Genomic DNA, 115,343 nt, shown 5'->3' on the forward strand with positions numbered 1-115,343 from the left:
TAAGCAGCGAGTAGATCATGGCAGGAATGTTTAGCTCCTGCGGCCGACCACGGTGGTTCTTTTTCCGAAGGACGTGCAGGACCGGAGCCAGATCTAAGTGTTCAAAGATTTGGCAGTATTTATTTTCTGGGCGCATCAGGAGCAATTCCTCAAAGGAAAATAGCTCTTCTTGTCGAATTGAATAGATAGGGATTACCTCTTTTCTTTCTCGGGTGTCGGTTTGGTCGCCTATAACTTCGAGAATTTGGGGAGGTACTCCTTTTTCTATGCTCAAAAAATCCAAGCGCAGCAAGGGTTTTGGATTATGAAATTGTCTCCGGAATACACTTATAGTTACTTCAAGCCCATAATCGTGGAGTATAGTTGTACAAAATGCAGTTAATCGATTGAGGTGCTGATTTTGTAGTAAAGGTAAAACAACTCATTCTAACTCGCTTAACGCACTCACATAACTTACCAAATCACCTAATACACTCTACTCAAAAAGTCTAGAAAACCAAATCTGCTCAATATGCTAATCATACTAAGTTTAAAAAGCTTAAAAACTCAACCAACCAATATCAACCAGCCCTCAACCATCCAAACTCAGCCCTCCCGGAAGCCCTCTCCCATTACATCGTGTACATCGCTGATAATAACGAACGCTGTAGGATCGACGGATTTGACCAGCTGGCTGAGCCGGCGGATCTCCTGGCGGGATACGACGCAGTAAACCATGTGCTTTGCCTGCTTGGAATACGCGCCGATGGCCGGAATCAGCGTTACACCCCGCTCCATCTCGGCAGTAATCAGGTCGGCAATCTGCGGCGCATCATCGCTGATGATGGTGAAGGCTTTGGCGGCGTATGCACCCTCCTGGATAAAGTCTATGACCCGCGATGCGATGAAGACCGCCACAAGGGTGTACAAAATCTTTTCACGGGGTATGTAGAGCAGGGATGCGCCGATAATGATAACATCGACAACGAGGATGATCTGGCCCATGCTCCAGCCAAATTTGCGTCCCAGGATGCGTGCCACGATATCAACCCCGCCGGTAGTCCCGCCGTAACGGAAAACAATGCCCAGGCCAAGGCCGAGGGTAACGCCTGCATATAATGAAGCAAGAATAAAATCATGCTCGGTAGTGAACGGGACGAGCCAGCCCTTGTCAATTGCCTGTTCGAACACCCATAGGAAAAAAGTCAGGGAGCCGATGCCGAGTCCGGTGTAAACAATCTGATTGGAGCCGAGCACTTTCCAGCCCAGCAGGAACAGCGGAAGGTTCAGCAGCAGTGTCGTCAGGAAGATTGGGATGCTGAAGGCATAATTGAGCAGGATGGTGATCCCGGTTACGCCGCCCTCCATCAGCTGATTGGGCACAATAAAGTACAAAAGCCCGAACGCATAGACCGCTGTTCCCAGCATAATGGGCACTATGGTTTTACCGATATTCTTTACCTTTAATGAGTTCATTTAATCCCTCGCCTAAGCCCTTATACGGGCAGAATGTTCTAGTCTGACTTTCATGAGGTGAAGCATTAAATATAAAAAAGATTTGTCTTCAAAACGTCTTTACGATAACATAGGGGCAAACATAAGGCAAGATCATACAGGGGGCGCAGCTGCAAATTATGGAAAAAAGTCTAGCCGAGATTCAGCGCGAAGTTGACGCTTATATCTCACAGTTTAAGGAAGGTTACTTTAGTCCGCTGTCCATGCTGGCCCGGATGTCCGAGGAAGTCGGGGAGCTGGCGCGTGAAGTGAACCATCAGTTTGGTGAAAAGCCCAAAAAAGCCGATGAAGCAGACAACTCTATTGAACTGGAGCTGGGTGACATTCTGTTCATTACGGTTTGCTTTGCGAATTCACTGGGGATTGATCTGACCGAGGCTCACAATAAAGTGATGCACAAGTTCAATACCCGTGACGCCGGCCGCTGGACCCTTAAAAACACCGATTAGGCCCTTATATCATATGCTGTACCAAACGAACGGGATTTAGCCGTAAGGATGGTGAGTATATGGATCATAACGATTATATCAAGGCCGCATACCGTTCCATTTTGCGCAGCGATTTCGCGCAGGCAATTGAATCTTTTGAGGCTGCAATTTCGGCCAGTCCGGACGATGCCGAAGTCAGATACCGGTGCTCCATAACCTACGCCCGCAGCGGGATGGTGGAGAAAGCGCTGGAGCATGCGGTCGCTGCGGTGAGGCTCGATGATACGAAGCCCGAATACCGGCTGCATCTCCAGCATCTGCAGGCGCTTCGGCTTGTGCAGGAGGCCAAACATCTGCTGGAAGATGACGCGGGCGGGACATCCAATCCGTATCATCCGGTTACACTTCTTAAAGAAGCAATTACGCTGGACCCCTTATACGGAGACGCCTATGTATGGCTGGCCATTGCGCACAGCCGGATGAATGAGCATGTACAGGCGATCGCCGCCATGAAAGAGGTTATTGCCCTTCATCCGGATGATACCGGATTGCGCCAGCTGATGAAAGACCTGCAAAGGTCATTGCAAAAATATATCCATTAAAGATGGAACCAGTAAAAGCGAGGAGGACTTAAAGGTGAGCGACAAGATCAGAGTGATTGTCTCCGGAGCAGGAGGCAGAATGGGTAAAGAGGTTGTTAAGCTGGTGCTGCAGGATGATGAGCTGGAGCTGGCAGCAGCAGTAGACCGTTCCGCAGTCGAACGTGATGCGGGCCGTATGGTGGGGCTGGATGAATGCGGAATAACTGTTACTTCCGATCTGGAAGCTGCCTTAGCAGGGAGCCGCGGAGATGTGATGGTCGATTTTACGATTCCGCAATCGGCTTATGCCAACACTTCGCTTGCAATTAAATACGGGGTGCGTCCGGTTATCGGGACAACCGGGTTCACTCCGGAGGAAATTGCCGAGCTGGACAAGCAATGTCAGGAGCAGGGAATCGGCGGGCTGATTGCCCCGAACTTCTCGATCGGAGCGATTCTGCTGATGAAATTTGCCGCACAGGCATCGAAATATTTCCCGCATCTGGAAATTATCGAGTATCATGGAGATCAGAAGCTGGATGCTCCTTCAGGTACAGCAATCAAGACGGCAGAGATGATCTCTGAAGCGAGAGAAGAGCTCCGCCAGGGCCATCCTCACGAGGAGGAACTTATCGAAGGCTCGCGCGGCGGCTATTATAACGGCTTCCGCATTCACAGCGTCCGTCTTCCGGGTGTGTTTGCCCAGGAGGAGGTTGTGTTCGGCGGCTTCGGGCAGTCGCTCAAAATCCGTCATGATTCGTACGAACGGGCAGGTTATATGCCGGGAGTTAAGCTGGGAGTCCAGAAGGTAATGGGGTATACCGGACTGATCTACGGCTTCGAGCATTTTATTGAATAGACAGGGGAGAAACCAACATGCTAAAGATTGCCTTTATCGCACATGACCGCAAAAAAGAAGAAATGGTCAATTTCGTTACCGCCTATGAAAATGTTTTTACCGGGCTGGAGCTGTACTCGACCGGAACAACGGGACAGCGGATTATGGAAGCCACCAAGCTGAAAATCAACCGGTTCATGTCCGGTCCGCTGGGCGGCGACCAGCAGATCGGCTCTCTGGTAGCGCAGGATGAGCTGGATCTGATCATTTTCCTGCGTGATCCGCTGATGGCTCAGCCGCACGAGCCGGACATTACGGCGCTGCTCCGTTTGTGCGATGTGTACGGCATCCCGGTGGCGACCAATATCGCAACGGCGGAAATTCTGGTGAAGGCAATCGACCGCGGGGATTTCGGCTGGCGGGAGCTTGTACATAAATACAAACCGGGTGTGGACGAGTAATGAAGCTGGACATTCTTGTATTCGGGGCGCATGCCGATGATGCCGAGATCGGTATGGCCGGAACCATCGCCAAGCATACGGCTGCGGGTCTGAAGGTAGGCCTGTGTGACTTGACCGCTGCCGAGATGTCATCGAACGGCACCGTAGAGCGCCGCAAGCAGGAAGCGCAGCAGGCTGCCGATGTGCTGGGTGCTGCTGTGCGCAGTAATCTCGGGCTGCCTGACCGCGGCCTCTATATGACAGAAGAGCATCTGGCTGCGGTAACCGCAGAAATCCGCCGGTTTGCCCCGGCTGTCGTATTCGCACCTTACTGGGAGGACAGGCATCCGGATCATATCGCCTGCAGCAAGCTGGTGGAGGAGGCTGTTTTTAATGCCAAGCTGCGCAAATACATGCCGGACAAGCCTGCGGTGCCTGCACCGCTGCTGTATTTTTACTTCATCAACGACCTGGGCCGTACCGACCTGATTGTGGATGTAACGGAGCAATATGCTGTGAAGGAGCAGGCACTGTCCTGCTACCGTTCCCAGTTTGAAAAAGCACCCGGCGAGGATGTGGTATCCACCCCGCTTAATGAGGGATATATTGAACGCGTCCGCTCACGGGATATGCTTCTTGGCCAGCGCAGGCTCATTCCGTTTGCCGAAGGCTTTGCCACCAGGGTTCCCCATGCTGTTGACCTGTTCCTTAACGGGGGCAAGACGGAATAAGCTTTATTTTGTTGTGTGATGCAACTATAATAAATCCATGACATTACTTAAAGTAAGAGAACAGTCTACGAAGGGGACGGAGCTATGAACCGGCTAAAAATAGGCATCACCTGTTATCCGTCTCTGGGCGGCTCGGGCGTAGTGGCGACTGAACTGGGCAAGCTTCTGGCGGAAAAAGGCCATGAAGTCCATTTTATTACACACAGTATCCCGTTCCGGCTTGGAACGTTTCAGAAGAATATATTCTATCATGAGGTTGAGGTTAACGATTATTATGTGTTCCGTTACCCCCCTTATGATCTGGCGCTGGCGACCAAAATGGCCCAGGTAGCCAAAATGCAGGGGCTGGATCTGCTTCATGTCCATTATGCGGTACCGCATGCCGTCTGCGCATTTCTTGCCAAGCAGATGCTCGGCAATGATATGAAGGTCGTTACTACCCTGCACGGCACCGACATCACGGTGCTGGGGCAGGATGAATCACTGAAGGATCTGATCCGGCTGGGCATTAATGAGAGCGATGCGGTTACCGCCGTTTCAATGGATCTCATTAATGAGACCCGGAAGGTTCTGGATATTACAAGGGATATTGACCTGACTTATAACTTTGTTGACAAGCGGGTCTATTATCCGCGGGATGTAACAGACCTCCGGGGCGATTACGCCGACCCCGATGAGAAAATCCTGATGCATATCAGCAATTTCCGCCCGGTGAAACGGGTGGGCGATGTGGTTGATGTTTTTGCCAAGGTGAGCAGGGAGATCAAGGCAAAGCTCCTTTTGGTAGGGGAAGGTCCGGAGCTGCCGAAGATTCAGGCCAAGATCAACGAAATGGGACTTGAGCACAAGGTGCGCTTCCTCGGCAAGCAGGATGAGATTGCCCAGGTAATCTCGCTGGCTGACCTGCTGCTGCTGCCTTCGGAGAAGGAGAGCTTCGGTCTGGTGGCGCTGGAGGCAATGGCCTGCGGCGTTCCGACAATCGGTTCACAGGCCGGAGGTATCCCGGAGCTGGTCCAGCACGGCAAGACCGGCTTCCTTGCGCCTATCGGCGACACGTCGGCGATGGCGAAGTACGCAGTGAAGCTGCTCTCGGATGAAGCGATGGCTGAACAGTTCAGAAAGGCTTGCCTGCTGCGGTCCTGCAATGATTTCAGCAGAGACAGCATTACGAATCAATATGAGGATATTTATTACCGTGTGCTTGGGCGCAAGGTGCTCGGAATGGATGCCATCCGGGGGTAAGGAGAACGCTATGGAATGGACAATGGCACCGGACGGCATGGCGGCAGCAGCCCGCAAGGTGATTACAGGGCTGCTTGAAAGCGGCCGTGAGGCTTATTTCGTCGGGGGCTGTATCCGCGATGAGCTGCTGGGCCGGCCGGTTCATGATATCGACCTGACCACTTCGGCGCTGCCCGAGGAGGTTATGGCCGTCTTTCCGCGCTGTGTCCCGACAGGGCTTGCTCACGGGACGGTTACAGTGCTGCAAGACGGCTTCAGCTTTGAGGTGACGACTTACCGGACGGAGAGCGGCTATGCCGATCACCGCCGTCCGGAGCATGTCTCTTTTGTAAGCGATGTTAAAGAGGATCTGCGGCGGCGGGATTTCACCATCAATGCAATCTGCTGCGGACTGGACGGGGAGCTGGTTGATCCGTTTCTGGGCGCGCAGGACTTAAACGCCCGGCTGATCCGCTGCGTAGGCAGTGCGGAGGAGCGCTTCGACGAGGACGCACTGCGCATGCTGCGCTGTGTGCGGTTCGCGTCGGTGCTGGATTTTGCCGTCGCCAAGAATACGTGGCGGGGGCTGCTGCGCCAGCGGGACAAGCTGGCGCATATCGCTGTCGAGCGCGTGCGCGCCGAGACGGAGCGCATCGCCCTGGGGCCGCACCCTGTGCGCGGCCTCGGCCTGCTGGCGCGCAGCGGGCTGCTCGCGCGCGGCAAAGCCCCGTTCCCCTGGACCGGCGAAGATTTGGCGGCAGCTGCCGCCATGCTGGCCGGGATCGGGGAACTGGACAGCGCCCGCCTGCGGTGGGCGCTGCTCCTCCATGCCCTGGGGCAGTCGGCCGAAGCGGCCGACAAGCTCCTGCGGGCATGGACGTTCCCGGGGGCGGCGCGCAGCTCCGTCGCCGCCGTGCTCCGCGTCCGCGAGGCGTGGGACGCGGCCCTGGCCTCAGTAGCGCCGGATTCTCCCGGCGCTACGGAGCAATTACGGCGGCGCTGGATCGCCGCCGTGCTGTCCATCGGCGCGGAAGCCGCCGATGGGTGGGTGACGCTGCTGGCGGCGCTGCCGCAGGCCGCCGCAGGCAGTGCAGGCGGCGCGGAGCGGCCTGCACAGGGCGCCGGCATGGCTGCGCCAGCCGGTAGGCCCGTCATTCACGCAGCTGACAGCGCAGCGCCAGCGGGCCAGTCCGTCTCACACGCAGCTGACAACGCAGCGCCAGCCGGCCAGCCCGTCTCACATGCAGCTGACAGCGCTGGCCCAGCCGGCCATGCAGTCTCACACGCTTCTGACAGCGCAGCGCTGATCCGCCAGCATATCCCGCCTGCTACTCTCCGGTCATGGACTGAAGAGATGCCAATCCGCTCACTTAGCGAGCTGGCAGTTTCCGGCAAGGAGCTGGCCGGTCTGCTTGGGAAGACTCCCGGGCCGTGGCTCGGCGTGCTGCTGAATAAGCTGCTGCTGGCTGTAGCGGCTGGGGACTGCCCGAATGACCAACAAGTACTGCTTCAGGAAGCAAGAAGGATGGATATAGATGAATCATGATAAGTTGGCTGAACCCGGTCTTCCGGCACGGGACAGCTTCGTTTCCGGCTGGCAGGACCGCCTGCATCTGCTTGACTCGGTAGTTTCGACTCAGGAGGAAGCGAAGAAGCTTGCTGAGGCAGGTGCCCCCGAAGGCACAGCCGTCCGGGCTGAGGAACAGACGGGCGGCCGTGGCCGGATGGGCCGGAAGTGGCATTCGCCAAAGGGCAAGGGCATCTGGATGAGCATTGTGCTCCGCCCTGACCTGCCGCTTGCCCTGACGCCGCAGCTTACGCTGCTGGCCGGGGTGGCTGTCTGCACAGCCATCCGTGAAGTGACCGGTGTGCCGGCCGGAATCAAATGGCCGAATGATCTGCTGGCCGGCGGACGCAAAATCTGCGGCATCCTGCTGGAATCCTGCCTCCGGGAAGGCGGCCTGCACTATGCTATCGCCGGCATCGGTATTTCCGCCAACCTGACTCCGGAGGACTACCCGGATTACCTGCAGGAGGTCGGCACCTCTCTCCTGATTGAAGGCGGGGGCATCCCGGTAGACCGTGAACAGCTGACCCGGGCTGTGCTGGCTGAGCTGGAATATCTCTACTGCCTGTATCTGGATCAGGGCTTCCAGCCGGTGAAGGAGCTCTGGGAATCCATGTCGGTGACGCTTGGACGCCAGATAAGCTTCAGAACAGCCCAGGGCCGCTCTGAAGGCAAGGCAGTGGGACTGGATGAGAACGGCGGACTGCAGCTGCAGGATGAGGCTGGCAATATCACCAGCATCCTCTCAGGCGAGATAGAAATGATCTGATATGACAAGGGTTCCATCCCTTGTCATATTTTTTTCGTGTAATTTGGGGCAGGTTTTGGTATACTATGGACAGAGACGGTATCGCCTTGACGCGAACTGTACTCCGGCTAAGCTTTAATAACTGAGTAATTGCTGTTGGATGTACCTTCATAACTGTACAGGACGGTTACGTTGGATTCTGCTCTGAGCCGTAAGGACCGAGACAGAAGGGACGATCGCGAGTGACTCTTTTTTGCCCTTCGGACCTATTTAGCCGATTATGCTAAAGGGTTTTTTTGTTTGCGCGTTTACGCGTACTTTAAATTATCAGAAGTACAGGCTTTATGACTTATCCTTCTGATAATTCTCGCAGAAACGGGTGCCGCCTTTCCTAAAGGACGGCGAAGCCGTTTCTACTTGACTGCGAAAAGGGGAATGGAGAGAGTGGCTGACAAACATGCACTGAACATTGTAAAGATGAAAAAAATGAAAGCGGAGGGTGTGCCTTTGAGCATGCTGACCGCTTATGATTATCCTTCGGCGCTGCTGGCCGAAGAGGCGGGGATTGATCTGATCCTTGTCGGTGATTCGCTGGGAAATGTGGTGCTCGGCTATGATACGACACTGCCGGTAACGATCGACGATATGGTTTACCATACCCGCTCTGTCGTCCGGGGGGCGCAGAACACTTTTATAGTGGCTGACATGCCGTTTATGACCTATCACGGTGGTGTGGATGAGACGCTGCGCGGTGTACGCAGACTGATGCAGGAGGGGCGTGCCCATGCGGTTAAGATGGAAGGCGGGCTGGAAATCTGCGAGGCCGTGTCTGCAGTAACGAAGGCGGGAGTGCCGGTTCTCGGCCATATCGGCCTGACTCCGCAGTCGGTCAATATGATCGGCGGCTACCGGATTCAGGGGAAGGACCCTGAGGATGCACAGCGGCTGATGAATGAGGCTAAGGCGCTTGAAGCGGCAGGAGCGTTCGGGATTGTTCTGGAGCTGGTGACGGAAGAAGTGGCTGAAGCCATCACAAAGGCGCTCAGCATACCGACCATCGGCATTGGAGCAGGACGATACTGTGACGGTCAGGTGCTCGTGTTCCATGATCTTGTTCGCTATGCTTCGCCGTACCGGGAGAAGCGTTTCGTCAAAACCTATGCCGACGTCGGCAGCATCATCCGCGAGGGGATCAGCAGCTATGTCAAGGAAGTGAAGGAACGTTCCTTTCCTGCCGAGGACCATGTTTTTAACGCGGATGAGCATGTACTGGAATCTTTATACGGCGCTGCCGCAAAAGGAGAGAAGTAAGATGAGAGTGGTCAGAACAGTAGCACAATTGCGCGAAGCGCTTGATTATATGCGTCAGGGAGGGCATACGCCGGTCGGTTTTGTGCCGACTATGGGCTATCTGCATGAAGGACATGCCAGTCTGCTGCGCAAGGCTGGTGAGAAGAGCAATACGGTAGTGATGAGCATTTTTGTCAATCCGCTGCAATTCGGGCCAAATGAGGATTATGCCTCTTATCCGCGTGATGAAGCTCGTGATCTGGAGCTTGCCGAACGTGAAGGTGCAGATATCGTCTTCATTCCGAGTGTGGAGGAAATGTACCCGCAGCCTACACTTACCAAAATCTCGGTATCCTCACTGACTACCCGGCTCTGCGGCGCCTCCCGCCCGGGGCATTTCGACGGTGTAACCACTGTTGTTAACAAGCTGTTCAATATGGTACAGCCTGATTATGCATTTTTCGGGCTTAAGGATGCCCAGCAGGTTGCTGTTTTGCGCCGAATGGTATCCGACCTCAATATAAATGTTGAAATTATTGCCTGTCCAATTGTCCGCGAGAATGACGGGCTGGCGCTCAGCTCGCGCAATGTCTATCTGTCAGCAGAAGAGCGCAGCCAGGCGCTTGTACTATCCCGTTCACTGAAGGCTGTTCGCCAGGCAATGGACGAGGGCGCGGTCCGTACTGCTGATGAAGCCCGGACGCTTCTTATCTCGGAAATATCATCTGCTCCGCTGGCCGTGATTGATTATGTGGAAATTCTGACTTTCCCTGATCTGGAGGTTCTGGAACCAGGGTCGCCGCTTACTGCCTCCGGCAGCGAGATCATCATTGCGCTGGCTGTCAAATTCGGCAGAACCCGGCTGATCGACAATAATGTATTTATTCCGAAGGAGGCTCCCGCCCTTGTTTAGACATATGATGAAATCCAAAATCCACCGTGCGACGGTTACAGAGGCCAATCTTAATTATGTAGGCAGTATTACCATTGATGAGGATCTGATGGAAGCGGCCGATCTGCTTGAGAACGAGAAGGTGCAGATTGTGGACAACAACAACGGCTCCCGGCTGGAAACCTATGTCATTCCGGGCCCGCGCGGCAGCGGCGTCATCTGCCTGAACGGGGCGGCGGCCCGTCTCGTGCAGCCTGGCGATACAGTGATTATTATTTCTTATGCGATGCTGTCTTCGGAAGAGCTGGCCGGCCACAAGCCGACGGTTGTGTTTGTGGACGCAGACAATAAGCCGGTTAAGCTGGCTGACCATGAGCTGCACGCAACAATCGCCTGATAAGGCAGCTGCAGGCCATGTAATCAATGGCAGGGATGAACCGCCCCGACTTTGCGAAAAATGAAGGCAGGCAAGCTTAGGCTGATTTCATGTTCAGTAAAGGGGGATGGCCCGATGTTTCAACATTTATTTGCTGAAATGAACAAGATGCTCCAAGAGATTGCCCGTGACTTCCCCTCTTCGGAGGGGGAGTACCGGAATGAACTGATCCGCAGGTACAACATGCTTCACAGGCTCAGTGATAAAGTGATGGATGAGTGGCTGGCCTTTGCCGAGCAGCTGAGCCAGTTCCGGGAACAGACGGAGCTTTCGCTCGAGCCTGAGGAAGAAATGCCGCAGCAGGAGGCGCCCGAGCTTGCCATGGATTCTTTTGTCCGGGGCCAGGGGTATTATAAGCTCCTGATGTACGGCAAATGTATCCAGCAGTTTCAGGAAGTGATTCGGCGTTATCCGGACAGTCTCGCCGGCCGTCTATATCTGGCCATGGCTTATCTGCAGGAGGGGGACGGGGAGACGGCCTGGACCCATCTGAACCATATGCTCGCCCTGATCCGGGAGAGCAAGCTTAAGGCGATGATTTATAATGCCCTGGGCTGCATCAGGGCCTCACAGGAGCGCTTCCTTGAAGCAAGTGAACTGTTCGGTTTGTCTTTGCAGCATGATCCGGCTCTGCCGGAGCCGGGTGTTAATCTGGAGGTCTGCCGCAAAAAAGGCGGTAAGCTCCAGTTCGGGGAACAGCTTGTTTCGCTTTTGTAATCATAGCCATTCATTTAGGCGATGCATCCACTTGAACAAGCGGCTTGCATCGCCTTTTTACGTAACTTCTGTTATGCTGATATGGAGTCTCAAGTGAAAGGGAATAGAACTTACAATGAAATTTGCCGTGCTTGATTTTGAAACTACGGGAACCCAATCTGTGGGTGAGATCATCCAGGTTGGCCTTGCCATTATAGAAGAAGACCGGTCTGTTTCCCGGGTATATGGGTCCTATGTCAAGCCCGGAACACCGATTCCTCCTTTTATTACAGGCTTGACCGGCATAACCGACGCTGATGTTGCGGATGCGCCGGAGCTGGATGAAATGATGATGGAGCTGGTCCCGCTGCTGGATGATGTTGTGCTGGTAGGGCATAATGTCGCATTTGATTTCCACTTTTTACAGAATGCCCTGGACCGCTGCGGCTACTTGCCGTTTCAGGGCCGGATTCTCGATACGATTGATTTTCTCAAAATATGCTTTCCGTCGCTGACCACCTATCAGCTCGGTGCAGTCAGTGCGCATTTCAAGCTGACGCATGAGCGTCCGCATCAGGCTGACAGCGATGCGCTGGCCACTGCGCTCGTGCTGCTTAAATGTCTTGACGAGCTGTACAGCCTGCCGCTGCTGACCATTCAGCGCCTGAATGAGCTGTTTGCGGGCGAGGACAGCGATCTGGCCTGGTATTTTGATGGCCTGCTTCATGAGCGGGAGATGGAAACCTTCCAGCCGGAGGGCGAGCTGACCTTTCACCGTCAGCTGGCGCTTGCGGTCGGCGACTGGAATGAGCTTGTTCCACCGCGCGAGGAGGGTTCCGGCAATCCTTTGGAGAATGTATCCTTTGAGGACTACATGGCTGAGGTAACAGTCCGGCTGAAGGATACGTTACCTCAGTATGAGACGCGGGAAGCTCAGGAGATTATGATCGGCGAAGTAAAGACCGCGCTTCAGGAAGAAAAGCATCTGCTGATTGAAGCGGGCACCGGCACCGGCAAATCGCTGGGCTACCTGCTGCCGGCTATTTATCATAGCGTGCGCACAGACCAGAAGGTGATGGTCAGCACACATACAATCAATCTGCAGGATCAGCTGCGTGAGCGCGACATCCCCCTCCTGACTACAGTGGTCCCGTTTCCGTTCAAGGCTGCCGTCTTTAAGGGAAGAGGGCACTATTTGTGTCTGCGCAAGTTTGAACATAAAATAAATAACAAGGACTTCGTAGGCACCAGAGAAGAAACGCTCACTGCAGCCCAAATGCTTGTGTGGCTTACCCAGACGCAGTCCGGTGACGATGAGGAGCTGAATCTCAGCGGCCGCGGCGGCGACTTCTGGGAAAGCGTCGCCAGCGACACCGACTCCTGTCTGGGCCGGTCCTGTCCGTGGTTCCGTAAATGCTACTATCACCGGGCCAAGCATGAAGCCGGAATTGCCGATGTAGTCATTACGAATCATTCCAAGCTGTTCGCAGATGTAAAGGCCGGGCATCAGCTGCTGCCTGCCTATGAGCATCTTGTGATTGATGAAGCACATCATCTGGAGGATGTGGCAGGCAAGCATCTGGGCATGCAGATGAAATATTTCACTGTTGCCCATACGCTGACCCGGCTGTACAAGGACAGTAAGAGCGGCCAGCTCCCGGCGCTTCGCCAGACCCTGCAGACATCGGGAAGCGAGCAGGCCTCCGAATGGAGCAGTGTCATCGACCGGATCTATCCGGACCTGCTGACCGTCAAGGAAACCTGGGATGTGCTCAGCGACAAGCTGTTCGGACTGCTGCCGGACCGCAGTGATGCCGCAGCTGGTGAGGCCGGGCAGCTGGTGTCACGCCTGCATCCCGGCAAGAAGCCTAGGGACTGGGAAGAGCTGGCTGCGCTGGAGAACACGCTGAATCTCAGCCTCAGCGATATTATCCGCAGGGGCGACAAGATGCTCAGTGAAATGCGCGATACCGACAGCCAGTCCTCCTCGGACAGTCTGGTAACCGACATCGGCGGCCTGTTTAAGGATCTGGCCTCGATCCGCGAGCAGATCCGTTTCTTCATGAGCTTGAATGATGAGAATGTTGTGTACTGGATGGAGGGCAGCAGCAATTACCGCGGCAAATCCCTGCAGCTGTATGCTGTGCCGGTAGATGTCAGTGCCCAGCTCAAGGAGCTGTTCTTCGACAAGAAGAAGAGTATAACGCTGACCTCTGCAACGCTGTCTGTGGATAAATCGTTCCAGTTCATGATCGATAATCTCGGCCTGGGCGAGGCTGCGGAGCAGGAACGGCTGATGACCGCACTGCTGCCTTCACCGTTTAATTACCGCGAGCAGGCACTGCTTGTTATACCGCGTGATTTTCCGAGCGTAAAGGGCAGTGTAGGGGATGCCAGGTTTGTTGACAAACTGGTGCACTCGCTGGCAGAAGCCGCTGTAGCAACCAAAGGCCGCATGCTGGTGCTGTTTACTTCCTATAAAATGCTGAGGCAGGTCTACGACCCGCTGAAGGAGGCACTGGCCACAGAGGACATCGCTGTGCTTGGGCAAGGTGTAGAGGGAGGGAGCCGCAGCAAGCTGATCCGGCGTTTTCAGGACAGTTCTGCAGCGGTGCTGCTTGGAACCAGCAGCTTCTGGGAAGGCGTGGATATTCCCGGAGATGCGCTCACCTGTCTGGCGATTGTCAGACTGCCGTTCCAGCCCCCGAACCACCCGCTTGCAGAGGCCAAAGCCGAGCTGCTGCAGGCACAGAAGAAGAACCCGTTCATGAAGCTGTCGGTACCCCAGGCGGTTATCCGCTTCAAGCAGGGCTTCGGCCGGCTGGTTCGCACCGCCCAGGATCGGGGAATTGTCATTGTATATGATACCAGGGTTATCGAGTCTTACTACGGGAAGTATTTCCTGTATTCGCTGCCCGGCCCCAAGATGGAGCATATGCTGACTGACCAGATGGTTCCGAGAATCGAGGAGTGGCTGGAGGGCGGCATTTCCTAAAATGCATTTATTTCATTCTTAGTCTAGTTCCGCATCAGCTTCCCACATGCTAAAGTAGCGGGAAGCGGTGCGGCTTTCATACACATCCGAGTCATACTAAATTTAGGAGGAGAAGACATGAAATCGGACAAAATATCGGAGGCTGTCGTACGCAGGCTCCCAGTGTATCTGCGTTTCCTGAATGATCTCCAGAAGCGCGAAATTGCAACCGTTTCTTCCCAGGAGCTGGGACAGAAGCTTGATCTTAATCCGGCACAGATCCGCAAGGACCTGGCATATTTCGGGGACTTCGGCCGCAAGGGCATCGGTTATGATGTATCCTACCTGATCGAAAAGATCCGCCATATCCTCAAGCTTGACCAGCAGATCAACGTGGCTCTGGTCGGTGCGGGGAACCTGGGCCATGCCCTTTCCAATTATAATGCTTATCTGAAGGATACGATGAAAATCACTGCCGTATTCGACTCCTACGCGCCCAAGGTCGGCCAGAAAATCAACTCCCTGACGGTTCAGCCGATGGAGGAGCTGGGCCAGACCATCCGTGAGCAGGGGATCCGGATCGGCATTATTACCGTACCGGACAGTGAAGCGCAGAATGTAGCCGACATTCTGGTGGAATCGGGCATTGAGGCTATTCTTAATTTTGCGCCGGTTATTCTGAAGACTCCGCCGTCAATCCGTATCCATGCGGCCGATTTTACGACTGATCTGCAGAGCCTTGCCTACTATTTGCATGACGGAAAGGAAGAAGTTACCGATGAGCAGCAATAAAACGATAATCGCGAACGGCCGGTTTCTTGTACCTGGCTCGCTTCAGCCTGTCCTGAGCGGTTATATGACGATAGAAGATGATCTGATCACATACATAGGGGAAGACAAGCCTGCAGCCGAAGAAGGTGCTCTGACGGTTGACGGCAGCCGTCTGCTGTTCATGCCGGGACTGGTCAATACCCACGGCCATGCGGCGATGTCGCTGCTGCGCGGGTATGGTGACGATATGGTGCTTCAGTCCTGGCTGCAGGAAAAAATGTGGCCGATGGAAGCGAAATTTACCGGAGATGATGTGTACTGGGGATCAGCCCTGTCCGTGCTGGAAATGCTCAAGGGCGGAACAACAACTTTCCTTGATATGTATGATCATATGGACCGGGTGGCCGAGGTTACAGAACAGTCGGGTATCCGTGCTGTACTGATGCGCGGTGCCATCGGCCTGTGTCCTGAGGATGTGCAGAACCAGAAGCTGGCGGAAGCCGTGGAGTTTGCCCGCAACTGGCACGGCAAGGCAGACGGCAGAATTACGGCAATGCTCTCGCCGCACGCACCTTACACCTGTCCGCCGGACTTCTTCGTGAAATTTGTGCAGGCGGCTCATGATCTGGACCTGCCGATGCATACGCATATGTCCGAAACCCGGCATGAAGTGGAGCAGAATGTGGCCGATTACGGCCTGCGTCCGGTGGCGCATCTGGAGAAGCTGGGCATGTTCACCCGCCCATCCATGATCGCCCACGGTGTTCATCTAAATGATGAAGAAATTGAAATTCTGGCCAAATACAATGTGGGAGTATCCCATAATCCGGGCAGCAACCTCAAGCTGGCGAGCGGGGTAGCGCGTGTGCCGGACCTGCTTAGAGCTGGAGTCAAAGTCTCACTCGGCACTGACGGAGCGGCAAGCAACAACAACCTTGACATGTTCGAGGAGATGCGCCTGGCCGCACTGATCCATAAAGGCGTGAGCGGCGATCCGACTGCTGTACCTGCGCCGGAAGCGCTGCTGATGGCAACGGAATACGGGGCAGCTTCCATCTACCTGAGCAACGTCGGCCGCCTGGCTGCAGGCATGAAAGCGGACTTTATCGCCATTGATATAGACCAGCCGCATCTGCTGCCGCATTCCGACCTGCTCTCCCATGCGGTCTACTCGGCGAGTGCAAAGGATGTTGAGCATGTATGGGTTAACGGCAAACAGGTTGTAAAACACGGCCAGTGCCTGACACTGGATGAAGAGGAAGTCCGCCGCAAAGCGCAGGAAACCTTTGAAAGCCTGCTTACAAGATAATATTATGCAAGTTAAACGGGTAATCCCGTCAGTTATTTAGGAAAGGGAGCTGCACTTTGAGGAAAAGGAAAAAATGGCTTCCGCTGGCGATCAGTGCGGCACTGCTCCTTTTGTTCGGACTGGGGCAGTTCTATGCCTATATTATGAAGGATCAGTGGGCCGAGCGCAGCGCAGCCAGGGAAGTGGCCAGAAGCCGTGCGGGACTGACTGAGGTGACCAAGGCCCAGAAATCCGTCTGGGATGAAAATGCAGTCTACTGGGTGCTTACAGGAAAGAATGAGTCGGGCACCGAGCTGATGGTCTGGGTCCGCTTTACACTTGACGGCAAACCGGCAGGAGGCGACAACGATATTTATGCGGCAGAGCTGTCGCAGGGTACCTCAGAGCAGCAGATCCGGGAGAAGCTTGCTTCTGAGCTGCCCGGTGCCGATATCAGGCGGCTTTTGCCCGGCGTATTTAACGGAGAATATGCATGGCAGGTCTTCTACAAGCAGGAAGGACGGTATTATTACCGGTTCTACCGGTTTAGCGATGGTACGGCAATCGGGGACGGCTATAGCCTGCCGAGTAAATAATACAGCGGGAAACGGCATAAGCAGCAGTTGGACGAATAGGTCCGGCTGCTGCTTTTTTTGCTTAAGCCATATGTATATACTCGAGTGTGCGATTTTTGATATACAGATTGTATAGCAATTCTGATGCGAAATGTGGTCATTAAACCTTAATATAAGGAGAGGGTATGATGGATACAGAACGTTATCTTAGGCAGGCTGTGGACTTGTTTGAGGAAGTTTTGGGCGAGCATTTATCCGGCATCTATCTGCACGGTTCCCTGGCGATGGGATGCTATCGTCCAGAGCAGAGTGATATAGATTTGCTGGTTGTGATACACAATAAGGCGCATTTTCCGGTTTATCAGCGGCTGGCGCGCAGAATTGTCGAATTTCAGGACAGCCTGCCCAACCGCCGGGGAATAGAATGTAGTGTGATTCTAAAACAATACCTTACAGATTTTGTGCATCCGACCCCCTTTGAGTTCCATTTCTCGGATTTTCATCTGGACAGATACAGGCAGGATGAACATTATATCTGCGGCGGATTTGAGGATGCGGATCTCGCTGCTCATCTGACAGTTGTCTATCACAGGGAGAAAACGCTGTACGGGCCGGCGATCCGTTCGGTTATGCTCCCGGTAAATGAACGGCTTTACATCCAGTCCCTAGTATATGATATTGAAAATGCAGTTGAGGATATCGCAGACAAGCCTGTCTATTTTACGCTCAATCTGTGCCGGGTGCTTGGTTATCTGGTCGAAAAGAATATTTTTTCAAAGCAGGAAGGCGGGGAATGGGGGCTTAGAATATTGCCTTCACCGTATGGGCCGCTGATTAATCACTGCCTGGCGGAGTATACCAGAGCAGACTGCTCAAGCGAGGTCATTCCTCCTGAAGAATGGAGAGAGTTTGCGGTTTATATGACGGACCGGATTAACAGCATGCTAGATTAAACTGTCTGGTATGACGAATAAAAGACATGGATGATCTCATCATTCATGTCTTTTTTGTCGATATGAAATAGAAATAAAGAAGCATATCCAAAAATTAGTACCGAAAATTTTAAATATATTCACAAATTTATGCGGAATCGTATATACACCTATGATATACTAGTCCATGTACTTAAGACATGCGAAAGAGCATGCCGGATAATAGGTTATCACTAAACATGCTATCTTAATTATTTATTATATTGGCTTACATCTGAGAGGAGGACGTTGCTTGAAATTACGTCTTGTACCAGTGCTGTTAACGTCTCTGTTGTCTGCGGCGCTGCTGTTTGGAGGCTGGTATGCTTACCGCCAGTTCGCTGTGCAGGAGCCGCTCCAGAAGATTGTATCATCCTATGAAGGAGTCAATGAATCACATATTAGTATTAACCGCAATGAAGTAACTTTGAAACTTAATCTTGAACCTGGAACGAAATTGCGTGAGCTTGTGCAGTATGTTAATAGCGAAGGGAAGTCAGCAATCGGCAGCCGTACGCTGAGGCTTGATGTTGACCAGAACTCCAGTGCATTGCTTGATGAATATTGGGACAAGGCGATGTTTTCTGTCGCAGAAGCGATGGAGAGCCGTAAATATACACTGATTCCGGCCAAGCTTGACGGTCTCAAGGCCCAAAGCTCCGAGTTTCAGAATGTGACGGCAACGACAGAAATCGACGACAATAACGTCTACGTGAGCCTGAGTGACGGTAAACAGAGCAAGTTCATTATTTTACCGCGGGTTCCCGGAACGATGGGAGTGTGGAATAATGCCTAAGTATTGGAAGGAAGTCCTCGCCGGTTTTGCTCCGGTGCTGCTCGTTTTTATGGCTTTTGTCGGCATTAATATTTTTCCGGTTGTTATCGCTGCCGGCATGCTCGGCGCCCTGCTGCTGATTGCCCATCTGCGCGGCGGTCTGACAGTCAATGCCGGTGCCGACAAGAAACGCAAGAAGAACGGCCCGTCGAAGCTTACCTTTGAAGAGATCGGCGGCCAGGACAATGCCAAGCAGGAGCTGCGCGAAGCCCTTGACTTTCTGATCCGTCATGAGGAGATCAGCAAGTTCGGGATCCGCCCGCTCAAGGGGATTCTGCTCACCGGGCCTCCGGGGACAGGGAAGACGCTGATGGCCAAGGCTGCGGCACATTATACCAATTCCGTCTTTGTTGCGGCATCAGGCAGTGAGTTTGTGGAAATGTATGTAGGTGTCGGTGCCGGACGTATCCGTGATTTGTTCAAGGATGCCCGTACCCGCGCCGTTAAGGAAAACAAGCAGAGCGCCATTATTTTTATCGATGAGATTGATGTAATCGGCGGCAAGCGCGAAGGCGGACAGCAGCGCGAGTACGACCAGACGCTGAACCAGCTGCTGACCGAGATGGACGGGATCTACAACAACGATGCACCGCGTATTCTGCTGATAGCCGCAACGAACCGTAAAGAAATGCTGGATTCCGCGCTGCTGCGTCCGGGCCGGTTTGACCGCCACATCCAGGTGGATATGCCCGACAAAAAGGGCCGCAAGTCCATTCTTGACCTTCATGCCAAGAACAAGCCGCTGCATGCCAGTGTTGATCTGGACAAAATCGCCGAGGAAGCCTACGGGTTCTCCGGTGCCCAGCTTGAAAGCGTCATGAACGAAGCAGCGATTTATATGATGCGCGAAAATCTGACCCAGGTGGAGCAGCGCCATTTATCCTCAGCGATCGACAAGGTCATGATGGGCGAGAAGACAGACCGTGAGACCAACCAGGAAGAAAAGCGGCGGGTGGCGATCCACGAGCTGGGCCATGCGATTATGGCGGAGCTGCTGCGTCCGGGAAGCGTCAGCCAGGTAACACTGACTCCGCGGGGACAGGCACTCGGTTATGTGCGGCACAATCCGCAGACAGAGCAGTACCTGTATACAAAGGATTATCTGGAGCACCAGATCATGATTGCGCTTGGCGGCGCAGCCTCTGAGGAAATGTATTACGGGGGGCGCAGCACAGGATCACGCGGTGACTTCGATCAGGCCCTGAATATTGTAGAGACCATGATGAAATCAGGCCTCACCTCACTGGGGATCGCCAATCTGCAAATGGTTACCACTGAAGAGCTTATGAAGGAAAATAGTAAAATACTGGATGAGCTTATGATCCGGACGCGTGAACTGCTGGAGCATCAGCGTAGCATATTTAATTACTCCCTAGACATCCTTATGAAGGAAGAAGTTCTCTCCGGAGAGCAATTTCGTTGTCAATTTCGTGACAGTGTAAAATTACCGGCATAAATATTTATGCCGGTTATTTTTTTTTACTTTTGAGACATGCTAAGATATTATTATATGTCGTGCTACATATTTTTTTCGACAGACAAGGTACAATACAAAAGTATAGATACCTGAAAGGATGGAGGCTTTTACATGAAGTTTAAAAAGATTGGTGTCATCGGCGGTGGCACAATGGGACAAGGGATTGCCGAAATGCTGGCAGCCAAAGGCCTGGATGTATTACTGGTGGAGAAAAACGCAGAAAGACTGGACTACTCCTATGAGATGATCGAGACAAATCTCGATAAGCAATTGGAGAAATGGGCAATTACCCAGGCTGAGAAGAAGCTGATTCTGAGCCGTATCCAGAAAGTGACACACTTCGCTGAGCTCAGCTCCTGCGATATGGTCATCGAAACCATTACTGAAGATCTTGAAGATAAGCAAAAAGTGTTCAACCAGCTTGACCAGGTATGTCCAAGCCACATTATTCTGGCCAGCAACACTTCTACACTAAGCTTGACTGAGCTTGCCAGCTCTACAATGTATCCTGAACGCGTTATCGGCATGCATTTCATACATCCTGTCGGCAAGGTGGATCTTGTCGAAATCGTGCGCGGTCTGAAAACCTCTGACAGCACTTTTGAAGATACCAAAACCTTTGTTGATGAAATCGTTGAGAAGAAGGGCGTAATGATTTATGAATCCCCGGGATTTGTAACTTCACGCCTAATTTGCCTGTTCATTAACGAAGCTATGCACGTCCTGCAGGAAGGTGTCGCTTCGCCTGAAGATATCGACGATGCTATGCGTATCGGCTACCAGTTCCAGCACGGGCCGCTTGAAATGGCTGACCGCTTCGGTCTGGACTCCGTACTTGCCGCACTTGAGAACATGTTCCGTGAGTACGGTGAACTGAAATACCGTCCTTCCACAATCCTCAAAAAAATGGTGCGTGCCGGACAACTGGGTGCTAAATCGGGCGAAGGCTTCTTCAAGTATGACAAGGATGGTGACCGTATATGAACGTTCTAGTAATTAACTCCGGCAGTTCTTCTTTGAAATATCAGCTGTACAATATGACTGATGAGTCTGTTCTGGCCAAAGGTCTGGTAGAGCGCATCGGGATGGATTCCTCCATTCTGACTCATAAGCCGACCGGCAAACAGGAAGTAACCGAAGTCAGCGAAATTCTGGAGCACAACACTGCAATCCGCAAAGTGCTTGCCTGCCTGACTGACAGCGAGCATGGTGTAATCAGCTCCATTGAAGAAATCAATGCTGTCGGCCACCGTGTTGTACACGGCGGTGAGTTCTTTAAGGAATCCGCCCTGGTGAACGGCGACGCCAAGTCCAAAATCCGCCAGCTGTTTGACCTTGCGCCGCTGCACAACCCTGCTGCCGTAATGGGGATTACAGCAACTGAAATCAATATGCCGGGTGTTCCGCAGGCAGTTATTTTTGACACTGCATTCCACCAGACTATGCCAGAGAAAGCTTATATGTACGCCATTCCGAGAGTGCTGTACAACAAATACAAAGTCCGCCGCTACGGCGCGCACGGTACTTCCCATGACTTCGTAAGCAAAGCTGCTGCCGAGTATCTGGACCGTCCGCTGGAAGACCTGAAGATCATTACCTGTCACATCGGTAACGGCGCCAGCGTAACTGCGGTTCAGGGTGGAGTGTCCGTTGACACTTCCATGGGGATGACCCCGCTGGAAGGACTGATGATGGGTACACGCAGCGGTGACCTCGATCCGGCTATCGTTCCTTATGTAATGAACAAGGAAGAGCTGTCTGTCGGCGAAGTGAACTCCATGCTGAACAAGCACAGCGGTCTGCTGGCTATTTCCGGCGTGAGCAGCGACATGCGCGACATCATTGACGGAGCAGAGAAGGGCGAGCCTAATTCTACGCTTGCTTTTGAAATGTATGAATACCGTCTGCGCAAATACATCGGTTCCTATGCAGCAGCTATGAACGGTGTAGATATTATTGTTTTCACAGCTGGTGTCGGCGAGAATGCCTCACTGCTGCGTGAACGGGTACTGAACAATCTGACGTTCCTGGGCATCGAGCTTGATGCTGAAGCTAACAAGGTCCGTTCCGGTGATCCGCGCCGCATCTCCACTGCTGATTCCAAGGTGCAGGTGCTGGTGGTTCCGACAAACGAAGAGCTTGTCATTGCCCGCGATACCTATCGTCTGGTGCAAGGAATTAACGGCTAAATTAGAGGAGAGATTTTAGGCATGGCTAATAAAAGTGTGATCAAGAATGTGAATGAGCATGTCGGAGAGAGTGTTGTCATCGGCTGTTGGGTGAACAACAAGCGCTCCAGCGGTAAAATTCAATTCCTGCAGCTTCGGGATGGTACAGGCTATATCCAGGGTGTTGTGGTGAAATCGGAAGTGCCTGAGCAGGTCTGGGACGATGCCAAGAGCCTCACCCAGGAAAGCTCGCTGTATGTAACCGGCATTATCCGTGAGGAGCCGCGCAGCCAGTCCGGGTATGAAATGACTGTTACCGGTATTGAAGTACTGCATCTCACTGAGAATTATCCGATTACCCCTAAGGAGCATGGCGTTGACTTCCTGATGGATCACCGTCACCTCTGGCTTCGCTCTTCGAAGCAGCGTGCGGTACTCGTAATCCGTGCGGAAATTATCCGCGCGATTCAGCAGTTCTTTAACGAAAACGGCTTTACCAAGGTGGATCCGCCGATCCTTACTCCAACCTCGGCTGAAGGAACCACCAACCTGTTCCACACGAAGTATTTCGATGAGGACGCGTACCTGACTCAGAGCGGACAGCTGTACATGGAAGCTGCTGCTATGGCGCTGGGCCGGGTCTATTCCTTCGGGCCGACCTTCCGTGCCGAGAAATCGAAAACCCGCCGCCATCTGATTGAATTCTGGATGATTGAGCCGGAAATGGCCTTTACCGATCATGAAGAGAGCCTTAAGGTGCAGGAGAATTTCATCAGCTTTATCGTACAATCCGTATTGACGAATTGCCGCGCCGAGCTTGAAGCGGTGGGCCGCGATGTATCCAAGCTGGAGAACATCAAAGCACCGTTCCCGCGGATTACCTATGATGATGCAATCAAGTTCCTGAATGATAACGGCCATGAAATTGCCTGGGGCGATGACTTCGGTGCACCGCATGAAACGGCGATCGCCGAAGCCAACGACAAGCCGGTATTTATTACGCACTATCCGGCGTCATTCAAGGCATTTTATATGAAGCCGCACCCTGAACGTCCAGAGGTTGTGCTCTGCGCGGATATGATTGCACCGGAAGGCTACGGTGAAATCATTGGCGGTTCGCAGCGTATCGACGATCCGGAACTGCTGGAACAGCGCTTCAAAGAGCATAATCTTTCCATGGATACTTACAAGTGGTATATGGACCTGCGTACCTACGGTTCCGTGCCTCACTCCGGCTTCGGTCTCGGACTTGAGCGCACAGTAGCCTGGATCTGCGGTCTGGATCATGTACGTGAAACGATTCCGTTCCCGCGTACACTGTACCGTCTATACCCTTAAATAAAGTGAAAGGGGCAGAAGTATGGACGGCAGAGGATGGAATACCTGGGGTGAGGGCGCAGCATTTGGCCTTCAGCACGGGATGGCCGTCATTCCTTATGCACTCTTAAAATATTACCGGAAGCTGAATCTCAGCGGCGACGAAGCCATGTTGCTCATTCACCTGCTGTCTTTCCGGCAGGTGGAGGGCATTGAATTCCCGTCGCTGGAGGATCTGCAAACTGTGACCGGCCGGAGCATATCCGTAATTGCCGGAGAGCTGCAGAAGCTGATGAAGGAAGGCTTTATCAGCATTGACGGAACCAATGACGAGCTTAGGGATTTTCATTACGAGCAGTACAATTTTACAGGATTGTTCAACAAGCTGGGTGCTGTTCTGGCTGAAGCCGCTCAAGAGGCTGCTGAAGGCAGAACTGCCGGAGCTAATCATTCCGGGCATGCGTCAACTCGGATTGCCGCAAGTCCTGCTGCTACAGTATCTGTGGAGGCGGAGAGCCGCAATCTGTTCAGCATCTTCGAGAAAGAATTCGGCCGGCCGCTGTCGCCAATGGAGTGTGAGACCATTTCCGGCTGGGTCGATCAGGACCGGTATCCGGAGGAGTTAATCCTGCTGGCGCTGAAAGAGTCTGTTTTTGCCGGCAAGGTTCACTTCCGCTACATTGACCGAATCCTGCTGGAGTGGTCACGCAACCGGGTGAAGAATGCCCAGGACGTCAAGAACTATAACCAGAAATTCCGCAATGGCGGAAGATGATGGTCTGAATGATGTAAGCCTGCTGCCTTGGGTAACCAAGTGCAGCAGGCTTTTTTTGTTTTTGTACGTGCCTCCTCAGTTCAGAGTAAGGTGGGTGAAAGCCGCATTGGCTAAATGGGAAAGTAAAAATTGACACGGTTGTGGTAGATTGGAGGTCAGATGGAAAGGATTGCAAGGTGTACTAATAGAAACTCCCCCGTCAGTAATCCTGATCGGATGCGGACGGAGGAGTAATTGCAGGCGAAGCGGAATTGGCCGGTGTGCTGTTTCTGCTGCTCAGCTGTTCAGAATCATCCAGGAGCTTACTGGTTTTTAAACAGCTCTTTTTCCACGGCTGCCCCCATCTCACGGGAGCGTTCGGCGCAGCGGTTCACTGCGGCGATGACCGTTTCGAAGAAGTCGCCTTTGTCCAGCGTTTCGATTGCTGCCTGGGTGGAGCCGTTTGGTGAAGTGACCTTTTTGCGCAGGGCTGCCGGATCCTCTCCGGTCTGCTGTACCATACGGGCAGCTCCCAGTACGCTCTGCACGGTCAGCTCTAGGCTCTGCTCAGGTGTTAAGCCGCCGCGGATACCCGCGGCAGTCATCGCTTCCATCATGTAATAGATGTAGGCCGGTCCGCTGCCGGAGATACCAGTCAGAGTCTCCATCCGTTCCTCTTCGATGACGGAAGTGATGCCCACCGATTCAAAGATATTTAGTGCCAGACGCCGGCCAGCCTCGCCGACCTCTTTGGAGAAGGCGATGCCTGTTGCGCCGAGTCCGATCGTGCTTGAGGTGTTCGGCATCGTGCGGATCACCGGCTGCGGCGTGCCGAGCAGACCCTGGATGGTGCGGATTGTAAGACCTGCAATAACGGAGACGATAAGCTGGTCAGGCTGGAGCAGCGGTGCGAGCCCGCGCAGCGCTTCAGCAGCATCCTTCGGTTTCATTGCCAGGACGATAACCTGGGCATTCTTCAGGATTTCCGATTTTTGCTGCGCGTCATTGCTGCCCTGCACGCCATAACGGCTGCGCAGTTCGGCCAGACGTTCGCTGCTGCTGCGGTTGAGCATGGTGATGCTGTCGGAAGCAATAACATTGCGGGCAATCATGCCCCGCACAATGGCTTCCGCCATCGAGCCTGCCCCGTAGAATACGATATGTTCCTTAATAAGCGGAACGGATGGTTGCTGACACATGTTATGAGTCCCCCTAAAAGTTTTGTGAGCTTAACCCCACTGAATATTCGGCGTACAAAACTCGCTTCGTAAGCATAGGCCTAAGTTTTGTGAGCTTAACCCCACTGTATAATCCGCGTACAAAACTCGCTTCGTAAGCATCTCAGTTATCCCCGGATTTGTCCGGTTCCGCGGATGATATATTTGCAGGAAGTCAGTGCAGGCAGACCCATAGGTCCCCGGGCATGCAGCTTCTGGGTGCTGATGCCGATTTCGGCGCCAAAGCCGAATTCGAACCCGTCGGTGAACCGGGTGGATGCATTATGATACACTGCTGCAGCATCTACCTCCTGCAGGAAACGTGCGGCATGCCCGGCATTTTCGGTAACAATGCATTCCGAATGCTTGGTGCTGTATTCAGCGATATGACGCAGCGCTTCATCCAGTCCGCCGACGATACGGACATTAAGAATGTAGTCATTATATTCGGTTGCATAATCCTCAGCGGTTACCGGTACCGCCCAAGGAATCAGGGCTACCGTTTCCGGGCAGCCGCGGAGCTCAACGTTAACGTCGCGGAAGGCTTCAGCCAGCGCCGGCAGATGCCGAGTGGCATACTCACGGTTGACAAGCAAGGTTTCCATGGAGTTGCAGACAGACGGGCGCTGGGCTTTGGCGTTGACGCTGATCCGTTCGGCCATTTCAGGCTGACAGCCTGCATCCAGATAAGTATGGCATATGCCTGCACCTGTTTCAATGACAGGCACTGTGGCGTTCATTACAACATTCTGGATCAGTGAGCTGCCGCCGCGCGGAATGATTACATCCAGCAGTCCGTTCAGCTTGAGCATCTCGTCCACAGAAGAACGGTTAGGATCTTCAATCAGCTGTAAGGCTGCAGCCGGGATGGACGTTTTGGCCAGCGCCGTGTGCAGAACTTCAACGATTTTGCGGTTGGAGGAGAGGGCCGAGGAGCCGCCGCGCAGAACCACGGCGTTGCCTGTCTTCAGGCAAAGACCAGCGGCATCTACCGTTACGTTCGGACGGGCTTCATATATAATGCCGATAACTCCGAGCGGGACGCGGATTTTTTCAATAGACAGGCCGTTGGGACGCTCAAATTGTTCAAGTGTATCTCCGACCGGATCAGGCAGCACGGCAATCTGCTGCAGGCCTTCGGCGATTGCGCCGATCCGGCTGACATCCAGTGCAAGGCGGTCGAGCATGGATTCCGGTGTACCGGCCTTACGCCCGCGCTCCAGATCCTCGGCGTTGGCAGCGATAATGGACGGGGCTTCCTGACGCAAAGCATCAGCCATGACAAGCAATGCTTCATTTTTTTGGCCGGTGGTCAAGCTTGCTAGAACTCCTGTAGTCTCTTTGGCTAATGTGGCTTTATTAATCACTTCACTCATATTGTTCCCCCCTGAAAGGTAGTATATGTTAATTGCTGTTTCGGTTAGCGCAGCGTGATCCATTCATCACGGTGGATGACCTCAAGCCGGTGGACTTCACCAAGCTTGGGAACGATCTCCCGGCTCGGCAGGCCCTGGATGCTGCGGAGCTGGGTATCATCGTAGTTGACGATTCCCCGGCCCAGCAGGGTTGCATCTGGCCCAAGGACCTCAACGACATCACCGGAGTGGAAGCTGCCCTCGATCCGTTTAACACCTACCGGCAGCAGACTGTGTCCTCCGTGGAGCAGGGCTTCAACTGCTCCGTCATCGACATAAAGCGAGCCAAGCGGTGTTGACATAAAGCCGAGCCACTGTTTTTTGACCGGCAGGGAGGCGAGGGTAGTGTCAAAATAAGTACCTTTCCCCGTGCCTGCCGCAGCCAGGCGCAAATCTCCGGGTTCAGAGGCCCGGCCGATGAAGACCGGCACCCCGCCGCGGGTTGCAATTTTGGCGGCATCAATTTTGGAACGCATACCGCCTGTTCCGACGCTTGAGCCGGCTCCGCCTGCGTAGGCATAGATTTCCGGCGTAATCTCCTCCACCCGGCTGAAGCGGACCGCTTCGGGATTCTTCCGCGGGTCTCCGCTGTACAGCCCGTCCATATCTGTCAGCACCAGCAGGCGCGAGGCCTTCATAAGATTGGCGACCAGTGCTGACAGTGTATCATTATCCCCGAATTTCAGCTCGTCGACCGATACTGTATCATTTTCGTTAAATACCGGGACGGCACCCTGTCTTAGCAGCTCCTCGACCGTCATCATCGCGTTATTCATGGCGCGGCGGCTGCAAAAGTCGGTACGGGTCAGCAGAATTTGGGCGGTCGGAAGTCCGTGCTCGGCAAAAGCCTCCTGATAGGCCTGCATCAGCATGACCTGCCCGACGGCAGCCGCAGCCTGCTTCTCATGCAGCAGCTTTGGCCTGGACGGATAACCGATGCCGCGGAATCCGGCGGCTACGGCCCCGGAGGTTACCAGCAGCACCTCACATCCGTCCTGCCGCAGGGCGGCAAGCTCAGCTGCGAAAAAGGCTACCGCTTCGCGGTTTAGGCCGCCTTCAGGGCCGGTCAGCGAGCTGCTGCCGATTTTGACTACTATACGTGTGGCCACTGTATCTTCACTTCCCTTTCAGAATATCAGACTTGAAAACGACAAAAAGCCCCCATCCTAAGACTAAGCAAAGGACGAAAGCATGTTAACTTCCGCGGTACCACCTTCATTGATGAGGGAACATCCGACTTCATTCTCATAACGGGAGTATCCGTCCTGCAGGCAGCAGGCCGCTCGGGGGTAGGATTCAGAAATAACAACCGCGGTAAATTCTCTCAGCCTTCCGGAATTTACTCTCTGCTCACGGATAGAGACATTTCTTACTGGTCCCGTCTGCACGTTTCACTATTTGACAATTAGAATACCATGGCGGTGTACGGTTTGCAAAGGGAGTTTGCAGGAATATTTTTATGCGCTGAAGCTGCAGTGAAATAAGATGTTTATGCGCGGGGGGAACGGGTAATTTACTTATAATCTGTTACCAGGAGGTGCATTCACTTGAGTAAAGACAAGCAAATCGCGCAGGAACAGACTGAAAATGCCAAAGAGGCAGCGGAATTTCAGAATCAGGCGATCCGGGATTTTGTTGAAGAGCGTGCCAATGACTCCAGAACCAAAGGGCCGGTCGATGAGAGCACAGCCCGTATGCCGGACAACCAGAACCGGATGATCACTCAGCATAACCGACAGATGTGATAAGGCTGTATGAACAGCATGTATGATGATAATTGACCATGATGAGCTTATACGAAAGGCTCCCCGATTTCCGCTGACCAGCGAAACCCCGGGAGCCTTTTTATGCGGGTGCAAAACAAATTCAGGCTTCCGCCAGACTGGCCACTGTGTTCTTGAAGGTTTCAATAAACACCTCGGCTGCTTTGGACAGATAGCGTCCCCTCCGGTAGGCGATAACCAGTGTACGGCTCGGCACCGGCTCAGCCAGCGGCAGATAGACGGGGACGAATTCACTTCGCGGGGCACGGGCGATAAAATGAGGCACCAGGGTAACCCCCATACCCGTGGCGACGAGGGACTGAATGGTCTCCATATTGTTGCTCTGAAAAACAATCTTCGGCTCAAAGCCGGCTTCCCGGCAGAGCTCCATCGTCATTTTGCGGAACCCCTGGCCTTCTTTGAGTACAATAAAGGGCTCGTCCTTCAGTTCCTCTAGTGTAGTCCGTATGCCTTCAGCCTTGCGTGAGGCCAGCGGATGGTCCGGCGGTACGGCCAGGTCGATCCGCTCCTCCCCAAGTACCTCATAGGCCAGTGTCGGAATTTCCAGCGGAAGGGAGAGCAGGCTCAGGTCCGTCTGGCCCCCGGCAGTCAGCTTTTCCAGATTCATAGAAGAATCCTCAAGCAGTGAAATGTCAATATCAGCATAGTTCTGCTTAAACACCGGCAGGACATGAGGCAGAAGATGGGCGCCGGTAATCGGCATACTGCCGACAAGCACACGGCCGGTGCGCAGTTGTGATATATCCGACATCTCCTGGCGAAGCAGCTCCACCGCAGCTAAAATCGATTCCGCCTGCTCGACGAACCGCTCGCCGGCATGCGTTAGCTCCACCGAACTTGTATTCCGCTGGAATAGCATGACCCCGAGTTCCTTTTCCAGCTTGGACAGCTGCTGGCTGAGCGAGGGCTGGGCTACATGCAATTTCTCCGCGGCACGCGAGAAGTTGCGCTCCGCTGCGATTTGCAGCGCGTACTGCAATTGTCTTAATTCCATAATCGTACCCCTTGTTTACTTATAATACTTATAAGTATAGCCTATAAGAGGTCTTTTTAATATAGCCCCGGAAGCTTGAGAAGCAAGAGAACCCCGAATGGGGCTCTTATTTTATTTCGGCCAGCGCTTTATCCATCTGCGATTCGCTTTCTTTTACAGAATCACTGCCGGCAGCCTCAACACCGAGGAAAGTATTCTTTGTGTTTTGATAGAACGCGGAAGCGAAATCCTTAACCGGCTCCCCGTCAGTGTGTTTGCCCTCAACGACAACAGCTTTGAAGAGATTGGTCAGCATGTACCCGGCGTCCTCAATATGAGCCAGATAATTGCCAGCATTGTATTCCTCAACTACTTGCGATTCAAAGTCCGTCAGTTCTTCGGGAGAAGGGGTGTAGGCCTTGGCCAAAACCTCCACAGCATCAGCCTTCTGGGCTGACTCTGTATCCGATTGGGCGATCTGTTTGATAGCCGACTCCCAGTTCACGGACGGATTACCGGCCGCCGGTTCAGCAGCAGGAGAATCTGCTGCGGGTACGGCCGTTGCCTGTACTCCTTGCGTAGCAGCCGGAGTTGCCTGATCTTCCGGTTCATTTCTTGCCGCAATCTGTCCGATGATACTGCCCAGCACAACTACCACCACCCAGAACAGCCAGTGCTTGTAAAATGGTTTTTTCATTACTCTCTCCCCTAAGTCTAGTATTTTTGAAAATGATTTTATCAGAATTCGGAGTGAATTCAAAAAATACATACCCCATTATTACTGCTTATAAGCGCAGGCTATTACTTTTATAGAAATCATATCTTGGAATTATAAACAAGGCGATGTTATATTTAGAGCATTCAAGAGAGACTCCACACTCTCTTCCAATGAACGATTCTACTAATGAGGTGAAATCATGAGCAACAAGACAATGTTTGAGAAAATCTGGGACAATCACGTTATTCATTCTGAGGAAGGCAAGCCGAGCATCATTTATATCGATCTGCATCTGGTGCATGAGGTTACTTCACCGCAGGCTTTTGAGGGACTCCGCCTGAGCGGCCGTAAGGTACGCCGTCCGGAGCTTACTTTTGCGACAATGGACCACAACGTTCCGACCAAGGACCGTTTCAATATTACGGACCCGATCTCCAAGCAGCAAATCGACACCCTGTCGCAGAACTGCCGCGATTTCGGTGTCAGACTGTTTGACCTGAATGACATCGACCAGGGGGTTGTACACGTTATGGGGCCGGAAATCGGCCTGACTCATCCGGGCAAAACGATTGTCTGCGGCGACAGCCATACCTCCACACACGGCGCTTTCGGCGCACTGGCCTTCGGGATCGGTACAAGTGAAGTCGAGCATGTGCTTGCGACCCAGTGTCTGCAGCAGTCCAAAGCCAAAACGATGGAAGTCCGCTTCACCGGCAAGCGCAATCCCGGCGTAACCGCCAAGGATATGATTCTCGGCGTTATCGCCAAATACGGCACGGACTTTGCAACCGGATATGTTATTGAGTACACCGGCGAAGCGATCCGCGAGCTGTCGATGGAAGAACGCATGACGGTCTGCAACATGTCGATCGAGGGCGGAGCGAGAGCAGGTCTGATTGCTCCGGACGATACTACCTTTGAATATCTGCGCGGCCGTGAATACGTACCGCAAGGTGAAGCTTTTGACGCTGCTGTTGCTTCCTGGAGAACACTGGTGAGCGATGAAGGCGCACAATATGACACTGTCGTCGAGTTCGATGTTGAGACATTGATCCCTCAGGTAACCTGGGGCACAAGCCCGGGTATGGGTACAGACATCAGCTCCAGCGTGCCTAATCCGGCGGATTTCACTACAGAAAATGAACGTAAAGCTGCTGAAAAAGCGCTTGAATATATGGATTTGACTCCAGGCACCCCGATGTCCGAAATCGGCATCGACTATGTCTTTATCGGCTCCTGCACCAACGGCCGGATTGAGGACCTACGCGCTGCTGCACAGGTAGCCAGAGGCCACAAGGTATCCGACAAAGTTACTGCGATTGTAGTACCAGGCTCCGGTCGCGTTAAAATGCAGGCGGAGAAGGAAGGTCTTGACAAAGTATTCACCGAAGCAGGCTTTGAGTGGCGTGAAGCAGGCTGCAGTATGTGCCTGGCGATGAACCCTGACGTTCTGCAGCCCGGACAGCGCTGTGCCTCGACCTCGAACCGCAACTTTGAAGGACGCCAGGGACGCGGCGGACGCACGCATCTGGTATCCCCGGCAATGGCGGCTGCCGCTGCCATCAAAGGCCGGTTTACTGATGTCCGTGACTGGAATTACAAGACGGAAGCCGTCAACGCATAGAAACTTTGAGAGAGAGCGGGAGGAAATAACACTATGGAAGCTTTTAAACAATTAAACGGAATCGTTGCCCCGGTTGACCGGGTAAATGTTGATACAGATGCTATTATCCCTAAGCAGTTCCTGAAGCGGATCGAACGGACCGGGTTCGGACAGTTCCTGTTCTATGAATGGCGTTTTGACGAGGCGGGAAATGACAATCCTGCTTTTGAGATGAACAAGCCGCGTTACGAGGGAGCATCCGTGCTGATCTCGCGGGCCAACTTCGGCTGCGGCTCCTCCCGGGAGCACGCTCCGTGGGCGATTATGGACTACGGCTTCAGAGTGGTCATTGCACCCTCCTATGCCGACATTTTCTATAATAACTGCTTCAAGAACGGTATCCTGCCAATCAAGCTGTCTGAGGCCCAGGTTGATGACCTCTTTAACCGTACAGCTGAGCATGAGGGATATAGGCTGAATGTAGATCTGGAAAATAAAGCGCTGAGCGATGATTACGGGCTTAGCATCAGCTTTGAGCTGGATGAGCACCGCCGCCAGTTCCTGCTGCAGGGTCTGGATGACATCGGACTGACCCTTAAGCACGCCGACGAAATCGCTGCATATGAAGAACGCCATGCAGCCAAGCTTTTCGCCAGATAAGGACAGCATCATCCGTTAACTTTACAAATTTTACACAAAACTTCTATTTCCGTGTACCGGAGATAGAAGTTTTTTTGCTATAATCGATATATTCATTGCCTGCAAAGGCAACTTTTGGGGATTTCTGTCGTCTATAGCTTATCTGTGTGTTATTAGTAGTGTCTATTATTTGCCAAAAGGAGAGTACGGGATGAGAAGAGCCGGACAACGGGTGTTATTGCTATTGCTGCTGCCGCTGCTGCTGCTGTCATTTGCCGGCCGGGAAGCTGCAGCCGCCGGACAAGGTACCGGCCGGATTGTAATGGACAATCAGGAGCTTGCACTGCCCCAGGGAATCAGCCTTGAAAACGTAAATGGAAGCGTTATGATTCCTATCCGGGTAGTCGTTGAGAACCTGGGCTTTGAGGTGCTGTGGGAACAAAAGACGAAGAAGGTAACGGTGCAGCAGGACGGAAAGACTGTGCAGCTGGCGGTGGGAAGTAAGACTGCTGAAGCAGACGGTGTAACCTTGTCACTCAATGCGGCACCCAAGCAGAACGGGGGAACCGTGCTTGTGCCGATCCGATTTGTAAGCGAGCAGTTCGGACTCAAGGTCGGCTGGGATAACAGCGACAAGACCGTATATCTGAGCGGTGGGCAGACGGGCGGTACTGCGCCATCCGTTGACCCGCTCCCGGCAGCTACTGCAGCTCCGCAGCCTGCTGCAACGCCTCAGCCTGCCGCCTCACCGACGGCTGCACCGTCTCCAACAGCGGTAACAGGCCAGGACGATGATATTGCGGGCGGGGTTAACGGCCCGGCATCCACTCCTGTTCCCGGAAGTGCAGGCAATGTGGCTACCACGCCTCAGGTGCTGGGAGCGGTGTTCAGTGAGAACCGTCTGATTGTAGCTGCGGCAGGAGGGGCCAAGCCTGCTGTATCCAGACTCAGCGGTCCTGACCGGATCATCGTTGATTTTGCGGGCGCATCCTTTGCCCCTGATTTTGTGGGCAGCCTGCCAAGCGTTGCACCGAATGGTACGCCGCAGGGCAAGCTTGATGTCACCGGGTATCCGCTGGTTACAGAAGTAAGATATGCGCTGTTCAGCACGAGCCCCTCTACCGTCCGGTTCGTGATCCAGACCGTGGGCAGCCAGCCTTACCAGCTGAGCACCGACAGCAGTACAGGACTTGTAACGATTGATCTCAACACAGCGGGCAGCGGAGGCACTGCTCCAGCCGGCACAGGGAGCTCTGGTAAACCGGTTGTCGTACTGGATGCCGGACACGGCGGCAAGCAGCCGGGGGCAGTGAGCCCTAGCGGCAAGCTCGAGAAGGATGTTAATTTTGCGGTAGCTAATAAAGTCGGTGTCTTGCTTGCCCAGGACGGCAAGGTAGAGGTTGTATACACTCGCACGGCCGATCAGACCCTTGGTCTGCAGGACAGGGTTAATATTGCCGAGGCTGCCAAAGCCAATCTGTTCATTTCGTTTCATGGTAATTCACTGGATGTAACCTACCCCAACCGGGACAAGGTTAACGGCAGTGAAACCTATTATTCAAGAACTGAGAGTCTGCCGCTGGCCCAGATTTTACATAAGCATCTGGTAGCAGGGACCGGCTTTAAGGATAACGGTGTCCGGAGCAAGAGTCTCCACGTGACCCGCGAGACAAGCATGCCCGCAGTGCTGCTGGAGGTCGGGTACCTGACCAATCCCGGCAATGAAACGGCAATGTTCACTGAAACGCTGCAAAATAATCTGGCACGGGAAATTGTGGCCGGAATCTATGAATATCTCGGATTGTAACCTTTGAAGAGGCTGAGGAAATGTGGGGGATGCGGATGTTTTCTGGAATTAATTCGCAACTTTTAAGCTGCAAAGGCGTCTAAAGAGTGTCGAAGGTTGTCAGTAGCCAGGTCATCACGAACGCCATTATCTGGCGGAATACTAGATTCTTAGAGGTGAAAGATGAAGAAATTTGCTTTTACGCTGTTGCTGATGCTCTTTGTACTGGTGTTGCCGGAGCATGGACAGGCTGCTGCCGCGAACAACAAGATTTTTCTCGACGGAAAGGAACTGACTGCAGGTCAGAGCGCTCCGGTCGAGAATGTGGGCGGCTCCGTGATGGTGCCGCTGAGAATGATCTCCGAGAATCTCGGCTACAAAGTAGACTGGGATCAGGCGAGCAAGACGGTGACGATCGGGCAGACTGGCACTACAATGAAGCTGGTTGTAGATCAGACCGCTGCTTCCGTTAATGACAAAACCGTAGTGCTCACTAATGCGCCTTTGAACCGGAACGGGACTACACTGGTGCCTATCCGGTTTATCAGCGAACAGTTCGGGCTGACTGTCAGCTGGGACAACGATCAAAAGATTGTAACTCTTATTACCCCGGAAACCGGGGGGAGTAACACAGGCTCAGGAGGCGGAGCCGCTGACGGCGGGTCTACCGTAGTTGTACCTCCTGCAGAGCCGGCGAAGAACCTGACAATGGTGAACGGCATCAGTTTTAATGAGAACCGGCTGACCATTGCCATGGAGGGGAACGCGGTACCTAAGGTATCGAGGGTGAGCGGGCCCGAAAGGATCATCATTGACATTGAGAATGCGACCTTCTCCGACCTTTTCGGAACAGGTCAGGTGCTTGATCCCAACCTTAACGGCAGTCTTGCAGTAACGGGTTATCCTGATGTCACTGCAGTACGCTATTCACTCTATAACACCAATCCTTATACGGTCCGCTTCGTCATTGATACGACCAGCTACAAGAATTATTCCGTTGAGGTTTCAGGTGATACCTCGAGGCTGGTTGTTGTGGATCTGAATGCAGTCAGCACTGACAATCCGTCAACCCAGCCGGGCAACAACGGCCGGAAGCTGGTTGTACTGGATGCCGGACACGGCGCCAAGGATTCAGGGGCTGTCGGAGTGACGGGAAAATACGAAAAGAACTTTAATCTGGCTATCGTACTGAAAGCAGCTGAGCTGCTCAAAAAAGAAAATAACATTGATGTTGTACTAACCCGCAGCGATGATACCTTCCTTGAATTGAAGGACCGGGCGGCGATGGCCAACAACCTGAATGCGGATCTGTTTATTTCCGTGCATGCGAACAGCAGCGGCTCATCGGCTGCAAGCGGAACGGAAACGTATTACCAGCGGGAGTCCAGCAAAGCGCTGGCAAACGTGATGCACAAATATCTTGTGCAGGCCACCGGCCTCAGTAACCGCGGTGTACGCTACGGGAATTTCCATGTTATCCGCGAGACCAAAATGCCTGCAGTCCTCCTTGAAGTAGGCTATCTCAGCAACAAAGGCGATGAATCACTGCTTTTCTCAGAGAGCTTGCAGAATAAGGTAGCAGCAGGTATAGTCAGCGGAATCAAAGAGTATCTGGGATTGAAATAGCAGCCACGCGGCAGATTAGGGCCGCAAAGTCCAGTCTGGCCTCAGAAGTAGCGGACTGATCGGGCTTTGCCGCCCTGTCTGCCCATATTCATCTATAGGGGGTAATGTTGATGAACAAAAAATTAACGTTAACGGCAGTCTCGGCTGTGCTTCTGATGCTTATTGCCGGCTGCGGGGATAAACCGACTGCGGCTCCGGCTGCCGAAGCGGCACAGAACAACACTGCAGCGGTAGGCGGAGCTGGAGGGAACGCGGGAGAAACACCGGATAACGGCGCTGACAACAGCGGCGGAGAAATCGTTGCGCCGTCTACTGCTCCTCAGGCGGAACCAAGCCCGACTCCGGCTGCAACCGCTGAACCGGCACAGCCGCAGAAGCAGAGCCAGAGCATCGAGGTATATTACACCGACCCTCAGCAGATGGAGCTGGTTACAGGCGCCGCAACAATCAGCTTTGCAAATGATACAGAGAAATATAACGAAAGCTTCAAGGCGCTGCAGACCAGCAGCAATGCGGAGCAGGTGCCGCTATGGGGCGGCATGGAGCTGAAATCACTTGAGTTCAAGGACGGTCAGGTCACCCTGGATATTCATAAGCCGGTTGAAGCGCAGCTGGGCGCCGGCGGTGAAGCGATGGCAATCAGCGCCCTTGCGAAGACGTTCTTCCAATTCGCGGAAGTGAAGGCTGTTGAGCTTCTGGTTGACGGTGAGCAGGTGGAAAGCCTGATGGGACATGTCGATCTGGAGCATCCCCTGACAAGAGAGAACAGCGGCCTGTAACCTCCGGTGCAGGAAACAGGACACAGGCCGGCGAATCACTAACGTAATCATAATTGGGATACAGAGAGGGGAATAACGCATTGTCCGGTCAAAAAAGATCAAAACATACTCTTAGAGCTTATTCTGCCCAGGCGGCTTCCGCCGTTCTGGCCGGCGCCATCGCGTTTGGCGGAGCAGGTGCGGCGTTTGCGGATACTGCGGCTGCACCGACCACGACTTCGGCGGCAGCAACGCAAACCGCAGCAGCGGCGGGCAGCATTTTTAGCGATGTAAAGACCGGCTTCTGGGCCGAAAAGCATATCTATAAGCTGGCTTCACAAGGAATTGTGGTCGGCAACAACGGGCTGTTCCGTCCGGGAGATTCTGTTACCCAGCAGGAAGCCGTCCTGATGGCTTTGCGGTTTATGAAGCTGCAGAATAATGCGGATACAACAACAGATGTTGTCCTGCCGTCGAATTTTCAGGTCAATAACTATTATAAGCCTTATGTTGTGCTTGCCTTCCAGTCAGGTTTGCTGGACAAAACAGTAGAAATGGCTGCGGACAATCTCAAAACCTCCTGGGGAGAGCGCAAGGCTTCCCGGGAATGGGTGGCTGAGCTGCTAATCCGTGCACTGGGTAAAAGCTCTGAGGCAGCTGCAGCAGCAAGTGAGCCTACGGGATTCGCCGATGATGCCAAGGTCTCTGCCAACAAGCGCGGCTACATTAATGCCGCAGTAGATTTGGGGCTTGCAAACGGGCTGGACGGTAACCGCTTTGATCCTCAGGGGGCAGTAACCCGCGCTCAGCTGGCGACTTTCTTCAGCCGGGCAGAAGCGCATAATTCACTGCAGTACGACAACACGGTTTCCGGTACAATCAGTGCTTTAAAGGACGGCAAACTTACACTGTACAGTAACGGAACTAATGCTACGTATAACCTGAGTGCGTCAACCGCCTATTTTACAAGTGCCTCTGAAGCGAGAATCGGCCTGAATGATATTCAGCCTTATACTAAAGTTACCGTTATCGGAGCAACCTACAACGCCGTTTATGTAGAGTTAACTAATCCTGTGCAGCAGATTGAGAATGCCGAAGGAACATTTGCCAAGGTTACACCAGGGGTGATCTGGGTAGATTCTCCAACCGGATACGATCAGTACAGCTACGATGAGAATACCGTATTTGTTGATGTAAATGATGCTGTAATTAATGCATCATCAGTGACTGCAGGGAGCAAAATCAAGCTGACACGTGAAACCTACAGCGGGTCCCGCAAAGTGGTCAAGCTGCAGGTGACTTCAGGCATTGTAAACAAAACCGCTTCCGGAACCATTCAAAGCCTTGATATCGCTGGCAAAAAAATCACCTTCAAGAATACAGCCGGAACAGTAGAAACCTTCAGCTGGGAGGATGGCAGCACACTGTTCAGCTCACAGAGCGCAGTACTGCAGCCTGCCGATCTTAAGACCAATTCTGCTGTGAAATATACGGTTAAAAATAATATCCTGACTGCAGTTGAAGTAACCTCTGCAGCAGAACGGACAGTCTCCGGATACATTATGGAGCTGACAGGCTCAACCATTGTGTACAAAAAGTCTGACGGTACACGTGAAGTTAAGCTGCTGGCGGCATCGCCGGCTATCGTGATTCCTAATGTAACCAGTCCGGCCGCAGCAGATCTTATTGCCGATGCTACCGGAGGGGATAACGTTCAGCTGACACTGAACAGCAGCGATCAGGTTACCAAAATTGAAGTGACCAGCCGTCAGATCGAACAATACAGCGGTGCAACGGTGGTTGCCTATAATGCCAAAACACAACTGCTTACCTTTACGGACAGCAGCAGCAAAGCCCATGTAGTACAGCTGAATGCCAGCACTAAGCTCGCTTATGACGGAGTTACTGCTCCGACGCTGGCCGGCATTGCCGCCAGACTGACCGAAGGCCGAAAGGTGGATGTGAATGCAGTCGGTGACCGGGCCTTGTCTGTAGAAAGTACAACCAAGTATAGCGGTACGCTTGCATCGGTGAACGCAACCGCACGGACGGTTGTACTGAAGCTGGCCAACGGCCAGTCACTGACGCTTCCTTATCCGCAGAGCATTGATTATTTTGGCAGAGCATCGGCCACAATAGCTGATGTAGCCATTAACAGCCAGGTTACAGCAGTGCTTGCCGGAAGTCAGGACGTCATCTCGGTACTGCGTGTGCAATCCGCTGCTCAGCTTGAGATTACCACGCTGAACAGTACTGCAAACAAGCTGGGTGTAAAGTGGTCTGGGGGTACAAGCGAACTGTACACACTGACTGTTCCGATGACCAATGAGGCTGGCCAGATTATTAGTATCAGTGACCTGAAGGTAGGCGGCTTCATCAACGTGAAGTTTGACGGAAGCACACCCGTCTCGATCCAGTCAGTGAAGCTAAGCAGCGGTCAGGTAGCTGCGGTCGATGCTGCGGCAGGGACGCTGACTGTCAAGGATTACACAGGGACTTCGCAAACCTTTACGGCCGGAAGCGGTGTACGGGTAGTCCGTGACGGTGTGACGACAACCTCACTGGGCAATGTGACAACAGCGGACCGGGTGGAAGTGCGGAAGGATTCGGATGGCGTTGTTCTCATCCGTGTACTTACCCAGCTCAGCAAGGTATTCTCACGGGCGGATGCAGCGACCAATGAGCTTCAGGTCAAACGTACCACTCTGAACGATGTATACCGCTATACACTCGCGCCAAATGTATATATTCATCAAGGTGACACGACTTTATCCGTGCAATCTCTCAAAGAAAATGATAATATTATAATGTATTTTAATAATGACGTTGTGGTTGAAATTGTGAAACAATAATGTTATGGTGGATTTCCGTGTGAAACACCGTCTTGACGCAGAGGATAGACTGACTGCGTCAGGACGTTTTTTTTGAAATATAAGAAAAGGTATGCTTCTCACCGGTTGTATCCTTATATTTCTGCAGATTATGAGAGGATACGCTCGCGATCATCATTTCGAGTGTAAATACTCCGTGGAGGGGACGCTATGAAAGCAGCAGATGTCCGCCACATTCTGGATACTATCGGGGACTTGTTTCCTGATGCGCATTGTGAGCTGAACCACAAGAATGCCTTCGAGCTAACGATTGCTGTTTTGTTATCAGCCCAATGTACGGACGCAACAGTAAACAAAGTGACTGTGGACCTCTTTCAAAAGTATCAAACTCCGCTGGACTACGTTTCCGTTCCCCTGGAGGAGCTGGAAAATGACATCCGGCGCATTGGATTATTCCGCAACAAAGCCAAGCATATTCAGAATCTGTGTTCAATTCTGATTGAGCGGTACGGCGGGGAAGTGCCGCAGGCTCATGATCAGCTGGTTACCTTACCTGGTGTAGGACGTAAGACAGCCAATGTTGTGGTGTCCAATGCATTTGGAGTGCCGGCTATCGCGGTAGATACACATGTTGAGCGTGTGGCCAAGCGGCTGGCGCTTGCCGGCTGGGATGATTCCGTGCTGGAAGTGGAGAAGAAGCTAATGAAGGCGGTGCCCCGTGAGGAATGGACGCTCACGCATCACCGGCTGATTTTTTTCGGCCGCTATCACTGCAAGGCACAGAATCCGGCATGCCCCGTGTGTCCGCTGCTCGACGTATGCCGGGAAGGTAAGAAACGTATGAAAACCGCAGCAATCAGGAAAACTAAGACTGAGGCGGGAGCAACAAAGAAGTTAGAGATGAAGAAGAGGATGGGATAGAGATGAAGTGCATTTCTGTGTATACCGATAATTTTGAGACTTTTTCCGATATTTTCGACCGTGTAGTAGAAAGTCCGCTTGAAGAAAATGAAGAGCAGGAAGTGGAAGGCATCACGATCAGCCATTCCGGAGATGTGCCGGAACACTATCTGGAGCGTATGTCCCAGAAGCCCGAGGTTGTTGTTATGAAGGACAAGTCCCGTGGCTTGACTATTCTCCAGCACGGTAAAGTATTCGAAATTCTGCTTCCGGTTCTGGAAACAGCTTAATATTCATTTGCAACAAGAGCCGGCCCGCAGGGGCCGGTTTTTTAATATACCCTGACACCAGAAAGTGGGGTCCAGATCAATATGGAAGATAAATCTGCAGCTGTATCAAAGTCCGACCAAGTGGAATCCTTAACATCAATGAAATCAACCGTTCGAAAGCTCGAAAGCGCCTTAAGCCAAATGACCGAAAGCGGCGCAAATACAAATCTGGTAAAGAAACGGCTCCACGCTGTCAGTGCGGGCTTAGCGGTGCTTGAAAATGCCTGGGAGCAAAAGCCCCATTCATATACCCCTGAAGATTTGGCAGAGGCCAGCAAAGTTCTTCAGGGCTTAATCCCGTCCGTTGAGAACAGTTACGCCAAGTCAAAAGCCGGCAGTCCGCAAAGAACGCTCCTGGAAAGAAGACTGGTGGCGCTACATCAGGCCGTTCAGGCGATAGAGGATTCCTCCGCAACTCAGGCAGCTGACTCTGATTAAGGCTATATGAGTGAAGTGTGCACATTTAAACAGCAGTGGAAGGATGCATAAGTGTATTTTGCGGAGCTTAAAGCTCATTAATGTTAAGCTCCCCCAATAAACTTTGGAGTGAGTGATTGTACTTTGTGCAATAGAATTCTTACTGAACGATATGGAAAACCTATTCTATTGCATTTTGTACAATTGATTATCGGGAAATGAGGTAAAAGCGCCTAAAATCGGAGAATCTAATGTACAGAATACAATAGATTCTTTTTTTCAGCTTGATTTACCGTTATCTATTGTACAAAGTACAATAGAAAGTAAAAAGTACTGTAGAAGCACCTTCTCTCTCAACTTACCAACTTACCGATGCTATATAGCTTGCGGGTTTGCTTTTTCAGACTATAAACCCGAACCGTGCATAATACTCCAAAAACCAGCCTTGAGCTGACAGCATGCATAACTTCCTCTTACCCGCCTCTTAGGTCAACTCCAAATTCATCCTTTTAAATACATATTAATTTGCTTAGCTCTGTTTTTCTAATGAAAAGTTCTTCTTGGCTGACAGCTGTGCAGTATACCTGTGCCGGGTCATCAGCAATCTCCGTTCAATTTCAGCGGCAAGGATTTGTTCTCTCGTTTTGTAAGGGATTATAGCTGATTTTGTAAAACGTGATGATTTGATTTGTGACAGACAGGTGATAAAATGTAGTTAATCTGCGACCGATTAAATTTAAAATAATATGTTTTGAAGTATTTCCTTGATGCAATCCATCAGCAATTCAGTCAACCATGCATGAATCCGGGTAATTGGAAGCGGTTATTTACAATTAATGGACATATCCTTACTGAAGTACATAGTTATATAGCTGGGAAATTTTAAGGAAACGGCGGAGGTGGGCACTTGTGCGGGCAGAACAGACGAAGCTGGAACAGAACCAGAATCAGAATCAGGTAAAGGACTCATCATTATCCTCATTTAAAGAGCTGATGGATCAGTGGGGGGAAGCTGAAACAGCCAGGGTCATTGCGGATTTGCAGAGTAAAGAGCAGAAGGATGAGCTGACGCTTGCTTTTTGCGGGCATTTCTCTGCCGGAAAGTCCAGTATGATCAACAAGCTTTGCGGCAGTAACGTACTGCCTTCAGGTCCCGTTCCGACCAGTGCCAATATCGTGTCGATCCGCTGCGGGGAGCCGCGTGTTAAGCTGTATCCCGTGCCGGTCCAGAAGGAGATTCCGGTAATTCCCTGGGAGACTTCACCGGACCAGCTCCAGGAATACTGCCGCAGCGGCGGTGAATACTCTGCCATTGAGGTGTGGGAACAGGTTCCGATCCTGGGGGCACACGGCGTGCTGATGGACACTCCGGGAGTTGACTCTACCGATGACGGCCATCAGGCGGCGACCCGCTCGGCGCTGCATTTGGCCGATGTGGTCTTCTATGTAATGGATTACAATCATGTGCAGTCCGAAAATAATCTCGCATTTGCCAAAAATCTCAGTGACTGGGGAAAACCGCTGTATCTTATTGTCAATCAGATCGACAAACACCGCCAGCAGGAAATTACAATCACAGAATACCGGCAGCAATTGGAAAGCGCTTTCGATGCCTGGGGCATTCAATCGGCCGGACTCTTGTTCACCTCCCTGAAGGTGGAGGAGCATCCGCTGAACCAGTGGGAGGAGCTGCTGAAGCTGATAGCCGCACTGGTAGACCGGCGTGAGGAGCTGCTGCAATACAGCCTGTCCCGGTCAGCCCATCATATTGCTGAAACGCTTGTAACCGCTTATGCGGAAGAACAGAGTGAGCAGCGGGAACAGCTGAAGGAGGAAACGCAAGGGGCGGATGAAGCGGATGCGCAGGCTGCGCTTAAGGCATTGGCCGGGGAGCAGGAAGCACTTGCCGGCCTGCCGGAAGAGTCGCGGCATCATCTGCGGAGCAAGCTGGATACCCTGCTGGGTAACCTCAATCTGATGCCCGCGGATGTCCGGGAGGCGGCTGGTGCTTATGTGGAGAGCCTTGCTCCCGGATTCCGGCGCGGGCTCCTGTTCACTGCCGGCAAGCGGGAGAAGGAGCAGGAGAAGCGGCTTGCCGCCTGGCATAGCCTGCAGAGCCGGGAAATCTCCGGCCAGCTGGACTGGCACCTTCTGCAGGCGGTGCGTGAATGGGCCGAAGGCCTGGAGGTCTGGGAGGACGGGGCAGAGACCCGGCTGAAGGAGAGCTTCCCGGCGGTGAGCCGCGAGTGGCTCGCGGGACAGGTGAAGCCGGGAACGGCCGGCAGCGGCGAGGCGCTGCTTAACTTCTGCCGCGCCCTGGCGGCAGAGATCAAGGCGCAGTACCGCCGCGCTGCTCTGGCGGCCGGCGATGAGCTGCTGGCGAAGCTGCCGCCGCTCATCGCTGAGCGGCAGCGCGCGCTTGCGCGCCGCGAAGCCGCCCTGCTGCGCCGGGCGGACGCCGCAGCTAGGCTCGCGGCGCTTGACCGCGCGGCGGACGCCCGCGCGGCAGCCCTTTCGGCGCTGCTGCCGCAGCGCCGCGCCCTCACCCCCGGTGCCCTGCCGGGGGTAAGGGCAACCGCGAACGCGGCCGTGCCGGAGGCGGCGCCGCGTGAAGCACAGCCGCAGCGCCGCGCCGCGGCTGGCCCTTCCACCGCCCCGGACTGGGCGGCGGCGGGCTCGCCGGCGGGCGGGCGCCGCCGGCTGGGCAAGGCCGCAGCGGTGCTGGACGCTGCGGCGGAGCTGCTGCGCGGCGAGCCGGCGATGGCCTCGGCGGCGCGCAGCCTGGCGGCGCGGGCCCAGACCATCGCGGCCGGCCGCTTTACGCTGGCGCTGTTCGGAGCGTTCAGCGCCGGCAAGTCCTCCTTCGCCAACGCCCTGCTGGGCGAAGATGTGCTGCCGGTGTCTCCGCATCCCGCCACAGCCGCCGTCGGGCGCATTCTTGCGCCGGAGGGTGAGTACCGGCACGGGGATGCCCTCATTACAATGAAGTCGCAGCAGGAATTCTGGGACGATATTGTCCATTCGTTTCATGTGCTGCAGCTGCCGGTGCCCCAGCGGGAGACCTGGATCTCCGTCGCGGCGAACCTGCAGGCCGGCGGCCTGCATCCGTCGGCGCTGCCGCATATCGGCTTCCTGCGGGCCGCAGCGGCAGGCTGGCAGAAGGCGGAAGCGCTGCTCGGTACGGTGCGGACAGTGGACCTGCAGGAATACCGCAGTCTGGTCGCAGACGAGACACAAGCATGCTTCATCCAGGAGACGGATCTGTACTATGACTGCCCGCTTACCGCAAGCGGCATCGTGCTGGTCGATACGCCCGGGGCGGATTCCCTGCACGCCCGCCATACCGGGGTAACCTTCGGCTATATGAAGAATGCCGATGCCATCTGCTTCGTGACCTATTACAATCACGCCTTCTCCAAGGCGGACCGGGGGCTGCTGGCCCAGCTCGGCAGAATTAAGGACAGCTTCGCCCTGGATAAAATGTTCTTTATCATTAATGCCTCCGACCTGGCCGGCAGCAGGGAGGAGCTGGAGGAGGTCAAGGCCCATGTGGCCGGCAACCTGCGCGCCGGCGGCCTGACCAAGCCGCGGATTTATGCTTTATCCAGCCTGCTGGCCCTGGAAGGCAAAACAGGACTCGACCGGAAGCGGTATGAAGCGTCCCGTTTCAGCAGCTTTGAGGACGCGCTGGCCCGGTTCGCCGGCGGGGAGCTGCCGCAGCTGTCGCTGCACGCAGCCAGGGACAGCATAGCTTCAGTCCGGCAGCAGGCAGAGGAATGGCGGGAGCTGGCAGCTGCCGAGGCAGGCAGACGGGAAGCAGGGCTGCAGGAGCTGCAGGCCCGTAAAGAAGCAGCCGGCAGGCGGCTTGCGCTGCTGGCGGCGGAAGAACGGCCGGCCCGTGATCTGCAGCGTGAAGGTGAGGAGCTGATCTACCATGTCGGCCAGCGGATCACCTTCGCGCTGGGACGGTTCTTTCAGGAATCCTTTCATCCTTCCCTGCTCCGTGAGGATGCGCGTAATTTAAAAGAGATCTTTACTGCCTGCGGGCGGGAGCTGGAGCGAACACTGCAGCGGGAGCTGGAACAGGAATTATGGGCCACCACCTTGCGGCTGGAGGCAGCCGGCAGGCGGCTTGCCGGCCAGGCTGCCCTGGCAGCGGCGGAAGAGCTGGCTTTATCCGGCCGGGAGCTGCTGGAGAACGGGCAGGTGAGCTGGGCTGCGCCGGAGAAGCTGGAGGCCCGGCTGAGCCCGCTGGACTGGCCGGCCTTCTGGAGCCGGTTTAAGTCACCGCGCCATTTCTTTGAAGGCCCGGGCCGTTCAGAGCTGCGTGCGGAAGCGGAGCCGCTGCTCAAAGAGGCTGTCACCAAGGCCGCTGAAGCGGAACAGAAGCTGCTGCTCGACTTCTACGCCGATGCCCTGAATACGGCATTAGGCTGTGCCGCATCCAGTCTGCAGGAAGCTTTGCAGGAACGGGAGGAAGCGATGTCTGAGCTGCTGAAAGGGGGTGATTCGGCGGAGCACTGGAGTGGAATTGCCGCACAGCTGCACCGGCTGGAACAGTCTTTCGGAGAACTTCTCAACAACGATCTGTGAAGTTTGTAGGAAAATGTCGAAGAACACTTGCAAATTAACCGCTGATGGAAGAAAATAAAGAAGCCTGGAAATTTACAATGAAACTGCTGTCTGTTTACAGAAACCTTGAAAATCAGCAGTTAAATTTGCGAAAGAGGTTGGAATCGACAATGTGGGGAGCTCCCTTTTCAGCCCAAAGCCGTAAGCTGCTGCTCCTGGGCAGCGGAGAATTGGGCAAGGAAGTCATTATCGAAGCTCAGCGCCTTGGCGTAGAGACCGTAGCAGTAGACCGTTATCCGGATGCCCCTGCGATGGGCGTTGCTCATCGTTCTTATGTCATTGATATGCTCGACGCAGAGGCACTCCAAGCATTGATCCGTAAGGAGAAGCCCGACCTTATTGTGCCGGAGATTGAAGCCATTGCCACTCATGCACTGCTGGAGCTGGAGGCGGAAGGCTTTAATGTCGTCCCTACAGCCCGTGCAGCCCGGCTGACGATGGACCGTGAAGGCATCCGCCGGCTGGCAGCCGAGGAGCTTGGCCTGCCGACCGCGCCATACCGGTTCGCAGACAGTCTGGAGGAGCTGCACGCAGCGCTTAAAGAGCTTGGCACACCTTGTGTGATTAAGCCGATCATGAGCTCGTCCGGCAAAGGGCAGAGCATCTGCAGACAGTCTGAGGATGCCGAGAGCAGCTGGAATATTGCACTTGAAGGCGCCCGTGCCAAAGGGACACGAGTCATCGTCGAAGGGTTCGTTACGTTTGAGAGTGAATTTACCCTGCTGACGGTCCGGACGGTAAGCGGCACTGTATTCTGCCCGCCTATCGGCCATATCCAGAAGGACGGGGATTATGTTGAGTCCTGGCAGCCGCATCAGATGAGCACTGAGCAGCTGGCGGAGGCACAGTCCATTGCCCTTGCAGTTACCGATCAGCTTGGCGGACTGGGTATTTTTGGAGTTGAGCTGTTTCTGACAGAGCAGGGAGTATTGTTCAGCGAAGTATCGCCAAGACCGCATGATACCGGCATGGTTACAATGATTACACAGGATTTATCGGAATTTGCTCTGCATGTCAGAGCCATTCTTGGATTTCCGCTGGACTCGGTGACGTTAATGACACCGGGGGCATCGGCTACCCTGAAGGCGGAGGCTGAAGGACAAGCCTTCACAATCTCCGGCATCGGTGAGGCGCTGGCACTGCCGCGCACACAGGTAAGGGTATTCGGCAAACCTGAAATCCGTCCTGGACGGCGGATGGCAGTAGCCTTAAGTGCGGCGGAAGATGTGAATATCGCGCGGACGGCAGCTAATAGGGCGGCGTCTATGCTAAAAGTGGAGGTATATGAGGATGAACAGTAGTACTCAGGAGCAGGTACTGCAAATTCGCAAATGGGGTGCAAGTGATCTGGAGAGAGTTACAGCCCTTTTGCGTGAATTCGGCTATCCGACAACGCTTAGCGTGATGAAAGAGAGAATGGAAGGCATGGAGCATGATCCGTTCCATTGCACAATGGTTGCTGAGCTGGACAATGAAGTTGTGGGAATGATTGATCTTCATCAGGTTAAATCCTATTACAAGCAGGCAGACTGCATTACGGAAATTACCGCGCTGATCGTATCAGAGGAGCTCAGAGGACATGGCCTTGGCAAAAGACTGGTCGCTGCAGCTGAAGAATGGGCCCGCCAGAAAGGCTGCTGCCAGCTGTTCCTGCGAAGCGGCAACCGTGTAGAGCGCGCACCGGCGCACGCTTTTTACCGTCATATCGGATTCGAGAAAAGCGCAGGCTACCGCTTCAGCAAAGCCCTGCTGTAAATCTTATACGTGCAATCATCCCCATCCCGGAGCTAACGGGATGGTTTTTTTTATTCCTGGGCCTGTTACGTTATGTACATATCTTAACCCGTACTTCCAGCATTACTCCGGCAGATTCCGATCCCCGCGAAAAATTCTTCATGTTGACCCTTGCCAAAATGGCGGACTAATATTATAGTGAAATGCCATCTATATTTGCAGACTTATTTGTTATAAACAGAAACAGAGGGCAGTGAAACAGCCGGGGGCTTTTTTTACCGTTAGAGACATCCGGACAGCCCTGGACTCACTTCTGCTATTCCATAGAAACATATTATTAATTCAAAGAGGGATGAAGCATGTATAAACTGATTCTTGCCGAAGACGAAGAAGATGTGCGGGAAGGGATAATTGCCCAGATTGACTGGGCGCAATACGGCTTTGAAGTGGTGGACCAGGCGGAGAACGGGCGTGAAGCGGCAGACGCCATTGACCGGCTGCTGCCGGATGTGGTCGTAACGGATATCCAGATGCCGTTCATGAACGGGCTCCAGCTGGCCGAATGGATCCGCAGCCGCCATCCCAATACAAAGATCATCATCCTGACCGGTTATGATGAGTTTGAGTACGCCCAGAAAGCGATCAAGCTGCAGATTGACGAATACATTTTGAAACCGTTCTCATCACAGGAGCTGATAGATGTACTTCTTAAGGTAAGGGCTGTTATTGAAGCGGAGATTGCCGAAAAGGAGAACGTGTATGTACTGACCGAGCATTACCGCAAAAGCCTGCCGGTGCTCCGGGAGCAGTTCCTCTCCTCGCTGGTGTCCCGCCGTCTGCCGCTGAAGGAGATCAGCGACAAAAGCACGGAATACAGCATAGACCTTGCCGGCAGGCAATTTCAGGCTTCGGTCATTAGCATTGACTATATCCATACCGGAGAAGATCAGGGGACGGGGGTAAGCAGACATGTGTCGCTCCGCGATACCGGGGATCATAACCTGCAGCTGTTCGCCATCCTGAATATTGCCGAGGAAATATGCCAGAAGCATGGCTTCGGCAAAGTATTCATTCACCGTGATGATGTCGTGCTGCTGTCTGTCAGTCAAGCGGCAGAAGAAGCGGAGATTACCGGCAATACGTTGACAGTTCTTGAGGAAATCCGCCAGAACGTGCAGCGCTTTCTCAAGCTGACGGTGACTGCCGGGGCCGGAACCGTCTGCCAGTCGGCGGGTATGCTGTTCAATTCCTTTGCTGATGCGATGCAGGCACTGGATTACCGGCTCATTCTGGGAAACAATAGAGTCATATGGATCGAGGATGTCGAGTCCAGGTCCAATCAGCTGCTGGCGTTTGATGAACTGACCCAGCAGTCCCTGATCCGTACGATCAAGCTGGGCACGGTGCAGGAGCTGAAGGAAGTTGTGGACGAGCTGTTCGGCGGGCTGGATACTGCGCATGTGTCCACACAGGATTATCAGATTTTTCTGCTGGAAATAATAACGTCCATCCTTCGTGTAGCTAAAGAGTCAGGCACGGAGGCTGCGGATTTCATTGGTTCCGGCATTTCCACGCTGTCCGAAATCAATAAATTCAATAATATGGGCGAAGCGAAGCAGTGGATTATCAGTATCTGCACCAGGCTGATGGACACGATTGCTTCTGAACGCCAGTCCAGCTATAAGCAGCTGATTGATCAGGCCAAGGATTACATCCGCAGCCACTATGAGGAGTCCGACATCTCCATCGGCCGGGTCTGCCAGCATCTGCATATCAGCACAGGTTATTTCAGCAGTATTTTTAAAAAAGAGATGAAGATGACCTTTGTCAGCTATCTGCTGCAGATCCGCCTGGAGGCGGCCAAGGAGCTGCTCCGTTCCACAGAGCTGAAGGCGTTTGAAATAGCGGAGAAGATAGGCTTCTCCGACCCGAATTATTTCAGCTTCTGTTTCCGCAAAAAATACGGGCAGTCGCCCAAAGAGTATAAGAACAGCGCCCGGGGAGGATAAGAGATGAACAAAAGCAAGGGGGATTTCTTCCCGCTGCGTCCGCAGACCGGCCAGCGCGGCCGGATGCGCCTCTCTGCCAAGCTGCGGAGCATCCAGCTGATTATTACCCTCTCCTTTACGGCAGTGGCTGTTCTTGTAGCAGTCATTGTCGCTTTTATGCTGTACAACAAATTTGCCAAAACCGCGGAGGAGAACGCCAACCTGAATATGCAGCAGATTATTGAACAGGTGAATTACAACCTGGAGCTGTATGTGAAGGGAATGAGCAATATTTTTGATACGGCGGAGAAGCAGATTACATCAAGTGCTTCCATAGACTCGCCGCTGCTTTATGAACGGATGGATACGTTAATGAGCAGCCGCGAGGATCTGGTTTCAGTGGCTGTTTTTACCCCTCAGGGGGAGTATGTCGTCGGTACACCTGGACAAAGCATGCGGCTGAATACGCAGCTGCAAAGCCAGAGCTGGTTCACCAGCGCCCAGAAAACGCCGGACATCTCCTACTCTGCGCCGCATATCCAGAATTTGTTCAAGGGAAAATACACCTGGGTCGTGTCGATCAGCAAAATGATCCAGTACAAGCAGGACGGGGAACTGAAGTCAGGCATTCTGCTGATTGATTTTAACTTCCGGACGATTGATCAGCTCAGCCGCCAGGTCAAGCTCGGCAAGCGCGGATATGCTTATATTCTCGACCCGCTGGGCAATATCGTCTATCATCCGCAGCAGCAGCTGATTTACGCCGGCCTGAAATATGAGAATGTGGAGCCGGTGCTTGAGTATGCTTACCGCAGCTACCTCGATGAGTCAACCGGGGAGAAGCGGTTTATTACCGTCCGGACGGTGAAAGAGACGGGCTGGAAAATCGTCGGCGTCGCCTATTACGATGAGATTGTAACGACCAAACGCGATCTGAACCAGTTCCTGATCTGGTTTCTGGCCGCAGTGATCCTGTGTGTTATCGCGGTGTCCGTCCTCCTCTCCTGGCTGATTGCCAGCCCCATCCGCAAGCTGGAGCGGACAGTCAAGCAGGTGGGCGACGGGGATCTTCATACCCCGATCAATGTGAGCGGCGCTTATGAGGTAGAGCAGCTGTCCAGGCGCTTCAACCTGATGCTGCAGCGGATCCGTCAGCTGATGGACCAGATCATCTACGAGCAGGAAACGAAACGTAAGGGTGAGCTGGAGGTGCTGCAGTCGCAGATTAATCCTCATTTTCTGTACAATACGCTGAATTCTGTCGTCCGTCTGGCCGAGCGCGGTAAAAATGATGAGGTCATCACGATGATCCAGTCGCTCTCGAAGTTTTTCCGGATCAGTCTCAGTAAAGGAAACAACATCATTACCATTCAGGAGGAGCTCGATCATATCCGCCATTATCTGGTGATCCAGAGCTTCCGCTTTAAGAATAAATTCCGGTTCGAAATCAGGGCGCAGGAGGAGGTATTGCCGCTTCAGACGATTAAGCTGATTCTGCAGCCGATTGTAGAGAACGCGTTATATCACGGCATTGAAATGTCGCCCGATGAGGGGCTGGTGCTGATTACTGCGGAGCTGCAGGATGATCTGATTATTATCAAAATCAGTGATAACGGGATAGGCATGTCCAGAGAGACGCTGAATACGATCCTGAGCGGCGGCGGAAAAAGCGGCAGCGGCTCCGGTGTCGGGGTACGCAATGTCAACGAAAGAATCGGACTCTATTACGGGCGCGAATTCGGGCTTGCTTTTGAAAGTGAGCTGGAAGAGGGGACAACGGTAACGATTGTTTTTCCGGCGGTTAGCAGCAGTTCAAACTCAGAGAGTATAGAGGGGGAGGAGCCTTTATGAAGATCATACGTCTAATGCTGACGCTGCTGATGTGCGGGCTGGTCTGGTTATCGGTTACCTCCTGCTTTAATACGTCACCTGTCTATATCAATACCAAAAACACACGCAATATCCATATGATCGTCAAGATGAACAAGGGTGATTACTGGAATACGGTTAAGCTTGGCGCAGAAGCAGCTGCGAAGGAGTTCAATGTCAATCTGACGTTCAAAGCGCCGGATTCCGAGAGCATGATTGATGAGCAGGTTGCCATGGTGGAGGATTCGATCAGCCAGCACGCAGATGCGATTATACTGGCGGCCAGCAGCTATATGGGACTCGCTCAGGTTGTTGATCAGGCAGCTTATTCAAAAATCCCGGTTATATCAGTTGATGCCGAGGTCGGCTCTGCCAAGGTACGGTCGTATGTCGGCTCCAACGGCTATGAGGCCGGCCAGAAATCTGCTGAACGCCTGATTACGCTGCTGAACGGTACAGGTGAGATCGGTATTCTTAATTTTACCAGTGCGTCCCTTAACGGTGAGCATGAGAGCGGCTCGATTGATTACGGTGCACGGGATGCGGATGAGCGGGAAAAGGGTTTTTTGAACTATGCCGCCCGTTATCCGAACATTCATGTGGTGCAGATTTCATATACCACCTCGAGTACTGCCGAAGCTGAGGACTTGACCCGGCAAATGCTGAAGAACCATCCGGGGCTGCGGGGGATCGCTACACTTAACGAGACAGCCTCGCAGGGAGCGGGCAAGGTGATACAGAGCATGGGACTTGATAATATTATCAGAATGGTCGCCTTTGACAGCTCTCCCTCCATGCTGGAGCTGCTGCAGAACGGCACCGTTCAGGCGACTGTCATCCAGAATCCGTTCAGCAACGGCTATCTGGCAGTGAAATATGCGGTGGAAGCGGTGCAGGGGATGGATGTGCCGGAGCGTGTGGATACCGGGACGAAGCTGATTGATCTGGACAATATGCTGTATCCGGAGAATCAGAAGCTGCTGTTTCCGTTCGTAAAATAGGATTCTTATGATATTAGAATTTTTATAAAAGACAGTAGTATTTTATATTCGCAACCGTTTTCATGTGGGGCATAATAAGGATGTGCCTGAGACACGGACACACTAATAAAGAAACATCACCAGGAGGTCATTAAATTATGAAAAAACTCACTTCCGTTTTACTTGCTAGTGCATTACTGGGTGCAGCTCTGGCAGGCTGCGGCGGCAATAACAACAACTCTGCTGATACAGCTGCAACAAATGCTCCGGCCGGCAACGCGGCAGCGGACACAGGGAATTCCGGCAGCGGTGAAACACCTAAAGTCGGTGTTGCGATTTACAAATTTGATGATACCTTCATGACCGGCGTTCGTAACGCAATCGATGCAGCAGCTAAAGGCATTGCAACCGTAGACATCGTAGACAGCCAAAACTCGCAGCCGACCCAGAATGACAAGGTTGACCTGTTCGTTACCAAAAAATATGACGGTATGCTGATCAACCCGGTTGACCGCACGGCTGCCGGCGTTATCATTGACAAAGCTAAAGCGGCTGACATTCCGGTAGTCTTCCTGAACCGCGAACCGCTTCCTGAAGATATGAAGAAATGGGATAAAGTCTACTACGTAGGTGCAAAAGCAGAAGAATCCGGCACCATGTCCGGCCAGCTGATCGTTGACTACTGGAAGGCACATCCTGAAGCTGACAAAAACGGCGACGGCGTACTCCAGTATGTAATGCTCAAAGGCGAACCGGGACACCAGGATGCCGAGCTGCGCACGACTTACTCCATCCAGGCTATCGAAGATGCCGGCATCAAGGTTGAAAAGCTGGCTGAAGATACTGCAATGTGGGACCGCGTAAAAGGACAGGAAAAAATGGCTGCCTTCCTTGGTTCCCATGGCGACAAGATCGAAGCTGTTCTGGCTAACAACGATGACATGGCACTGGGCGCAATTGAAGCTCTGAAGGCGCAGGGCTACTTCACTGGCGACAAATACATGCCGGTAGTAGGTGTTGACGCTACAGCACCAGCTGTTCAGGCTCTGCAGGACGGAACCATGCTCGGAACCGTATTGAACGATGCGAACAACCAGGGTAAAGCGGCAATCACAGTTGCAGCACTGCTGGCTAAAGGTGAAACTCCAACTAAAGACAACGTTGGCTTTGATATCACTGACAACCAATATGTATGGATCTCCTACAAAAAGATTACCAAAGACAACGTAGCTGACGCTCAATAAGAGCTTCTGTCATTAACAGAACAATCAGATAAAAAATGATAACCGGGGAGCGGGTACGCCCGCTCCCCGGATTCCTTAAGGGTAGGGAACAGGATAGAACCGCTGTGCCTCTCATGGAAAAAGAAAAAAGCGTAGGGGGCGTAACAACATGGCTAATGCTGAGTTTTTGCTGGAAATGAACAATATTACTAAAGAATTCCCCGGCGTTAAAGCGCTGGATGGAGTTAGCCTCAAGGTTAGACCGGGTTCGGTTCATGCACTTATGGGCGAAAACGGGGCAGGAAAGTCCACACTGATGAAATGTCTCTTTGGAATTTATTCACCGGACGCCGGTGAGATCTTTCTGGATGGCGAAAAAGCCAATATTACCAACTCCAACGATGCCCTAGGGCACGGGATTTCAATGATTCACCAGGAGCTTCATCCGGTACCGTTCCGGAGCGTGATGGAGAACATCTGGCTGGGACGTTTTCCGACTAAGGGAATCGGGCCGATTCAATTCATTGACCACAAAAAAATGTATGCGGATACGGAAAGTCTGTTCAAGGATCTGGACATTGATCTGAATCCCGAAACCTTGGTAGGCAAGCTGTCTGTATCCAAAATCCAATCCATTGAAATCGCGAAGGCCGTTTCTTTTCATTCCCGCGTTATCGTAATGGATGAGCCGACCTCTTCCCTGACAAGCGTGGAAGTAGAGCATTTGTTCCGGATTATCCGGGACCTGCAAAAAAGAGGCGTAGCTATTATCTATATATCCCACAAGATGGAAGAAATTCTTGAAATCTCTGATGAAGTAACCATTATGCGTGACGGTAAAAAGATCGGTACCTGGCCGTCTGCTGAGCTGACTACGGATCTGATTATCTCCCGGATGGTTGGACGCGACCTGACGAACCGCTTCCCGGAACGCGGCAACGTACCCGGCGAGGTCTATCTGAAGGTGGAAGGACTGACGTCTCCGGAGCCAAGATCGTTCAAGGATGTCTCGTTTACACTCCGGCGGGGTGAAATTCTCGGTGTAGGCGGACTTGTAGGTGCACAGCGTACAGAGGTCATTGAAGCCCTGTTCGGACTCCGTGCCATCCAATCCGGCAGCATCTCCATCGACGGGAAAAAGGTCAACATTAATTCACCGCAGGATGCCAAGAAGCATGGCCTGGCCTTGCTGACGGAAGAACGCCGCGTAACCGGTATTTTCCCTGTGCTGTCTGTCCATGAGAACGGGGCGATTGCCAATCTGGACCGGTACCAGAAGCCATATCTCCTGCTTGACGGCAAGAAGAAAAAGGTAGAAGTCGATCGGATGATCGAGAAGCTCCGTACGAAGACACCAACCACCAAGGTACAGATTATGAACCTTTCGGGCGGTAACCAGCAAAAGGTGCTGCTGGCCAGATGGCTGCTGACCGAGCCGGAAGTTCTGCTGCTCGATGAGCCTACCCGCGGGATTGATGTCGGAGCCAAATTTGAAATTTATTCAATCATTGCCGACCTGGCGAAGCAGGGGAAGAGCATCATTATGATCTCCTCCGAAATGCCTGAGCTGCTGGGCATGTCTGACCGTGTAATGGTCATGTCCGAAGGACGGCTTACAGGAATATTAGAAGGCGACCAAGCTACGGAAACCGAAGTTATGCGTCTCGCCGCACAGCACTAGGATAGGAGCAGTACTAACAGCAGCGAAGTCAGATGTGCTTCCTGTTCAGCTGGTTCAGCTCACATTAGAATCGCTAAACTTCGCGTAACACTTAAGGAGGAACAATACTCATGGACGTAAAAAAAGCACAATCCTTTATCACCCAGAATGCGATCTATATCGTACTGGTCATTCTAATTCTGGGGATTATTGTATACGAACCAAGCTTTATGTCGGTTAACACTTTGCGTGACGTACTGATTCAATCTTCGACACGTGTCATTATTGCCCTCGGGGTTGCCTTTATCCTGATCACTGCGGGTACCGACTTGTCGGCAGGCCGCGTAGTCGGCTTCACCGCCGTTATCTCGGCATCGATGCTGCAAATTCCGGATTATTCCCGCCGCTTCTTCCCGGATCTGCCGCAGGTGCATGTACTGCTTCCTATCGCAATCGCGATCCTGGCCGGTCTTATCTGCGGTCTGGTCAACGGTCTTGTCGTTTCCAAGCTGAATGTACCGCCGTTCATTGCCACACTGGGTACGATGCTGATCGTATACGGCGTAAACTCCCTGTATTTCGATATGGACCCGAACCAGTCACAGCCAATCGGCGGACTGCGTGAGGACTTCACCAAGATTGGTTCCGGCTTTATCGGCAGCGGCCAGTATTCCATACCTTACATCGTCATTATAGCGATAGTCGTCGCCGCCATTGTCTGGGTACTGTTCAACAAAACGAAACTCGGCAAAAACATGTACGCTATCGGCGGCAACATGCAGGCTGCCAAGGTTTCCGGTATCAACGTATCCAAGAACCTGATCTATATCTACGCTATCGCTGGTGCCCTGTACGGTCTGGCTGGTGTTCTCGAAGCAGCAAGAACAGGCGGCGCTACGAACAACTATGGTAACATGTACGAGCTTGACGCCATCGCAGCCTGCGTAGTCGGCGGCGTATCCACTACAGGCGGGATTGGTACCGTTCCGGGCGTACTCGTCGGGGTTATCATCTTCACCCTCATTAACTACGGTCTGACCTTCATCGGCATCAGCCCTTATTATCAATTGATTATCAAAGGCCTTATCATCATCGCTGCGGTATCGTTTGATATGCGGAAGTACTCATCGAAGAAGTAGGCCTTGTGCTCGGTGACTAGGAGGCTAAGGGAGGCTAAGGGAGGCTCGATTCTCAGGCGTAACTCCGGGAAAGCTTTGGGCTTCCGGCCGCTGTTGTTCTCGAATTCCTTGATTCCATACCGCCTTGGCGGTGGAAATTCGAGAACAGCTGATGCTTCCGAAGTGAGCTTTCCTGCGGAAAGCTTTCAGGCGGACGCTCCGCTCCTCCAGCTCCAAACCTTCCCTCCGTTACTCCCATCACCTCGCCAAGGTGGGGAAAAGCAGCAAAAAGCGTTTGCTAGCACTGCATAGCAAACGCTTTTTGGTGTTTCGATTGCTTCGCTCCGAAACAAAAACGCAAGAAAAAAACAAAACCAAAAAGCCAAAAAGCCAAAAAGCCAAAAAGCCCAACCAGCTACTGTGCAAAGCCCAGCGCGCTGTGTCAACTGCAATGTTAGTGTAACCCTCGGACCAGCATGCCAAGTGCAATGTTAGTGTACCCCCAGCTTAACCCACCATCCGCAGTAGAGTGTAACCCCAGGCTTAACCCGCCAACTGCAAAAGTAGTGTAACCTCCCGCTTAACCCGCCAATTGCGATAGTAGTGTAACCTCCCGCTTAACCCGCCAAGTGCAATGTTAGTGTAACCCCCGGCTCAACCCGCCAACTGCAATAGTAGTGTAACTCCAGCTCGGCGCACCAACCTTAACAACAGTGCAAACCGCGACACATCACAACCCAAAAACTTTGTAGAGGTTATCCGTCGGCTGCTCCTTTCGACGGCTAACGGACTCCACAGCCGTTATTTTCACTAAACGGTACTTTTTGAGGAGCTAACGGACCGGGATGACCTTATTTCGCCCAGGACAGGTTATTTTGAGGCTGAGCTGGTTAAATAACGGCGCTGGTGTCCGTTAGAATGTGATACTTGGGATTTTGCGGCAGATAAGGTCATCTGAGTCCGTTAGCCGGGTAGGAGATGCGAAGAGAGCATAAAGAAATGGACGCGAAGGAGATGCGGAGGGCATACGAAATGGACGTGAAGGGCGTAGGAGATGCGAAGAGCATACGAAGTGGACGCTAAGGGGATCCGAAGGACATGCGAAGGACATATGAAAGGCATTCGTGGCATACGAAGGGCGTACGGAGACATGCAAAGTGCTGAGGGCATACCAAAAGACACGCCTGGACATGCGAAGAGCACGCGAAGGACACGCGAAAAGCATACAAAAGGTCTGAAAAAGGATATGCGTGAGCAAGGGGGGCGACTATGTTCTCTGAGCCATTTCCTGCCGCCAAGCAGCAACAAAACAGCAGCCGCTCGACTTCAATCGAAGGGCTGCTGTTTATGGCTATTTTTATAAAGACCTTATTCAACATCATAGCAGAACGGAAAGAAACAGTCTATATTTTTTCCAGGGATTATTATACAGTGAGGTGGCCGGCAATACATGATCAGGAGTGTTGTTTAATGAATATTAACGTTAGCTGCCACCTCGACCCCCTTGCACTGCAGGAATATATCGGCCAGGTTTTTGGAAGCTCCTACGTAGTTTCAGGTGTGTCCAGAATGCATGGCGGTGCCCAAAAGGTAGTCTATAAAGTAGACTGCACGAACGGCTTCAGCTGTGTGCTTTATGTATGGGATCTGTCCATGAATTTTTTCCAGCAGGAAATCGTACAAAATACGATTAATGCAAGTTCTTACGGCAGCGGCCTGTTTGCATCCAGCAACAGTTTTTTGAAGGAACATTCCATCCGTACGCCGGCGCTTTACGACCTGAATAATGACAGAACGGACTATACGTTTGATTACGCGCTGGTTGAGTATATAGACGGGCAAAAAGCTGAAGCCTATTTCAGCCACCCTGATCCGGAGGTTAAGGAGCATGTTTTGCAGCAGGTAGGGACTCTGGTTACTGCAATGCATAACATCAAGAGAAATACCTTCGGTGCACCTGAACAGCATCGCAACGTACGTCAAACAGGCCAATGTCATCTGATGCTGCAGGATAATGCGAAGCTGCAGTTAGCTTACGCTGTGCAGTATATCGACCTCATTAACTCTAATAAAGAAAAGCTGCTGGATAAACTGGATGAGCTTGCAGCCAGGATTGGGCCAAGGACAGAATACGGGCTGATTCATGATGAACTCGGTCCCGACCATCTGTTGGTAAATGAGAGGCTGGAGCCTTATCTGATTGACATCGAGGGCGTGCGTTTTTTTGATATCGAGCATGAGCACAGCTTTCTGGAATTCAGATTCGGCGAGTATTACCGCTATTTGCAGAACGATACCCTTGATCCTGACAGAATGCGGTTTTACCGGTTCCATCATCATATCGCCTTAATCTCGGCCGGGCTGAAGCTGCTGCACCGCGGATATCCGGATCAGCAATTTTCAAGAAATCTGTCGAGATATCATACAGAACTGGCCATGCGGTATATTGAATAATCAGGCAGGGCATACGGCAGCAGTTGTATCAGAATACAGCGAATCTTCCGGCGAACGGAAATCAATAGGTATCTAGTAATCGTTGAACGGCTTCATTCTCGATAAAATAATACGCTGACCGTTTGGCGGCATCCAGATACTCCTGCTTTAGGGTATAACGTTAAGAAAGCGCCATGCCATAGACGGCCCAGTACTGGCCGCAGGTCCAGGAAGAGCCGTCTCATACCCTTGCCCGCCCGGATTATCCATGTACTCACCGGTTTCCGTATCAACTTTCACCAATCGGATTGAAAATGGCAGCTGTAATGGCCGATATTTTTAACAACATAGAAGTGGTGCTGGGGCAGAGTCTTTTTTGTACAGCTGAGCATCTCATTATCGTTATAGACGGCATTTCTCTCGATGCAATACTACATACTCACTACCCCTCACGCAATCTTGAAGGGTTAATTCCGCTGATGCCGGATTGGCTGGATGTTCCGGGGGAGAAAGAGTTTATTTTATCAAGGTACAAATGCATCAGTAATGAGTTGGAGTTTGTAATGCCGATATTGATGTGCCCGGACGATTGTGATTTGAGCTGTACGGTGGTGGTTGCGCATATAGTGCGGACGGGAAACAGGGTGGCCTGGAAAAAGCTTGGTATCGATATGAGCAGCAGGGAGGATATGTTGTCAGGCTATGACCATATAGGAACTACTGTGGACTGGCTGGATAAAATTCCGGAATTAACTTTTACAGAACCCGAGTACACCTCGCAATTCAACAAAATTTATCTGTAAAACGGATGCAGCGCAGATGAGCTTGAGTAAAGTAAATTATGGTAGAATTTTACCGAACTTTCAGGGTATAGTGGAGGAGGAATAGTGCATTCCATATTGCAGTGGGGGGAGAAATCAGCAGATGAATCAAGCGTACCGCAAGCGTAACACGACTGCCTTTACATTGGCTTCTTATTTTGCCTTGGCAGCAGGCCTGTTCTTATTCTGCCTGGGTGTCTACAATGACAACTGGGAGCTGAATGTGAAGGGGTATTATATTCTGTGCATGGTGCTGATTACGATCAGCTGCATCGTCATGCAGAAGGTGGTCCGGGACAATACGGAAGATAGAGAAATCCGCCTGGAAAATCCGAAGCACCGGATGAGAAACACGGCAGCTTTTACGGGGATGGCCATAGCCGGGCTGGTTATCGGTTACGGCATGTTCTTTATTGGCCTGTACAACGCTCCGTTTCAGTTAAATGTAAAAGGGTACTACATTGCTGTTATCCTGCTAATTTCGTATAGTGCGATCGGCGTACAGAAGGTGACCCGGGACAACGCGGAAGATAAAGATATTCTGGCCGAGCTGGAATCCAAAAGGGATTATCAGGGGTAGCAAGAGCATTTAAACAAGAAAGGTCCATCCTGGGATGGGCCTTTGTGAATTTATATATGAAGATGAGGGAGCATTCGCAGTGAATATTGTAAAAGAATTGACAACCCATGCTCTTTACATACGTTTTGAACTGGGTTTGGGAAGCTTTATGGATGAGGCCTGCCGCAGTGAAGGTATTCATCGCGCGAATGCTATTTGCCGTTCCGTTTTTGATCCTGAGGACCATGTGATTTTTTTACATCATACCAGTTATAGCAGAAATGAAAAACGTGTCAGTATCGTTCGTTTAAAGCGCTTTTTCAAAACCCGGTTGAGGCAGCAGTTAAGTTCAAGTGTTCTGCCATATGAGTTCGGTGAATCGGAAGAAGATCTCTATACATTTGAATGGAAGGCTGAAATCAAAGCCAAAGAAATCCGGATACCCTATGTCCTGGAGTCCATTGAAAATTTAGATTTCAGACGTAAACCGGAAGCAGGCGGCCAAATTTACCTGTACAACAAAACAAAAGGAATTTTATTTCATATGTACGACGATCGCGGCTGTGATGTTTACAGTTCCGATAAAGACGCTCTATTGCCTCTTTACCATAAACACCGGAAATGGATTCTGGATTATAACCGGTACCAAATTGACAATCTTTTCGGAGAGGGTCTTGCAGGCATCATAGAAACGGATGAAGAACAAAAAGCCCGCAGGAAGAGTAATAACAAGAAGATCGTTGAATCCGGCATCAACCTCAGGCAAATCAATACTTGTTGTATAACACATTATTTCGAGATTCCCTTAGCGAATGCAGATATATTTGCAAAGGAACTTGCTTTTACATCGTTTGAGATTGAGCGGGTTTCCAAAACAGATAACCGGGTCACTTTTACAGCTGCCAAGACGGAAGCATTAGCGCAAATTGATTATCAGAGCCATCTCATGAGCATGTACGGTAAAAAATATGGGGCCTATATTGGTTGGAGCTGTGTTAGAGGAGACTGATTCAAGTCACTGTTATAATCCAACAGCAACCACCTAGACAGGAGGGAGATTACAATGAACAATCCAATACAGTATTTTGTCACTAAAGAAGCAATCGCTACCCTCACTGAAAAACTTAATCTTCCCATATTAGATGAACGTTCTCAAGATTGGGAGCTTGAAATTTCAGACCACACTAGAGTTGCTGAATTTATCACCTGCTATGAGATCGGTGCCCTTAACAAGGCTGAAAAGCTTGCCTTAATGAAATTAATCCTTTCTTCATTTGATGAGGCTCTTAATATGACAGGAGTTATGCCGGAACTTTGGCGGAGAATCAAAGGCCACCTAATCAATGATTTCGATATGTTCCGGGAAACCATTCGATACTGGGCTTTGGCAGAAGAAGATTATTGCGATGGCTTTGAACTAACTCCTTATATGAGAGAGCTTGTTGCACAGTACAACCTGTAACCTGAGGAAGCAGACTCCCATTCCAAAGAAGGCCTGCTCCTTCACCATTCAATACACCTCTTTCGGAGAGAAATCGCCAATTCCCTTCAACGTATAATCAAAAAACTGCAGCACCAGCCGGTTCATGTTCTCGATACAGTAGTATTTATCAATGACCGCTTTTCCAACCGGCAGCATATTAGCCAGAATAGGGGAGAACAGCGGCAGATCGGTCAGGCTCATATGGTTGGCTCCCTGAAAATGAACGGAGTATACTTCGGTGAAGTTTTGATCAGCCGTTTGGTTAGCAGCATACGCTGAGTTCTTCCCGAGCTGCTTCCAGACATCGTCGGAGTAAATATTAAGCAGCGGGATGGTGTAGGCTTCATTAGCCGAGGTAAAATCATCCGCCTTCCGGTCATAACGAAGCTCGCTGAACAGCGGGCCGTCCAGATTGACAACGGCACCGATGTCACCACGCTCACGCCCGAGCCAGACACTGGCTGCGCCGCCCATCGAGTGGCCGAACACCCCGATTTTGGCAGGATCAATTAGCCCATAAACAGCAGGGCCGTTGCCTTTTGTAGCTTTCTCCATAACCGAATCTATCACCAAATTCATATCGTCGGTGCGCAGCTTCATCCATTTTTGAATGATCCCGTAAAGCTCCTCTGCTGTATATATCCCGTCTTTGTTAGTATTATTGAATTCCCGGACATACTCCCGGCTGATCATCGTCAACTTTCCATCCTCGGATTCTGTATAAAAAGAATGATAGGGGTGGCCGATCGAAGCAACGACATAGCCATGGCTGGCAAGCTCTGTAAACGTAGAGGTATTGCTTGAGCTGATCCCGTATGCCCCATGGGAAAATACCAGCAGCGGATAAGGACCTTCAGCCTGCTCCGGATACCAAAACTCCACATTTACATGTCTGTGCTCACCTGTATCTGTAAATTCCTCAATCCGGTTCTTGTCAGTGTAGGTGTACACAGCTGTTCCGACAGGATATTCACCCGTAACCTCAGGCAATCTATATTGCGGAAACAGCAGCACAGGTGCAAAAGCCAACGACAGCAGAAGGAGCATCAGGATTGCTTTTACCACAATGGCTGAACGTTTGAGCGCTCGGAGGTCTTCTTTGGGGTGCCGGATGAGCGGCAACAGGCCTGTCACAGCCAAAAGAAGCAGCATACCCGCGCAAAAAATCCAGCTGAAGCTCCATTCAATCCCAGGCAACAGGGTGAGCATAACAAACACGATAAACACAGTAACTCTGACCAGGCTCTTTCCTTTTCTGTGCCGCTGCTTCGTAACCAGACAATATACAGCCAAAGCAACTTCTACCATTAGTACAATCCCGAATAATAATCGTTCCATCTTCTTGTTATTCCTTTCCGGCATTTAGTGTGAGAATGACTCCATCTTATGAAACTGCCGGAGGGAAGTATATAGAAAACGAATAAGCTGTAGCTACAGACCAATAAGCTGCAAAAATAACCTTAATAACCTATCCGTCCTGCCGGTCATCCATCTTCAGCTGACGGAGTTTTTCATTAATCTGCTCCGCTTCTTTTTTATCCTCCTGCCAGGATAACAGCCGGACGATCCCGTACACTGCGGCAATCTGCACAGCAAAAAGGGCTGTAGGCAGGAAGCCTCTCACCGTCCCGGTCACAAACGCCAGGGCGATCAGAATCACCTCCAGAGCGGCAAAATGAAGGATCACCCTTGTCCGCATATTCCGCTCGCTCACCCCGTCAGGAGTGTACAGGATAATCCCCGTTAGTGTGCCGACCAGTGAGAAGCCCATTATGATATAGATGGTAATCAGATCAAAGGCCTCGTCAGGATCAAAGATGGATCTTAACACAGTAATGATGATGATGACGGATGCCAAAATAATCAAAAAGTCCCGAAGCAGCTCTTTTACAATATGCAGTGGCTTCATCCCGTTCCCCCCTTATAAACCCAGCATGTTTTTGAGAACAGGCACGTACTGTCTGGAAATCACAACACGCTCCCCGTTATCCAGTACAGCTTCGAACCGGCCGCTGAACGCCGGGCGAACCATGGAAATTTTGGCTATGTTCAGCACGGTGGATTTGGATGCGCGAAAACAGCTCAGCCTGCTGCACAATGTCTCCAGCTCATAGAGCTTTTGCTTGACCTCATACACGCTGCTCCTGCAGTAAATGAACACCTTCCCGTCTACGGCTTCAAAATAATAGATGTCCCTGAGCCTGATCCGGTGGACGCGTTCATTCTGGTAACCAAGCAGCACGAGAGTGTCGGTCTGAAGCCTATGTACCATACCCCGTATTTCCTCATCTTCCTCGTGGCACCGGATAATGATCTCTTCTTCCTGTTCTCTGAGAATTAACACATTCTTTAAACAGAAGTCTATAATTTCCAGCAATTACTCTAGGAAATGTCCGTTCTTTTCTTATAATAGAGAAATAAAGAACGCTTGAGCACATCTGAGAGGACGTTAGATCTTTGTTTGAAACCCTACTATTGAATTTTCTGTTTATTCTGTTTCCGGTGTTGATTGTTGTAATATTTTTTGAAAATAGAGCCAACCGATACAATAACAAAATCCTGGTGTTTATGTCTGCAGTCACGATGATCCTGTGCATTGCCAAGCCGATTAAGCTGGAGATGGGCTTTATTTATGATCTGCGCTATGTGCCGTTTATTCTTGTGGCGTTGTTCGGCGGGTACAGGAACGTGCTTCCGCTATATCTGATTCTAAATGTATACCGGTTGTATATCGGCGGGGCCGGTATTATCCCGTCCTTCCTGTTTTCCACAGCGGTGCTGCTGATTGTGCCGTTTTTAAGCAAATGGTTTATCAGGCAGAGTGCCAACCGGCGGATTGTGTCGGCAACCTTTATTGCGGCGCTGACGATGGGCATCTATCTGATTATCCTGGGGGTGATGAAGGGGACGCTGGACAGGCAGTTCTGGACCCTGACGTTCTATGCCCTGACGACACATGTCGGTGTAATGAGCATTATTATGATTCTGATCGAGCAGATCATTACCAATATCCGCAACCGTGACCGGATTCTCCAGTCGGAGCGCCTGAATGTCGTAAGTGAGCTGGCGGCCAGTGTGTCACATGAAATCAGGAATCCGCTTACGGTGACGAGCGGCTTCCTGCAGCTGCTCAACAAATCCGGGAATATTACGCCCGAGGAAAAAGGCTATGTGGAGCTGTCCCTGCAGGAGCTGACCCGGGCGGAGAAGATTGTCAGTGATTATCTTTCTTTTGCCAAGCCGCAATCCGGTAATATGGTGTTCTCCAATATGCTGACAGAAGCAGAGTATACCAAGAATATCATCATGCCCTTTGCCACCATTCACAAGGTTGACGTTCAGTTTCATTTCACCAATACACTGAATACCAGCTATGACAAAAATCAGATTCAGCAGTGCCTGATTAACCTTTACAAAAACGGCATAGAAGCCATGAAAGAGAAGGAAGGCGGGACGCTGACCATTCAGATCTCGGAAAATAAACAGAATATTATAATCAGCATCCGGGACACCGGGGTTGGCATGACGAAAGAGGAAATTTCACGGCTCGGCAAGCCGTATTACTCCACCAAGGAGGAAGGAACCGGCCTGGGAATGCTTATGGTATACAGCACTGTGGACAAGCTCAAAGGGGACATAGAGGTTGAAAGTGAAAAGGGCAGGGGAACCACCTTCCTAATTACGATTCCTGCCGGAGACCCTTCCCCGTAAAGTGACAGAAACGTCACTTTGCCCGCTGCTGCTTCGATGGCTGCCGCTGAAGATTGTGGCTATATTGAGTAGTAGAAAGGGGAGGAGATTAAGAATGGGAGCTGTAATTGAATCTAGAAACGTGTCCAAAAGCTACGGCCCGGCCGCCGTGCTCAAAAATATCGACCTGGTCATTGAAGCCGGGGAGCTGACTGCGGTGATGGGCCCGTCGGGGTCAGGGAAGTCAACGCTGATGAATGTGCTGTCCACGATTGACCAGTTCTCCGGCGGGGAGGTATGGCTTGAAGGCAAATCTCTGCTGGATATGAACAAAAGAGCGCTGCGGGAGTTCCGCCAGGAGCGGATGGGTTTTATTTTTCAGGACTATAACCTGCTTGACGCCTTAACTGTGAAAGAGAATATTCTGCTGCCACTATCGCTTCGAAAGTTTACTGCAAGGGAGATGGAGGAACGGCTTCTGCCGATTGTGCAGGCGCTGAATATTGAAGGCATTCTGGACAAGTACCCGAATGAAATTTCCGGCGGGCAGAAGCAGCGGGCGGCATCGGCCAGGGCAATCATTACCAATCCGGCAATTGTTTTTGCCGATGAGCCTACAGGGGCGCTGGATTCAAGATCAGCCACGCAATTGCTGGAGCAGCTGGCCGCACTGAATGAACGGTTTAATACGACGCTGCTGATGGTGACGCATGATATTTATGCGGCGAGCTATTGCAGGAGAGTTATTTTTTTGCGTGACGGTATGATTGTGAATGAGCTGTATGCCGGGGACCAGCCGCAAAAGGCATTCTATGACCGCATTCTGGAAACGGTGAGCCTTATGGGAGGCAAAGCGCGATGAGTCTCTTTGATCTGACGGTCCGCAATGTCAAACGTAACTTCCGGCTGTACTCCATCTATCTGTTTTCCATGGTCATCGGGGTAATCATCCAGTTTACGTTCTCTTCCCTGATGTATAACGGGGATATTATGGATGCACTACAGAACCGTGACAATTTCCGGATGGGCGTGGCGATTGCTTCTGTGGTTGTGTTTGTTTTTATTATTTTTTTCATCCTGTATGCGAATTCGTTTTTTATGAGGCAGCGTAAAAAAGAGTTCGGCATGTACCTGCTGTACGGCCTCAGTGAACGCCAGATCACAATGATGGTATTCTATGAAACGCTGATTCTCAGTGCGATTTCCCTGGTAACCGGGGTGCTGCTCGGTGGTATACTGTCCAAGCTGTTCGGGATGCTGCTGCTGAGGCTGATGCAGTATGAGCAGGTGATCTCGCTGTCCTTTCCGCTCCAGTCCATTCTATCGACTGCCGGACTGTTCCTGCTGCTGGCGGTTATTATCAGTGTGCAGAGCTACATTATGGTGAACCGGGTGCAGCTGATGGAGCTGTTTCATGCCAAGCAGAAGTCAGAGCGGCCTGTGCGGATCTCCGCTGTGCTGGCGCTGCTCTCCGTGCTGCTGCTGGTCCTTTCGTTCGCTGTAATCAGCAGCGGCAAAGGATCGGTCTTCTGGAAGGATTATGCAACGTGGAGCCTGATCGGGGTGACGGTGGGCATAATCGGGGGAACGTATCTGTTTTTCCGGCAGTTTGCGGGCTGGCTGCTGCAACGCATCAGCCGAAGCCGTAAATATCATGAAGGCAATACGGTGCTGTGGACCTCGGCGCTGCGGTTTCAGATCAGGGGCAACACCTTGAATCTGACTTTTATCTCACTGTTCAGCGCCGCGATTATGATGCTGATGTGCTTCATGACCATTAATTATAAAGTGCAGTTTGATGCTGTAGGCCGGAATCTGCCGAATGATATTGCCTACCAGTCGCTGGACCAGCAGACCAACACGATGATCGACGGGATGATTAGAGATTCGGAGCATGATATTCTTTTCCACTTTACGCAAGAGGGACTGGAAGTCACTCCTGTAACGGATATGCACGCCATCGTGGAGAATCCGGAATATTACACTTCCGATGTGCTGCTGGTACCGGAGCATTCTTACAATGAGCTGATTGCACAGCGCGGGGACGGGGAACAGGTGGAGCTGCAGGGGAATGAAGCGGTGGGGCTGGCCCAGGGGTCTGATTTTCCAAGGGTATATGAACCAGGGACGATGCCGGACTTTACAGTCCGGGGACCTGAGCAGACCGTCTTCAAGCTGGCTGAAATCAAGGATTATGCCTATTTGGGCTGGGCTTCGGACCCGGTGCGCTCCATGCTGTACAAGCCGGCCGTGCTGGTGATATCCGATGAGGCTTACAGCCGGCTGGCTGCTGAAGGGACAGCAGTCCGGAAGTCTTATGAAATCTACGGACTCAGCAATGCCCGGAATGCAGAGGCGCTCTCACGTGAAATTCATGCTATCGTTACACAGACACCTGACGCCTACTATTCTTCGTTTGCCGATGTTTATTCGAAGCAGATCGAGAGCTCCTCGCTGATGCTGTTTTCCAGCGGCTTTCTTGCGCTGATCGCCATCTTTGCCCTGGCCAGCATTATTTATTTCAAGCAGCTGCGTGAAGCGACGGATGAAAGGCTGCAATACTCTATTCTTCGCAAAATCGGTATAGACGGCCGCCAGATCCAAAGTGTGATCCGCAAGCAGTTGTTGTTCGTGTTCCTGCCTCCGCTGCTTCTGGGTGTGGCTTATAGCTGGTTCATCATTAAGTATTACATTCTCGATTCCGTTGCCGGCTATTCCGGGCTTACAGGCATGACCTGGGGGATTATGGGGGTATACTTCCTGATCTATCTGCTTCTGTATTTGTCGTCTACGAATTTGTATTACAAGATAGTAAGCGAGAATCCTTAGCCTATGCAATATACCACGCAAGCGGCCCTTAGAGCCCTTGCGTTTTTTTGTTGTTTTGCTGAACAATGCCCAGATAAGGATCATGATTCTTCGGGAAGTGCACGGTGAACTCGCTGAAGCTTCCGGCGGCGGATTCGCAGGTGATGTAATGGCCGAGCTTTTTGGACAGCTCCTGGGCCAGATATAAGCCCATGCCGGTAGATTTTACAAAGGTCCGTCCGTTAGTTCCGGTGAAGCCCCGCTCGAAGATCCGCGGCAGATCCCTGCGGTCAATTCCGACGCCATTGTCACGAATGACAAGCAGCTTTTCCTGCGGGGTAACCCGGCTTGTAATCGAGATGAGCCCCTGAGCCGGAGTGTACTTCAGGCTGTTCGAGACAAGCTGGCCAAGAATAAACAGCAGCCATTTCGAATCACTCTGCACAGTTGTATCATCCACCACCTCTAGATGGACGGTGATTTTTTTCGAGATAAAGGTTTTAGAATGGTGCTTTACGGCTTCTTTAGCCAGCTGCTTCAGATTGCAGTTCAAGATCTCGTAATCCTTGTTGAAGCTGTCCAGCCTGGCGTGGTATAAGGCCTGATCCACATAATGCTCGATACGTGATAACTCATCCTCCAGGCTGGCCGGGCTGATCTCGGTCTGCTGCAACAGGCGCAGGACAGCGATCGGTGTTTTGATCTCATGGAACCAGGAGACGATGAAGTCATAGGTTTCTTTTTGCTTATCCTGAATCTGGTTGAGAGACCGGATATGGCTGATCCGCTGCAGGCGCAGCGCCTCACGGCATGCCTCTGCTTCGAGGGACAGCGGCCCGGTGTCCTCATCGTGCATCTGCCGGATTGCCTGAACCATTCTCAAATAACGGTGCAGGAGAAAGCCGGCCATCATCACCAGGATAAGCATTAAGGCATACAGGAAGTTCTCCCGGTCCCATGTGTTATGCGGCCCGATACTGAACACGGCGGCGGTCAGCAGGAAGCAGGCCCCGCAGAGAAGCAGATACGGGCGTTCATATTGTAAAAAGCGCAAAAATTTCATTCGATAATATACCCCATTCCTTTGCGGGTTGCGATAAAATCTTCGGGGCCGAGCAGGGCGATTTTGCGGCGCAGCCGGTTGACGTTCACAGTTAAGGTATTGTCGTCCACGAACTGGTCATCATTCCAGAGCACCTGCATCAGCTCATCCCTGGAGACTATTTTTCCGGTGCTGCGCATGAGGGTCTGCAAAATAATAAATTCGTTTCTCGAAAGCTCAGCCGTTCCGTCACCGTACCGGATCGAGGAGGCCGACAGGTTAAATATCAGCTGACGGTGGACGAGCTGCAGATTGTCGTCCTGGTAAGTATAATTACGCCGCAGCATCGCACTGATTTTGGCTACCAGCACGCTGAGATCGAACGGCTTCTGGATATAGTCATCTGCGCCCATGTTAATGGCCATAATGACATCCATATTTTGCGTGCGTGAGGACAGAAAGATTACCGGTACTTTGGAGACAGAGCGGATCTGCTGGCACCAGTAAAAGCCGTCATACAGCGGCAGATTCACATCCAGCAGCACCAGATGCGGCTCGGTGAGTCTGAATTCCTCCAAAATCTGCTCATATTGCGTAACTTCCGTGACCTCGTATTTCCATTTGCGCAGCGTATCTGCGACGATGTGTCTGATTTTGACGTCATCTTCTATAATCATGATCCGAAACACAGGGATTCCTCCAGGCTTATGAGAAATAAAATACTGTTATAGTTATTAATTATAACGGATGATAGATCATTAGTAGAACAGTACAACGGAGCAGATATGCTATAGTAGCTGTACTAATTGAACTGATGAGGAGATTAACCGATGAGCACTCAGACCGAACCTTTGAAACGTACTGTAACTCCATTCCGATATGATATTGTAGGCAGCTTCCTGCGTCCTGCCGCTTTGAAGGATGCCCGGTTAAAATACAAAAATGGTGAGATTACCGCCGTCCGGCTGAAGGAAGTTGAAGACGCCGAAATCATCAAGCTCGTAGCAAAGCAAAAGGAAGTCGGCCTCCAGGCCGTAACTGACGGCGAATTCCGCCGCTCCTGGTGGCATCTGGATTTCTTCTGGGGCTTTGACGGTGTAGAGCGGACGATTGTTGACCAGGGCTACCAGTTCAACGGAGCCCAGTCCAGACCGGAAACGGCCCGTCTGAGCGGAAAAATCAGCTACAGCAGTCATCCGTTTGTTGCCCATTATACTTTCCTAAAAGGGATTACCGGCGATGACGTAGTTGCCCGCCAGTCCGTTCCGGCTGCTGCCCAGTTCCTGTTCGAGCTGGACCGTGCGGAAAATAAGGAAAGCACAAACGCGCTGTACCCGAACCGCGAAGAGCTGCTGGCTGATACTGTTAAAGCTTACAAAGGTGCAGTACTTGATCTGTACAATGCAGGCTGCCGCAGCATCCAGTTCGACGATTGCACCTGGGGCGCGCTGTGCGACGAGCAATTTATAGCGATCATGGAACAGATCGGCGTGAATGTGGCTGACTACGCGAACGAGCTGGCCCAGGTAAATGCTGCCGTTGTAGCCGGCCTGCCGGAAGATCTTGTTGTAACGACCCATGTATGCCGCGGCAACTATGTATCGACCTATGCCGGTGTAGGCGGCGGCTATGAGCCGATCGTGCAGACCCTGCTTGGCATCGACAATTACTCCGGCTACTACCTGGAGTTCGATACCGACCGTGCCGGAGACTTCAAACCGCTGCGTTTCCTGAAAGAGAACCAGCAGGTAGTGCTGGGTCTGTTCTCCTCCAAGTTCGGCGAGCTTGAGAACAAGGAAGATATTCTCAAGCGGATTGAGGAAGCCAAGCAGTACGTCGACCTGAACCGGATCTGCCTGAGCCCGCAATGCGGCTTCGCTTCTACCGAAGAAGGCAACCACCTGACCGAAGAGCAGCAGTGGAACAAGCTCGCGTATATCAAGGAAATTGCGGATGAGATCTGGAAGTAACGTAAGCATCTTGATTAAGCCGTACGGAATATTCCGTACGGCTTAGGTGTGTTTGAGGGGATTTCGGACGGGTTTGAGCAGGTGGAAAGGGGGCGAACCGAGAAATAATATGGAGTAATTAAAGCGGCCTTAAGGGAGTCTGCAAGGTGTGGATATGATCTGGAAAGGAAATTCTGGTGCTTATGGGGATTGTGAAAGCGGCGCAAAGGTTAGTTTTTGTTCTTATTGCAGGTGTTGTTGCTGCATCTTGCAGTGAACGGGAGGTACTGCCGGTAAATACAAAGTCAGATAGTGCTTCGTCTGATATTAGCCAGATTGTGATGCCCGGGCAGCGCCAGGAGACGTGGGAGGACTATCTGAACTCGGTCGTCGAGCGGAGGGAAGAGTATCTCTTTTTTGCTGAACAGAGGTTTGATATTAATCTGCAGGACCGCGTAAAGCAGGGTGAAATCACTTTAGTGAATGATTCTGAGGGATTTTCCTCCATTGAAGATTCATATGTTTCTGCCTACCTGATAGATATTGATAAAGATGGCTTGGACGAACTTTATGTTACTACTATGGAGGGTTCAATCAGGCAATATTACGGGCATATTTATAAACATAACGGTGAGGCGTATACCTGGGTTGACACTTTTGAAGGTAATATTATCCCTTATGAATACAACGACGAAATTCATTTTTTGGACGTAGTAGCTGACTTTGAAACCAAATTTACACGTGCTGTAATTGAATATGAAGCTGACGGGCTGGCATTCAAACCGTTAAAAACGCTGGAGGTTCAATATACCTATGACGTATCAGAGCTTCCGGAAGCTTGGTCAAAAGTGATCAGCAGCGCTGAGTTAAATACATTGCACGAATATGAACTGCTCCGCTCACCGGATGCTACAGTTACCAAGTTGACCGAACAACCCGCTTACGATGTCCAAGTAACGGATGATAAGAACAGCAATACATTCAGGTTTACTGTTCAACTCTGGTTGACCACTGTAGGGTATGCACCAAATTACTGGGAAATCCTTGCGGCTGATGAGGGTACGCAGCATTTTAAAGGTATGGGGCAGATAGACTCCGATCAAGCCAGCAGCCCAAAAGGTGCAGTAAATTATGGTCTGAAATTCTATAAGGACGCTGCTTCCGGCCAGCTATTTCTGCTCAAAATATCCTATCCGTTCTTCACAAGGGAAACCCGTAAAGACGGCGATCTGATGCTGGAGATCTTCCGGTTTAACGAGAAGGACGCAGAAAAGATTGACGAGGTGCTGCTGGAGCCAAATGTTGAAATCATAGCAGAGTAATAAAGCGTCTGTGATTATATCGAAGGGTGGTAACATGAATGAATCTGGGTGCGCTCAACGTCAATGTAATTACACTGTTTGTGGAGGATCTGCATAAGACCAGGAGGTTCTATGAGGATGTATTCCGGTTGTCGGCTGTATACGAAGACGAAGTATCAGCAGTTTATAATTTCGGTAATATGAGCATTAATCTGCTGAATATTTCCGAGGCAGCAGGACTGATTCAGCCGGCCAAGCCTGCTGGCCCGGAGTCCGGTTCACGGTTCCAGTTTACCATTCAGGTTGAGGATGCAGATGCAGCAGCCCGGGAACTGGCACAACAAGGGGTCGAACTGCTGAACGGTCCGGTGGACAGGCCTTGGGGCGTACGAACCCTGGCTTTTGCAGATCCGGCAGGCCATATATGGGAGCTCGCACAGCCGCTGTCATGAAATGACAGAAGTCTCTAACGGACACAGATGCCGTTATTTGCTGACATTTAGCTCTTCTCCCAGGCTAACGGACACAGATACCGTTATTCAGGCCCTTGAGCCCCATTTTGGGCAAAAGTGTGCCAGATAACGTCGCTGGTGTCCGTTAGATTGTGATTATGCCAATTATTCCGAAGATAAGGTCATCTGAGTCCGTTAGCAGAGAAGCGTGACAGAGTACTGGTGCTGGTGCTGGTGCAGATTACTGAACCCCAGTAATTTTGTGTTACTAAAGGTAACGGGTGGCACAAAGATTAGTGCAATAATGTGCCCCATGCGGCGCGGGAGTCCTATAAACTGTAGCTATGCGAAAATACCTAAGATAAGCTCGTTAGAATCTGCTGAGGAGACTCGCTTAGCAGTGAGATGAGACTCGTACAGGGCAGCATCCCATGATTCTGATCAAATACAAGGGCAGGGCGAAGCGGCCCTTGCTCTGTCGGCCAACACCCTCCCAAAGGGTGTTTTTGTGCTGCTTTTGATCTTCCCAACGAAGAGGATGAAAGGGACGGAGCGGATTTTGGAACTGTAGGAGCGTAGCGTCCGCCTTTGTCTTCGGATTTCACCCGCTGACAGCGGTATAAATAAAGGAAATCCGAAGACAACAGCGGCCGGAAGTCCAAAAACCGCGGAAGTCCCGCAGTATCCTCCCAGCTCCAATATCCAGGCACAGAAACACCCTTTCCCCCTCCCATTCATACGCTATAGGCAAAAGCCTTTATAAAGGAGCGACGGGAATGCTGAGGATTAAGCTGAATGAGCTGGCAAAAGGAGCGGACAACGTGCTGCTGCAGACGGATGTGTGGAAATGGGACGGCATCGGTTGGAATGAATATGTGGCCCAGCAGGAGGAGGATTTCATCCGGGCGGATGATGAGCTGTTCGTAACGCTTCCCGCAGAGGCCGGGCTCTACCGGGTAGATTACTACATCAAGCCTCTAGAGCTGCTGGAACCGCTCGATGTGCTGGGCGCAGAGGGAGCAGGCGGTCTGCGGGCAGAGGTGCTGCATCCGGCCCCGTTTAAGACCAAGGAAGGTACGCTGTGGGGTTACATCAACAATGAAGGGCGGACCGCAATTGAGCCCAGATACGAGTATGCCGAGGATTTTCAGGAGAACGGGCTGGCAATTGTACAGCGCAAGAACAGCAGCGGGCTGATTGACAGCAGCGGACGCGAAAAGGTCAAACCCTACTACTCCTTTATCGCTCCGTTTGCCGAAGGCAGGGCGGTCGTGTCGGATGCCAAAGGCTATACGCTGATTGATGAAAAGGGCAGGGAAGTCACCGCGGCACGGTATGATTATCTGAATTCGCTGCATGAGGGGCGGGCGCTTTTTTCCAGACAAAGTACTACAGCCGGCGGTTCCCGCTACGGATACATTGATGCGCAGGGCAAGGAAGTGCTGCCAGCCGTTTATCTGGATGCAGGTGATTTCATGAATGGAACCGCTCTGGTAAAAACAGCCGAAGGCGAATATGCGCTGATTGATAAGGACGGCAAGGTGCTGCATACGTATAAACACGCTTACGTAGGGAATCCGGGCGACGGGCTGCTGGCCTATCAGGAGACGGATAACGACAAATACGGCTATCTGAACCTGGACGGAAGTGTTGCGATCAAGCCGCAATTTACGGCTGCGCTGCCTTTTTCGGAAGGGCGGGCGGTGATCAACACAGCGGAGAATTACGGCAACGCCTACGGATTGATCGACAAGCAGGGCAAACAGATCATCCCGGCCACCTATTACGAGGTGCAGCAGCTGGGCGAAAACCGGGTCGCGCTGGGAACCCCGGTCTATGCCGACCAGCCGTACCGCGGGTCCCGCTATGTCATAGCAGATGCTGTTACCGGAAGAATACTGAGCAATCATCCGCTGCTCGGAGTGAACAATTACCAGCATGGGCTGGCTTCAGTCTATGATGCCAAAGAGACTTACTTTATTGATAAAAGCGGAAAAAGAGCGTCGCAGCCGCCCGTCATCGCCGGTTCCGGCACCTTATCCTTCAGCGGCAGCCTGATCCGTGCGGATGTTGATCAGCGAACTGCGTATTATGACCGCAAAGGCAAGCAGGTATGGCGGCAGAACGGCGTCATTCCGCTCCGGCCTCCTTACTCTGTACTGGAGAAAAAATATAAGCCGAACAGAGACTATCTTGTCTACTACCCGGTTATTGAAGGCATTGCGGATATTGAAGTGTCCAAGGCCGTCAACAGCAGGCTGCGCAGCCTATCCAAGGCTGAAGGTGTTTCAAGCGATGGATCAAAGCAGGATTTCAGCTACACCGGTGATTTTGCCGTGGAATTTTTCCGTAAAAACCTGCTTGTGCTGGAGCTCAGCGGCTACAATTACCCGTTCGGTGCAGCGCATGGCATGCCTACTATGCTGTATGAGCATATCAATCTGCGAAGCGGCAGATTTTATACGCTCAGTGATCTGTTTAAACCCGGCAGCAGATATGTTGAAAAGCTTAGTACGATCGTCGGCAAGCAGATTGCGAATGATCCGCAGTATTCTTATGTTTTCCCGGATACGTATAAAGGCATCACGGCAGACCAGCCGTTTTACGTGGATGAAGAGGCGTTGTATCTGTATTTTGCACCCTATGAGATCGCTCCATACGCTGCCGGCTTCCCGACCTTCCGGATTCCCTATGCAGAGATTATGGGCCTGATTTCGACGGAAGGCGATTTCTGGCAGTCCTTTCATTAAACAAAATAAACAGCAGGGCCGATAAATAGAATAGCAAGCTGTATAAGCAACGAAGACTGCTTCCTGTGATCCGGGAGGCGGTCTTTTGCAGATATAAATGGACAAGCTTTTCTCTAAATCTTGCAGTGTAAATATTTAGCAGCGCACAGCTGATAGTTTTGTGCTACAATGACTGAGGAAGAAATGACAACTTTGTAATAATTGGTGCCCACACACTTGCAGCACTACAAATCCTACAACAAGAACAAGGAGATGGCATAATGAATAGCAAAACAGTAAAAGCATTGATTGGTGGAAGTGTAGCAGCGGTAATGGCGCTGAGCATTTCGCTTCCTTCACAGGCTGACGCGGCCAGCGGGACTACTACGGTAGAGAACAATCCAAGCTTTGCCCAATTCGTTCAATACTTCGCTCAATATAGCAACAAGGCATTTTATTTTAACGGGAATACAGTAACGGTATCGAAGTTCAAGCCGCCGGTTGTGCCGCAGAAGACTGCAGCACCGGCAGCTACCGCTACACCTGCCCCAACTGCTAAGCCTGCGGCAACAGCGGCACCGGCAGCCACGGCCAAGCCGGCGGCTACCGCCAAGCCAGCAGCAACACCGGCACCGACAGCCGCACCGGCTGCAACTGCGTCCACACAGTCATCTTATGTGAAACAGGTAGTAGACCTGGTGAATAAAGAGCGCGCTGCAGCCGGATTGTCTCCGGTGGCAGCCCTGGACAGCCTGAACAAGGTAGCAGCGGCCAAGGCGGCGGATATGCGTGTTAACAATTACTTCTCCCACACTTCGCCTACGTACGGATCGCCTTTTGACATGATGAAGTCTTTTGGCATAACCTACCGGGCAGCCGGTGAGAACATCGCCATGGGCCAGAAAACCCCGCAGGAAGTGATGACGGCGTGGATGAACAGTGCGGGCCACCGTGCCAACATTCTCAGCGCTAACTTCAATTACATCGGTGTAGGCTACGATAATAACTATTGGGTGCAGGAATTCATCGGTAAATAAGTCTCCTGACGGACACAGACTGTAATCTTAATAAATAATACAAAGGACTGTCTGGACAAGCCGCTAAACGGCCTGCTCCAGTGCAGTCCTTTTTTTGACGGAATCCGGCCGGTCAGGAAATGCCTGCCTCCCAGATCGGCTCGGCATACAGGTTTTTCAGCCGGCTGCTGCATTCCTTGCCTGTGTCGTAGGAGCGGTCACCCAGCCGATGCACGAAATGCTCCTTAGCCAGGGCCTCCTCCGCTGCTGACGTACTGTTCAGCCATGAGGCAAGCGCCCGCAGGACGGTCCGCCCTTCTGCCAGCGCCTGCTCCCACAAGTCCCAGACACTTTCGGTACGCACCTCGGAATAAAGGGCGGAATGCCGCCACTCGCCGTGTCCTTCGTTTAAGTAATCAAGCTGCTCTTCAGCAGGGGACAGCGGCCGGGAGAAGAGCCGGAGGGCTTTGCCGCGCAGCAGGGATTTCTTCCAGCCTCTGGGATCGTACAGGAACTTATGGGCCAGCAGCATATCCAGGTAGGCTTCGTCCCACATCTCGCGTGGAATTCTGCCGGTCTCGGGATACCAGCGGGAAGCCGTGTCGTGAAGAATGCTGTGCACGCTGAAGGGCAGATGAGAGCCTACATTGATTTGCTTCCAGGCTGCGTGCAGCCAGTTATCCATCTGCTTCAGTGCCTTCATGAACAAAGTGTCCAGCACAATCTCAAAGCGCTGGTGATTCCGGTGCTCATAGCCTGCCTTCCAGTTGATATAAGGATGAAGATTGCGGTCAAGCAGATGATGGGTGATGAACCCGAGAAAGTACTGCTGGGCTTCCCGGCGCTCTCCGGCAGACAGGGCCAAAGTCCGCTCCCAGCATTCGACCAGCACCGGGCCGCAGTGCTCAGTATGCATGACATCGCCGAGCCGGAGCGCCCGGGTTTCTTTTTTCCAGGGAAAAAAGCTGTGATACAGCAGGAAATCGGGCCCCTGGCAGCCCAGCTGAAACAGCTCAGGATGTTTTTTGAAGTCATCAAGAAAAGCAAATTCCCCCTGAAGCTCCGCTGCAAGCTGTTTTCCGTACTCCAGATGCATCCAAATGTTCGGCATTCTCCCACCCCTCAGACTCGTTAGTTTTCTCCTGCATACAGCCCGAATATTAAAAGAAAGTGAAAATGGGTTGCCTGCATTGTAATGCCCCGTGCGTATTTGCAAATTGTGTATAGAAGAATTATGTTTATTTACATACGTTAAGAAGTTTGTAAAATGTGGAACAATGGAGAATAGAGGCATACGGAGGGATTGCTTTGAAGGATGCAAAATGGACCTGGCGCAGTGTAAGCCTGATTTCTGTCGCGGCTACACTTCTTTTAATTGTGGGCTTTGTATATGCAGTAGGCGATATTATCAATCCCCAAGGGGAGGCACTGACCGGCTCTCTGCCGCAGGAAACCGCAGCGCCGGTACCGGCCGCAGCAGGTGAAGTGAAGATTCTGGCACTGGGAGACTCGCTGGCCAAGGGTACAGGCGACAACAGCGGCAGCGGTTTTGTCAGACGGACGCTGGACGGGCTGACGAAGGACGGAGGCCAGGCACAGCTGCTCGGCAATATGGGAATTAACGGTCTGACTACTGCCGGGCTGCAGACGAAGCTGAAAGAGGAAGGCGTCCAGTATGCGCTTCGTCAGGCGAGCGTAGTGCTGGTGTCCATCGGCGGCAACGACCTGTTCCGCGGCTCGGATATTCTGGGCAACGGAATCGGGGGTGAGGCAGGCCCGGCGGGTGCAGACCAGACTCCGGCTGCAGATGCTGAGGGCAGTACAAACGCAGTTGAGCCCGGCGGCGTTCTTGACGGGAAGCCCAGCGCGCTTGTTACCTCTACTCCGAAGCCGAATGAAGATGAGCTGACACCGGAAGCGCTGCTGGCTGCCCTGCCGGATGCGGCAAAGCGGCTGGGAGAGATTCTGGAGACCATTGCCGGGATTAATCCGGAAGCGCAGGTCTATTATGTGGGACTATATAATCCCTTTGGCGATATTGAGGATCTGCTGGTGCCGGGCAATCAGGCGGTGACCGCCTGGAACAGTGCGGCGATGGACATCATCAACACGCACAGCAATATGACGCTTGTTCCTACCTTTGATTTGTTTAACCGCCATTTGGACAAGTATCTCTCAAGTGATCATTTTCACCCGAACGGCGACGGCTATCAGCGGATCAGCGAGCGGATTGTACAGGCTATACGGTAATAACGGAATGGAATCTAAGAAAGACCAGAATGAACGTCAAGCAAGGAGCGGTGTGTATATGGCAAAAGAGAGAGGCGCAGAGCCATCAGATATTGTGTTGTCCGTAAAAGGCGTCCGCAAAAAAATCAGCCGCAAATGGATTATAGACGATGTCACTTTTGACGTGAAGGAAGGGGAGATTTTCGGGTTTCTTGGACCGAACGGCGCTGGCAAAACGACTACCATCCGGATGCTCGTCGATCTGATCCGTCCGACAGAGGGTACTATTACCGTCTGCGGCTATAACGTTAACCGTAATCCTGAAAAAGCGCTCCAGTACGTAGGGTCGATTGTGGAGAATCCGGAGGTCTACACCTATCTGACCGGCTGGGAAAATCTGCAGCATTTTGCCAGGATGCAGCCGGGAGTGGATGAGCAGCGGATTGCTGAGGTAGTGGACATCGTCCGTCTTGATCAGCGTATTCACGACAAGGTCAGCACCTATTCCCTCGGGATGCGGCAGCGGCTCGGTATTGCCCAGGCGCTGCTCGGGCGTCCGCGGCTGCTCATTCTGGATGAGCCGACAAACGGGCTTGATCCCAAAGGGATCAAGGAGCTGCGTGAATTTATCCGTAAGCTGGCCGAAGGCGGACTGGCGGTATTTGTCTCCAGCCATCTGCTGAGCGAAATTCAGCTGCTGTGCGACCGGGTGGCGATTATCAGCAAGGGGCGGGTGCTCGCCGTCGGCGGTGTAGATGAGCTTGTAGCCCGCAACTCCCCTTATGTGCTCTGGGATCTGGCGCCGGTTCCGGCGGCCAGGTCGATCCTGGAAGAGCATGCCGGTATCCGGCTGCTGGGGCTCGATGAAGTTACTCTCGACGACTCGGTAATTGCCGGAATGGGCGGGGGCTCAGTCATCACAGCCATGGACGAAGCCCTCATTCCGGAGACTGTGGCTGCGATGGTGGCAGCAGGAGTGGCGGTAAATGCCGTGCATAAAATCAATCCTACACTGGAACAGCTATTCTTGAAGCTAACGGAAGGTGAATCTATTGACTAATCTGCTTCCGCTCATCCGCAATGAGTGTACCAAAATAATAAAAAAGAAGCGCTTCTATGTTATCCTGCTGATTCTGCTTGTGCTGGTGCCGATGTTTACCTATGCGCAGATGCGGATTGCCGAGCGCAGCCGGGACAAGTTCAACTCGGACTGGCGGCTGGAGATCCAGCAGCGGATCACCGACAACCAGAATTCACTCAGCAGCGACCGGATTCCGGAGGAGTGGAAATCGTACCGGAGGATTTTTATCCAGCAGCTGCAGTATTATCTGGACCACGATGTCAATCCCAATGAGCCGAGCGGGGTCACCTTTACCCGTGAGTTTCTCGATAATTCGGTTTCCCTGTTCATTCCCCTGCTGATTATGGCGGTTGCTTCGGATCTGGTATCCGGTGAACGGACGACGGGCACCATCAAAATGCTGCTGACCCGCCCGGTCAGACGCTGGAAGGTGCTGTTCAGCAAAATGGCCGCCCTGCTCATGTTCGTGTCCCTGATCGTGCTTTCGGTATTTGTGATCAGCTACCTGATATCCGGGCTTGCTTTTGGCTATAAGGGCTTTAATATTCCCGTGTTCACGGGCTTTCAGCTGAGCGGGGATACCGTGGATATGAGCGGCGTGCATTCAGTGCCCCAGTGGAAGTACCTGCTGATGCAGGGCGGGCTGATCTGGTTCGTGAGCGTAGTTGTTGCCCTGCTGGCCTTCATGGTTTCGGTTCTGGTGCGCAGCACGGCGGCCAGCATCGTAGTGATGATGGCAGCGCTGATTGCCGGCACGATCCTGACGAACATGGCTGCAGCCTGGTCAACCGCGAAGTATTTGTTCATGGTCAATCTGGGTCTCACCGGTTATTTGGCAGGTACGCCAGCGCCGATTGAGGGAATGACACTGCCCTTTTCACTCGCGGTATTGTCCGTTTGGGGGCTCGCCGCGATAATCATTTCATTCGCCGTCTTTACGAAACGGGATATTTTGAATTAGAATGAACAAAGTGAACGAAAACGTTTGTTTGCATTTCAGAGTAAGTGAGATAAAGAAGGAGGAGCATGAATGCTCGAACAGATCGATATGTTTGCAAAAGTCTCCAAGGACGGCGAAGCAGGCCGGACCGGATACGATGCTGACGACATTCAGGTGCTCGAAGGTCTGGTTGCGGTCCGCAAACGGCCCGGCATGTATATCGGCAGTACGAGTTCATCGGGACTGCACCATCTTGTATGGGAAATCGTGGATAACGCCGTTGATGAGCATTTAGCCAAATTTTGTTCCAAAATTGATATTACATTGCGTAAGGACGGTTCGGTTACCGTCATTGATAACGGGCGGGGGATCCCGACCGGAATGCACAAAACGGGAGTGCCGACGCCGCAGGTTGTGTTTACGATTCTGCATGCAGGCGGTAAATTCGGCGGCTCCGGCTACAAAAAATCAGGCGGGCTGCACGGCGTAGGCGCTTCTGTCACCAACGCCCTGTCCGAGTGGCTGGAGGTTGAAATTTACCGTGACGGCAAAACCCACCGCCAGCGGTTCGAATATTGGGTGGACAAGAGCGGCAAGGAGCATGTAGGCGAGCCTGTAACCGGCCTCGAGGTTCTGGGTAATACGAACAAGACCGGTACGAAGATTACCTTCAAGCCGGATATTCGCGTCTTCGCAAACGGCATAGCCCTGAACTACGACACGCTTGCGGAACGGGTGCAGGAGATTGCCTTCCTTAACTCGGGTCTGCGGATCACCCTGAATGACGAGCGCAGCGGACGCCAGGATGAATATTTCTACGAAGGCGGCGCCAGTCAGTTCGTGCAGTTCCTGAACGAAGGCAAGGATACGCTGCATGACGTCATCCACTTCAGTTCGGAGAAGGATGAGATCGAGGTTGAGGTAGCATTGCAGTATAACGCAGGCTATACCGAAACGCTGGCCTCGTTCGTCAACTCCATTCCTACCCGCAGCGGCGGAACCCACGAGACCGGATTCAAGACGGCCTATACGCGCGTAATGAATGATTACGCCCGCCGGACGCAGCTGCTGAAGGAAAAGGACAAGAATCTTGAAGGCAACGATCTGCGCGAAGGCATGATGGCCGTCATCAGCGTCAAGATGGCTGAGGTCGAGTTCGTCGGCCAGACCAAGGATCAGCTCGGCAGCGCCTCTGCCCGCAGCGCCGTCGATTATATCGTGGCCGAGAACATGGCCCGCTTTCTTGAGGAGAACCCGCAGGTGGCCCAGAGCCTGCTGAAGAAGTCGATTCAGGCTTCCAAGGCCCGTGAAGCAGCGCGCAAGGCAAGAGACGAGATCCGCAGCGGCAAGAAACGCAGCGAGAGCTCCAATCTCGGCGGCAAGCTGTCTCCGGCCCAGTCGAAGGATGTTACACGCACCGAGCTGTTCATCGTCGAAGGGGATTCCGCCGGCGGCTCAGCCAAGCAGGGCCGTGATTCCAAGATTCAGGCGATCCTGCCGCTGAAGGGCAAGCCGATGAATCCGGAGAAGGCCAAGCTGCTTGATATTCTGAAGAATGATGAATACAAAGCGATTATTTCGGCGATCGGTGCCGGGATCGGCCCTGATTTTGCCGTTGAGGACAGCAATTATTCCAAAATCATTATCATGACTGACGCCGACACGGACGGCGCACATATCCAGGTGCTGCTGCTGACCTTCTTCTACCGTTACATGAAGCCGCTGATTGATGCCGGCAAGGTCTTCATCGCCCAGCCGCCGCTGTACAAGCTGACCCGCAAATCGGGCAAGCTGGAAACCGTGCGCTATGCCTGGAGTGATGAAGAGCTGCAGAACTACCTGAAGGAGTTCGGCAAGAATTTCGAGCTTCAGCGTTATAAGGGTCTAGGCGAGATGAACCCCGAGCAGCTGTGGGAGACAACGATGAACCAGGACACCCGGACCCTGCTCCAGGTGCAGATAGAGGATGCCGCCAAGGCGGAGCGCCGCGTCTCCACCCTGATGGGGGACAAGGTCGACCCACGCAAGCGCTGGATCGTAGAGAATGTTGATTTTACGGAGATAATCGAGTAGCAGCGGCCCGTCAGCGGCTGTTGTGCTTTGCAGTTTACGGCGGGATGCACGTTTAACCCGCCTTTGCTTTACACATGCCGCAGCTTATGTGCGGCATGTGTTTTAGCGGAAGTGACGATTGCTTCCGTGATTGTTGATTTTGGTGATACACGTGCGGAGCTGGCGGAATTGTTCTGTAGGAGCGTTAGTGTTTGCCTATATTCTTAAATATTAATTTTGCTGTAGAGACTGAATTATAAATTGAATAAGGAGAAGTGACGGAGGGGAATTTTGGAACTGTAGGAGCGAATGCGACCGCCTGAAAGCTTTTCGCAGAAAAGCTAGCTACGGAAGCATATGCTGTCTGCGGATTTCAACCGCGAATAGCGGTACAATTGAAGAAATCTGCAGACAACAGCGGCCGGAAGTCCAAACATTCTCTGGAGGCACAGCGGAGCCCTGAATCGGAAAAACTATAAAATTCAATCTCAACAGCGGTTTTAATGAAAGAATTAGGACAACGTTAGCGCCGGAAGAACAATCCAGCCTGCGAAGCCCCACGTGAATCACTGAATCAAATGCTCGGATAGATTGAGGAACAGAAGGTGAGCCAAGTGAGCAGTTTATCAGAACAATTTTCGCCGGCTTTTCTGGAAGAGGTCGTCGGTGACCGCTTTGGCCGGTATTCCAAATATATTATTCAGGACCGGGCAATTCCCGATGTGCGGGACGGGCTGAAGCCCGTGCAGCGCCGGATTCTGTATGCCATGTACGACTCGGGGAATACCCCGGACAAGCCGTACCGCAAATCCGCCAAAACCGTCGGTGACGTTATGGGTAATTACCATCCCCACGGTGACTCCTCCATCTATGACGGCATGGTCCGTATGGCCCAGCCGTGGAAAATGGGGCATGTCCTGGTAGACGGACACGGCAACTGGGGCTCGATGGATGATGACCCGGCGGCTGCGATGCGTTATACCGAGGCCCGCCTGTCGCCGATTGCGATGGAGATGATGCGGGATATCGAGAAACGCACGGTCCTGTTCAAGGACAACTTTGATAATACCGCGAAGGAACCGGTAGTGGTGCCGTCGCGTTTTCCGAACCTGCTGGTCAATGGTACAAGCGGGATTTCCGCCGGCTTTGCGACTGAGATTCCGCCGCATAACCTGCGTGAAGTGATCGACGCCTGTATTGCCGTCATGCAGAAGCCGGATATCTCTCTGGAGGACATCATGACCTTTATCAAAGGTCCCGATTTCCCGACTGGCGGTACGATCATGGGCGGCGACGGAATTATGGATGCTTACCGCACCGGCAAAGGGCGGATTTACCTGCGCTCCAAGACCGAGATCGAAAACTTACGCGGCGGCAAGCAGCAGATTGTCATTACCGAGGTGCCCTTCCAGATCGTGAAATCGCGGCTGGTTACCTCGATGGAGAATATCCGGCTGGAGAAGAAGATCGACGGCATCGCGGAAGTCCGCGATGAGAGCGGCCGGGAGGGCCTGCGCATTGTAGTCGAGCTGAAGAAGGATGCCGATGCCCAGGGCGTTCTGGCTTACTTGCTCAAAAAGACCGATCTGCAGGTTACGTATAACTTCAACATGGTAGCCATTGTGAACAAGGCGCCGCAGCAGCTTGGCCTCAAAGCGATCCTGGAGGCTTATATCGCCCACCAGCGCGAGGTGGTAACCCGCCGCACCCAGTTTGACCTGGAGCGGGCAGAGGACCGTGCGCATGTGCTGGAGGGACTGGTCAAGGCTCTTAATATCCTGGACGAGGTTATTGCAGCAATCAAGGCTTCCAAGAACCGCCAGGATGCCCAGAACAACCTGGTCTGGATGTTCGGCTTCAGTGAGCGTCAGGCAGATTCGATTCTTACCTTGCAGCTGTACCGCCTGACAAACCTGGAGATTCATTCATTGCAGAAAGAACTCGATGAAATGATGGCACGGATCAACACATTGAACGGTATTCTGAACAGCGACAAAAAGCTGATTGCCGTTATCCGCAAGGAACTGCTGGAAATCCGCGATAAATACGGTATTGACCGCCGCTCGCTGATTCAAGGTGAAGTTGAAGAATTGAAGGTCAGCCTTGAAGTGCTGGTTAACGCAGAAGATGTGCTAGTAGCGCTGTCAGCCGACGGCTATATCAAGCGGACCGGCATGCTGTCCTTTACCCGCTCCGGCGGTGAACGCCATGCTTCCGGGGTCAAGGACGGCGATCATATCGTCAGGCTGCTCGACCTCAATACCCGGGACAGCCTGCTTGTCTTCACCCGCAAAGGCCAGTACTTCCTGCTTCCGGTTCACCAGATACCGGAATTTAAGTGGAAGGAGCCGGGGACGGCCATTGTCAACGTCATTAGCCTCGCCAAGGGTGACAGCGTTGTAAGCATGCTGCCGGTGGGCAATCTGGACGATCCGCAGTCCAGCCTTGTATTTGTTACGCGCAAGGGCCAGGTGAAGCGTACGGAGCTCAAGGAGTATTCTACCAGCCGTTCAGGGGCTGTAGCCGCCTGCAAGGTTGCTGATGGCGATGAGATCATTACAGTAGCCCTCAGCAGCGGGGACAAGGACATTGTACTGGTGAGCCGTGACGGAATGTGCATTCGTTTCAAGGAAAGTGAAGTGAACCCGATGGGCCGTGTGGCCAGCGGGGTTAGAGGCATTCAGCTGCGTGAAGGTGACGAGGTGGTCTCCTGCTTCTGGGTAAGTGAGGATGAGGGAGAGATCCTTGCGGTTACAGATATCGGTTACGCCAAGCGCAGCCTGCTGGTAGATTACCCTTCACAGAGCCGAGGCGGCAAGGGGATGCCGACCTTTGAGTTCAAGGAAGGCAAGCGTGTTAAACCGAACGGCAGCCGGATCGCCGGCGCGTTCCATTGCAAGGAGCCGCTGGAGCTGATGGCCATTACCCGCGACGGGCAGGTACACACCTTCTCATCCGAATCGGCACCGCTTGGCGAACGGCGTTCCATAGGCAAGGCCATGTTTCCAGTGGAGAAGAAGGATGAGATTATTACCCTTTTCCCGGCCATTAAATAGCGGAATAAAGCCGGTGAAGATAATCTAAATGACAACGGCGCATGTGCAGCTTTTTGGGAAGCTGAGACATGCGCCGTTTTATTTTTTTAATTGCTGCAGGCAGGACTTCCGGACTGTTTCAGAATTATTTTTTTGTTTAGCAGGAAATGGAATTTATTTCTCGAAAATGTAGATATACCGGATTGAGATCCGCAGGGAAAGGAAGGAATAAGTGTGCACTCCTCTGAATTCAGTAAAATCTGGCACAAAATTTTAAAGGACTACAAATTACATATGGACAGCAACCTTGCCCCTACACTGACAGATGCCCAGCTCACCGTATTGGAACTGCTGCAGGAAAGAGATGCGATGAAGCCTTCTGATCTGGCGCCTCATCTGGCTACCAGCCCGGCGGCAGTAACGATGCTGCTTGACCGGATGGAGAAGAACGGCCTGATCGTACGTGAACGCGATGCGGCAGACCGGCGGATTGTCTGGGTGAGCATTACCGAGGTGGGCCGGAAGGAAGCAGCGCGCGGATTAAAAGTGCGGAGTGATTTTTTCGCCGAAGCGCTCGACCCGATTTCATCGCATAACCAGCAGCTTCTGCTGTATCTGATGGGGAAGATGGCGGTAGCCCCGGCACCTGAAAGCATGACACCGTAAACTCTGGTTTTATACAGGTCATCTGCTTTCGGAAACGAGGATCGTGCGCGTTAACGAATCAGATGACAAAATACCACTTATACAGTGCTTAAGCAGTATTCTCATTATAACGGTTGCCACGTACAGCAAGTGCTTGCGCCGGATTGATAGCGCCAAGCCCTCAAATCAAACAGGCCATCCTCAGCGGATGGCCTGTTTCTGCACCTGCTGCGGCCACAGATCCCAGGGATGGGCCTGCGGGGGCAGCGAGATGAGCTCAATCTCTTCTTTGGTGACCGGATGCGGGAAGCCGACAACAGCCGACCATAGGGCGATCTGCTGGCCCGGACGGTTAACGGCAGCACCGTATTTCTGGTCGCCGAACAGCGGGCAGCCGATCCCGTTCAGCTGCACACGAATCTGGTGCGAGCGTCCCGTAAGCAGATCGATCTTCAGCAGGCTGTAGCCTTCTGCGGTGCCCAGCACGGTATAGTCAAGAATAGCTTCCTTGCCGCCGGACGTGCCTTTGCGGACAATGGAGACGGTATTGCTCTTCGCGTCCTTAAGCAAAGTGTTGACCAGCCGGCCCTGGGAGGCGGGCGGCTTGCCGTGGACAACGGTCAGGTACACCTTGCGGAAGGCATGGGTGCGGACGCTGTCCGACAGCCGCGAGGCTGCCTTGGACGTCTTGGCGAAGATCATGGCGCCGCCTACCGGACGGTCCAGCCGGTGCACAAGCCCCATGAAGACATTGCCGGGCTTGTTATACCGTTCCTTAATATCCTCCTTGAGCAGGCTTAGGAGATCAGGGTCACCGGTGGCGTCTTCCTGAACAGGAATATTCACCGGCTTCACAATGCCAAGCAGATGATTGTCCTCGAACAAAATCTCAAAACGCGACTGTCCGCCGGACGGTGCTTCTCCTGTACCGTTATGCTGCATATTCATGGCTTACGCCTCCCAGCGGCCCAGAATTCCGCATGGCAGGTTCATGCCGGAGGCTGTGATCGGCAGACCGATTTCGCCCGAGGTCAGCTTGCCGCCGTAACGCTTGCCCATGGTCATAGAGAGCATATTGCGCAGAACAGTCGGCGAAATGCCGGTGGTGTAGGAATTGATCAGCATGAACAGCGGTCTGTCGCTCATGATCTCCATACAGCTTTCGAGGAACGGGTATAGGCTGGACTCCAGCTTCCACATTTCGCCCCCGGGTCCGCGGCCGTAGGACGGAGGGTCCATGATGATCGCATCGTATTTGCTGCCGCGGCGCTGTTCACGCTGAACGAATTTGAATACGTCGTCAGTAATGAAGCGGACCGGACGCTCGCCGAGACCGGACAGCTGGATATTTTCTTTTGCCCACTGAACCATGCCCTTGGCTGCATCGACATGAACGACCGAAGCGCCTGCACTGGCTGCAGCGACAGTAGCTCCGCCGGTATAAGCGAACAGATTAAGCACAGAAATCGGACGGTTTGCACCGGCGATCTTGTCCATCATCCAGCTCCAGTTCGCCGCCTGCTCAGGGAAGAGGCCCGTATGCTTGAAATTAGTCGGACGCAGGTGGAACTTCAGCTTGCCGTAGCTGATCTTCCAGTCATCCGGAATACTCTTTTTCATTTCCCATTGACCGCCGCCGGAGGAGCTGCGGTGATAATGTCCGTGCACATCACGCCATTTGGCTGTTTCCTGGGCCAGCGGCCAGATAATCTGCGGGTCCGGACGGCGCAGGATAATGTCGCCCCAGCGCTCCAGCTTTTCGCCGCCTCCGGTATCAATAACTTCGTAGTCTTTCCAATCGCCTGCAATATACATCATTAATCCATCCTTCAAAAATTCATTTAGATTTTATTGTACAACATTTAACAGGGCGGCTACAAACAAAAAGGTTACGAAGCAGCGGCTATTCTCAGCTTACCCATCCTGTCTGCTTGCCATAATGCCCTAATCCAATAATAGTAAGGCTTTATATGCAGTTATTGATTGTGTATGATCAGAGGAACGGGAAGCGGAATATCACCGGAAGAATGGAGGAAATGTCGTGTACAATCTGGCAGAGCTGTATTATCCGATCACCGCCAGACCGGGCGGGACGGGGGAGTTCAGCCCGAGCAAGGCGCTGAGGCCATATATCCGCTGCTATTGGGGCACTGTACCAGCACCGGAAGCTGATCCTGCCGGAAGCTTAGCGCTGACGGACAAGTCGGACAGCCGCCGGGCGGCAGGCGAAATAATCATCCCCGATACCTGCATGGACATTATCTGGGAGTGGGATACGGCCACAGGTGCTGCCGGGGGCGTATTTTGCGGGATCAATGATACTCCGTTTGAAGTGGACGGAGACGGACAGACTGCGGGCAGGCAGCGTTTTGCCATCCGGTTTCATTTCTGGGCTGTGCATCTGTTTGCGGATGAGCATCTCCGGGATGTAAAAAATTTTTACGGCGAGGTTGACCGGTATTTCAGGTCGTTCCGCAAAGAGCTTGGGGAACGACTGGCAGCAGCCCGGACACTAACCGAGCGGATCGCCTGGACCGAAGAGTACCTGCTGCGCTGCCTGGATAATGCGGGCAGTGTCAACAACGGGCTAATGAACGCGGTACATGCCCTTTTACAGGCAAAAGGAGTGAAGACGGTATCCGGGCTCTCTGCCGAATCGGTGCTCAGCAGCCGGCAGCTTGAGCGGCTTTTCCGCGATTATATCGGTATTTCACCGAAACAGACAGCCGATCTGGTCAGATTTCAGAATGTTTGGCGGAATCTGTATTGTCCGACGCCGCAGTTCCGGGATATTCAGGATCTTGTCCATAGCTTCGGTTACAGCGATCAGTCTCATTTTAACAACAGCTTTAAGAGGTTTGCCGGCCGGACTCCGCGGGAAGCACTGGTGTATGCGGGAAAATGAATGTCGCATTTTTACAATACGGGGCCTGTACGGACGGTTAGAATGGATACAGTAGCCGGACAAGGCTGACAACCTATATGAAAAGAGGGAGCTAAGCATGATCTCAGCTTTTGAAGGTATTAATCTGTATACGAAGGACACCGCTGCTCTCGCAGCTTTCTATTCGGAGATTCTCGGTATTCCCGTTCCCTTCGAGGGATTCGGCAACAGCGACGGGGCGAAGATCGGCTTTGAGGGCGGACTGCCGGGAATAATAATCTGGGACGAGCATAAGTGGGGCAAGCATACGACAGGCGTTGTCAATCTGGTGTTCTCCTGCAGCAGCCTGGATGAGACCTACGCTGAGCTTAAAGCCCGCGGGCTTGATTGCGAACCGCCTGTTACGATGGAATACGGGGGCAGGGAGATGAATTTCCGGGACCCGGACGGCAACGGAATTACTTTGCTTGAAGGCGCATATTAAGTAAATGATGATTCTCCGAATATAGGATGTAAAAGAGGTAACCGGACAATGGCCAGACTGCAGGGCTGCTGTCCGGTTTTTATATGTTGACAATGAGAATCATTATCAAATAGAATAAGGGTAATTAATCCTGGCTTCGGGGCACGTTCACGGGCCGTTATATACTTCATGCATAACTAGGGAGGACAGATTCATGGCTAAGGTGCTTGTGGCTAATGCCAGCTTAACCGGTAACACGGAGGAGATTGCAGAACTGATCGCAGAGGGGATACGCCTGGCAGGCGGAGAGGCCGTTTTGAAATCGGTAACCGACTGTAATGCGGATGAGATAAATAACTATGAGGCTGTATTGCTGGGAGCTTATACCTGGGGGGACGGTGAGCTGCCTGACGAGTTCCTTGATTTCTATGAGGAGATGGATGAGCTTGATCTGGCCGGCTTCAAGGCAGCTGCGTTTGGCAGCGGAGATACCGGATATTCTATTTACTGCGGTGCCGTTGACCTGATTGAAGAAAAGCTGAAGGAGCGCGGGGCAGAAATCGTGCAGGAGAGCCTGAAGATTGAATACGGCCCGAACGCGGCGGAAAAGGATAGCTGCCGGAACTTCGGACGCCAGTTTCTTGAGACCTGCGCGGCGGTTTCTTAACCATGGGCGGCGCGGCAGGAACCATCGGGACGGTACAAGCGGATACGCCGGCGGTACGGTACGCCAGGCTGAATGATTTCCGCATGGAGCATATCATGCTGGGCGGTGCTGAATCGCTTGCCGGCGGAGCTGCTTCGACCGGGCTTCCCCGCTGGAGGCAGCAGGTACAATATGCAATCGGCCACACGCTGAACGATTTCTACAGTCTGCAGCCTGCGGTGCGCCGGGAGACGCCGATCCAGTTCCTGCTGGAGCGGCGCTGGCCGCTGAGGAGCAGCGCTTTTCCGTCGCTGATGCATTATTGGGATGTAAAAACGGCGGTAGGCGATGAGCTGATGCGGCTTGCACCGGTCAATCATACACATGAGATTCCTGTCATGCTCTATGAGCAGTGGCACACGCCCGTTCCTGAGCTTGAGGTCGAGCTGGCAATGATCTTTCAGCTGGCCTGGAATTCGCAGCGCAGCGGCCGCTGCCTGAACATCCAGAAATTCATGGTGTCAGGCAATGAGGATGTCATTACCGGTTTCCTGCACATGGCCAATGTGTTCTGTCATAAGGCTTACGGGCAGCCGGCGGATACGGTTGAAATCTACTCGTTGCTGGACAGCCGGAGGCATATTTTTGACGGGGCAGGCGTACCGCTTGCGGAATCACTGGATTATGTGCGGCTCCTGTCCGTCTTCCTGGAGCAGGACAGAGCAGCGGACCGGAATATCAGTGTAGAGGAAGACAGAAATGAGAAGAACGAGGCCGCCCTGGGCGGGTTCGGACTGATGTAATTCATACAGACAGAGCCTGTTCTGTAAGAAAGCCCCCTTCCTCCGGCAAATCTGCCGGAGAAAGGGGGCTTTGACCTATTTTAAATGGAGCCGGTGTACTGGTAATAATCCTGCCTGTTCAGTACGACAAAGCCGCAGCTTTCGTACAGCTTCAGCGCATTCGGATTGTCCAGGGCCACTTCGAGGTTCACCCCGTTATAATTGCGGCTCTCCCGTTCTATCGTCTGCTGCAGCGCACTCCGTCCGATCCCGAGGCCGCGCAGCTTCTGGTCAACGGTGAAGCCGTATATCCAGGTCTCGTTGTTCTCTGTCCAGAGCCGCATTTTACCGGCCGGGCGGCCGTTCAGCTCGATGATGATATGCTCCTGAAGCGCTTCATGCCGCTGCTCCTCGAACATTTCCGCGGCTTCTTCCTCGGTCACATCAAATCCCGCGCTGTCCAGCTGAATGAGAACTGAGGATTCGTCCTCACGGGCCGGGCGCAGCGTAACCGTTCCGGCAGCAGAGCTGGTTTCCCCAGGCCCCTGCAGGGCTGCCGCCGAATCCCACTTCATCTGGTATTCGGCATGATTGAACTCCAGAGGCAGAGTCTTCAGGAAGCCCGCGGCAGATGCCGAGGCCGCCGGGGCATTTAGCAGCAAGGTAGAAATATTGCGCTTACGGATTTTATCCTGAGCAAGCTGCCATAGAGAGGTGAAGACGCCCCTGCGCCGGAAACCCGGCCGGACCATACCGCACACCTCCATTTCGCCGCCGAAGCCGTACAGGCCGATGAAGCCGACCAGCTGCCCCTCCTCATAGGTTACGAGGTATTCTGTTCCTCCCGTGTCCGAAGTATGGCGGAGCATATCCCAGTTCAGCTTCAGGGAGATTCCCTCATATTGCTCACAGCGCTGCTGGAGCTCTTCAATATCCTTTAATATATCCGCAGAATTCAAATCCGTTTCCTCCTCAAGTTGAGCTAATACGCTTAACGCTCTGCGTGCTCCCCAAGGAAACGGGCCGCTTTATGATGCGCTTCCGTCTCCGCTGAGCACGTCCGAATATTCCTTGTGCCGTTCGAACTGCTTGGCGGCATAAGGGCATTCCGGAATAATTTTTACACCCGCTTCACGGGCTTTTTCCACTACTTCCCGTACCAGCTTCTCGGCGGTACCCTGCCCGCGCAGCTCTTCCGAGACAAAGGTATGATCAACAATCCAGTTACCTGTAGCCTCTTCCAGCCTGTATGTAATCTCGGCAAGATCCTTTCCTTCACCGGCAATATACAAACGGCCTTCACCTTGTTCAATTTGTCCCATATTCTTCACTCCTGCCCTGTAATATGGCTTTATTTTACTATTTCAAATGACAAAAAGCGAGGTCTGGCAGTAAAAGGATGTTTACCCGGCGGCCAAACGGGGTTAATAAGAAACTAATCGGGCCTGTAGCTCTGTAGGCCTTGTTTCTATCCGCAAGCTTAATCAACAGAAGCACTATTCGACGCAGCTAGGCCGGCAGTATGGACATTCATGCTTTCCGGCGGCCCACTAAACTTGGTGTAAGCTTTCGAAGCGAGTTTCGTCCGAAGAGACTCATGGAAGCTGAAGCTAACCAAACTACTAGGAGGAAATATCATGAATACTACAATTCGTCTGACTGAAAGATCCGGCTCGGCTTCCGCAACGCGGAACAAAGGCTTTGTACCGGTTGTCGTCTACGGTGCAGGTTCAGATACACAATCCTTTTCGGCAGATGCCAAGGCCATTACTGAAATTGTCGGCAAAAACCCCCGGGCGATCCTCAAGGTCGAGCTTCCGGATTCCGGCACCAAAAATGCTGTAATTGCAGAAATTCAGCGCCAGCCGCTCTCCCGTAAGCTGCTGCATGTGGATCTGCATCAGATTGATATGAAATCGGAGCTGGATACCAAGGTAGCCTTCCAGTTCACAGGCGATCCTGCCGGTGTAAAAGCTGGCGGCATCCAGCAGGTCGAGCTGTACGAGCTGGACATCAGAACATTGCCGGATAAGCTGACGCCTACCTTTGAAGTGGACATCAGCAATCTTGAAATCGGTGATCAGCTGCTGGTATCTGACCTGCCGAAGCATGAGGGCTGGGAAATACTGACACCGGAAGACACGCTGGTTGTGCGGATCTCGCCGCCGATTGTGCATGAAGATCCGGCAGATAGCGAAGCTGTGGAGGAACCGGCAGCTGTGGAGACTGCTGCAGACGAGGGTACAACAGAGGAGTAATCCCCGAGGCTAAACGGCGAGTGACTATAGACTGGAATTGTATTGTAGGAGCAGACAGTCTCTTTTGGGAGCTGTCTGCTCCTTTTAGCTTGCTATGAGTGTAATATAAAGCTAAGGTTACTGTGGGAAAATGTGAAGCAGTAGTTTTCGTTCCAGTTTGCCGGGTTAAAAAGGAGGCACGTAATGGAGCTGTACAGATTTGATCAAGCTTGCGGTAAAAAAATTTCACAATTTAATTCGGATTTTATCATGTCTCGAATTATTCAGCTCAATGGGACTGCCCATATCGGGTGCATGTACCTGGAGGCTGACGGTGTTGTTGGATATCATCAGGCGGTAACCCCTCAAATTCTCCTTATCATTACTGGTGAGGGCAAGGTAAGAGGTGAGAATAACGAATACATAAAGGTTCAGGCAGGAGATGCTGTATTCTGGCAGAAGGGGGAGTGGCACGAAACCATTACATCCCATGGCTTGACTGCAATGGTAATCGAAAGTGAAGAATTATCGCCGTCCTTATTTATGACTACTAAGTAAATAGAAGCAGGCTGGCGTAAATTGGATTCCCTTGGTGAACACAAGTAAAATAAACGGGAATGTCCAATCAACTTCAATATGCGCGTACGGGAGGATAAATCAGATGACTGATAAAGCAGAACTGGTTCTAGATGCACGGGCAGTGCTGGGCGAAGGTCCGCACTGGAATGATGCAGACGGCAAGCTGTACTGGGTTGATATAGAAGGCAGGCAGCTGCGCAGCTATGACCCGGCGACAGGCAAGGAGCAGGCGGTTACGTTCGGGCAGAGAATCGGTGCAGCCGTCCCGGACGCTGCAGGCGGCTGGATTCTTGCGCTTCAGCAAGGGATCTACCGGTATGACGGCAGCAATCCGGACCAGCTTGAGCAGCTGGCCGAGGTGGAGCCGGAGCTGCCGGGCAACCGGCTGAATGATGCCAAATGCGACAGTACCGGCAGACTGTGGTTCGGCTCAATGAGCATGGGCTCAGAACAATCGGCTGGGAGTCTGTATGTGATGGAGCGGGACGGGAAGGTGCGGCAGGTGCTGAGTGGAGTCGGCATCTCCAACGGTCTGGCTTGGGATGACCGGCTCGGCCGCATGTACTATATTGATTCTGTAACCAGAGCGGTGGATGTCCTGGATTATGATCCGGAGTCCGGAAAAGCAGACAACCGCCGGGCGATTATTCATCTGCCGGAGGGCAACGACGTTCCGGACGGGATGACGATTGACCGTGAAGGCATGCTCTGGGTCGCCCAGTGGGGCGGCAGCTGCGTGTCGCGCTGGAATCCCCATACCGGAGAGCAGATCGGCAGGGTTGAAGTGCCCGCGCTGAATGTAACCTCCTGCACCTTCGGCGGTGAAGCGCTTGATGAGCTGTACATCACAACCGCACGCAACGGGATGAGCGAAGAAGAGCTGGAGCGCTGGCCGCTGACAGGCGGTCTGTTCCGGTTCAAGCCGGGCGTGCAGGGGATTGCGGCTAATATTTTCCGCAGCCTAAGCTGATACTCCGTTTAAGCGGGGGAATCGGAACACATGTATATGGGAGGCAAACTTCATAGCACAAAACCCGCGACCTAACGGACACCAACGTCCTTATTTTGCGGTAAACCTGCTAATTCTGTTTCTAACGGACCCAGATGACTTTATTCGCGTCTGTTGAGGCCGGATACGGGCATTTATCTAATAATAAAGGCGCTGGAGTCCGTTAGGCTTGAGAATTGCCAGTTTTAGTTACATTAAGGGCTGCTGTGTCCGTTAGAGTACCCATAATGACAATTTCAGTTTTGGGCAGGGGGAGAAAGGGACTGCGGCACCGGACAGATGGCACTTTACCACTCACTCAATCTGCGCCAAGCTGCTCCTCCAAAACTGCCGTTCCATAACTACTCCTCCAAAACTTTTCATTTCAGAGCTGCCTTTCCTTCAGAGCAGCTCCAATCAGAAAAGGCCGGAACCCCCTGAACAGGAGATTCCGGCCTTTTTTTCTATAAATTGATCTGCAGCCTGCATTGCTAAACTAGCTGGCAACACTATGCGGCAGGAGCATCGCCTTGGGCTGCCGCAGAGGCTCTGCCTCTGGTCGAGACATAGCTGAACCAGGCACCGGCCAGAGCCATCACGGCCAGGACTGCGGACAGCCAGGGGATTGACGTTAAGCCGAAGGAGTTAATCGCAGCTCCGCCAAGATAAGCTCCCGCTGCATTGCCCAGATTGAGCGCAGAGTGGCTGGAGGTTGTGGCTAATAGCGGTGCTTTGTGTGCCAGATTCATAATCCGCAGCTGGATGCCCGGCATAATGCCGAACGCGGCAATGCCCCAGAGGAAGATGTTAACGACCGCCAGTACAGGCTGCTGGAGGGTTAAGGTCAGCAGAGAGATGACCACTGCCAGTACAGCAAAGTTGACCATCAGCGACGGCATCAGCTTCCAGTCAGCCAGCTTGCCCCCTACAATGTTGCCAAGCGTGACGCCCACCCCAAACAATACCAGAATCCAGGTCACACTTTGCTCGGCAAAGCCCGTAATCCCCTGCAGCATTGGCGTAATGTACGTGAACAGGGAGAACAGGCTTCCGCACCCGAGGGCTCCGGTGAGCAGGATCAGCAGCACCTGCGGATTGAAGAGGCCCCTCACCTGTTCACGCAGGTTCGCAGTTTCCTGCTGGGCAATTACCGGAATGAACCGGATGATGCCGAATAATGAAATGATTCCTAGTACAGTAATAGCCCCGAAGGAAGCCCGCCAGCCGAGCTGCTGGCCGATAAAGGTTCCAAACGGTACACCGATAATATTCGCTACAGTCAGACCGGCCAGCACTACTGATACAGCACCGGCGCGTTTGTCAGGCTGAACCAGTCTCGCAGCGATAATGGTCCCCACCCCCAGAAATGTGCCGTGTGCAAAAGCAGTAAATACACGTGCAGTAATCAGGAGCAGATAGGTGGGCGCAATCACGGACACCGCATTGCCTGCGATGAAGATGCCCATCAGGATGACGAGCAGCTTTTTCTGCGGCAGCTTGTGGGTGAACACAGTAAGGATAGGCGCACCGATGGCTACACCAAGCGCATAGCTGGTAATCAGCTGGCCGGCTTGCGGTATGCTCACCCCAAGATCACTGGCGACATTGGGGAGCAGGCCCATAATGATGAACTCGGTCATGCCGATTGCAAAAGCGCCTAAGGTAAGGCAGAGAAGGGACAGCGGGAAACGGTCCTTCGACTGCCTGGACCCGGAACGGTTTTTGACTTTGTTAATATTCATGAGGCCGGCCCATCCCCGGCAGCATTATCGGACCAGTCTTTGCATACATCAACCCATTCTTTTGCCCCTGAAAACTGGGCCAGCTCCCCGCAGGTCAGCTCAATGGCCGAATTCGTGCTGCCGCAGGCAGGGAATATAGTGGTGAACCGCTTCATGGACACATCCAGGTAAACCTCCAGCTCCCGGGCGAGACCAAACGGGCAGACACCGCCGATTTCATGACCGGTTTGCTCCAGAACCTCCTCCGGAGTGAGCATCCGCGGTTTAAATGCAAAGGTCTCCCTGAACTTTTTGTTATCTACCCTGGCGTCTCCTGCGGCTACAATCAAAATGGCGTTTTCTCCGGAACCGCGGAAGGACAAGGTTTTGGCGATCCGGGCCGGAATGACACCGATGGTGGCAGCAGCCATATCCACGGTAGCGCTGGAAGTGGTGAACTCCAGTACATCCTGCTCCCGTTCAAAGGCGCGGAAATGTTCTTTTACTCTGGCAATAGACATAGCTGACACTCCTTTTTATGAATATTCATGAATTACAACGATATTTCATACATTTTCACGTTGCATTTCATTTTAACGGTTTTCAGCGGTTTGGGCAAAAGAAACCTGATGGATCATCCAATCCGTTCAGCCTGAGAAAGCATTTACTATGGATAAAACAGCTAACGGGGTGGGACAGATGGATATAAGTGAAATCAAAGGGGCCTATGACTGTATCGTCAGCCTGGGCAGCTCCTGTGAGCCGGCGGCTCATTTGCGCAGAAAGGGGCTCAGGAGCTTTTCTTCACCGCTTGATTGGGTGGTTTCATTATCGCTTACGGATGTGAACAGGCTGCTCAGCAGCCGTTTTGCAGGTTATATGGAGATTGAGAATATGTCGCCGGTCGAGGGAAATGATGTATTTGTGGAGAATGAAGTGGTCATGCCGGTCAAATCCTATTTTATTAAGGATTTTTATTACAATGTAATATCGGTTCACGATTTCCCGGTGCTTGACGGGCAGGAATGGAGCGCGGCCTATCCCGGTTTCAAGAGCAAAATCGAGATGCGCAGCCAGCGCCTGCTGGACCAGCTGGCCGTCAGCCGCAGAACCTTATTCATCCGCTGGGGCAGCACGTACGAGGAAGCGGCCGCGCTTCAACAGACGCTAAGGCCCCTGACCGGCGGAGAGTTTCTGATCCTGATTGTGAACGGGGTCGACGGGCTGGAAAGTGTGATTAATAACGGGTGGGGATACCCTGGCATCTGCTCGCTCAGCATCCCGAACCGGGCAGGGGATAACGAGACCTGGGACTATTTACTGGACGGCATCGTCAAACAGGAGGCATAACCCGCTACAGCAGCTTTTCGGTGCTCCGGATAACCTTCTGAAGCAGGGCTACAAGCGTGTCAGATTCCTCCTCCGTCAGCTCGGCGGTCATTCTGGCATTATGCCCGTCCAATATCGACTGGAATTCCGGGGCAAATGCCAGTGCCTTGGCAGTAGGGTACAGGTGGGACGAACGCCGGTCCTTCGGATCGGGCTGCCGCTCAATGTATCCCAGCTGCTCCAGATGCTTGACCGAACGGGCTGTAGTCGCTTTGTCGAATTTCATTTCATTTGTCATCTGGTCCTGGGTAATGCCGGGATTGCCGAGAATCAGCTTGAGGAAGCTGTGCTGTCCGCCGCTGCCAAGCCCGTAGGGCTGAAGCTCCCTGCTTAATATTTTGGTATTCTGGCGATGAAGATAAGCGATCAGCTTGCCGACGGGTTCTTTGTTCACTACGGACACCTCTTTGGATTAATGCGGCAGAACATTCCTGACAGAATTCCCGCCCTTGCCAAAAGTTTACCGCAAACTTGTTGCGCACGCAACTAAATTGCTGTACACTGGGTATTGCGGATCAGATTGTTGCGGATGCAACTAATTCTGAAAATTAAGGCAAGAGGGTGTTCGTTCATGATTTCAATTCCTGCAACCTATCAGGACGATGAGGCGATTCAGAAGAAACGCTGGGTCATTCTGATCGTTCTTAATCTGTTTACATTTATGTCCACTCTGGACGGGAGCATTGTTAATATTGCCCTGCCGGTGCTGGTAAAGCAGCTCAATCTGCCTGTAGCCCAGGTCGAATGGGTCACAACCGGCTATTTAATGGCCATCTGCGCCGTCATTCTGTTGTTCGGCAAGCTGGGCGATATGGCCGGCAAGATCAGGATTTTCAGAATCGGAACGGTCGTGTTTATCGTCGGCTCCTTACTCTGCGGCTTGAGTACCAATCTCCCGTTCCTGATTGTCTCCCGGGTCATCCAGGCGGTTGGCGCTTCAATGACAATGGCGAACAGCCAGGGGATAGTTACCGATATTTTCCCGGCTAATGAACGCGGCAAGGCGTTGGGCCTGATCGGTACCTTTGTGTCGCTGGGCAGCATCGCCGGACCGAGCCTGGGCGGCATTATTGTTTCTACGCTGGGCTGGGAATATATTTTCTGGGTCAACGTACCGATTGGCCTGATTGCGATTGTACTGGGAACCAAGGTGCTGCCGAAGGATCTGATACGGGTAAAATCCAAAATCGACCTCCCGGGCAGCCTGCTGTTCTCCTTTTTTATCATCACGCTGTTCGCCGGCCTGCTGCTGGGTCAGCAGTTCGGGTACAGCGACGGCCGGATTATTGCAGCGCTTGCCGCCGCTGCCGTCTCCTTTGCTGTTTTTCTGATGGTCGAGCTGCGCAGCTCCGCTCCTCTGCTGCAGCTGTCGCTTTTCAAAAACACTTTATTTTCACTAAGTATCCTGTGTGCCTTTCTGGTCTTTGTCGCTAACTTCTGCTTCAATATCATCTCGCCGTTCTATGCGCAGAACATGCTGGGCCTGTCGCCGTTCTATGCCGGGTTCCTGCTGATGCTCTTCCCGATTTCGATGGTGATTATCGCGCCGCTCAGCGGGGCGCTCTCCGACAGGATCGGCTCCGAATTCCTTACCTTTGCCGGCCTGATTGTCATGGTGATCGCCCAGTTTGGACTGGCCCGGCTGCATGAAGGAAGCTCTGTCATCCTGGTTGGACTGTGGATTGCGATGCTCGGGGTCGGCAGCGGACTGTTTCAGTCGCCGAACAACTCGCTGATCATGAGCAAGGTGCCGCGTACCCTGCTCGGCTCGGCCGGCAGTGTCAATTCGCTGGTCCGCAACGTCGGGATGGTGGTCGGGATTACAATTGCCACCTCGATCCTGTTCAACGTGATGAGCAGCAAGGCCGGGTACCGGGTAACCGGGCTGGTTGCCGGCCGGCCGGATATTTTTCTCTCGGGAATGCATGTTGTGTTCATGACCTCCTCGGCGATTTGTCTCGTATCGGCGCTGCTGACAGGCTGGCGGATGATCACGATCCGCAAGAGCAAGCGGGCCCATGCTTGAGGCAGAAGCTCTTTTACAGCAAGGATCTGCAGCAGCATAACGGTGCAGTAAATCTTTTTTAGCCGGAATTGTCACACATCTGCTGTCTGCTTTGTCTCCATTATTGAACAACACTTTTGGAGGCGATCGAAAATGAGCTTGAGATTCAATTACAGACAGGTTAACGCGCCCGCATTCCGGGCCATGATGACGATGGAGCAGCATACGGGCGGACGCGGACTGGACAAGGTGCTTACCGAGCTGGTTAAAATTAGAGTGTCACAGATTAACGGCTGTGCCTTCTGCCTGGATATGCATGCCAAGGATCTGCTGAAGCTGGGGGATTATCAGGATAAGCTGGTTCTGGTCAGCGTGTGGCGCGAGGCGCCTATTTTTACGGAGAAGGAAAGAGCAGTGCTGGAGCTTGCCGAGGCCGTTACCCATATCAGCCATGACGGCGTTCCGCAGGAAGTTTATGACCGGGTGCGTGAATTCGTCAGCGAAGAGGAGTACGTCGACTGGATCATGAGCATCAATATGATTAACAGCTGGAACCGGATTGCTATTTCAACCGGCATGTATCCGGGATTGTTCTAAATAGACGGAGCGGGGGGCAGCATTGTGTTAAATACACGCGATAGCAGGACGGCAGAGTCAGAGCAGGGAATTTTGACGCAAACGGAGGAACGGAAGGATTTGGAGAAGCCGGCTGATTTCGGGGAGCTGTACGTTAACTATAAAAAATATGCCTTCTCGATCGCCTACCGTATGCTGGGGACAGTGGCGGATGCGGAGGACGTGGTCCAGGACTGCTTCGCAGACCTCCAGCATCGTGAGCGGAGCGGTATTGATAACATCAAGGCTTATATCGCCAAAAGCATCACCAACCGCTGCCTCAACCTGCTGAATTCCGCTCATGCCCGCAGGGAGACTTACATCGGAGAATGGCTGCCCGAGCCGGTAAGCGAGCTCTACGACGGTCCGGAGGCGGCGGCTGAGCGGAAGGATACGCTCTCCTTTGCCTTCCTTGTTCTGCTGGAGAAGCTGTCGCCGGTTGAAAGAGCCGTATTTGTCCTCCGCGAAGCGTATCAATACGATTATGAGGCGATTGCCGGGATGACCGGCAAAACCGAGAGCAACTGCCGGCAGATCTTCAGCCGTGTGAAGCGTACGCTGCAGGCGTCACCGGCGGCAGAGGCGCTCACGCCCGCACCGGAGCAGGCCCGCAGGGGGCTGCTTCAACGGTTCACGGCCGCCTTCACCGCGCATGATGTGAGCGGGATGCTGGCGCTGCTGACGGAGCAGCCTGTCCTTGTGGCTGACGGCGGCGGGCGGGAGGTCCATACCATCCTCCGGCCGATGATTGGCCGCAAGGGCGTGCTGGCGCTGCTCACCTCGCGCAGAGTGCTTAACCGGATGAGAAGCTGGGAGGCTGCCATCGAAAGCATTAACGGCGAGCCCAACCTGGTCTATAGACAAGAGGGAGAGGTCAAAGCTGTGCTCTGCCTGGCCCTGAACCGCAGCGGTGAACAGATTCAGGGCCTGTATCTGATTATGGGACCGGAAAAGCTGGGCCATATTCTGCCCTCACCCGCCGAGTGACTCGAACACCGTTCCCTTTGCAGGCTTGCTGGCAGCCTCTGCACCTGCTTAACACACACATCAAAAAAAGCGCCGCCCCCAATTAATTGAGGGGCGGCGCTTTTTGGCCTGAGCTTTAGTTCTTGAAGCTGTGAATCGGGGCAGGAATCCGGCCGCCGCGGTTAACGAACCCGGCACAGTTGAACGGATTCACGGCCATGACCGGAGCGTAGCCGAGCAGTCCGCCGAATTCGACCATCTCGCCGACTTCCTTGCCGATGACCGGAATCACACGGACAGCGGTTGTCTTATTGTTGACCATGCCGATCGCCGCTTCATCAGCGATAATGCCGGAGATGGTTTCCTTGCTGGTGCTGCCCGGAATGGCAATCATATCAAGGCCGACAGAGCAGACGCAGGTCATCGCTTCCAGCTTCTCCAGCGTCAGCGCTCCGCGCTGTACGGCCTGGATCATCCCGTGATCCTCGCTGACCGGGATGAAGGCGCCACTTAATCCGCCGACATAGGAGGAGGCCATCACGCCGCCCTTTTTGACATTGTCATTGAGGATGGCAAGCGCCGCCGTAGTGCCCGGAGCCCCGGCCTCCTCAAGACCCATGACCTGGAAGATCTCGGCGATGGAATCCCCGATCAGCGGGGTAGGCGCCAGCGACAGGTCAATGATGCCGAATGGCACGCCGAGGCGCTTGGAGGCCTCCTGGGCCACGAGCTGGCCGACCCGGGTTACTTTGAAGGCCGTCCGCTTGATGGTCTCGCAGAGCGTTTCAAAATCCTGTCCCTTTACTTCCTCCAGTGCCCGTTTGATTACACCGGGCCCGCTGACACCGACGTTAATGACACATTCGCGTTCACCGACCCCGTGAAAGGCACCTGCCATGAACGGGTTATCCTCGACCGCGTTGCAGAACACTACCAGCTTGGCGCAGCCGATCGAGTCGCGGTCCCTGGTGCGCTCTGCAGTCTGCAGAATAATGTCGCCCATCAGCTTGACGGCATCCATGTTGATCCCGCTCCGCGACGAGCCCACGTTGACGGAGGAGCAGACCCGTTCGGTTACAGCGAGCGCCTCAGGGATGCTGTCAATCAGTATGCGGTCGCCTTTGGTACAGCCCTTCTGTACAAGTGCGGAGAATCCGCCGATAAAGTTAACACCGACCTCTTTGGCGGCCTTGTCCAGAATTTCCGCAACCGGTACATAAGAATCTGTATGTACAGCGCCAGCAGCGATAGATATTGGGGTAACGGAGATGCGTTTGTTGACGATGGGCACGCCGAACTGCCGCTCCAGATCCTCACCGGTCTTGACCAGCTTCTCGGCGGAGCGGGTGATTTTATCGTATACATTCTGGTTGAACACGCGCATATCGGTATGAGAGCAGTCCATCAGGCTGATTCCCATCGTAATGGTGCGGACATCCAGATTCATTTCCCGGATCATCTGATTCGTTTCCTGAACTTCAACACGTGATATCATGGTCTTCGTCTCCTTTGGCTGCTAGATGCGGTGCATAATGTTGAAGATATCCTCATGCTGGAGCTTGATCTCCACACCGATATCCTCACCAACCTGCTGCAGGTCAAGGACGATCTCCTCAAAAGACTTGCTCGGCGCGGAAATGTCAACAATCATCATCATGTTAAAATAGTCCTGAACAATCGTCTGGGAAATGTCCAGAATGTTCAGATTGTGTTCAGCAAGGTAGGTACAGACTCTGGCGATAATTCCTACTTTGTCTTTTCCCAGTACAGTAATAATTCCCTTCAATGAAAAAGCCTCCTATTGTATACTAGTCTATTCATCGCCGCTTTAACGGGATGAACCGTTTTTATTATTATCACAAAAGCCGGCGCACGCATCAACCAAAGGTTTTTTGTCGGTTTGATTACATTTTTGATCTTGACGCTGATATTCTTTAGAATAGTGTTGACAGTATATGAAAAAAATGATGGACTGATAGTTTGACAGTTCGACAGTACGTTCAAAGGAGTAATCATGACAACGAGAAAATATAAAGAGCTGGTGGAGCAGCGGACGAGGCAGACTCTGGAAACGTGGTCGGGGCAGCAGTCAGTCGGGGAGCGGGAGATTTACCGTTTTTTGCATAATCTGAAGGGAACCGCAGGTACGGTCGGTTTGGACCGGGTAGAGAGGTTTGCGGGCAGCGCGCTGCTGTATTTTTCGGATCACAGTGATAAAGTCTGGCTCGAGGCGGAATGGCGCGAGGTTTTATATCCTTTGCTCGGCCTGTTCGGCGGAGACGATTCAGCCGGAGCGGTGCCGGATCCCGTTCATGACATTAGCCTTTCTAACGGCGAAAGCCAGCAGAAGTACGAAATTCTGCTGATAGAGGACGATGTGGAGCTTGTTGCCTTTTTAAGAGAATCCCTGGAACGTCATTCTTACTATGTGAATATAGCAATGTCCGCCGAGCGCGGGCTCAAGCTGTTCTATGAGAGCCGGCCGGATATGATTCTGCTGGACATTCTGCTGCCGGACCAGAGCGGAATAGATGTGCTGCACCAGATAATCGGCAAGGCTACACAAGAAAGGATTCCGATCATTATCATAAGCGGCGAGCATTCCAAGGACATCCAGTTGTACGCTTATTCATTGGGTGTGATGGATTATGTATCTAAGCCTGTGGACATCGACCTGTTCCTGATGCTGATCAAGAACCGCTTTGAGCTGAAAAAGGAGTGGCAGAAGTCGATTATTATAGATGAGCTGACCGGCGCCTATAACCGCAAGTTCTTTAATCAGACGATGAAGCAGCTGGTATCTGACTTCCGGCGGACGGAGCGGACCTTTTCCCTGGCCCTGCTTGATCTGGATCATTTCAAGCAGATTAATGATACGTACGGCCATTTGGTAGGGGACGAGGTGCTTCAGACTTTTTCCGAGCTGGTACGGGGCTCTATCCGGGTGGAGGACACCTTCTGCCGCTATGGCGGGGAGGAGTTTGCGCTGTTTATGCCTAATACACCGGCCGCTTCCGCGCTTACAGTAATAGAACGGATCCAGAGGCAGTTCGCTGACATGGAGTTTCAGGCCAAGCATGAGCTGTTCCATGTCACCTTCTCGGGCGGAATTACAGAGATCCGGGCTTCCCGGGATAATCCGGAGGAGCTGATCGAGGATGCGGACCAGGCACTTTATGCCAGCAAACATGCGGGAAGAAACCAGACAACCCTGTATGATGATTACTTGCCGGTTGGCAAGGCAGAGAAGGTACTGAAGGTCATTATGGTTGATGATGATGCGCTGATCCGCAAAATTGTTGTCAAGCAGTTCATGGACTGGAAACCCGCGAATATCTCCAGGGTTGAGGTAAGCGGCTACGAAAGCGGAGTGAAATTTCTACAATCCGGCTGGTATTCTGCCGATGATAAATATATTGTCCTGCTGGACGGCATCATGCCGGAGCTGGACGGGCTGGAGGTGCTGGAGCAGCTCCGCAGCAGCTATCCGGAGGAAAACCTCCTTGTGGTCATGCTTACAGGCCGCAATGATCAGCAGGATATTATCCATGCGCTGCAGATGGGGGCGGATGATTATATCATCAAGCCGTTCCACCTGCCGGAACTGCTGATGCGGGTCGAGCGGCTGGTGCACAGATTTTTATTTTAAGCAAAGCAGCGGCTGTGCAATTTGAAAGGTGAGAGAAAGATGCAAAAGGTACTAATTGTCGATGATGAAGATGTTTTGCGCATGCTGATTGAGGACACGCTTGAGGATCTTGAGGAGGTTGAGCTTCACACAGCCGAGAACGGGCGTGAGGCGATGACCAAGCTGTCCATGAACGCATTCGATCTGGTCATCCTGGATTACATGATGCCCGAGCTGACCGGGATCGAGGTGCTGGGCCTGCTGAGTGAAGAGGTGAAGGCGGCTACCCCGATTCTGATGCTGACTGCCAAGGCGCAGGAGGGTGACCGGAGCAGGGCGAGAGATGCGGGTGCCCGCTATTTCATGCCTAAGCCGTTCAGCCCGATGGAGCTTCTGCAGATTGTGGAGGGGATTCTGGGTGATCAGAAGAAGCATTAGTAACATGAGTATCAAAAAGAAATATTTCCACATCATTGCTAGTCTGATTACAGTGGTTCTTCTGACGGGAATTGGCCTTTTTATTTATATACATGCCGAACAGACACGCATGAACCATAACCAGGAGGTACTGCAGAACAAGGCGGATACCATTAATGAAATGGCGGTTACGCTGAACGATGTATTTTTCCGGGTCAGAGGTTACAGTCTCCTTAAAAACAGCAATGAGCTTAAGCAGGCTTACGAATCGCTGGATAAGCTCAGAGACGTGCTTGAGAATTATTCCGCGCTGAAGCTTTCCCCTGAAGAAGCCAGCTTTAAGGAGCATCTGTCCACGTTTGTTGACCAGTACCAGAATGTGACCCTGCCCAAGGCGATCGGCTTCGTCGAGCAGGATGATTATACAAGCCTGCGTGCGCTGGCAGCTGAAGGCAATACTCAGGCGGTGAATGAATTTCTGGCGTATACCAAGCAGTACAACATGCGCTCTGACAAGCTGCTGAGTGATATGGTCGATCTTTCCCTGAAGCGGGCCAACGAATTCACGCTGCTCGCCTTCGGCCTCTGTACGCTACTGCTGCTGCTGTTCACACTGATGATCTGGCGGATTCTCAAAATCCTTATTGATCCGATTGTCAGGCTGGAGGGGGCTACCAATTCGCTTGCTGCCGGAGAAGCGGTAATGATCGGCAAGCTTCATAAGCAGGATGAGATCGGCCGGCTCTATGAGGCCTTCCTTAATATGGCTCACAGCATTCAGGATAAAGAGGAAGAGCTCATGATGCAAAATGAGGAGCTTCTTGCCCAGCAGGACGAGCTTCAGGACCAGCAGTTCAGGCTGGAACGCTCGCTCGGCGAGATCGAGAGCATGATGAAGGCGCTGGATCAGTCGTCCGCTGTGGCGATCCTCTCACCTAAAGGGGTTTTTACGTATGCTAATGCGAATATGAGTGAATATACGGGCTACAAAAACCATGAGCTGATCGGTTTTACCTTCCGGTTGCTTGATCTGAAGAATATGGAAGCTGCCCGGATGCAGCAGATTGTCGGCAAGCTGAGTACAGGCGGCGTATGGAGCGATGAGGTTCAGCTGGGCATGAAGAACGGTGCACCGGTCTGGCTGCACATGACCATTATGCCTTATCTGAATGATGAAGGGCAGGTCTACCAGTACATTCTGATAGCCAACAATATTACCTCCATGAAAAATGTCCAGCAGAAGCTGGCGGAGACGCTCCAAAAAACGGAGCAGACCAAAATCATGCTGGAGCGCAGCAATCAGCTGAATCATGACATCACCTATACACTTGATAAACAGGAATTTGCCGAGAAATTTATCGAGTTCATGAACCGCCAGTATGCCTTTGACTCCAGTGTATTCTTCCTGGTAAAGGACCAGATTACCGTAGTCAGGGGAGTTCCCCAGGAGAATGTTGACCGTTATCTGGGGAGTGAGGGCGGCGACATGCTCTACCGGATGCAGACAGAGAAATCCTATATAACCAGACGGCCGGCTACGATTCGGGAGCAGGGAATCGCTCCTGAGCCGGTGCTCTCCTACGATTTTTACTCCACCGTTGTAAATGCCGAGAACGAGGTGATTGCGGTATTCTGTGGCACCCGGATCGGGTATTCTTTCAACGATGAGGAGGTAAATGAAATTCAGGGCATGATGAACCGGGTGGGCCTGGCCATCGAGCGGCTGTTCATGTATGAGGAAATTGAGCACGGCCGCAGACTGAACCGCGATATTGTCAATAATGTCAACGAGGGGATCCAGTTTGTCCAGATGGACGGCGGCATGCTGCAGATGAACCAGGCACTTGCGCAGTTGTTTGACTATCATGAATGGTCTGAAGGCGATCTGATCCCGCTGGAGGGCTGGAGCGGGCACTTCACACGGATGGCCAATGAATCGGAGGAGCTGGGGCAGTTCTACCAAAAGGCAATGTCCGAGCATTTTATTGATTCCAGCTCCATGAAGTATTCCATCGGTAAAGATCCACTGAAGCATGTGGATATGTATGCCATACCGGTGTTCCGCCGGGAGACGCGCTTCGGGACACTGTTCGTCCACCGTGACATCACCCGTGAATACGAGCTTGATCTGATGAAGTCTGAGCTGGTCAGCACAGTCAGCCATGAGCTGCGTACCCCGCTGTCGAGCGTGCTGGGCTTCACCGAACTGCTGCTGTCCAAGACAATGAAGCCTGAGAAGCAGCTGAAATATCTGGAGACCATTCACCGCGAAGCCCAGCGGCTGACCGATCTGATCAATGATTTTCTTGACCTGCAGCGGATGGAGTCAGGCACTCAGCAGTATTGCCAGCAGCCGCTTAATCTCAGCGAGCTTGTCATGGGCGTCATTGACCAATACAAGGTTGGCGGCACACATAATTTCCTGTTTGAGGATGAGGCCAGCAACGCTGAGGTAGAGGTGGACCGGGATAAAATCGTTCAGGTGATGACCAATCTGCTTAGCAATGCGATCAAGTTTTCCCCAGGTGCAAGTGAGATCAAGGTTTCCCTGCACAACGAGGCGGAGCGGATTATCGTGCAGATTCAGGATCACGGTCTGGGCATTCCCAAGAACCAGATCGGACAGCTGTTCCAGAAATTCAGACGCGTTGACAACAGCGCCTCCAAACGGATCGGCGGCACCGGTCTGGGCCTTGCGATCTGCAAGGAAATTATCGAGAAGCAGAAGGGCTCCATCGGCATCGAGTCCGAGGAGGGCGAGGGCTCGACCGTATGGTTCAGCCTCCCGGTGCTGCATTCACCGGGCAGCCGTCATGAAGACGAGCCGATGAAGCCGAGTCCCGGCAAATATCAGAAGCCGAACGTAATGATTGTAGAGGATGATTACAGCCTGTCCCTGCTGCTGTCTGAGGAGCTGAAGGGCAAGGGCTTCCGCGTAACCCACCATTATCATCCGCAGCAGGCTTTTGAACAGGCGCTCAAGACACCGTTCGTAGCCATCGTTGTGGATCTGATGCTGGGTGAGGAGCTGGACGGCTGGGATTTGATCAGGATGCTGAAGAACGACGAACGCACGGAGCATGTCCCGATAGTCATTTCTTCCGCGCTGGATAAGACGGATAAGAACATGATGGACAACGTGGAGAAATATCTGACCAAGCCATACCCGCCGAATGAGCTGACCGGCACCCTTCAGGAGATTGTGAACATCAGGCAGGGAACCGGGGAAGTGCTGTTTCCGGACAGCGGGCATACAGGCGAACAGGAGTAACAAATAAATGCCGGCAGGCTCCGGTTTCCTTGCAGAACGGACGTTATCCTATACTTGGATAACGTCCGTTTTTTTATATTTTCGGGGTACCGCAAAGTACCTGAGTCAGCCTCCATGAAGGCCTCACTTTGTGGGGAATAAAAAAGCTTGCCTTATAGTGGACTCTAAGGGGTATAGTGGAAAATGTATTGCGGACAACCATTAAGGGATGAAAGGGAGGAAATACGAGTGAAGTACAGTTATTTGGGTAAATCAGGCCTTAAGGTCAGCCAGCTCTGTCTCGGCACGATGAATTTTGGCCCGGAAACCGAAGAGAAGGATGCTTTCCGGATTATGGATGCCGCGCTGGATGCGGGAATTAACTTTTTTGATACAGCCAACGTTTACGGGGGCCAGGAACGCCGCGGCTGGACGGAAGAAATTATCGGCCGTTGGTTCAAGCAGGGAGGCGGACGGCGCGAGAAGGTCGTGCTGGCGACCAAAGTGTACGGCGATATGTTCGATGAGCATGACGGACCTAATTCCGGCGCAGGCTTGTCAGCCTATAAAATCAGACGTCATCTGGACGGTTCGCTGAAGCGTCTGCAGACTGATCATATCGAGCTGTACCAAATGCATCACGTGGACCGGAATGTATCCTGGGATGAGCTGTGGGGCGCATTCGAGAATGCCATTGGCCAGGGAAAAATAGATTATATCGGTTCCAGCAACTTCGCCGGCTGGCATATTGCCGCTGCCCAGGCCCAGGCTAAAGCGCGCAATTTCCTCGGTCTTGTCTCGGAGCAGCACCTGTACAATCTGCTGGAACGGACGCCGGAGCTTGAGGTACTGCCTGCTTCGCAGGAGCTGGGCCTTGGCGTTATTCCGTGGAGTCCGCTGGCCGGAGGGCTGCTGGGCCGCAACGCGTTGGCCAAGAGCGGCGTACGCAGCGCCCGTTCAGCCAAGCTGGAGCAGAACCGCAGCAAGCTGGAGCAGTTCTCCGCGCTCTGCAAAGAGCTGGGCGAGCATGAGGATCAGGTTGCCCTGGCCTGGGTGCTGGCTAATCCGGCGGTTACGGCCCCGATTATCGGGCCGAGAACGATCCAGCAGTTTGAGGATTCTCTGCGTGTTACCGAGATCGAGCTGGATGAGGACACCCTGAAGAAGCTGGATGAGATTTTCCCGGGTCCGGGCCGTCCGGCACCAGAGGCTTACGCGTGGTAAATAGTTGAGAACAGCAAAGCAGCGGCTTCCTGTAAATAGGAGGCCGCTGCTTTGTGTTGATGCCGTGCAGTCGCCAAGCAGTTAGGATGGGCAGTTTCTCTAGCGCATAGAGAGGCACAAGTGCTTCTGAAACCGCCAAAAGCCCGCCCTTTCGCCCGTAAGCTTAGTGTGAGACCGAGGAGATGACAGCCAGCTCGCCTTCTTCCGTAATTTCGGCATAAACGACCGACTGTGGTCCGCTATATCCCAGCTTGCGGAGCTCCTTGGCCAGCCATTCTTCGTCATGCCCGAGACTGCCGAGAGTGTCCCGCTGTATGATCCCGTCCTCAATGATGCTTACCGGCAGGACGGATTCAGGGACGGGAACGAGCAGGTCCTCGCGGGTCGCAGGTTCATATTGTGCTTTCTTGAGGATGCTCAGAGAGCCGTTTGTCTCATAGATGGCATACGCGACTTCGCTGACAGAGAAGGTATCCTTAGACCGCAGCATCATTCGCAGCTGCTCGAAATCCAGATTGTTTTTTCGCAGCTTGCCCATATCAATTCTTCCGTCGCGGATCAGAATTTCCGGCTCTCCTTCCAGCGGCTTGCGCAGCTTCGGGAGGTGGAGCGTAATTTTTTCAAAGGTAATCGACAGCAAGGTCCAGATTGCCAGTGTAAATAGCAGCATCGGGATGGTATGTTCTTTTTCATAAATGGTGTCCCCGACAAGATCGCCGAGAATAACCGCCGAAATGAAGTCGAACGGGGTCAGGGCGGAGATTTCCTTTTTCCCGAGCAGCCGGGTCATTACCCATAGTCCCATAAAGCCTGCAATCAGTTTAATGAGTATAAGTCCGTATTCTTCCATGTGGTGCCCGCCTCCAGTCGGTCAATCTATCTAAAAGTGTTTAACCAATACAGATTTCCTCGTAACAGTGGCCTGCTTCGTCTGGCCCGGGAACCTCATGCTGAACACGGCAAAGATGAAAACAGCAGCCGGCATGTGTTAAGCTGAAGGTATAAACGGTACAGATGAACCATAAGGCAGAGAAAAAGGAGGCGCTGGTCTTTGCTCTTTTATGTGATTGCAATACTGGTATTCGCGGCAGACCAGGCTGCCAAGTGGATCGTACGGACGAACATGCAGCTTGGGGAGATTGTACCGTTCTGGGAAGGGCATCTGACGTTTTCTTATTACGAGAACAGCGGCGCTGCCTTTAGCTCATTTCAGGGATACGGCAAATATTTTGCCATTGTGGCCGTGATTTTTGTGGCGGCAGTGTTCTATTACCGGCGTAAGGGAGAATTGCGGGGACCGCTTCTCGAGGCTGCCAGCGGTTTTCTGGTCGGCGGGGCTGCAGGCAACGGGATTGACCGTGTGCTGTACCATCAGGTTACTGATTTTCTCATTTTCGGCGATGGCGGGGGAATCCTGAATCTGGCCGATCTCGCGATCAATGCCGGAACGCTGCTGTTCATTCTTCACCTGATTGTGGAACAAGTAAAAAGCCGCTTGCATAAGCGGAAACAGATTAACTAGAGCTAGGGGTATTCAAAATAAAAAGGCTGTCTGTTAAGTCACGAGATGACTTAACAGACAGCCTTTTTTGGGATTACAGCCTGGCTTGTTCTTGATCTACCCCGGCGGCGGACTGCTCCGCTCCAGCTCACCGATGGCCCACTCGCAGAACTCGATGGAGGCTTTCATGGCCATCACCCGCTTCTGCAGCAGCAGGTAACGCCCGAAGGTGGTTGCCTTCAGCTCACGGGTCTCCCCGCGCTCATCAAGGAGCGCCTCGTTGGCCTTGATCAGCAGATTGTACCGCTGGAGCTCACTGCGGTTAAACTCCATACGCCGCTGCAGCAGTGCCTTGGCTTCGTCCGGCTCGGTGAGCCAGAGGCTGTACAGCTTGAAATGCAGCTCATCCCGCAGGACGGCCGGTTCTGCAGGCAGCCTGACCCATTCCTGCAGCACGGATATGCCTTCCTCCGTAATCGTATATATTTTTTTATCCGGTTTGTCGGATTGCTCAATCCGCTCATGACGGATGAAGCCCTTTTCCTCCATGCTTTGCAGCAGGGGATAGATCTGGCTGTGCCCCGCCCTCCACAGGGGTTTGATGCCTTGTGTCAGTTCATAGCCCGTCAGCGGATTTGCCGTAAGCAGCGCAAGCAGCCCGTAAGACAGTGTATTCATCGCTATAGTGTCCTCCAGTCTTTGATAATCCGATATTACTGCAAATAGCTCCTATATGTCAGTATTGACATAACTATTCTGTGATTATAACATTAATAAAGTCAAGTTGCATATGTAAAAGTAGACATATAGATAAGGAGGGGGACATTCTTGGAAGCTGCAGTTAAAGGTAAAATTCATTTCTGGCCGGTGATGACCGCCATTTTTTTCGGGAATTTTCTCTCTGTATTAAGCACTACAACGATAAACATAGCTGTGCCGATCCTCATGGCTCATTTCCAGACCGGGCTGCACACGATGCAGTGGATGGTTACCGGCTTCATGCTCGCCACCGGCGTTACAGCCCCGCTTGCCGGATACTTGGGCGGCCGGTTCAGTTATAAACGCCTGTATACATTCGCGTTATCAGGCTTTACCGTATTTTCACTGCTGTGTGCACTTGCCTGGAATCCTGCAATTCTGATCGTGTTCCGTATGCTGCAGGGCTCCTGCAGCGGACTGATTATGGCCTGTACGATGACCATCATCTTTCAGGTCATCCCGCAGGAGCGCCGGCCTTTTGCGGTCAGCCTGTGGTCGTTGTCGGCCATGGTGGCTCCGGCCATCGGACCTACCTTCAGCGGCTGGCTGCTCCAGTTCGCCAGCTGGCACTGGCTGTTTCTGATCAACCTGCCTGTCGGAGCGGCGGCTGTCATTCTGACCCAGCTGCTGATTCCTTATTACCGGATGAATGTTCCCAAGTCCTTTGATGTGCCGGGACTGTTTACGGTGGTATTGGGCAGCTTGTCCCTGCTGGGAGCATTCAGCCAGGGCGGCAGCTGGGGATGGACCTCCTGGAAGACACTTTCCATGATCGCGCTTGGAATTGTACTGCTCATCCTGTTTGTTCTGCGGGAGCTGAGGACGGAGGTGCCGCTGCTTAACCTGCGTGTGCTGAAAAACCGGAGGTTCACGGTGATGCTCAGCATTTACAGCATTGTTACTGTAGCCATGTATGCCGGCACCTATCTGACACCGCTGTTTTTGCAGACGGCCGAAGGGGCCAGCACGCTCAAAACTGGTCTGATCCTGCTCCCGTCATCAGTGCTGCTGGCTCTTCTCAGCCCGGTGGTCGGCAAGCTCTACCCGCGTTTCGGGCCGGTGAAGCTGATTTCTGCCGGCATCGCCTGCATCTTTGCCGGACTGTTTCTGATGAGCAGGCTCCATGTGGGTATCGCCCATAACTTCATTTTGTGGGCGATGGTCGTACGGAACCTGGGAATCGGGCTGGCGAATGTTCCAAGCAGCACGGCATCCATGGAGGAAATTCCGGCAGAATGGTCGGGACATGCAACCTCGATAAACAACTGGGTCCGTAATGTGCTCAGCTCACTCGCAATTGCAGTCTTTACCTCGCTGCTGTCGAACAGGCAGGCTGTACATGCTGCTGAACTGGCCGGTCAGGGAGTGACGGCAGGCAGCGGAGATATCGGGCTTCAATCGTTTACAATGGGCGTCAATGACGTATTTGTGGTTGCTGCGCTCCTGGTGCTGGCGGGTTTCCCGCTGATGCTGCTTGTCCGCCGTAAAAACGAGAATATCCAGGCTGAAGGGCTTCTTGAAGGCCCCGGAACGCTCAAAAAGGAATCTGCAGCAAAATTGTAATATCAGATTATCTAATGCAAGTTATCATTAATAATAATGAAGCGGCCCAAATCGGAGTGATTTACTCTGATTTAAGCCGCTTTTCGTCATTATATTGGATAAAATGACATTAATGCCAATTTTAAGTCATGATCAGACTCGTTGATCGTTTCTGATAATTATGATAGCCTGAGTTCAAGATGTTAGAAGAGAAGAAGATTTTACGTTAAGGAGAGGTCCATATTGGTGCAACTACAAGTTACGAACAGCCCGTTTAACGAGAGTCAGGCCGAGCTTCTGAACCGGCTGCTGCCGACATTGACAGAGTCGCAGCAAATCTGGCTCGGCGGATATTTGTCCGCCATGTCCCTGCGGGGAGCCGGGGCTGCGACGGCAGCCGGTGAGCAGCCGGCGCCTGCTGCAGCCGCCCAGGGCACATTGCCTGCCGCAGCTGCAGCTGCACCACCATTATCCCGTGAGGTGACTGTGCTGTTCGGCTCGCAGACCGGCAACTGCCAGCGGCTGGCGGCAAGCCTGTCCCGCAAGCTTGAGGAGCAGGGCTTCAAGGTAACTGTATCTGCGATGAACGCCTTCAAGCCGAATACGCTCAAGAAGGTCGAGAACCTGCTGATTCTGGTCAGCACACACGGAGAAGGCGAGCCGCCGGACAACGCCCGGGCTTTCCATGAATTCCTTCACAGCAAAAGAGCGCCGCAGCTGGAGTCGCTGCGCTTCTCGGTTCTGGCACTGGGAGATACCTCTTACGAGTTCTTCTGCCAGACCGGCAAAG

General features: G+C 52.6%; 102 protein-coding genes and 2 pseudogenes (1 of these 104 running past the window's edge). 80 read left to right on the forward strand and 24 right to left on the reverse strand.

What is annotated here, in order from left to right; translation table 11 throughout:
* Together BLR64_RS30550 and BLR64_RS10925 are read right to left on the reverse strand one after the other, a co-directional pair.
* Positions 1-274 (reverse strand): annotated as a pseudogene (locus BLR64_RS30550) (hypothetical protein); the annotation flags it as partial.
* Between the two features lie 311 nt (positions 275-585).
* Positions 586-1,455, reverse strand: a complete 870-nt coding sequence (locus BLR64_RS10925; protein WP_090714157.1) for a YitT family protein — start codon at positions 1,453-1,455, stop codon at positions 586-588.
* 158 nt (positions 1,456-1,613) lie between these two features.
* Between BLR64_RS10925 and BLR64_RS10930 the strand changes: the two genes are divergently transcribed.
* From BLR64_RS10930 to BLR64_RS11040, 23 genes are all read left to right on the forward strand, one after another.
* Complete coding sequence (locus BLR64_RS10930; protein WP_068723335.1) at positions 1,614-1,943, forward strand: nucleotide pyrophosphohydrolase; 330 nt, start codon at positions 1,614-1,616, stop codon at positions 1,941-1,943.
* A gap of 59 nt (positions 1,944-2,002) precedes the next feature.
* A complete protein-coding gene (locus BLR64_RS10935) occupies positions 2,003-2,524 on the forward strand; it encodes a tetratricopeptide repeat protein (protein ID WP_090714158.1) in 522 nt (173 codons plus the stop codon).
* A gap of 34 nt (positions 2,525-2,558) precedes the next feature.
* The gene (dapB, locus tag BLR64_RS10940; protein ID WP_090714159.1) at positions 2,559-3,362 is read left to right on the forward strand and encodes a 4-hydroxy-tetrahydrodipicolinate reductase; all 804 of its coding nucleotides are present in this window, start codon (positions 2,559-2,561) and stop codon (positions 3,360-3,362) included.
* A 17-nt stretch (positions 3,363-3,379) separates the two neighbouring features.
* Positions 3,380-3,802 carry a methylglyoxal synthase gene (mgsA, locus tag BLR64_RS10945; RefSeq protein WP_090714160.1) on the forward strand — a complete coding sequence of 141 codons (423 nt, stop codon included), beginning with the start codon at positions 3,380-3,382 and terminating at the stop codon, positions 3,800-3,802.
* Positions 3,802-4,512: a bacillithiol biosynthesis deacetylase BshB1 gene (gene bshB1 / locus BLR64_RS10950; protein WP_090714161.1), complete on the forward strand. Its 711-nt coding sequence runs from the start codon at positions 3,802-3,804 to the stop codon at positions 4,510-4,512. Before mgsA ends, bshB1 begins: the two co-directional genes overlap by 1 nt.
* An 84-nt stretch (positions 4,513-4,596) precedes the next feature.
* The gene (bshA, locus tag BLR64_RS10955) at positions 4,597-5,754 is read left to right on the forward strand and encodes an N-acetyl-alpha-D-glucosaminyl L-malate synthase BshA (protein ID WP_090714162.1); all 1,158 of its coding nucleotides are present in this window, start codon (positions 4,597-4,599) and stop codon (positions 5,752-5,754) included.
* Between the two features lie 10 nt (positions 5,755-5,764).
* The gene (locus BLR64_RS10960) at positions 5,765-7,279 is read left to right on the forward strand and encodes a CCA tRNA nucleotidyltransferase (RefSeq protein ID WP_090714163.1); all 1,515 of its coding nucleotides are present in this window, start codon (positions 5,765-5,767) and stop codon (positions 7,277-7,279) included.
* Positions 7,269-8,069, forward strand: coding sequence for a biotin--[acetyl-CoA-carboxylase] ligase (locus BLR64_RS10965; RefSeq protein ID WP_090714164.1), 801 nt, complete (start codon positions 7,269-7,271; stop codon positions 8,067-8,069). Before BLR64_RS10960 ends, BLR64_RS10965 begins: the two co-directional genes overlap by 11 nt.
* A gap of 423 nt (positions 8,070-8,492) precedes the next feature.
* On the forward strand, positions 8,493-9,359 hold the full coding sequence (gene panB, locus BLR64_RS10970; protein WP_090714165.1) for a 3-methyl-2-oxobutanoate hydroxymethyltransferase: 867 nt from the start codon (positions 8,493-8,495) through the stop codon (positions 9,357-9,359).
* A gap of 1 nt (position 9,360) precedes the next feature.
* Entirely contained in the window at positions 9,361-10,251 is an 891-nt protein-coding gene (gene panC / locus BLR64_RS10975; protein WP_090714166.1) for a pantoate--beta-alanine ligase, read from the forward strand.
* Positions 10,244-10,627, forward strand: a complete 384-nt coding sequence (panD, locus tag BLR64_RS10980) for an aspartate 1-decarboxylase (protein WP_090714167.1) — start codon at positions 10,244-10,246, stop codon at positions 10,625-10,627. The genes panC and panD overlap by 8 nt, the downstream gene beginning before the upstream one ends.
* A 114-nt stretch (positions 10,628-10,741) precedes the next feature.
* Entirely contained in the window at positions 10,742-11,383 is a 642-nt protein-coding gene (locus BLR64_RS10985; protein ID WP_090714168.1) for a tetratricopeptide repeat protein, read from the forward strand.
* 115 nt (positions 11,384-11,498) lie between these two features.
* Complete coding sequence (gene dinG / locus BLR64_RS10990; RefSeq protein WP_090714169.1) at positions 11,499-14,357, forward strand: ATP-dependent DNA helicase DinG; 2,859 nt, start codon at positions 11,499-11,501, stop codon at positions 14,355-14,357.
* A gap of 117 nt (positions 14,358-14,474) precedes the next feature.
* Positions 14,475-15,128, forward strand: a complete 654-nt coding sequence (locus BLR64_RS10995; RefSeq protein ID WP_090714170.1) for a redox-sensing transcriptional repressor Rex — start codon at positions 14,475-14,477, stop codon at positions 15,126-15,128.
* The gene (locus tag BLR64_RS11000; RefSeq protein ID WP_090714171.1) at positions 15,115-16,416 is read left to right on the forward strand and encodes an amidohydrolase; all 1,302 of its coding nucleotides are present in this window, start codon (positions 15,115-15,117) and stop codon (positions 16,414-16,416) included. The genes BLR64_RS10995 and BLR64_RS11000 overlap by 14 nt, the downstream gene beginning before the upstream one ends.
* A gap of 56 nt (positions 16,417-16,472) precedes the next feature.
* A complete protein-coding gene (locus BLR64_RS11005) occupies positions 16,473-16,991 on the forward strand; it encodes a cell wall elongation regulator TseB-like domain-containing protein (protein ID WP_090714172.1) in 519 nt (172 codons plus the stop codon).
* Positions 16,992-17,155: 164 nt separating this feature from the next.
* Entirely contained in the window at positions 17,156-17,923 is a 768-nt protein-coding gene (locus tag BLR64_RS11010; RefSeq protein ID WP_244157670.1) for an aminoglycoside adenylyltransferase domain-containing protein, read from the forward strand.
* 271 nt (positions 17,924-18,194) lie between these two features.
* Complete coding sequence (locus tag BLR64_RS11015; RefSeq protein WP_090714174.1) at positions 18,195-18,737, forward strand: hypothetical protein; 543 nt, start codon at positions 18,195-18,197, stop codon at positions 18,735-18,737.
* Positions 18,730-20,232: an AAA family ATPase gene (locus BLR64_RS11020; protein WP_090714175.1), complete on the forward strand. Its 1,503-nt coding sequence runs from the start codon at positions 18,730-18,732 to the stop codon at positions 20,230-20,232. The genes BLR64_RS11015 and BLR64_RS11020 overlap by 8 nt, the downstream gene beginning before the upstream one ends.
* Before the next feature lie 132 nt (positions 20,233-20,364).
* Positions 20,365-21,237 carry a 3-hydroxyacyl-CoA dehydrogenase family protein gene (locus BLR64_RS11025; protein WP_090714176.1) on the forward strand — a complete coding sequence of 291 codons (873 nt, stop codon included), beginning with the start codon at positions 20,365-20,367 and terminating at the stop codon, positions 21,235-21,237.
* Entirely contained in the window at positions 21,234-22,442 is a 1,209-nt protein-coding gene (locus tag BLR64_RS11030; RefSeq protein ID WP_090714177.1) for an acetate/propionate family kinase, read from the forward strand. The genes BLR64_RS11025 and BLR64_RS11030 overlap by 4 nt, the downstream gene beginning before the upstream one ends.
* A 21-nt stretch (positions 22,443-22,463) precedes the next feature.
* On the forward strand, positions 22,464-23,759 hold the full coding sequence (asnS, locus tag BLR64_RS11035; protein WP_068728655.1) for an asparagine--tRNA ligase: 1,296 nt from the start codon (positions 22,464-22,466) through the stop codon (positions 23,757-23,759).
* A 22-nt stretch (positions 23,760-23,781) separates the two neighbouring features.
* Complete coding sequence (locus tag BLR64_RS11040) at positions 23,782-24,513, forward strand: DnaD domain protein (protein WP_090714178.1); 732 nt, start codon at positions 23,782-23,784, stop codon at positions 24,511-24,513.
* 302 nt (positions 24,514-24,815) lie between these two features.
* Here BLR64_RS11040 and proC read toward each other — a convergent pair whose 3' ends face one another.
* The 3 genes from proC to proB all read right to left on the reverse strand — a co-directional run bounded on the left by proC (position 24,816) and on the right by proB (position 28,233).
* Positions 24,816-25,691 carry a pyrroline-5-carboxylate reductase gene (gene proC, locus BLR64_RS11045; protein WP_090714179.1) on the reverse strand — a complete coding sequence of 292 codons (876 nt, stop codon included), beginning with the start codon at positions 25,689-25,691 and terminating at the stop codon, positions 24,816-24,818.
* A gap of 146 nt (positions 25,692-25,837) precedes the next feature.
* On the reverse strand, positions 25,838-27,085 hold the full coding sequence (locus BLR64_RS11050; protein WP_244157671.1) for a glutamate-5-semialdehyde dehydrogenase: 1,248 nt from the start codon (positions 27,083-27,085) through the stop codon (positions 25,838-25,840).
* Positions 27,086-27,129: 44 nt separating this feature from the next.
* Positions 27,130-28,233 carry a glutamate 5-kinase gene (gene proB, locus BLR64_RS11055; RefSeq protein ID WP_090714181.1) on the reverse strand — a complete coding sequence of 368 codons (1,104 nt, stop codon included), beginning with the start codon at positions 28,231-28,233 and terminating at the stop codon, positions 27,130-27,132.
* A 438-nt stretch (positions 28,234-28,671) separates the two neighbouring features.
* On the opposite strand from proB, the gene BLR64_RS11060 reads away from it, so the two are divergent.
* The gene (locus BLR64_RS11060; protein WP_090714182.1) at positions 28,672-28,869 is read left to right on the forward strand and encodes a hypothetical protein; all 198 of its coding nucleotides are present in this window, start codon (positions 28,672-28,674) and stop codon (positions 28,867-28,869) included.
* Positions 28,870-28,990: 121 nt separating this feature from the next.
* On the opposite strand, the gene BLR64_RS11065 is transcribed toward BLR64_RS11060, so the two are convergent.
* Both BLR64_RS11065 and BLR64_RS11070 read right to left on the reverse strand, forming a co-directional pair.
* Entirely contained in the window at positions 28,991-29,902 is a 912-nt protein-coding gene (locus tag BLR64_RS11065; protein WP_090714183.1) for a LysR family transcriptional regulator, read from the reverse strand.
* A 106-nt stretch (positions 29,903-30,008) separates the two neighbouring features.
* On the reverse strand, positions 30,009-30,578 hold the full coding sequence (locus BLR64_RS11070; RefSeq protein ID WP_090714184.1) for a hypothetical protein: 570 nt from the start codon (positions 30,576-30,578) through the stop codon (positions 30,009-30,011).
* A 220-nt stretch (positions 30,579-30,798) separates the two neighbouring features.
* Here BLR64_RS11070 and leuC point away from each other — a divergent pair, with 220 nt between their 5' ends.
* The 24 genes and pseudogenes from leuC (at position 30,799) to BLR64_RS11185 (ending at position 61,967) form a co-directional block, all read left to right on the forward strand.
* The gene (gene leuC / locus BLR64_RS11075; protein WP_068728647.1) at positions 30,799-32,223 is read left to right on the forward strand and encodes a 3-isopropylmalate dehydratase large subunit; all 1,425 of its coding nucleotides are present in this window, start codon (positions 30,799-30,801) and stop codon (positions 32,221-32,223) included.
* A 33-nt stretch (positions 32,224-32,256) separates the two neighbouring features.
* Entirely contained in the window at positions 32,257-32,862 is a 606-nt protein-coding gene (gene leuD / locus BLR64_RS11080; RefSeq protein WP_090714185.1) for a 3-isopropylmalate dehydratase small subunit, read from the forward strand.
* A 190-nt stretch (positions 32,863-33,052) separates the two neighbouring features.
* The gene (locus tag BLR64_RS11085) at positions 33,053-34,648 is read left to right on the forward strand and encodes an N-acetylmuramoyl-L-alanine amidase family protein (protein WP_090714186.1); all 1,596 of its coding nucleotides are present in this window, start codon (positions 33,053-33,055) and stop codon (positions 34,646-34,648) included.
* 162 nt (positions 34,649-34,810) lie between these two features.
* Positions 34,811-36,253 carry an N-acetylmuramoyl-L-alanine amidase family protein gene (locus tag BLR64_RS11090; RefSeq protein WP_090714187.1) on the forward strand — a complete coding sequence of 481 codons (1,443 nt, stop codon included), beginning with the start codon at positions 34,811-34,813 and terminating at the stop codon, positions 36,251-36,253.
* Between the two features lie 110 nt (positions 36,254-36,363).
* On the forward strand, positions 36,364-37,032 hold the full coding sequence (locus BLR64_RS11095; protein WP_090714188.1) for a GerMN domain-containing protein: 669 nt from the start codon (positions 36,364-36,366) through the stop codon (positions 37,030-37,032).
* Between the two features lie 80 nt (positions 37,033-37,112).
* A complete protein-coding gene (locus tag BLR64_RS11100) occupies positions 37,113-39,863 on the forward strand; it encodes an S-layer homology domain-containing protein (protein ID WP_167360649.1) in 2,751 nt (916 codons plus the stop codon).
* A 189-nt stretch (positions 39,864-40,052) separates the two neighbouring features.
* Positions 40,053-40,763 carry an endonuclease III gene (gene nth / locus BLR64_RS11105; protein ID WP_090714190.1) on the forward strand — a complete coding sequence of 237 codons (711 nt, stop codon included), beginning with the start codon at positions 40,053-40,055 and terminating at the stop codon, positions 40,761-40,763.
* Between the two features lie 2 nt (positions 40,764-40,765).
* Positions 40,766-41,032 (forward strand): hypothetical protein, encoded by a 267-nt coding sequence (locus BLR64_RS11110; protein WP_042178089.1) that lies wholly within the window; start codon positions 40,766-40,768, stop codon positions 41,030-41,032.
* Positions 41,033-41,113: 81 nt separating this feature from the next.
* Positions 41,114-41,509, forward strand: a complete 396-nt coding sequence (locus BLR64_RS11115; RefSeq protein WP_090714191.1) for a hypothetical protein — start codon at positions 41,114-41,116, stop codon at positions 41,507-41,509.
* A gap of 888 nt (positions 41,510-42,397) precedes the next feature.
* Positions 42,398-46,081 (forward strand): dynamin family protein, encoded by a 3,684-nt coding sequence (locus tag BLR64_RS11120; RefSeq protein WP_090714192.1) that lies wholly within the window; start codon positions 42,398-42,400, stop codon positions 46,079-46,081.
* A gap of 149 nt (positions 46,082-46,230) precedes the next feature.
* Entirely contained in the window at positions 46,231-47,421 is a 1,191-nt protein-coding gene (gene purT / locus BLR64_RS11125) for a formate-dependent phosphoribosylglycinamide formyltransferase (RefSeq protein ID WP_090714351.1), read from the forward strand.
* On the forward strand, positions 47,411-47,875 hold the full coding sequence (locus BLR64_RS11130; protein WP_090714193.1) for a GNAT family N-acetyltransferase: 465 nt from the start codon (positions 47,411-47,413) through the stop codon (positions 47,873-47,875). The genes purT and BLR64_RS11130 overlap by 11 nt, the downstream gene beginning before the upstream one ends.
* A 338-nt stretch (positions 47,876-48,213) precedes the next feature.
* Positions 48,214-49,863: a response regulator gene (locus BLR64_RS11135; RefSeq protein ID WP_090714194.1), complete on the forward strand. Its 1,650-nt coding sequence runs from the start codon at positions 48,214-48,216 to the stop codon at positions 49,861-49,863.
* A gap of 3 nt (positions 49,864-49,866) precedes the next feature.
* Positions 49,867-51,693, forward strand: coding sequence for a sensor histidine kinase (locus tag BLR64_RS11140; protein ID WP_341833380.1), 1,827 nt, complete (start codon positions 49,867-49,869; stop codon positions 51,691-51,693).
* Positions 51,690-52,712 (forward strand): substrate-binding domain-containing protein, encoded by a 1,023-nt coding sequence (locus BLR64_RS11145; protein WP_090714195.1) that lies wholly within the window; start codon positions 51,690-51,692, stop codon positions 52,710-52,712. Before BLR64_RS11140 ends, BLR64_RS11145 begins: the two co-directional genes overlap by 4 nt.
* A 137-nt stretch (positions 52,713-52,849) precedes the next feature.
* Positions 52,850-53,935 (forward strand): galactose ABC transporter substrate-binding protein, encoded by a 1,086-nt coding sequence (locus BLR64_RS11150; RefSeq protein ID WP_090714196.1) that lies wholly within the window; start codon positions 52,850-52,852, stop codon positions 53,933-53,935.
* Between the two features lie 148 nt (positions 53,936-54,083).
* A complete protein-coding gene (locus BLR64_RS11155; RefSeq protein ID WP_090714197.1) occupies positions 54,084-55,595 on the forward strand; it encodes a sugar ABC transporter ATP-binding protein in 1,512 nt (503 codons plus the stop codon).
* Positions 55,596-55,705: 110 nt separating this feature from the next.
* Positions 55,706-56,713 (forward strand): galactose/methyl galactoside ABC transporter permease MglC, encoded by a 1,008-nt coding sequence (mglC, locus tag BLR64_RS11160; protein WP_068726219.1) that lies wholly within the window; start codon positions 55,706-55,708, stop codon positions 56,711-56,713.
* Positions 56,714-58,162: 1,449 nt separating this feature from the next.
* Positions 58,163-59,146 carry a phosphotransferase family protein gene (locus BLR64_RS11165; protein WP_244157672.1) on the forward strand — a complete coding sequence of 328 codons (984 nt, stop codon included), beginning with the start codon at positions 58,163-58,165 and terminating at the stop codon, positions 59,144-59,146.
* 293 nt (positions 59,147-59,439) lie between these two features.
* A complete protein-coding gene (locus BLR64_RS11170; protein WP_244157673.1) occupies positions 59,440-59,928 on the forward strand; it encodes a hypothetical protein in 489 nt (162 codons plus the stop codon).
* A gap of 121 nt (positions 59,929-60,049) precedes the next feature.
* Positions 60,050-60,232: pseudogene (locus BLR64_RS31220) on the forward strand (YiaA/YiaB family inner membrane protein); the annotation flags it as partial.
* Positions 60,224-60,526: a YiaA/YiaB family inner membrane protein gene (locus BLR64_RS31225; protein WP_063837793.1), complete on the forward strand. Its 303-nt coding sequence runs from the start codon at positions 60,224-60,226 to the stop codon at positions 60,524-60,526. The pseudogene BLR64_RS31220 and the gene BLR64_RS31225, both read left to right, overlap by 9 nt.
* A 79-nt stretch (positions 60,527-60,605) precedes the next feature.
* On the forward strand, positions 60,606-61,514 hold the full coding sequence (locus BLR64_RS11180) for a DUF3885 domain-containing protein (RefSeq protein ID WP_167360650.1): 909 nt from the start codon (positions 60,606-60,608) through the stop codon (positions 61,512-61,514).
* 54 nt (positions 61,515-61,568) lie between these two features.
* The gene (locus BLR64_RS11185; protein WP_090714200.1) at positions 61,569-61,967 is read left to right on the forward strand and encodes a hypothetical protein; all 399 of its coding nucleotides are present in this window, start codon (positions 61,569-61,571) and stop codon (positions 61,965-61,967) included.
* Positions 61,968-62,015: 48 nt separating this feature from the next.
* Here BLR64_RS11185 and BLR64_RS11190 read toward each other — a convergent pair whose 3' ends face one another.
* The 3 genes from BLR64_RS11190 to BLR64_RS11200 form a co-directional block, all read right to left on the reverse strand.
* Positions 62,016-63,326: an alpha/beta hydrolase family protein gene (locus tag BLR64_RS11190; RefSeq protein ID WP_090714357.1), complete on the reverse strand. Its 1,311-nt coding sequence runs from the start codon at positions 63,324-63,326 to the stop codon at positions 62,016-62,018.
* A 130-nt stretch (positions 63,327-63,456) separates the two neighbouring features.
* The gene (locus tag BLR64_RS11195) at positions 63,457-63,897 is read right to left on the reverse strand and encodes a DUF3021 family protein (RefSeq protein WP_090714201.1); all 441 of its coding nucleotides are present in this window, start codon (positions 63,895-63,897) and stop codon (positions 63,457-63,459) included.
* Between the two features lie 12 nt (positions 63,898-63,909).
* Entirely contained in the window at positions 63,910-64,260 is a 351-nt protein-coding gene (locus BLR64_RS11200; protein WP_090714202.1) for a LytTR family DNA-binding domain-containing protein, read from the reverse strand.
* 185 nt (positions 64,261-64,445) lie between these two features.
* Between BLR64_RS11200 and BLR64_RS11205 the strand changes: the two genes are divergently transcribed.
* The 3 genes from BLR64_RS11205 (at position 64,446) to BLR64_RS11215 (ending at position 68,507) form a co-directional block, all read left to right on the forward strand.
* Positions 64,446-65,699, forward strand: a complete 1,254-nt coding sequence (locus tag BLR64_RS11205; protein ID WP_090714203.1) for an ATP-binding protein — start codon at positions 64,446-64,448, stop codon at positions 65,697-65,699.
* 94 nt (positions 65,700-65,793) lie between these two features.
* A complete protein-coding gene (locus tag BLR64_RS11210; protein ID WP_090714204.1) occupies positions 65,794-66,540 on the forward strand; it encodes an ABC transporter ATP-binding protein in 747 nt (248 codons plus the stop codon).
* Complete coding sequence (locus tag BLR64_RS11215) at positions 66,537-68,507, forward strand: FtsX-like permease family protein (protein WP_090714205.1); 1,971 nt, start codon at positions 66,537-66,539, stop codon at positions 68,505-68,507. Before BLR64_RS11210 ends, BLR64_RS11215 begins: the two co-directional genes overlap by 4 nt.
* Before the next feature lie 28 nt (positions 68,508-68,535).
* Here the strand turns inward: BLR64_RS11215 and BLR64_RS11220 are convergent, their stop codons facing one another.
* A complete protein-coding gene (locus BLR64_RS11220) occupies positions 68,536-69,549 on the reverse strand; it encodes a sensor histidine kinase (protein ID WP_090714206.1) in 1,014 nt (337 codons plus the stop codon).
* Positions 69,546-70,217 carry a response regulator transcription factor gene (locus BLR64_RS11225; protein ID WP_090714207.1) on the reverse strand — a complete coding sequence of 224 codons (672 nt, stop codon included), beginning with the start codon at positions 70,215-70,217 and terminating at the stop codon, positions 69,546-69,548. The genes BLR64_RS11220 and BLR64_RS11225 overlap by 4 nt, the downstream gene beginning before the upstream one ends.
* Positions 70,218-70,358: 141 nt before the next feature.
* On the opposite strand from BLR64_RS11225, the gene BLR64_RS11230 reads away from it, so the two are divergent.
* The 5 genes from BLR64_RS11230 (at position 70,359) to BLR64_RS11250 (ending at position 76,996) form a co-directional block, all read left to right on the forward strand.
* Positions 70,359-71,498, forward strand: coding sequence for a 5-methyltetrahydropteroyltriglutamate--homocysteine S-methyltransferase (locus tag BLR64_RS11230; RefSeq protein ID WP_090714208.1), 1,140 nt, complete (start codon positions 70,359-70,361; stop codon positions 71,496-71,498).
* Positions 71,499-71,680: 182 nt separating this feature from the next.
* The gene (locus BLR64_RS11235; protein ID WP_090714209.1) at positions 71,681-72,799 is read left to right on the forward strand and encodes a hypothetical protein; all 1,119 of its coding nucleotides are present in this window, start codon (positions 71,681-71,683) and stop codon (positions 72,797-72,799) included.
* A 38-nt stretch (positions 72,800-72,837) separates the two neighbouring features.
* Positions 72,838-73,230 (forward strand): VOC family protein, encoded by a 393-nt coding sequence (locus tag BLR64_RS11240; protein WP_090714210.1) that lies wholly within the window; start codon positions 72,838-72,840, stop codon positions 73,228-73,230.
* 776 nt (positions 73,231-74,006) lie between these two features.
* Positions 74,007-75,980: a WG repeat-containing protein gene (locus tag BLR64_RS11245; RefSeq protein ID WP_090714211.1), complete on the forward strand. Its 1,974-nt coding sequence runs from the start codon at positions 74,007-74,009 to the stop codon at positions 75,978-75,980.
* A gap of 260 nt (positions 75,981-76,240) precedes the next feature.
* Complete coding sequence (locus BLR64_RS11250) at positions 76,241-76,996, forward strand: CAP domain-containing protein (RefSeq protein ID WP_090714212.1); 756 nt, start codon at positions 76,241-76,243, stop codon at positions 76,994-76,996.
* Between the two features lie 112 nt (positions 76,997-77,108).
* Here the strand turns inward: BLR64_RS11250 and BLR64_RS11255 are convergent, their stop codons facing one another.
* Complete coding sequence (locus BLR64_RS11255; protein WP_090714213.1) at positions 77,109-78,086, reverse strand: zinc dependent phospholipase C family protein; 978 nt, start codon at positions 78,084-78,086, stop codon at positions 77,109-77,111.
* A gap of 197 nt (positions 78,087-78,283) precedes the next feature.
* On the opposite strand from BLR64_RS11255, the gene BLR64_RS11260 reads away from it, so the two are divergent.
* The 6 genes from BLR64_RS11260 to BLR64_RS11285 all read left to right on the forward strand — a co-directional run bounded on the left by BLR64_RS11260 (position 78,284) and on the right by BLR64_RS11285 (position 86,978).
* On the forward strand, positions 78,284-79,225 hold the full coding sequence (locus BLR64_RS11260; protein WP_090714214.1) for a GDSL-type esterase/lipase family protein: 942 nt from the start codon (positions 78,284-78,286) through the stop codon (positions 79,223-79,225).
* 58 nt (positions 79,226-79,283) lie between these two features.
* A complete protein-coding gene (locus BLR64_RS11265) occupies positions 79,284-80,264 on the forward strand; it encodes an ABC transporter ATP-binding protein (protein WP_244157674.1) in 981 nt (326 codons plus the stop codon).
* Entirely contained in the window at positions 80,257-81,246 is a 990-nt protein-coding gene (locus BLR64_RS11270) for an ABC transporter permease (protein ID WP_068726255.1), read from the forward strand. The genes BLR64_RS11265 and BLR64_RS11270 overlap by 8 nt, the downstream gene beginning before the upstream one ends.
* Positions 81,247-81,315: 69 nt before the next feature.
* A complete protein-coding gene (parE, locus tag BLR64_RS11275) occupies positions 81,316-83,298 on the forward strand; it encodes a DNA topoisomerase IV subunit B (RefSeq protein WP_090714216.1) in 1,983 nt (660 codons plus the stop codon).
* Positions 83,299-83,891: 593 nt separating this feature from the next.
* Positions 83,892-86,333 (forward strand): DNA gyrase subunit A, encoded by a 2,442-nt coding sequence (gyrA, locus tag BLR64_RS11280; protein ID WP_090714217.1) that lies wholly within the window; start codon positions 83,892-83,894, stop codon positions 86,331-86,333.
* A 213-nt stretch (positions 86,334-86,546) separates the two neighbouring features.
* The gene (locus BLR64_RS11285; RefSeq protein WP_068726261.1) at positions 86,547-86,978 is read left to right on the forward strand and encodes a MarR family winged helix-turn-helix transcriptional regulator; all 432 of its coding nucleotides are present in this window, start codon (positions 86,547-86,549) and stop codon (positions 86,976-86,978) included.
* Positions 86,979-87,158: 180 nt separating this feature from the next.
* On the opposite strand, the gene BLR64_RS11290 is transcribed toward BLR64_RS11285, so the two are convergent.
* Together BLR64_RS11290 and BLR64_RS11295 are read right to left on the reverse strand one after the other, a co-directional pair.
* Positions 87,159-87,905 (reverse strand): RluA family pseudouridine synthase, encoded by a 747-nt coding sequence (locus tag BLR64_RS11290; protein WP_244157675.1) that lies wholly within the window; start codon positions 87,903-87,905, stop codon positions 87,159-87,161.
* A 3-nt stretch (positions 87,906-87,908) separates the two neighbouring features.
* Positions 87,909-88,772 carry a class I SAM-dependent methyltransferase gene (locus BLR64_RS11295; protein ID WP_068726265.1) on the reverse strand — a complete coding sequence of 288 codons (864 nt, stop codon included), beginning with the start codon at positions 88,770-88,772 and terminating at the stop codon, positions 87,909-87,911.
* A gap of 226 nt (positions 88,773-88,998) precedes the next feature.
* On the opposite strand from BLR64_RS11295, the gene BLR64_RS11300 reads away from it, so the two are divergent.
* The 4 genes from BLR64_RS11300 (at position 88,999) to BLR64_RS11315 (ending at position 91,753) form a co-directional block, all read left to right on the forward strand.
* The gene (locus BLR64_RS11300; RefSeq protein ID WP_090714218.1) at positions 88,999-89,862 is read left to right on the forward strand and encodes a helix-turn-helix domain-containing protein; all 864 of its coding nucleotides are present in this window, start codon (positions 88,999-89,001) and stop codon (positions 89,860-89,862) included.
* Positions 89,863-89,959: 97 nt separating this feature from the next.
* A complete protein-coding gene (locus BLR64_RS11305) occupies positions 89,960-90,325 on the forward strand; it encodes a VOC family protein (RefSeq protein WP_068726269.1) in 366 nt (121 codons plus the stop codon).
* 193 nt (positions 90,326-90,518) lie between these two features.
* Complete coding sequence (locus BLR64_RS11310) at positions 90,519-90,971, forward strand: flavodoxin (RefSeq protein WP_090714219.1); 453 nt, start codon at positions 90,519-90,521, stop codon at positions 90,969-90,971.
* 2 nt (positions 90,972-90,973) lie between these two features.
* Entirely contained in the window at positions 90,974-91,753 is a 780-nt protein-coding gene (locus BLR64_RS11315) for a hypothetical protein (protein WP_090714220.1), read from the forward strand.
* An 80-nt stretch (positions 91,754-91,833) separates the two neighbouring features.
* Here the strand turns inward: BLR64_RS11315 and BLR64_RS11320 are convergent, their stop codons facing one another.
* Positions 91,834-92,691, reverse strand: coding sequence for a GNAT family N-acetyltransferase (locus BLR64_RS11320; RefSeq protein ID WP_090714221.1), 858 nt, complete (start codon positions 92,689-92,691; stop codon positions 91,834-91,836).
* A gap of 69 nt (positions 92,692-92,760) precedes the next feature.
* Entirely contained in the window at positions 92,761-93,054 is a 294-nt protein-coding gene (locus BLR64_RS11325) for a GNAT family N-acetyltransferase (RefSeq protein WP_068726273.1), read from the reverse strand.
* Between the two features lie 315 nt (positions 93,055-93,369).
* Here BLR64_RS11325 and BLR64_RS11330 point away from each other — a divergent pair, with 315 nt between their 5' ends.
* The 3 genes from BLR64_RS11330 (at position 93,370) to BLR64_RS11340 (ending at position 95,518) form a co-directional block, all read left to right on the forward strand.
* Complete coding sequence (locus BLR64_RS11330; RefSeq protein WP_090714222.1) at positions 93,370-93,990, forward strand: 50S ribosomal protein L25; 621 nt, start codon at positions 93,370-93,372, stop codon at positions 93,988-93,990.
* Positions 93,991-94,173: 183 nt separating this feature from the next.
* Positions 94,174-94,527: a cupin domain-containing protein gene (locus BLR64_RS11335; RefSeq protein ID WP_090714223.1), complete on the forward strand. Its 354-nt coding sequence runs from the start codon at positions 94,174-94,176 to the stop codon at positions 94,525-94,527.
* 103 nt (positions 94,528-94,630) lie between these two features.
* Positions 94,631-95,518, forward strand: coding sequence for an SMP-30/gluconolactonase/LRE family protein (locus BLR64_RS11340; RefSeq protein ID WP_090714224.1), 888 nt, complete (start codon positions 94,631-94,633; stop codon positions 95,516-95,518).
* Positions 95,519-96,045: 527 nt separating this feature from the next.
* Here BLR64_RS11340 and BLR64_RS11345 read toward each other — a convergent pair.
* Complete coding sequence (locus tag BLR64_RS11345; RefSeq protein ID WP_090714225.1) at positions 96,046-97,278, reverse strand: MFS transporter; 1,233 nt, start codon at positions 97,276-97,278, stop codon at positions 96,046-96,048.
* Positions 97,275-97,778 (reverse strand): YbaK/EbsC family protein, encoded by a 504-nt coding sequence (locus tag BLR64_RS11350; RefSeq protein WP_090714226.1) that lies wholly within the window; start codon positions 97,776-97,778, stop codon positions 97,275-97,277. The genes BLR64_RS11345 and BLR64_RS11350 overlap by 4 nt, the downstream gene beginning before the upstream one ends.
* 178 nt (positions 97,779-97,956) lie before the next feature.
* On the opposite strand from BLR64_RS11350, the gene BLR64_RS11355 reads away from it, so the two are divergent.
* On the forward strand, positions 97,957-98,607 hold the full coding sequence (locus tag BLR64_RS11355) for a DUF1796 family putative cysteine peptidase (RefSeq protein ID WP_208607165.1): 651 nt from the start codon (positions 97,957-97,959) through the stop codon (positions 98,605-98,607).
* A gap of 4 nt (positions 98,608-98,611) precedes the next feature.
* Here the strand turns inward: BLR64_RS11355 and BLR64_RS11360 are convergent, their stop codons facing one another.
* A complete protein-coding gene (locus BLR64_RS11360; protein WP_090714228.1) occupies positions 98,612-99,040 on the reverse strand; it encodes a MarR family winged helix-turn-helix transcriptional regulator in 429 nt (142 codons plus the stop codon).
* Positions 99,041-99,217: 177 nt separating this feature from the next.
* Here BLR64_RS11360 and BLR64_RS11365 point away from each other — a divergent pair, with 177 nt between their 5' ends.
* From BLR64_RS11365 to BLR64_RS11375, 3 genes are all read left to right on the forward strand, one after another.
* Positions 99,218-100,672: an MFS transporter gene (locus tag BLR64_RS11365; RefSeq protein ID WP_090714229.1), complete on the forward strand. Its 1,455-nt coding sequence runs from the start codon at positions 99,218-99,220 to the stop codon at positions 100,670-100,672.
* A 132-nt stretch (positions 100,673-100,804) separates the two neighbouring features.
* Positions 100,805-101,248 (forward strand): carboxymuconolactone decarboxylase family protein, encoded by a 444-nt coding sequence (locus BLR64_RS11370; protein WP_090714230.1) that lies wholly within the window; start codon positions 100,805-100,807, stop codon positions 101,246-101,248.
* 72 nt (positions 101,249-101,320) lie between these two features.
* Positions 101,321-102,253, forward strand: coding sequence for a sigma-70 family RNA polymerase sigma factor (locus BLR64_RS11375; RefSeq protein ID WP_415841016.1), 933 nt, complete (start codon positions 101,321-101,323; stop codon positions 102,251-102,253).
* A 115-nt stretch (positions 102,254-102,368) separates the two neighbouring features.
* Here the strand turns inward: BLR64_RS11375 and BLR64_RS11380 are convergent, their stop codons facing one another.
* Together BLR64_RS11380 and BLR64_RS11385 are read right to left on the reverse strand one after the other, a co-directional pair.
* A complete protein-coding gene (locus tag BLR64_RS11380) occupies positions 102,369-103,724 on the reverse strand; it encodes a PFL family protein (protein ID WP_244157682.1) in 1,356 nt (451 codons plus the stop codon).
* A 24-nt stretch (positions 103,725-103,748) separates the two neighbouring features.
* Positions 103,749-104,018, reverse strand: coding sequence for an ACT domain-containing protein (locus tag BLR64_RS11385; protein WP_068726290.1), 270 nt, complete (start codon positions 104,016-104,018; stop codon positions 103,749-103,751).
* Positions 104,019-104,246: 228 nt separating this feature from the next.
* Here BLR64_RS11385 and BLR64_RS11390 point away from each other — a divergent pair, with 228 nt between their 5' ends.
* The 4 genes from BLR64_RS11390 (at position 104,247) to BLR64_RS11405 (ending at position 110,751) form a co-directional block, all read left to right on the forward strand.
* On the forward strand, positions 104,247-105,881 hold the full coding sequence (locus BLR64_RS11390; protein WP_090714232.1) for a GGDEF domain-containing response regulator: 1,635 nt from the start codon (positions 104,247-104,249) through the stop codon (positions 105,879-105,881).
* Between the two features lie 39 nt (positions 105,882-105,920).
* On the forward strand, positions 105,921-106,298 hold the full coding sequence (locus BLR64_RS11395) for a response regulator (protein ID WP_090714233.1): 378 nt from the start codon (positions 105,921-105,923) through the stop codon (positions 106,296-106,298).
* 4 nt (positions 106,299-106,302) lie between these two features.
* Positions 106,303-109,548: an ATP-binding protein gene (locus BLR64_RS11400; RefSeq protein WP_167360651.1), complete on the forward strand. Its 3,246-nt coding sequence runs from the start codon at positions 106,303-106,305 to the stop codon at positions 109,546-109,548.
* A gap of 228 nt (positions 109,549-109,776) precedes the next feature.
* Positions 109,777-110,751 (forward strand): aldo/keto reductase, encoded by a 975-nt coding sequence (locus BLR64_RS11405; RefSeq protein ID WP_090714235.1) that lies wholly within the window; start codon positions 109,777-109,779, stop codon positions 110,749-110,751.
* 163 nt (positions 110,752-110,914) lie between these two features.
* Here the strand turns inward: BLR64_RS11405 and BLR64_RS11410 are convergent, their stop codons facing one another.
* Complete coding sequence (locus BLR64_RS11410; protein WP_090714236.1) at positions 110,915-111,601, reverse strand: DUF421 domain-containing protein; 687 nt, start codon at positions 111,599-111,601, stop codon at positions 110,915-110,917.
* Positions 111,602-111,802: 201 nt separating this feature from the next.
* Here BLR64_RS11410 and lspA point away from each other — a divergent pair, with 201 nt between their 5' ends.
* Positions 111,803-112,273: a signal peptidase II gene (gene lspA, locus BLR64_RS11415; protein WP_090714237.1), complete on the forward strand. Its 471-nt coding sequence runs from the start codon at positions 111,803-111,805 to the stop codon at positions 112,271-112,273.
* Positions 112,274-112,369: 96 nt separating this feature from the next.
* Here the strand turns inward: lspA and BLR64_RS11420 are convergent, their stop codons facing one another.
* Positions 112,370-112,930: a PadR family transcriptional regulator gene (locus tag BLR64_RS11420; protein WP_090714238.1), complete on the reverse strand. Its 561-nt coding sequence runs from the start codon at positions 112,928-112,930 to the stop codon at positions 112,370-112,372.
* Positions 112,931-113,080: 150 nt separating this feature from the next.
* Between BLR64_RS11420 and BLR64_RS11425 the strand changes: the two genes are divergently transcribed.
* Positions 113,081-114,574, forward strand: a complete 1,494-nt coding sequence (locus tag BLR64_RS11425) for an MDR family MFS transporter (RefSeq protein WP_244157676.1) — start codon at positions 113,081-113,083, stop codon at positions 114,572-114,574.
* A 225-nt stretch (positions 114,575-114,799) separates the two neighbouring features.
* Positions 114,800-115,343 carry the start of an assimilatory sulfite reductase (NADPH) flavoprotein subunit gene (locus tag BLR64_RS11430; protein WP_090714364.1) on the forward strand. It continues 1,319 nt past the right edge of the window, so only the first 544 of its 1,863 coding nucleotides appear in the window; the start codon lies at positions 114,800-114,802; its stop codon lies off the right edge, out of view.

It is taken from the genome of Paenibacillus typhae (assembly GCF_900099765.1).
GTDB classification, from domain to species: domain Bacteria; phylum Bacillota; class Bacilli; order Paenibacillales; family Paenibacillaceae; genus Paenibacillus_AQ; species Paenibacillus_AQ typhae.

Coding starts and splice junctions, on each gene's coding strand:
- BLR64_RS11145 (WP_090714195.1), top strand. CDS start 51,690: ATGAAGATCATACGTCTAATGCTGACGCTGCTGATGTGCGGGCTGGTC.
- BLR64_RS11370 (WP_090714230.1), top strand. CDS start 100,805: ATGAGCTTGAGATTCAATTACAGACAGGTTAACGCGCCCGCATTCCGG.
- BLR64_RS11295 (WP_068726265.1), bottom strand. CDS start 88,772: ATGTATATTGCAGGCGATTGGAAAGACTACGAAGTTATTGATACCGGA.
- BLR64_RS11365 (WP_090714229.1), top strand. CDS start 99,218: ATGATTTCAATTCCTGCAACCTATCAGGACGATGAGGCGATTCAGAAG.
- BLR64_RS11350 (WP_090714226.1), bottom strand. CDS start 97,778: ATGTCTATTGCCAGAGTAAAAGAACATTTCCGCGCCTTTGAACGGGAG.
- leuC (WP_068728647.1), top strand. CDS start 30,799: ATGAGCAACAAGACAATGTTTGAGAAAATCTGGGACAATCACGTTATT.
- BLR64_RS11400 (WP_167360651.1), top strand. CDS start 106,303: ATGAGTATCAAAAAGAAATATTTCCACATCATTGCTAGTCTGATTACA.
- BLR64_RS11025 (WP_090714176.1), top strand. CDS start 20,365: ATGAAGTTTAAAAAGATTGGTGTCATCGGCGGTGGCACAATGGGACAA.
- BLR64_RS11305 (WP_068726269.1), top strand. CDS start 89,960: ATGATCTCAGCTTTTGAAGGTATTAATCTGTATACGAAGGACACCGCT.
- BLR64_RS10960 (WP_090714163.1), top strand. CDS start 5,765: ATGGAATGGACAATGGCACCGGACGGCATGGCGGCAGCAGCCCGCAAG.
- BLR64_RS11240 (WP_090714210.1), top strand. CDS start 72,838: ATGAATCTGGGTGCGCTCAACGTCAATGTAATTACACTGTTTGTGGAG.
- BLR64_RS11140 (WP_341833380.1), top strand. CDS start 49,867: ATGAACAAAAGCAAGGGGGATTTCTTCCCGCTGCGTCCGCAGACCGGC.
- proC (WP_090714179.1), bottom strand. CDS start 25,691: ATGTGTCAGCAACCATCCGTTCCGCTTATTAAGGAACATATCGTATTC.
- BLR64_RS11150 (WP_090714196.1), top strand. CDS start 52,850: ATGAAAAAACTCACTTCCGTTTTACTTGCTAGTGCATTACTGGGTGCA.
- BLR64_RS11130 (WP_090714193.1), top strand. CDS start 47,411: ATGAACAGTAGTACTCAGGAGCAGGTACTGCAAATTCGCAAATGGGGT.
- BLR64_RS11200 (WP_090714202.1), bottom strand. CDS start 64,260: ATGGTACATAGGCTTCAGACCGACACTCTCGTGCTGCTTGGTTACCAG.
- asnS (WP_068728655.1), top strand. CDS start 22,464: ATGGCTAATAAAAGTGTGATCAAGAATGTGAATGAGCATGTCGGAGAG.
- BLR64_RS10965 (WP_090714164.1), top strand. CDS start 7,269: ATGAATCATGATAAGTTGGCTGAACCCGGTCTTCCGGCACGGGACAGC.
- BLR64_RS11165 (WP_244157672.1), top strand. CDS start 58,163: ATGAATATTAACGTTAGCTGCCACCTCGACCCCCTTGCACTGCAGGAA.
- BLR64_RS11315 (WP_090714220.1), top strand. CDS start 90,974: ATGGGCGGCGCGGCAGGAACCATCGGGACGGTACAAGCGGATACGCCG.
- BLR64_RS11040 (WP_090714178.1), top strand. CDS start 23,782: ATGGACGGCAGAGGATGGAATACCTGGGGTGAGGGCGCAGCATTTGGC.
- bshB1 (WP_090714161.1), top strand. CDS start 3,802: ATGAAGCTGGACATTCTTGTATTCGGGGCGCATGCCGATGATGCCGAG.
- BLR64_RS11420 (WP_090714238.1), bottom strand. CDS start 112,930: ATGAATACACTGTCTTACGGGCTGCTTGCGCTGCTTACGGCAAATCCG.
- dinG (WP_090714169.1), top strand. CDS start 11,499: ATGAAATTTGCCGTGCTTGATTTTGAAACTACGGGAACCCAATCTGTG.
- BLR64_RS11255 (WP_090714213.1), bottom strand. CDS start 78,086: ATGCCGAACATTTGGATGCATCTGGAGTACGGAAAACAGCTTGCAGCG.
- BLR64_RS11395 (WP_090714233.1), top strand. CDS start 105,921: ATGCAAAAGGTACTAATTGTCGATGATGAAGATGTTTTGCGCATGCTG.
- BLR64_RS11250 (WP_090714212.1), top strand. CDS start 76,241: ATGAATAGCAAAACAGTAAAAGCATTGATTGGTGGAAGTGTAGCAGCG.
- BLR64_RS11265 (WP_244157674.1), top strand. CDS start 79,284: ATGGCAAAAGAGAGAGGCGCAGAGCCATCAGATATTGTGTTGTCCGTA.
- BLR64_RS10985 (WP_090714168.1), top strand. CDS start 10,742: ATGTTTCAACATTTATTTGCTGAAATGAACAAGATGCTCCAAGAGATT.
- BLR64_RS11290 (WP_244157675.1), bottom strand. CDS start 87,905: ATGAATATGCAGCATAACGGTACAGGAGAAGCACCGTCCGGCGGACAG.
- BLR64_RS11355 (WP_208607165.1), top strand. CDS start 97,957: ATGGATATAAGTGAAATCAAAGGGGCCTATGACTGTATCGTCAGCCTG.
- BLR64_RS11220 (WP_090714206.1), bottom strand. CDS start 69,549: ATGAAATTTTTGCGCTTTTTACAATATGAACGCCCGTATCTGCTTCTC.
- BLR64_RS11095 (WP_090714188.1), top strand. CDS start 36,364: ATGAACAAAAAATTAACGTTAACGGCAGTCTCGGCTGTGCTTCTGATG.
- BLR64_RS11345 (WP_090714225.1), bottom strand. CDS start 97,278: ATGAATATTAACAAAGTCAAAAACCGTTCCGGGTCCAGGCAGTCGAAG.
- BLR64_RS11335 (WP_090714223.1), top strand. CDS start 94,174: ATGGAGCTGTACAGATTTGATCAAGCTTGCGGTAAAAAAATTTCACAA.
- bshA (WP_090714162.1), top strand. CDS start 4,597: ATGAACCGGCTAAAAATAGGCATCACCTGTTATCCGTCTCTGGGCGGC.
- BLR64_RS11215 (WP_090714205.1), top strand. CDS start 66,537: ATGAGTCTCTTTGATCTGACGGTCCGCAATGTCAAACGTAACTTCCGG.
- BLR64_RS11030 (WP_090714177.1), top strand. CDS start 21,234: ATGAACGTTCTAGTAATTAACTCCGGCAGTTCTTCTTTGAAATATCAG.
- BLR64_RS11310 (WP_090714219.1), top strand. CDS start 90,519: ATGGCTAAGGTGCTTGTGGCTAATGCCAGCTTAACCGGTAACACGGAG.
- BLR64_RS11020 (WP_090714175.1), top strand. CDS start 18,730: ATGCCTAAGTATTGGAAGGAAGTCCTCGCCGGTTTTGCTCCGGTGCTG.
- BLR64_RS11050 (WP_244157671.1), bottom strand. CDS start 27,085: ATGAGTGAAGTGATTAATAAAGCCACATTAGCCAAAGAGACTACAGGA.
- mglC (WP_068726219.1), top strand. CDS start 55,706: ATGGACGTAAAAAAAGCACAATCCTTTATCACCCAGAATGCGATCTAT.
- BLR64_RS11195 (WP_090714201.1), bottom strand. CDS start 63,897: ATGAAGCCACTGCATATTGTAAAAGAGCTGCTTCGGGACTTTTTGATT.
- BLR64_RS11085 (WP_090714186.1), top strand. CDS start 33,053: ATGAGAAGAGCCGGACAACGGGTGTTATTGCTATTGCTGCTGCCGCTG.
- BLR64_RS11245 (WP_090714211.1), top strand. CDS start 74,007: ATGCTGAGGATTAAGCTGAATGAGCTGGCAAAAGGAGCGGACAACGTG.
- BLR64_RS10995 (WP_090714170.1), top strand. CDS start 14,475: ATGAAATCGGACAAAATATCGGAGGCTGTCGTACGCAGGCTCCCAGTG.
- BLR64_RS11115 (WP_090714191.1), top strand. CDS start 41,114: ATGGAAGATAAATCTGCAGCTGTATCAAAGTCCGACCAAGTGGAATCC.
- BLR64_RS11340 (WP_090714224.1), top strand. CDS start 94,631: ATGACTGATAAAGCAGAACTGGTTCTAGATGCACGGGCAGTGCTGGGC.
- BLR64_RS11210 (WP_090714204.1), top strand. CDS start 65,794: ATGGGAGCTGTAATTGAATCTAGAAACGTGTCCAAAAGCTACGGCCCG.
- BLR64_RS11410 (WP_090714236.1), bottom strand. CDS start 111,601: ATGGAAGAATACGGACTTATACTCATTAAACTGATTGCAGGCTTTATG.
- BLR64_RS10935 (WP_090714158.1), top strand. CDS start 2,003: ATGGATCATAACGATTATATCAAGGCCGCATACCGTTCCATTTTGCGC.
- BLR64_RS11065 (WP_090714183.1), bottom strand. CDS start 29,902: ATGGAATTAAGACAATTGCAGTACGCGCTGCAAATCGCAGCGGAGCGC.
- BLR64_RS11390 (WP_090714232.1), top strand. CDS start 104,247: ATGACAACGAGAAAATATAAAGAGCTGGTGGAGCAGCGGACGAGGCAG.
- leuD (WP_090714185.1), top strand. CDS start 32,257: ATGGAAGCTTTTAAACAATTAAACGGAATCGTTGCCCCGGTTGACCGG.
- panC (WP_090714166.1), top strand. CDS start 9,361: ATGAGAGTGGTCAGAACAGTAGCACAATTGCGCGAAGCGCTTGATTAT.
- BLR64_RS11185 (WP_090714200.1), top strand. CDS start 61,569: ATGAACAATCCAATACAGTATTTTGTCACTAAAGAAGCAATCGCTACC.
- BLR64_RS11230 (WP_090714208.1), top strand. CDS start 70,359: ATGAGCACTCAGACCGAACCTTTGAAACGTACTGTAACTCCATTCCGA.
- nth (WP_090714190.1), top strand. CDS start 40,053: ATGAAAGCAGCAGATGTCCGCCACATTCTGGATACTATCGGGGACTTG.
- BLR64_RS11235 (WP_090714209.1), top strand. CDS start 71,681: ATGGGGATTGTGAAAGCGGCGCAAAGGTTAGTTTTTGTTCTTATTGCA.
- BLR64_RS11110 (WP_042178089.1), top strand. CDS start 40,766: ATGAAGTGCATTTCTGTGTATACCGATAATTTTGAGACTTTTTCCGAT.
- BLR64_RS11170 (WP_244157673.1), top strand. CDS start 59,440: ATGGCAGCTGTAATGGCCGATATTTTTAACAACATAGAAGTGGTGCTG.
- BLR64_RS11070 (WP_090714184.1), bottom strand. CDS start 30,578: ATGAAAAAACCATTTTACAAGCACTGGCTGTTCTGGGTGGTGGTAGTT.
- BLR64_RS11090 (WP_090714187.1), top strand. CDS start 34,811: ATGAAGAAATTTGCTTTTACGCTGTTGCTGATGCTCTTTGTACTGGTG.
- mgsA (WP_090714160.1), top strand. CDS start 3,380: ATGCTAAAGATTGCCTTTATCGCACATGACCGCAAAAAAGAAGAAATG.
- BLR64_RS11155 (WP_090714197.1), top strand. CDS start 54,084: ATGGCTAATGCTGAGTTTTTGCTGGAAATGAACAATATTACTAAAGAA.
- parE (WP_090714216.1), top strand. CDS start 81,316: ATGCTCGAACAGATCGATATGTTTGCAAAAGTCTCCAAGGACGGCGAA.
- BLR64_RS11000 (WP_090714171.1), top strand. CDS start 15,115: ATGAGCAGCAATAAAACGATAATCGCGAACGGCCGGTTTCTTGTACCT.
- BLR64_RS11135 (WP_090714194.1), top strand. CDS start 48,214: ATGTATAAACTGATTCTTGCCGAAGACGAAGAAGATGTGCGGGAAGGG.
- purT (WP_090714351.1), top strand. CDS start 46,231: ATGTGGGGAGCTCCCTTTTCAGCCCAAAGCCGTAAGCTGCTGCTCCTG.
- BLR64_RS11330 (WP_090714222.1), top strand. CDS start 93,370: ATGAATACTACAATTCGTCTGACTGAAAGATCCGGCTCGGCTTCCGCA.
- BLR64_RS31225 (WP_063837793.1), top strand. CDS start 60,224: ATGCAGAAGGTGGTCCGGGACAATACGGAAGATAGAGAAATCCGCCTG.
- BLR64_RS11010 (WP_244157670.1), top strand. CDS start 17,156: ATGATGGATACAGAACGTTATCTTAGGCAGGCTGTGGACTTGTTTGAG.
- BLR64_RS10930 (WP_068723335.1), top strand. CDS start 1,614: ATGGAAAAAAGTCTAGCCGAGATTCAGCGCGAAGTTGACGCTTATATC.
- BLR64_RS11190 (WP_090714357.1), bottom strand. CDS start 63,326: ATGGAACGATTATTATTCGGGATTGTACTAATGGTAGAAGTTGCTTTG.
- BLR64_RS11325 (WP_068726273.1), bottom strand. CDS start 93,054: ATGGGACAAATTGAACAAGGTGAAGGCCGTTTGTATATTGCCGGTGAA.
- BLR64_RS10925 (WP_090714157.1), bottom strand. CDS start 1,455: ATGAACTCATTAAAGGTAAAGAATATCGGTAAAACCATAGTGCCCATT.